The organism is Coprococcus eutactus (genome assembly GCF_001404675.1).
Taxonomy (GTDB): Bacteria; Bacillota; Clostridia; order Lachnospirales; family Lachnospiraceae; genus Coprococcus; species Coprococcus aceti.
The window spans coordinates 52,701-164,944 of record NZ_CYXU01000006.1; the positions used below are offsets into that span (position 1 = coordinate 52,701).

The window sequence follows — 112,244 nt, forward strand, 5'->3', positions numbered from 1 at the left end:
GATACGGCCGGATCACTCATCTCCATGGCCGCCGCTATGTTGCTGACACATTCCTCGAGGTGGCACAGCATCCAGAGTATCCTTAGCCTTGTGCCATCGCTGAGCTGTTTGAATATATCTGCCATGCTGCTGCAATCTTCCACAGACGGCATGCATTTTATGATCTTGTTCTCATTGTCGCAGTGACAATGCGGCAAATGTATCTCTCCCATGCGGTCTCCTCCTATTCTTTGAAGCTCAGTGCTCTTGTCGCATTTAATACCGCAAGGATCATAACTCCTACATCTGCGAATATTGCCCACCACATGTTGACAAATCCAACTGCGCCCAGTGCAAGGCATGCAAACTTGATCACAAGTGCAAATACTATGTTCTGGTGTACGATCCTGAGTGTCTTCTTGGATATCTTCATGGCTGTCGCTATCTTTGCAGGATCATCATCCATGAGGACGATATCCGCAGCTTCGATAGCTGCATCGGAACCAAGGGCTCCCATGGCAATTCCTATATCTGCTCTCGAAAGTACAGGGGCGTCATTGATTCCATCTCCGACAAATGCAAGCTTCTCCTTCTCTCCCTTGGCTGCGATGAGCTTCTCGACCTCATCCACCTTGTCTCCAGGGAGAAGTTCACTTCTCACCTCATCCACGCCAAGCTCGCTTCCGACTGCATCTGCAACCTTCTTCGCATCACCTGTGAGCATGACTACCTTCTCCACGCCTGCTGCCTTGAGACCACTTATAGCCTCCTTTGCATTTGGCTTGACAACATCTGATATGAGAATATATCCTGCATACTTTCCATCCACGACAACATGTATCTCTGTTCCAACCGATGTAGGAACCGCTGCCTGTATGTTCATCTGCTTCATGAGCTTGACATTTCCTGCGGCAACCTCATGACCATCAACAACCGCTGACACACCGTGTCCGCTGATCTCCTTTGCGTCTGTGACCCTGTTGTTGTCGATTTCCTTGCCATATGCCTCCTTCAGGCTCTTGCTGATAGGATGGTTGGAATAGCTCTCGACCAGCGCTGCCTTTTCAAGAAGATCAGCTTCGCTCATTCCTCCCTCAGGATGTATCTCTGTAACCTGGAACACACCCTTTGTGAGTGTTCCTGTCTTATCGCACACGACATACTTTGTGTATGAGAGAGCCTCAAGATAGTTGGAACCCTTGACCAGAATACCCTTTGCCGAAGCTCCGCCGATTCCTCCAAAGAAGCTCAGTGGAATGGATATTACCAGTGCACATGGACAGCTTATAACAAGTGTTGTCAGTGCTCTGATGATCCACTTGGACCATGCTGCAGGATTACCCATGATAATGTTTACCAATGGCGGAAGCACTGCAAGCGCAAGTGCTGCTATACATACAGCCGGTGTATAATACTTTGCAAATCTTGTGATGAAGTTCTCTGATCTGGACTTCTTCATGCTTGAGTTCTCAACGAGATCAAGGATCTTTGATACAGTTGACTCTCCAAATTCCTTGGATGTCTCGATCTTGATAAGTCCTGTGAGGTTGACACATCCACTGATGATCTCATCGCCGACATGAACCTCTCTAGGTACGCTCTCACCTGTGAGGGCACTTGTGTTGAGTGAGGATGAGCCCTCCACAACCTTACCATCGATAGGCACCTTCTCGCCCGGCTGTACAACTATGACTGTTCCGATCTGAACGTCATCCGGATCAACCTGTTCCAGCTTGCCATCCTTCTCTATGTTGGCATAATCCGGACGGATATCCATGAGTGCTGTGATATTCTTCCTGCTCTTGCCTACGGCGTAGCTCTGGAACAGCTCGCCTATCTGGTAGAACAGCATAACCGCTGATGCCTCCTTGTACTCACCGAGCACCATGGCGCCAACCGTAGCTATAGCCATAAGGAAATTCTCGTCAAATACCTCTCCGTGTATGATTCCGAGAAATGCCTTTTTAAGTATATCGTAACCTATGACGAGATATGGGATCAGGTAAGCCACGATCTCTATGCATCGCCACATAACTGACGGATTCTCAAGATCCACCATCCCGGTCTTGTCAAGCACCGTAAATGTGACAGCCATGGCAACCAGAAGAACCGCCGATATTATAATTCTTCTGAGCACTTTTTTCTGTTTCTTTGTCATAACATCCTCCTATCTGATAGAGCACAGATCTTTCACAGTTAGCCGTGACTAAACAACCTACTATACCATAATCCGGCAGTCATCATGCACATGCATAACCGCCTTTGGTTACATAAAGATCTCGCAGTCAGGCTCAACCTTCTTACAAGCCTTAAGTACATTCTTCATAACCTCAGCCTCGTCAGCTCCGTCGTCGAACTCAACGCTCATCTTCTGTGCCATGAATGCCACTGTTGCATCCTTAACACCTGCTACCTTCTTTGTAGCCTCCTCCATCTTTGCTGCACAGTTTGCACAATCAACTTCAATCTTATACTTCTTCATAATAGTTATCTCCTTTTCATTGTTCTCATTGAATCTATGAACATTTAAACATGTATTTAATTATATGTCAACAGTAAAATGCTATTCTTTTAAAAATTTATTTATATGAACATCTGTGCATTTTAAAAAACCTGTGTATATAACATATACACAGGTTTTTATTCCAGATATATCTGATTCCACTTTCAGATCATGTTTCAGATCCTACTTCAGATCCTCCACAAGCTCATAGAGAGCGATTGCTGAGTTGAAGTTATCAGGTATGATCTCATCACTTGGGATGACAACTCCGTACTTATCTGCTATCTCTGAAATGATAGAGATGATATCGAGTGACTCCAGGATTCCGTCGTCAACGAGTGCCTCCTCATTTTCAAAATCAACATTTGGCTTGATCTTCTTGAGCATCTCAATAAATTCTTTCATTGTTCAATTCTCCTTTGTATGATCTTCTCTGCAAACCATCTATACGTTCTGCTCTGCAAGCTTTCTTACTTCCTTTCGCAGAACTGAACCCTTGAACGTCTTTGGTATACTTTCAACATAGATATACTTTCTTGGAAGCTTGTAGCTCTCAAGTCTGTCAGCAAGAAAGCTTTCAAAATCAGCTTCCTCATAGCCATCCTTCTGCACGACCAGTATGACCGGAAGCTCTCCGGTGATCGGGTCTTTGATTGAAGTGTAAGCCACATCATCTATATGCTCATATCCAAGTGCAAGGTCTTCTATCTCTGCAGGAGATATCTTGCTTCCACCATAGTTTATCACATCATCGGCCCTGCCTACAAGTATGCAGTCGCCATCCTCATCCAGATATGCCAGATCCTTTGTCCTAACATATCCATCCACAATGGTCTCAGCAGTGAGTTCGGGGTCATTGTAATAGCCTTCCATGACTATAGAACCGCCCCAGGACAGAAGTGCCGGTGACTCCGGGCTGCCATTTGTAACCACGTTACCCTCGTCGTCAGAGAATCTTACGACCGAGTTCACGGTAGGTCTTCCTATACATCCTGTCTTGTTGCCATTGCCACTGAACTCCAGTATGCATGCGCATCCGGCTTCAGATGAACCATAGAAATTATACAGTCTTGTATGTGGAAGCAATCTGAGCAGCTTCTCCTTGTCTGACTCGGCAAGAGGTGCTGAGCCTATCTGTATATAATCAAGCTGATCTGCATAATCCGCGATCCTGTCATCAGACAAATGGAATATCATTCCGAGTGATGCCGGTGATATCGCCATGGATGTCACTCCGTATTTCTCTATGAGCTTCCACAGCGTTCCGATAAATACCATTCCGTCCATCAGACATACTGTGCCGCCATTTACCATGTCTGACTGGTATCTTCTTATTCCAAATGAATGGTTGAGAGGCATTGGTATTATCTCCACATTGCCCTTCTTCATGGCTGTTCCCTCGATGACATTGCCGGCTATTCCCACATCACCTCTGTGGTGCATGACAACGCCCTTTGAAGATCCGGTTGTTCCCGTTGTGAAGAGCAGCATCGATCTGTCCTCCTCACCCGGAAGCTCAAGCTCTGCCTCGCTCTCATCCTTCATCCTGGTTATTATTTCCTTCTGGCTTATACACTTTATTCCATCCACAGGCTTGTCTGATATGAGACATGCCGCGTCAACTCTCTGGCCTATCTCAATTGCCCTCTCTGCGGATGTGGATTTCTCTATCGGCACGACAAGCACCTGCATGTACTGCAGTGCAGTGAACACTGTCAGATAATCTATGTTCTGTGTGCATCTGATCATTACATGATCGCCCTTGCATATGCCCATATCCCGCAAAGCGTGTGCAGTCTTTCTTATATTGCTCCAATACTCTGCGTATGTGACTGTCTTTCTTAGCTCACACACCGCCAGAGTGTCCGGCTGCGTCTGGGCATACTCCTGAATATAATGTAATACCGTCTGCTTATACATTATTCGTTCTCCTTCTTGTACTTCTCCCATTCTACCATGAGACTGCTTTCCTCATCTGCCCAGGCATCACAGGCATCAGTCCAACTCTGCTTCTGCTCATCTGTAAGCTTACTCTGCAGGCCGTAATTGTCCTCTATATATTGTGCAAGATATGTGGTAACCTTCTTGGCACCCGCAATATTTACATGCTTGCTGTTGTAGAAATCTGTTGAATAATCCAGATTCAGTTCATCAAGAACATTGTTCATGTTCAGATAATCATATCCCTTTGAGGCTATGTACTCGTCAAGCTGAAGCTGCTTGGATGCCTGACCCTTTGATGGGTAGTAAGGTGTCGCAACCAGCAGAACCTTAACTCCGAGCTCCTCTGCCTTTGTCTCTATGTCATCGATATATCCGAGTGTCTCATCCGACAGATGAAGCTGTCCGTCAGACTCGAACACAGGCTCCTTGATCTTCGTGATCTTCGACCTCTGCCTACCTGTCTTGAACTCGTCCGTTCCCTGATTGAGTCTGTCTATAAGCACCTGTCTGTCAAATGTCAGCAGATTATCGTGATACTTCAGAATAGGGAACATGAGCTCGAACTTTGACTTCTCATCCGCTCTGTAATACTTCTGTATCATCTCAAACTTCGTCGATGATGGTCTCATGCCCGATGTCATGACCTCCATACGATAATTGTAATGCTCATCCTTTATCTTTGTGACATCGCCTCGTATGATAATACTTCTGACCTCAACCACAAACAGATCCAGATCCTGGGTCTTTGCAGCCTCTTCCATGAGATACGGCGCAAGTCTGATATCCTGAGCCGCAGTACCTATGAGCATCGATGTGTAACCCTGCTCCTCATACGCCTGGGTCGGTATCCAGTATCTGTACATCGAACTGGAGCCGATGAGCACCGTATTGATGGTGTTATCCTCCTCCGCATAGTAGTTTGTCCACACATCAGAGTCAAAATCCTGTGGTCTCGCCAGTTCTCCCGCCTTGTTCAAGCCAAGGAAAAGCACTGTACATATCGAAAATACTGATATTGTATATTTTATCCACGCTGGCATATCTTTCTCCCTTCTCATTAGAACTGTTCATATATAAATGATGCGCCCGCACCAGAGCCGTATACTCCGCATATGGCAATGAATGCCAGACCTGCTGCCATAACCAGCCATTTAAATACTATGTTCTGCTTTGCAAGCCATTCTCTGACATCGCCTGTGCTGCCTCTTCTCTCCATGATCTCCTGCGCGATAGACACAGCAAGAAGGAGAAGGCATCCAAATATCAAAACTCTCCACTCTCTTCCTGAAAGTGAAAATTCATCCACAATATTATACACCCTTGAGTGATCAAAAACCATGGAACGGATCATCCAGATCGAACTTCGGATTCCCTGTCCCATAAATATGAGACGTCCTATGACACAGAGGATGAATGTTCTGAGCATTCTGAATATCTCCCAGCTTATGCAGTCAGTCTTTATCCTGAGCGCCTTTGTAAGCTTTGCCAGCGGTTCCTCAAAAAGTGTCGACATGCATATCAGCACTCCGTGATACAAGCCCCATGCTATATAATTCCACTTTGCGCCGTGCCAGAGACCGGTCAGCACCCACACACACAGGATAGGTATGCTCGCTGCAAATACCTTTCCTATCACATTTCCTAAGTGATCTCTTATCTTGACATTGAGCTTGAGGAACAGCTTTGATGTTGACACCGGGTAGAATACATATTCTCTGAAGAATGCACCCAGTGACAAATGCCATCTTCTCCAGAACTCAGGAAGTGTCTGTGAAAAGTATGGTCTTCTGAAGTTCTCTCCCAGAACGATGCCGAAGCACTCTGAAGTGCCCCTTACTATGTCCATACATCCTGAGAAATCGCAGTATATCTGGATGGAATATGCGATTCCCACTGCCAGGAATATTCCGCCATGATAATCAAATGTATGCCCAAATATCTCTTTTGTAAAAGCTCCTATCCTGTCAGCTATAACGATCTTCTTCACAAATCCCCAAAGCATGAGCCAGACACCTCTCATGATAGTGTCCATATTGAAGCTGTGCTCCTCCCAGAGCTGATATCCTACTTCCTCATATCTGGCTATAGGTCCCTGGGTAACATGTGGGAAATAAAGCACATATGACAGGTATCTGAAGAAATTCTTCTGCGCTGATATTCGTCCGTTATACAGATCCACGAGATATGAGATCATCATGAATGAGTAAAATGATATTCCCAAAGGTGCTATGAGATTCCAGTCAGGAATGCTCTGCAATCCGTCGTATGGTATGAATCTCTTTATATTGTCGAGCACAAAGCCAAATGCCTTGAACGCCGCCAGAACACCGATAACTATGACAAGTGCCCACACAAGGAACTTCTTTCTCTTCGCCTTCTCAGCAGCCTTGATCTTTCGTGCGGTTCTTCTGTCCGCATCCTTTGCCAGCTCCTCCTGCTCGTCCAGACTCTTCTGCAGCCTCAGTGAGAACAGATACACGACAACAGCCGTGGCAATGACCAGAAACAGGTACTCTATCCCGGCATATCCGTAGAACACAAGACTCGCAAGGAGCAGTATCACCCACTGTATCTTCTTTGGAACTATGTAGTATAGCACTATTGTACACAATAAAAAAACTATAAATGTATAAGTTACTACTGACATGTCCTCTCCCTCTTCTACAAGTAAAAATTATTTATACACTGCTAAACGCCGGCCAGTATTTTAACAGCAGCGCACATGCTACTGACATGACCGCCAGAACCAGCAGAGTTATCTTCCAGCCCTCTTTGAACATATACTTTGGCGACAGGCCGTATCCAACCGGTATCGCCCTGATGGATGTCGGAAGCATGTATGACAGGTTGACTCCCACAGATGCCACATATATGTACGGTATCGGATTGAGTCCGCAGCCCTGTGTGATGGATATTACCAGCGGCATGGCTACCGCAGCCGTGGCTGTGTTGGATGTCACATCCGACATGAGAAGTGTAACGGCAAGTATCACGAACACTGTGATAAATCCGCCCTTCATATCAAGCTTTGATATACACTCACCAAGTGCCTCTGCAGCACCGGATTTGTTGATGAGTGTTCCGGCGGCAAGTCCACCGGCAAATATATACATAAGTCCCCAGATGATCTTACCCTGAACATTCTTCCACACCATAATACGCTCTCCGTTCTTGTTGGTGAGAAGGAATGATACTATGGCGCATATGATAAATACATACGCCGGCTTGAGTCCCGGAAGTATGCTCTGGTAGAGCTGTCTGGTAAATGCAAGCACCGTGGCAAGAACAAATAACACAAGTGCTATCTTCTCCTCGTAGCTCATAGGAGGAAGCTCCTTGTATTTTGCTACAAAGTATTCCCTTGAACCGCCAAGCATCTCTGTCTTCTTCACATCACGGATCATGAACAGGATATTTACAAGCACAAGTATGAGCATGATAGGCAGGAATCTCACGACCCACGAAGAGTACATGTACTCCTCGCCTGTTATCTGCTGTATATATTCGACCGTCACAAGATTCATCGCACCTCCGAGCGGCGATGCCAGACCACCGAGTCCGGTTGCATATGCTATCGTGAGAAGTATCTTTGATGCAGTCTTGTTTGTCTTGATGTCGTCCATTCCTATATACTTGAGCATGGCGATCGCTATAGGTGTGATCGTCGCACATACCACTGCATTTGGAAGCACCGCTGACAGAACTGCAGACAACACAAACCAGAACACAAGCTGTATCCTCAAACTGCTGCCGATAAGTCTCAGGAATGTAATGGCTATCCTCTTGTCAAGCCCGGTATTCTCCCACATCACGCTTATGATGGAAGCTCCCAGAAGAAGCAGTATCGTCTCGTCTGCGTAGTTGGAAATGACCGCCGACATGTCAGTCATCTGAAATATCGCATTTAAGGCTATCGGGAGGAATGCAGTTACCGCATAGTCCACCGGGCCTGTTACCCACCAGTACGCCATCCACATGATGGTTCCTATCGCTGCTCTTGACTCAAATGTCGTGAATACTCCGTGTGGCAAAAGTGCCGTAAACAGCCCGAATAACAATGGGCCGATCAGTAAATGTACTATTCTCTTTCGTTCTTTCATAAATATAGCTCCTATTTTCAATAAAACACTGATTTTAAATTATACACATTTAAGATTAATCTTTCATTAAAAAAATTAATATATATTAAAATCCACAGACATTATTCTGCATTTACCGGGATTTTAAATGTAAACAGGCTTCCTTTTCCGGGCTCACTGTCAACATCCACGATTCCGCCGTAATATCTGGCGATCTGCATTACCTGTGACAGACCCAGGCCAAAACCCTCCGCACTTCTGTCTGGCTCACCTCTGTAAAAACTCTCAAATATCTTTTCCTTTGTGCTCTTATCCATTCCCCGGCCCTCATCCCTGACCGAGATAAAATAGCTGTCATTTTTCACACCGCAGGACACATGGATACTACCTCCATCATTGCTGTACTTCACCGCATTTGACATCAGATTGTTCACGACGATAACTATATGGTTCATATTCGCTTTGACCATCGTCGGCTTCAGGTCGTAGGTAAACTTAAGATTCTTCTTACAGATGTACTCCACATCATCGCACACAGACTCCACCACATCCAGCAGATCTACATCCTCAACCGCTATGACTGCGTTTTCATTGTCCATGACCGACATCTGAAGAAGCTGTTCTATGAGCCCCTTCATACGTGAGGTCTGTCTCTCGAATACCTCTATGCTCTCAAGCATCTCCTCATCGCCATTCTTCTCCGCGATCTCCCTGGAAAGCTGACACTGGGCATGCATGACTGCTACAGGTGTTCTCAGCTCATGGGATACATTTGCATTGAACTCGGTCTGTCTCTCAAGCTCATGATGGACTTTTCTGTACAGGTTGTTATTCGCATCGGTCAGCATATCAAGCTCTTTGAACGGACCGTCATACTCCAGATTCTCTGTAAAATCAAGATTGTCCACGCTCTTATCTATCGAACGGTTCAGGCTTCCCATTGGAACTGCTATCAGTTTCCTCAAAGCAAATGCATATATCACAAATGCTATCAGCACGGTTCCAATAACACAGTATGATTTATATAAAAGTTCACTGTAATTGCTCTCTATATCCCTGACGGATACCATGACACAGATCTTGTATTTAGGAGTCTTCTTCAGCGGCTCTTTGTCTGTTCTTCCCTGCCTGACGACCGCAAAATACTTGACCTTCCCTGCATCTATATGCATAAGATCTCTTATGCTTATATCCGGATTATCCGCATATCCCTCAGGCACCTCGCCGTCAAGGATCTCGCCGTCATTTCCCTGAAGGAACACATATATCTGCTCATTACTGTCCGGATCGTCCTCACGGTCGTAAAATCCATCATCTATATGTGGCTTCTTCTGTGAATCATACACTATGTATCGTCTGATCTGGGCTACCTCCTGTGTCAGCTTCTTATAAGCCATCAGGTTCATATCATCCTTCATAAGATTGTTCTGGATGACCAGCAGACAAGATATACCCACCACCAGAATAAGCGCTGTAATTATAATAGTGTATGTTACAAATGATATTTTTCTCTTTAACATTCCAGTTTATAGCCGACACCTCTTATAGTATGGATCAGCTTCTCCTCATAATTATCGTCTATCTTCCTTCTCAGATAACGGATATACACATCTATCACATTTGAATTGACATCGTCATCTATGTTCCAGATGTTCACCCGTATCTGTTCCCTAGTTACTACCACATTTCTGTTTCTGGCTAGGTACTCAAGGATAGCATACTCCCTGACCGTGAGATCAATTACCTTTCCATCCCTGATCGCCTGTCTGTTGTTCATGTCGACCACCAGTGAACCACAGGTTATCACATTCTCATTTACCGGATTCTGGGTTCTCAGCATGACCCTGAGTCTTGCCATAAGCTCCGAGAACTCAAATGGCTTTGTCATATAATCGCTGGCTCCGGCATCCAGTCCCCTGACTATATCCTGTGTCTCCGTCTTGGCCGTGAGGAAAAGCACAGGAACCTGTATCCCCGCATTTCTCATCTCGCGCAGGACTGTTATTCCGTCCTTGTTCGGGATCATTATATCCATGATCGCCCCGTCGTAATTCTCCGCTTCCATATAATCAAGTGCCGCCTGTCCGTCATAACAGGCATCCACATTATAGCCCTCTTTGACCAGCTTACTGCATATTATGCTGTTCAGATCCTTCTCATCCTCAACTACAAGTACACGCATACATCCATCCTCCCTGTCATTTTCATCTGTTGGCCACTACAGTATATCGCTGCACGATCGCTGAACAGATATATATTGCCATGCTTTTATGAAAATAACATTAAAAGCCGTCACTTACATCTGCCAAATGTAAATAACGGCTCTCAAATGCTGTTTTTATCTATTCTGTCTTACCGCTCTTCTCATCGTAGGTATCAAGAAAGCTGTGTCTCACGCCTCCCTGCTTGTACTCTATAAGGGTATCGATATTGACATTCTCCACACTCTTGAATATGTTGCCCTCCACAAACGGATTTGTCTTCTTGAGTGTCGCTATAAGCTGCTTGATCTCCTGACGCTTGGACTTCGTCTCCTCATTGTTACATGTTGTGCATGTGTCAGTGAACTTACATGCGCACTGTATGAAATGAAGCTCGTTGTAATCTCTCCACGCCTTGATGTCGTCCTCTCTCACCATATAGAGAGGTCTGATTAGTTCCATTCCCTCAAAATTGGTGCTGTGGAGCTTCGGCATCATGGTCTGCATCTGCGCTCCGTAGAGCATACCCATGAGTATGGTCTCTATGACATCATCGTAGTGGTGTCCAAGAGCTATCTTGTTACAGCCAAGCTCCTTCGCATAGCTGTACAGATGGCCTCGTCTCATTCTTGCACAGAGATAACACGGCGACTTCTCTACGTTATACACTGAATCAAATATATCCGACTCAAATATCTGGATAGGGATGTTCAGCATCCTGGCATTATCCTCTATGACCTTGCGGTTTGCAGGGCTGTAACCCGGATCCATAACTATGAACTTGAGTTCAAATGGGAACTTGTTGTGCCTTTTCAGCTCCTGAAAACACTTTGCCATGAGGAAGGAATCCTTGCCGCCCGATATACATACGGCTATCCTGTCGCCCTCCTTCACCAGCTCATATCTGTTGATGGCCTTTGTGAAGTTGCACCATATCTTCTTGTGGAACTTCTTGCGGAGGCTCTTCTCAACGTCGGCACATATATCAGTCTGTTCCTGCTTGCCCATGGTGTAGAGCAGCCATGATATATATCCGCCTTTGAGGCTCACCGCATCGTATCCCAGCTCTGTAAGTCCCTCCGCCAGCGGAATGCTGTTGGTTCCGTGGGTGCAGCAGATTATGAGTTTTTTCCCTTTTGAATTGTCCCCGGGCATATATTTCTCAACCGGGAATATCTCACTGGCTGTCTCCGCCAGATTCTCTGGCATCAGCCTGTCCGTCTGGACTGCCATCGCACCCGGGATGGCTCCGTGGGATATCTCTACCTCATCCCTGATGTCAACCATCAGATATGAATCCTTATCCAGTTCCTGTATCTCTTCTATTGTGATTTCATATGAAGTTTCTTTTGAGTTTTCTAATGCCATATCCCTGTCACCATTTTTCTTAGTATTACAAATAAGCTATTTTTATATATGCTACTGTCTGCTGCATATGGCATCGCCGTCATCCGCAGCTTACTCCTTGCCATCCCAGCAGTATGTACAAAGCTTGCACTTCTCAACTCCGCATGCCTCAAGCATATCATCAAGTCTGTTGAATCTGAGTGATGTGAAATGCAGCTCCTTGCAGATCTCATCAACCATCTTCTCATACTTCTCTGAATCAGGATCTGTGTACTCCTGAAGTACCTCGTCTGTCACGTTGCCGTTCTCAAGTCTCTCGATAACTCTTCTTGTTATAAGATCCATCTCTGATGATGATCTTGAGAAGTTAAGGTATTTACATCCGTATACAAGTGGTGGACATGCAGGTCTGATGTGCACTTCCTTGGCACCGCTGTCAAACAGATATTCGGTTGTCTCTCTGAGCTGTGTTCCACGCACGATGGAATCGTCTATGAGCAGAAGGCTCTTATCCTTTATAAGATCCTCAACTGCCAGAAGCTTCATCTTCGCGATGAGGTTACGCTGGCTCTGTATGGTCGGCATAAATGAACGTGGCCATGTCGGTGTGTACTTGATGAATGGTCTTGAGAAAGGTATTCCAGACTCATTTGCATAGCCGACTGCATGCGCTGTTCCTGAATCCGGAACTCCGGCTACGATATCAGGCTTAACGTTATCTCTCTTTGCCATGCTGGCTCCGCAGTTGTATCTCATCTGCTCTACACTCATACCCTCGTATGAACTTGCAGGGTAACCATAGTATACCCACAGGAATGTACATATCTTCATGTCCTTGCCCGGCTGCACAAGCGTCACACAGTTGGACGGTGTGAGTACAACAACCTCACCAGGGCCGAGTTCTTTATAGTCATGATAGCCAAGGTTCTTGTAGGCAAAGTTCTCAAATGACGCACAGAATGCACCATCTTTCTTGCCTATGACCACAGGAGTTCTTCCATGCATATCCCTGGCTGCATATATTCCATTCTGGTTCATGAGCAGGAGTGACAGAGAACCATCTATCTTCTCCAGCGCATATCTTATTCCATCTATCAGATTATCCTTCTGGTTGATAAGGGCTGCCACCAGCTCTGTGCTGTTGATATCCCCTCCGCTCATCTCAAGGAAATGTGAATGTCCCTGATCAAATATCTCCTTGGATATCTCGTCAACGTTGTTGATCTTGCTGACTGTCGTCAGGGCATATGTTCCGTGATGTGAACGCACTATGAGTGGCTGTGGCTCATAATCGGATATACATCCTATTCCAAAATAACCCTTCATGTTCTGCATATCTTTGTCGAACTTTGTTCTAAATGGAGCATTCTCGATATTGTGTATGGATCTGTCAAATCCCTTATCTCCATACACTGTCATGCCTCCGCGTCTTGTTCCAAGATGTGAATGATAGTCTATTCCAAAGAACAGATCAAACACACAGTCATCTTTTGCCGCTACTCCAAAAAATCCACCCATTGTTTTCCTCCTGAAGTGATAAAAATTTGTCATTTTCGCAAACATATCTATATTAGCATAGTATCGGCGGTGATTACAATACCTTCATCGCCAACTTCACTATCCCCGCAATGAAGATCAGCACAGCCAGTCCGAAAAAGCAAACCTCCATCTCTCTGTACACCTTGTTTGACTTCTTCTCATAGGCCGTTCTCTTTTCCCTAGAGTATAAAAGTTTATACTCGCTACCGATAGGATGTTTCTTTCTGTTTATCTCCTGATTTACCATATAAGAATCCGGCTCACCGCTGTATGGATCGATGTATTCCACTGTGGGTTGTGCATATCCCGGCAATTTTGTCCTGCCGGTCAGGGTATCGTATCCTATGATCTTTCCGGTTATTTCCTACATTTAACACATTCTCACTGTATATAAACATTCTATCATTTAACCAACTACTGAAAAAGATCTGTATTCATACCAAAGACATCAATAACTTTCAAAATATCGGAAAGTTCATCCCTAAATTTCTGACGATACTCCTCCATGTCACCATTATCCCTGCCATTGTTACTAAGTTCAAATAAATCTCTGTCATTCTTTATCGCTACTGCCACCATATTGCCAGCGATCTGTATCTCCATAAATCCTTCAAGTCCCATAAGTCCCTGCATAAGCTGTGGCGTCAATACCCTCAAAGCAAGCTGGCTGTCAGAGGCATATATATCGAACCTGTTATCAAATGACGCGTTGCCCGTCATAAAACTGTTACGTGAATTCTCAGAACCCAATACTCTTGATAATATGCCACTTTTCTTTTCATTTTTCATTCTTCGACTAATTCTCTCCTGGATCTGTACAAAACCATTAACATTCTTGTGGGAAGTAGCCATTATGAGCTGGCCTTTAAAATTAACAACATTATCGCCAGGAAACTCACCGTCCGGTGAACCCTTTGTTTCCGTTCTGAGTGTGAGATCACTGAATGTAAATTCTACTCCCCTGTATATTCCATGTATAAAGTCAGAACCATCCATATTATTAAATGAAGGAAGAATCGGACAATTATGTAAAAATGCCTCATTTGTATATCCATTTGGCATGTATTCAATCACATGCAAGCGCTCTCCAAGGACACTCCGTACAACATACTGTCCCATGAGTTCCTTGAGGTCTTTAAGTTTATTTGTCTCCATATATGAGAACAGGAAAAATCCGCCTACAAACAAAGCCGGAATCAGCAGCCAAGCAGAGTCTAATTCATAGCCATTTCTAGATACCACCATAAACGCAACAAATGGCGCAAATATTCCTATAAAAGAAACAATCTTAAACACCTTAAGCACTTTACATAGTTTGCGTTTTTCTAATATTTCCGATTCTATATTCTGATCCATCTTCTCATCTCCAAACTGTGATAAATACGCTATACGAATCTCAGAGCCTTACCGAACTTTTATCTCATAAAAAAATCGCCCTATACTGATATATAATATACCAGTATAAGACGAATTCAAACTTAATTAAAAAGGTTTTCCCTGAATCCTAGCCGATGCTCTTAACGCTTTCTCCCTCTATCAGGGAATATGGCACTATCTCATGTTCACCAGCTGCTGCATAATTTATATGCTTGAGCATGATGTCAACACTTCTCGATGCCATGATCTCTGTATTCTGGTTTATTGTTGTAAGTCTTGGTACACAGTATCCTGCCAGCTCTATTCCATCAAATCCAGTAACTGACAGCTCCTCCGGAATATGTTTGCCCAGATCAGCAGCCGCTCTCATGACGCCGATCGCTATCGTATCACTGAGAGCCATGATTGCTGTAACCTCCGGCTGTTCCTCCAAGAGACGCTTCGTGGCCTCATAACCTGCCTTCATAGAATACCTGCACGGAATATATGTAAACTCCGCCCGGTCATCATGCTGCCACTCATCTATAGCCCTCTTGCAGCCTTCATATCTATTGAAACTTATCTGTTTCTCGGACACCTGCCCTCCTATGACTCCGATGCGTCTGTGGCCTTTTTCAAGAAGATACCTTGTCATATCGTATGTCGCTGCCGTGTCATCTATCGTTATGGAGGATATGTTGTCATTTGCAAGAATCTCTCCGCCGGTCGTGATTATGACTCCCGGGATCTCAAACTCTTTCACACGCTCATCAAAAAGTGCAAGATTGGCACCCAAAAACATGATTCCCTTCGGATTCACGCTATGAGTGAGTTTGATGGCATACTCGATCTCGTCACCATCCTCGTCTATGTACTCCACTATGACATCCTCATCATATCCAGCAAGCAGGTTCTGTATCCGCTCTACTATATCCGCAAACAACATATTCTGGTTTCCTTTTATGATGACAACCACCGCCGATTTCGCTGACATTTTGAGGAGCTTTGCGTTGACGTTCGGCTCAAAGCCGTTTTCCTCTATAACCCTGAGTATCTTCTCTCTGGCTGCATCGCTGACTCCGGTCTGATTGTTGATCACCCTGGACACGGTTCCGATACCATAACCTGATATACGTGCAATATCCTTTATTGTCATAAGCTGTATCCCACTTTTCTCTTTTATTCCCAATAATTATATTATCCCAATATGTGGAGGTCAAGAAAATACTCTACTTATCATTTCCCGGTAAATATTTTTAGAGAGTACTTTTTCACATCTTGCTTCTCCCGGTCATCAGTGTAAGTCTGCCTATTTCCTCTGCAAGATCATCATCCGTATCGTCGGATATCATGCGCCACCTCCAGTTATCGCCAACTGTGGATGGCTTATTCATCCTCGATTTATTGTCTAGCCCCAAATAATCCTGCATCGGTATAATACAAAGATCTGCAATACTTCTCATAGCAAGCGTGATAAATGGGACATTGATCAGACGGTCCGGTGTATAATGAGCTGCCATATAATCCCTTGCCATGTCTCTGGATCTCTGATCTATACTGCTCCACCAGCCAATAAGGGTCTCATTGTCATGGGTTCCCGTATATACAACACAATTTCGTATGTAATTATGTGGAAGATAATCAGATGCCGCCCCGGTGTCTCTCACATCAAAGGCAAACTCCACAACCTTCATTCCCGGAAATCCGGAATCATGCACAAGCTTTCTGACCGAATCAGTCTCAAAACCAAGATCCTCGGCAATGACATCTCTCTTACCCAGAGCCTTTTCTATATTCCTAAACAGATCCATCCCAGGACCCTTTTTCCACTTGCCATTCACAGCTGTTTCCTCCCCATATGGAATGGCATAATATTCATCAAAGCCTCTGAAATGGTCAATCCGGACTACATCATAAAGCTTATAGCTGTGTCTCATTCTGGCTATCCACCAGCTGTAACCGGTCTGCCTATTCAGCTCCCAGTCATATATTGGATTGCCCCACAGCTGTCCGGTCTCCGAAAATCCATCAGGCGGACATCCGGCAACCTCATATGGACATCTGTCCTCATCCAGCCTGAAAAGCTCCGGGTGTGCCCACACATCTGCGCTGTCCATGGCTACATAGATTGGGATATCTCCTATGATCCTTATATGGTTCTTGTTGGCATAGCTCTTTAGTGCATTCCATTGAGTATAGAACAAATACTGCATGTACTGCTGAAAATGTATCTCCTCCGCAAGCTCAACCTGCATTTTCTGCACTGCATCAGGCTGCCTGTTTCTTATATCCTGTGGCCACTCTGTCCACGGAATTCCACCAAGCGAATCCTTTACAGCCATAAATAGTGAATAATCATATATCCACTCTTTGTTCTCGTCCATGAACAAAGAAAACTCCATGCTGTCAGTCATTTTCCATCTCTCATATGATTTTCTCAGGATTGGATATCTTCCTTCATATATTGTTCTATAATCCACATACCTGCCATCGTCGCCCCAGTCTCTCTCTCTGCACTCGCGGTCTGTGAGCAGTCCCTGATCCACAAGTGTATCAAGATCTATAAAATATGGATTTCCCGCAAATGTCGAAAACGATTGATACGGTGAATCCCCATATCCCGTAGGTCCCATAGGAAGTATCTGCCAATAACTCTGATGTGCAGCTCTGAGCCAGTCGACAAAACGATATGCCTCTTTCGAGAAACTTCCAATTCCATACTTTGACGGGAGGCTTGATATAGCAAGCAGTATTCCTGCTGATCTTTCCATCTGAAATCTCTCCTTTTAACCAATTTCAGGCGGCTGAGAATCTCACAACCGCCTGTTTTTTTACACTTAATAGTATTTTATCTTACTATCCCTTTACAGCACCGGCTGCAACACCCTTGATGATGTACTTCTGTGCACAGAGGTAGAATACAACAACTGGAATGATCGCCATAACAAGACACGCCATGATCGCTCCCATATCTACTCTTCCGTAGCTGCCCTTCATATACTGAACAACTATAGATATCGTCTTGTATTTCTTGATGTCGAGTACCAGATATGGCAGAAGGAAATCATTCCATATCCACATAGCCTCAAGTATTCCTACAGATATGTAAGTAGGTTTCATGATAGGGATAACAACCCTGAAAAATGTATTGAGCGGCGTACATCCATCTATCATCGCAGCCTCCTCGACCTCCAAAGGAATGGACTTGATAAATCCGCAGAACATGAATACTGCAAGACCTGTTCCAAATCCAAGATACACGATCACGATTCCCCATGGAGTAGTAAGGTGAAGTGCATCCGCAGTTCCAGCCAAAGTAAACATAACCATCTGGAAAGGTATTACCATAGAGAACACGCAGAGCAGATATATGATCTTTGTCACCATATTCTTGACTCTGGTTATATACCAGGCTGTCATAGAGCAGAACAGTAGAATTGCTGCTACTGAGAGAACCGTTATCACAACTGTCCAGCCCACTGCCTTTATGAAATCATACTGTGTTATAGCCGTTTTATAATTGTCCAGGCCTATGTAGCTGTGCTCATTTGGCAGTTCAAATGTCTCCAGACTGATAAACGTCTTGGCTTTCAGAGAGTTTATAATTACGATTATTATCGGTGAAACAAATATTATGGAAATAATGGTAAAGAATAAAGTAGCCAGAATTCCCATAGCCGTCGGTTTTCCTTTCACTCTGTATACCGGTTTTTTATCCGCTGTATTTGCCGTTTTCTGTATCTTTGCCATTACTGCTGCACCTCCTTTGATCTTGTAAGCCTAAGCTGTATGAGTCCTATCGCTACTACCAGTATAAAGAATATGACTGCCTTGGCCTGACCTACTCCCTCATATCCTACTCTTCCATAAAACGTCTCATATATATTGAGCGCAAGCATCTCTGTCTTATGAAGAGGCTCGCCTCCTGTGAGTGCCAGGTTCTGGTCAAACAGTTTGAACGAGTTGGTTATTGTGAGGAATGTACATATAGTTATGGATGGCATCATGTTCGGGATCGTAACTCTGAAAAGTCTCTGTGTTCTATTTGCGCCATCAATCATGGCCGCTTCCTGAATGTCTTCAGGTATTGCCTGAAGTCCTGCAATATAAACAATCATCATATATCCTATCTGCTGCCAGCACACCAGTATAACCAATCCCCAGAAACCGAGGACTTCATTGAGTTTCAGGGCTGTGTCAAACTTTGAGAATATGGCATCAAATATAAGCTGCCATACATATCCAAGTACGATACCACCTATAAGATTCGGCATAAAGAATATCGTTCTGAATACATTAGTTCCTTTGATCTTCTGTGTAAGTGCCAGTGCCACAAGAAATGCAAGAACATTTATAAGCACAAGTGTGACAATCGCAAATAATGTTGTAAACTTAAATGCATCCGGGAATGTTGAGTCCTTGAATGCGTCTATATAATTCTGTAATCCTACAAATTCAGCGTCCCTTATGGTCGTGAACTTACAGAAGGACAGATATATTCCCTCGGCAAATGGCACGATAAATCCTATAACAAACGCAGCCATTGTCGGTATCAGAAACACCGGCCAATATCTTTTTATCGTTTTCTCCATAATTTTTTTGATAACCTCCACTCTGTTGCATATCAATTTTCTTTCCAATATCTTTTGAGTCTAAAAATGGATATGTAGACATATTTGCATATGAATACATATCCATCTCTAGTCTGGCACCTCCGGGTATGAGCTGCCTTTGCAAAGCTGTTAGCCTTCCTGGTGTCCTGCAGCTTGCAGGACTTTATTCATATTTTAAGTTGGGTTTATTTTGTGATGTTTTTTATTTTTGGGTTGTGTACTATTGTTTATTTGTTAATATGTTTTATTTTGACTTTGCTGCAGCAGCCTCTTTAGCCCATCCATCTACAAATGCGCTCTTTACAAGATCCCAGTTGGCATCTGTCTGATCTGCCGCATATGTTGTAAGTGCTGATCCGAGGTCGTTCTTCCACTGCTCTGATGGCATTGTTGTGAAGTTCCAGCTTACAGGTGTCTTGCCCTCTGCTACATACTCATTTGCAATGTTTACAAGAAGGTTTGTTGACTCAATGTTCTTCTTGAATGGTGTTACAAATCCCATTCCATCAGCTCCTGATGGCATAGCACCCTCTGAACCACAGATTGCCTTAAGTGCGACATCATCTGTAGCACACCACTCCATGAAGTCAAGAGTTGCCTGGATATCTTCCTCTGAAGCCTTAGCATTTACACACCAGTAATTCTCACTTCCTGTACAGAGTCCCTGATTCTCCTCACCATCTACTCCGATATAGATAGGGAGCATTCCGAGGTTGTCATCGCCAAGTGATGATACATCTGAGTATGCCCATGTACCATTCTGATAAAATACTGCCTGTCCTGAAACAAACTCTGCAACCGCATCATCACCAGTCTTTGTGCTGAGCTGCTTTGGATCGGTTGTTGAGTTGTTGATGTACAGATCCCATACATTTCTGTAATTATCAAGATATGTACCCTTGATCGCATCTGTAGTATCGATTCCATCAGCCTTGTATTCATAGTAGATTGGAAGATTTGCAAGATGTGTCTTGAATCTCCAATCTGATGATCCGTCCATTCCAGCTGATGTAAATGCTGAGAATCCTAATTTGTCTGAGTTAGCTGTTATATCCTCTGCCACCTTCTTGAGGTCTGCAAATGATTTGATATCATCCTCTGTGTATCCAGCTTTGCTTAAAAGCTCTTTGTTGTAAATGATTCCGTATGACTCTATAACATATCCGATTCCTGCGACCTTATCGCCATCCTTAAGTGCAAAGTCCTCAGATGTGAGTTCTTTATACACCTGTGATGATCCAAGATCATAACAATAGTCCTTCCAAGAAGCAAGACCAACCGGTCCATTTACCTGGAACAGGGTAGGTGATTCTGACTTACCCATCTCACTCTTAAGAGTAGTCTCATACTGACCAGAAGCTGCTGTAACTACCGTAACATCAACGCCTGTCTTCTCTGTGTACACCTTAGCAAGCTCCTGCCACTGTGCATCCTGCTCCGGCTTGAAGTTCAGATAATATACAGAGCCCTTTGCATCTGCCTTCTTTCCCGCTCCATCTGAATCTCCTGAGCCACATCCTGTCAACATGGTACCTGCCATCATAAGTGACAGTCCAAGTGCCGCAATACCTTTCTTGTTCATATTGGTTCCTCCCATAAAATAATAAAAATTTTTCCTTCAGTCATCTCTTATACGAGCTGCTTAATGGTTACTTTGTTTTTTCGGAAACGTTTTTGGAACCGTTTCCATTTGATATATCTTATATTAGTTGTTTATGTACAAAATGTCAATACTATTTTCAATTTTTTTATCACTTTTTGCATTTTTTCACATAGCTCACAATCCAGGTTACATAAAAATGTATAATTTTTGTCATATTCTATCCTTTCTGAATACTATAAATAGAACTATTAAATCTGAAAGGACTATCCTATGAAATGCAACAACCATTGTTCTCCGAACAGACCTGACTGTCGTGACAACATCTGCACTATAGACCTCCGGGATAAAGCGTTACAGAACCACAATTACCGCGAAACCGTGTGGACCGGCTGTTTCATGCAGATGACAGTCATGTGTATACCTGCCTGCTCAGACGTAGGTTTGGAAATCCATGATAATACCGATCAGATCATCCGGATCGAACAGGGACAGTGTTCAGTCAGAATGGGCTGCTGCCCAAACGAACTGTGCTTCCGTCAGAATCTTTGTGCAGGAGAATGCGTCTGTATACCAGCCGGCACATGGCACAACATCATCAACATTGGCAATAATCCACTGAAACTCTCATCCATATACGCCCCACCACATCATCCCAGGGGAGAGACACAGACCACCAAAGCCAGGGCTATGGGAATGGATTGCTGATATGTTTTCATGTGACATGAGGTAGAACGCATTGCCGGATTTATTGTCCCATTGTTTTTAGCATGCTTCTGTCCTCCATCAAAAAAGACACCAAATTCTGCCTGCCCGTCTGATATTGGGCAAGCGGCATTTAGTGTCTTTGCTGTTTCTGTATTAATTTTTCATACACATGCCATAATACATTGCCATGACCAAGTTATTTTTAATCTCGGTCAGTCGACATAGATATATTTATAGTAAATACCTCGCCGGCAACCTCCGCGCTCACCTCATGTCCCAGCTTGTCTGCAAGGCACCTTACTATGTAAAGTCCCAGCCCTGCGCCCTCCTTCTGTCTGGACTTTCCACGGCAGAACGCATCGAATATCATATCCACATCTATCTCATCGTCCGAATCTATGTCAGAGTGCCGCCACGTCCACGTCTACAGTCTCTATCGCATCGTCCAAGAACGGATTCCACCCTGACAAGCAGCTCATCCAGATCAAACGGCTTTGTGATATAGTCATCAACTCCATAAAAAAAATCCCGAAATATCGACTCCTGTCGATACTCCGGGATCATATACATTCTTTATGAATACGATGAAAGGAACTGTTTTGTCCTCTCCATCTTCGGATTGTCAAATACCTGGTCAGGTCTTCCCTGCTCAAGTATATATCCATCATCCATGAATATGACCTGACTTGCAACATCCTTTGCAAATGCCATCTCATGGGTAACAATTATCATGGTTGTCTTTTTGTCTGCAAGGTTTCTGAGAACCTTAAGTACCTCTCCTGTGAGCTCCGGATCAAGAGCCGATGTAGGCTCATCGAAACACAGGATGTCCGGCTGCAACGCAAGCGCCCTTGCTATAGCAACTCGCTGGCACTGTCCGCCTGAAAGCTGGTGAGGATAGTTGTTCATTCTTTCCTCAAGTCCCATCTGGCGGAGAAGTTCCTCTGCCTGGACTCTTATCTCGTCGAGTATATTCTTCTTGTTTACTTTGAAATCCGGTCTCTCCTTTGCCAGAAGCTCTCTTGCGAGCATCACGTTCTGAAGTGCCGTGTACTGCGGGAAAAGATTAAATGACTGGAACACCAGTCCAAAATGCAGTCTCTTCTTGCGCACCTCCGACTCCTTAAGGGTTTCCGGCTTGTCTGTATCAAGCAGGATCTCATCTTTTACACGGATTACTCCGTTATCCGGCATCTCCAGAAAGTTCAAACAGCGAAGAAGTGTTGTCTTTCCACTTCCTGATGATCCTATGATAGAAAGGACCTCGCCCTGCTCCAGAGAAAAGCTTATATCCTTGAGCACATCTGTCTTGCCAAACTTCTTTTTTATATGTTCAACCTCTAATATAGCCATTTGCGGCTCCTCCTATTTAATATGTATCGCCCCTCTGCTCCGCAGCGGGGCAGGTTGTCAGAGCCGATTCCGAGTATGAACTGCGTTCATTGCGGCTCCTCCTATCTAATATGTATCGCCCCTCTGCTCCGCAGCGGGGCAGGTCGTCGGAGCCGATTCCGAGTATGAACTGCGTTCATTGCGGCTCCTCCTATCTAAAAAAATCAAGTTTCTTCTCTAATTTGCCAAGTAAAACTGTGAGTACGCCATTCCATATCAGATAGTAGAATGCGCAGAAGAAGAGTGGCCATATCGCACCAGAGATTCCCTGTGAACCCTTCATGAATGCCTGTCCTGCCCAGATTATCTCCTGAAGTGCGATGATACGGGCAAGGGACGTATCCTTGACCAGAGTTATGATCTCGTTGGACATCGCCGGAACTATCTTCTTTATCATCTGCAAAAGCTTGACCTTGAAGAATATCTGCTTTGGAGTCATGCCAAGCACAAGTCCGGCCTCCTCCTGTCCTACAGGAATACCCTGAATACCTCCACGGTAAATCTCTGAGAAATAGCAGGCATAGTTCACTATGAATGACACCGATGCCGCTACAAATCTTCCGCCTTCGCCGCCGCCCCATACCGGGTTGTGGAATACAAGTCCCGGGAAATAATATATGATGAGCAGCTGTATCATAAGTGGTGTACCTCTCACTATCCATACAATGAACTTCATAAGATAGCTGAGCGGTTTAAACTTTGACATGGAACCGAGTGCTATGAGAAGTCCAAGTGGAAATGCACCGAGCAATGTCACGAAGAACAATTTTAATGTCTGTATAAATCCTGTATTAAGAGCTCCAAGTACGACCGGGAGCTGTTCAAAAAACAAATCCATAATAATTTTTCTCTCTAAGTGATGGTAAAAATACTAATTATATCTTATCTATTACTTTGCAAGTGCAGCCTGTACCTTATATGTCTCAGCACACTTCTCCATTGAACCGTCAGCCTTACTGTCTGCAAAGAACTTGTTGAGCTCAGCTACAAGATCTGAGTCCTTTCTGAAGCCAACGCCATACTCCTCGCTGTTGAGACCTACGGTATATGTGAGCTTGTCATAACCTGTTCCCTCACCAACCATAGCTGCTGCCATAAGCGAATCAATGATTGCTGCATCTGATGTTCCAGCTGCAACTTCCATGAGTGCATCTGCCTGTGCCTTTACCGCTGTATAGTTGAGACCAAGCGCCTTGGCCTGATCCTCGCCTGCGCTTCCTGCCTCTACAGCAAATGTAAGCTCCTTGATGCTGTCTACTGTCTGATACTTGTCTGCCTTATCATTTGGCACGATAACTACCTGAGCATTGTTGCAGTATGCATCTGAACATGCCATTGAGCTTGTAACCTCATCTGTAAGTGTCATACCATTCCATACACAGTCGATGGTCTTGCCGTCAAGCTCCATGATCTTGTTGTCCCAATCTATCTCTACGAACTCTGCCTTTACCCCAAGGCTCTCTGCAAATGCTGATGCCATATCCGCGTCAAATCCGATCCAGTTGCCTGACTCATCCTTGTAATCCATCGGTGCGAAGTCTGTAACGCCGACAACGAGAGTTCCCTTATTCTTTACATACTCCAGATCACTCTTTGACTCACTCTTAGATCCGTTATCAGATCCGCCACATCCAACCAGTGAAAGTCCCATTGCTGCCACTAAGAGCAGTGATAATAACTTTTTCATACTTTTTTCCTCCTGAAATATACTTAAATATACTTGGCAGATGCATGAAACACACTACACTGGGCATCTGCATGATATACAGCCCTATTAGGGCACAACACGGTAACATAGTAACAGTTTATCATGGTAAAGTCAAATCTAAGATTATGAAAAAACATGTAAATATATTATGTAATAATAATAACCACAGAAGGTCTTACTCTTCTGTGATCAGGATGCTCACCATCTGGAATTATTTTACATACGCTCTGTCAATATGTATCACACAATAGTAATTTTTATTGTACTCACTAACTTTTTCCTTGATATAGGATATTATCTGTTCTTCTGACATTTGATATCCATGTGGCAAAACCACATCAAAAATCAAATTGGAATGTGTTGAACCCTTTACCATTCTAAAGTCGTGAAACTGAACATTTTCATTTTTTCTGCTATCCTTATTAAGTGATTCTATAATTTCAGTGATCCGCGCTTTCACAGCATTTGTCTCCTCATCGTCATCTACTATCGGGTCCATGTGAATGACAGGCTCACAATTTAGTTCTTTTCTGAGAGAGAATTCTATCTGATCGATCAGATCATGCAGTTCAAGAATATCTTCCTTATAAGGAACTTCTGCGTGCAAGCTGACCATAAGTCTGCCAGGTCCATAATCATGGACCACAAGATCATGAATACCAAGGATCCTTTTATCACACCTCACGATCTTCTCGATCTCATCCACAAGCTCTGGTTCCGGTGCCTGACCAAGCAATGGGCTGACCGTATCCTTCATTGCAGTGATGCCAGCTATGAGTATCATTACGCCCACCAATAACCCGCAATATCCATCTATAGGTATTTTCCAGAAATGAGCAGCAAGTGCAGATGCAAGAACAACCATTGTGGAAAATGTATCAGATAAACTGTCTTTCGCCGTCGCTATCATGGTCGCACTCTCTATCTTTCTGCCTATACTCCTGTTGTAGAAATACATATATATCTTTACTCCAATTGAAACAACGAGTATAACGGCAACTAGACTGCTGAATTTTGGAAGTTCCGGATGTAGGATCTTTCCGATTGAATCTTTAATAAGCTCGTAGGCCATCAATATGATCATGACTGCTACAAATAAGCCTGATATATACTCTATTCTTCCATGTCCAAACGGATGATCCGGGTCCGGTTTTCTGCCAGATAACTTAAAGCCTATCATAGATATAAACGAGCTTCCTGCATCTGATAAATTGTTGAACGCATCCGCCGTGATCGAGATAGCACCCGAAAGTAATCCAGCGAAGAATTTTCCCAGAAACAATAATACATTCAAAAATATACCAACAGCTCCGCAAAGAACACCATATTTCTCCCTCACCTTGCTATCCTTATAATTATCTGATTTGATCCACAACTTCGACAATAATGTCACCATATCTTTTGTTCCTCCTAATCTGAATCTCAAAAGTTCTGAAAAAAAGAACCCACAAAAGCGTTGGACTTCTGCGGGTTCTTGATATATCTGAAATGATATATAATTATCTCTTTGAGAACTGTGGAGCACGACGAGCGGCCTTGAGACCGTACTTCTTTCTCTCCTTCATTCTTGGATCTCTTGTAAGGTATCCAGCCTTCTTAAGGATTGGTCTGTACTCAGCATCAACCTCAAGGAGTGCTCTTGAAATACCATGTCTGATAGCTCCAGCCTGACCTGTGAAACCACCACCACATACGTTAACGAGTACATCGTACTTACCCTCTGTGCCTGTAGCAACGAGTGGCTGCTTTACGATAACCTTGAGTGTATCAAGGCCAAAGTACTCATCCATATCCTTCTTGTTTATAACGATCTTACCAGTACCTGGAGTGATGTAAACTCTGGCGATACTGCTTTTTCTTCTTCCTGTTCCATAGAACTTTGTTGTCTTAGCCATCTGTTAATCTCCTCCTTCTTAGTACTTAATCTCTAATACTTCTGGCTTCTGTGCCTGATGCTTGTGATCTGCACCAGCGTATACGTGAAGCTTTGTGATCATCTCTCTGCCAAGTGGTCCCTTTGGAAGCATTCCCTTAACTGCAAGGTAGATAACATCCTCTGGCTTCTTAGCCATCTTCTCACGAAGAGTTGTCTCTTTCATACCACCTACATAATCTGAGTGGTTGTAGTATACCTTCTGATCTAACTTCTTACCAGTTACCTGGATCTTGTCAGCGTTTACTACTATTACATAATCACCTGTATCAATGTGTGGTGTATATGTTGGCTTGTTCTTTCCTCTTAAAATGCTTGCGATCTCTGATGCAAGACGACCTAAAGTATGTCCTGTAGCGTCAACTACATACCACTTTCTCTCTATTGTTGATGGGCTTGCCATAAAGCTCTTCATCGTGGTACCTCCTAAATTATTCTTTTATAATCTTCTTTACTAATGTATATTCAGCACATTCCTTACCGGGGCATTGGTTCGAAACGCACTTATAAACTTCGCATACTTTGCAAGTATATTATAATTACATTTTGTTGTCAACTATTTTTTCCAACAAAAATATCCGGCGATACATGTGCACCGCCGGATACCATATTATCATTCATTCTTCTGTCTGTAAATACTATCTTTTATTTAGAAATCCACCTCTGTGTCATAGTAGCAGCACTTCAGGAGCTTCTCCATCTCCTCCTGGCTTGGCTGTCTTGGGTTGGAGCCTGTACATGCATCAAGTATCGCATTTGCAGCGATCTCAGGAAGTCTCTCAAGGAATACATCCTCCGGAACAAAGCCCTGCTCACATGGATAGCTGTCAGGTCCATAATTCTTGATACAGTGAGGTATGTTCAGCTCGTCATTCATCTTGCGCAGATATGCGATGAGAAGAGCTACCTTCTCGTCGAGTGTCTCTCCGCCAAGGCCCATGAAGTCTGCTATCTCGCCGTAACGAATCTTTGCTGTCTCATCCTTTGCATTAAAAGCGATAACCTTCGGGAGATACATCGCATTTGCTGCTCCGTGGATGATATGTGCACCGTAATCGGCAAATGCTGCTCCGGTCTTGTGTGCCATTGAATGTACGATTCCAAGCAGTGCATTTGAAAATGCCATACCTGCCAGGCACTGCGCATTATGCATTGCGTCACGCTTCTCCATGTCTCCGTTATATGATCCAACCAGATCATTCTGGATCATCTTGATCGCATGAAGTGCCAGTGGATCTGTAAAATCGCAGTTTGCTGTCGATACATAAGCCTCGATTGCATGTGTCATGGCATCCATACCTGTGTGAGCAACCAGCTTCTGAGGCATGGTCTCTGCCAGCTCAGGATCTACGATCGCAACATCCGGTGTGATCTCAAAATCAGCTATCGGATACTTGATTCCCTTCTCATAATCTGTGATGATCGAGAATGCTGTAACCTCTGTTGCAGTTCCTGATGTTGAAGAAATAGCACAGAAATGAGCTTTCTTTCTGAGCTCCGGAATTCCAAACACCTTGCACATGTCCTCAAATGTCGCATCTGGATACTCATACTTTATCCACATAGCCTTTGCTGCATCTATAGGTGAACCACCGCCGATGGCCACTATCCAGTCTGGCTCAAATTCAAGCATGGCTGCTGCACCCTTCATAACCGTCTCTACTGAAGGATCTGGCTCAATTCCCTCAAATAACTTAACTTCCATTCCAGCTTCCTCAAGGTACTGAACTGCCCTGTCAAGGAATCCAAATCTTTTCATGGATCCGCCTCCAACACAGACCATAGCTCTCTTACCCTTGAATGTCTTGAGTGCCTCCAAAGCACCTTTTCCGTGATACAGATCTCTTGGTAACGTAAATCTTGCCATTGTTTGCCCTCCTAAAATCAAAATAAAAAAAACAATCATGTTATCTTCACTGAAACACCTTGAAATATTCCGAACACTTCGAAACAATTCCTGACATATCCGTCATGTAGCAGCATTTCAATGTAATTATAACATGATTGGCTCTTGTTTTCATTATTTTTTGTGCATTTCACACAATGTTTTTCATCTATTTTTCACTGTTTTGCTAGATGTTTTCCACTTTTCATTCTTATTTCTAGATTATTTCAAGTCCACTTTTCCAAGTTATAATATACAGAATATAACCACGCTGTTTTGTGAACTGCCAACACATTATCAGCAATTTTATCTTATTCTGGCAAATATTATACGTCTACAGATATTTTATCTCCACAAGAGTAAGCCCCTTGGCCTCGGCTTTCGGACCAGCTTTCGTCCTATCCTTAGCCTCAAGTATTGACTCCATACAATCCTCTGGCCAGATTCCAAGACCTATCTTCATCAAAGTTCCCACTATGATGCGGACCATATTGTACAGGAAACCATTGCCACTGATCCTTATATGTATCATGTCGCCCGCCTTGTCTATGGTTATATCTGTTATTGTACGGACTGTATTCTCCACCTGAGACCTTGATGAACAGAAGCTCTTGAAATCATGCTCCCCAACCAGCACTACCGCAGCCCGCTTCATCTTATCTATATCAAGTGGATAATAGACGAATGTCGAGTAAAGACGCTCCGTCGGCATATCAAATCTTCTGTTTAATATCTTGTATTCATATGTCTTGATCGTGTCACAGTATCTCGGATGAAAATCGTCAGCCACCTGGCATGACTCCTGTATCCTTATGTCTTCCGGGAGCCGCTGATTAAGCGCAAATGAAAACTTCTCTCCAGGTATTCCTGATTCAGTGTCGAACACCGCCACATTTCCCAGTGCATGTACACCGGAATCCGTTCTGCTGGCTCCTATAACCTTTATATCCTCATGACAAAGCTCGCTGAGTGTCTTATTCAGGACTTCCTCAACCGTTATTCCATTTATCTGAACCTGCCATCCACAATAATTTGTTCCATCGTAGGCTACGATCAATTTTACTCTCTTCATATTCATACTAGGGATGTATCTGACACATCCGTATCCTTTTCTATATTATCGATGTATCTGAATTACGCTCCAATTCTTAATCAAGCCCGATCGTCATTGACTCTGTAATGTTTAAAACAAATCTATATACAAACGACTTTTGATCCCGAAGTGCGCATGTATCCCGAAATAAGATTGCAGGATTTCCTACATCACACATCTGTATACTATCATGCATCCCAGATACACCAACACTATAGCATAACTTACATAGTCTGTTCCACTGTATTTTAACGGATTCATGCGGCTCCTGCCTTCGCTGCCGTCAAAACATCTGGCATCCATGGCCTGGGCAAGATCTGTGGCCCTCCTTATCGCCGATACAAATAATGGTACAAATACAGGTACATAACTCTTTATCCTCTTGAATATATTGCCACTCTCGAAGTCCGCACCTCTGGAAAGCTGTGCCTTCATGATCTTATCCAGCTCCTCCATAAATATCGGGATAAATCGCAATGCGATCATAAGCATCATGGCCATATCAGACACCGGAACCTTTATTTTCTTCAAGAATCCCAGACTGCTCTCCAGTCCATTTGCCAGATTCATCGGTCTTGTAGTGTACGTCATGACAGATGAGCCTATTATGAGGTATACAAGGCGTATAACCACAAGCACCGTAGTCATCACACTGTTATCTGTTATGCGAAGTCTGTGCCAGCTCCAAAGTACCCGTCCGTCCCCGTTGAACACGCTGAATATTGCTGTAAACAGAATAAACATCCATATGACCTTCAGTCCCCTGCAAATGTATGTTATCGGCACCCTGCTCACCGCCACATATATACAGAGGAATGCCGTTGCGGCAAGTATCATGATCCAGTCCTTGCAAAGAAACAGCGATATGGCATATAGAAATGTTATTGCAAGCTTTGTTCTCGGATCCATTCTATGTATCACAGAATTGCCACTGTAATATTGTCCTATTGTAATATCTCGTATCATAGTAAATCTCCTATTCCGGGCACCCGGAAACATCTATACCGTACCGCTCAAGTAAGCTCCTGTCCTCAAAAAACTCACCTGTCCCTCCATCATACACTATCCTTCCATGCTCCATAAGAAGAATCCTCTCTGACATCTCATACACATCCTCCATGTCGTGGGATACCAGTATGATCGTCACATTTTTCTCTCTGTTGAGCTTTCTGACGAGATTCCATAACTGCTCCCGGCTCTCTCCGTCAAGCCCGCATGCAGGCTCATCAAGGATCAATACGTCTGGCTCATATGCCAGTATTCCCGCTATTGCCACCCTCTTTTTCAAACCACCGGACAATTCGAATGGAGAATACTCCGCATATTTCTCCGGTACTCCCACCAACTCAAGCGCCTTTCTGGCAGCATCCTCAGCCTCTCTCTTTGACATTCCAAAGTTTATCGGGCCATACATTACATCCTTGAGCACCGTATTCTCAAACAACTGGGACTCAGGGAACTGAAATACATACCCTATCCTCCTGCGGATATCCTTGATATTTCTTACACTCTGCACATCCGTATCATACAGATATACCTTGCCACTCTGTGGAACTATCAGCTTATTTATCATTTGAAGCAGTGTACTCTTTCCCGAGCCGGTCTGCCCTATTACAGCGACAACCTGTCCTTCATATATCTTGATGTTTATATCAGAAAGCGCCTGAAATGACTCATTTCCATTCACATACGAATATGATACATTCTGAAGCTCAACTATACATTTTTCTGAATTATCTGCAGTCTTCTCATCCTCAGCATGATTACTCTGCGCATTGTTCATATCGCTGCTTATATCCATATGCCTGTTCTTATATTTATAGCAGATATCGATCGGTATTCCGGCCCTTCGCTTCATATCAACCGGTATCTCCAGTCCATAGCTCTTAAGCCGGTCAACATCTGTGAATACATCTCCAGGTGTACCCTCTGCCACGATCCTGCTATTATCCAATATGTATACTTTATCCGCCATAAGTGCCTCAGCTATCCTGTGAGTCACCATTATTACGGTTATTTTCTTTTCTTTGTTCAATCTCTGCACAAGCTCCAGCATATCCTTTGCTCCCTGCGGGTCAAGCATGGATGTCGCCTCGTCTAGCACTATACAATCCGGAGTCATCGCCATGGACGATGCGATTGCAAGCCGCTGTTTCTGTCCACCGCTTATTCTTGACGTATTGGCATACTTATAGGCTGTGAGCCCTGTGAGCTCCAGCATCTCATCTATCTTCTTCCATATATCTTCGCTGGAGACGCCAAGATTCTCCAGCCCAAATCCTATATCCTCAGCGAGGGTGTTGCCGACTATCTGGTTATCGGGATTTTGAAACACCATTCCTACCTGTCGTCTGACGGATGTAAGCTCTCCCATCTCCGCCATGTCTTTTCCACCTATGACTATCGAACCCTCATGCGGTGCAAGCAGTCCATTCAAATGTCTTGCAAACGTAGACTTTCCTGAACCGTTTCTGCCAAGGATCGCGATTATCTCCCCCTTGTCGGCAAGAAAATCTACATCCTTTATTGCCCAGTTCTCCCCTATCTTATTGCCGTCTTTGTCCTTTATATTAAATTTATGAGATAGTCCTTTTACATTTATGAAGCTCATAATCTTTCCAATCTATATCAATGAAATCTCTATATTTCACTAAATTTTATTAAAAAACAGGGCCGCCGTACACGAACGTAAACTAATACGTCTATGTACTGCAGCCCTGTTTATTTATCTGTATAATATCAATCGATTATACTAACTCGAGAATAACCTCAAGAGCCTGATCACCCTTACGCTGACCGATCTTGATGATTCTTGTGTAACCACCCTTACGTCCTGCGTACTTTGTACCATACTCATCGAATAACTTCTGTGTTAAGTCGATCTTCTTAGTACCGGCCTTCTTACCAGCAGCATCTGTAGGAACTTCAACAACTGGATATAAAACCTTGAGCATCTCTCTTCTGGCATGAAGTCTTGAAGGCTGATCCTTCTTAACTGTCTTCTCAACTGTGTCGTATACTGTAACCTTCTTACCGTCTACAACTTCCTTGATTCTCTTGCCATCTTTATCCTTCTTAGCAACCTTAGCCTGAACTGTAACCTCATCGTAGTTGTCCTTCTCAGCAACTGCTAAAGTGATGAGCTTCTCTGCGATCTTAACAACTTCCTTAGCTCTTGCCTCTGTTGTCTTGATCTTTCCATGATACAGTAACTGAGTTACCTGGTTACGAAGTAATGCGTTTCTCTGTGCGCTTGCTTTTCCAAGCTTTCTATACTTTGCCATTTTAATTATCCTCCTATACCCTTTGCGGGTCTTCACTGTGCTTACTATTATTCAGCTTGAGTGGTATACGGGAACTGCTATTAGTCCTCGTTCTGATTAAGTGATAAGCCTAACTCCTTAAGCTTAGCTAATACTTCATCCAGTGACTTACGACCAAGGTTACGAACCTTCATCATATCCTCTGGTGTCTTGTTTATAAGTTCCTGAACTGTGTTGATGCCAGCTCTCTTCAAACAGTTGTATGAACGAACTGATAACTCGAGCTCATCGATATTCATCTCAAGAACCTTTTCCTTCTCGTCTGTTGTGCTCTCAACCATAACATCTACAAGACGTGCGTTCTCTGATAAATCTACGAACAGCTTCAAGTGCTCTACCAGAAGATTTGCAGCAAGACTTACTGCCTCATCTGGAGCAAGAGCTCCGTTTGTATATACATCAAGAGTTAACTTATCATAGTCAGTAACCTGACCAACACGTGTATTCTGAACTGTAAGGTTTACTCTTTCAACAGGGGTGAAGATTGAGTCAATAGCGATGACATCAATTGGTGCATCTGCTTCCTTGTTCTTGTCAAGGCTTACATATCCACGTCCGTTGACAATTGTAAGCTCCATCTCAAGCTTTGCGTCCGGACCACTAAGGTTTGCGATTACAAGATCAGGATTTACAATCTCTATATCTCCGTCAACCTTGATATCTCCTGCCTTAACAACGCGCTCACCAACAACATCGATGTATGCCTGCTTTGGCTCAAATGTATCTGAGTTATTCTTGATAACGACATTCTTGATGTTCATTATTATCTCAGTAACATCCTCTTTTACACCTGGTATTGAGCTGAACTCGTGTAAAACACCCTTTATCTTAACGTGGCTTACAGCGGTACCTGGTAATGAAGAAAGCATTATTCTTCTAAGTGAGTTACCAAGTGTTATACCGTAACCTCTCTCTAAAGGCTCGATTACAAACTTGCCATATTTGTTGTCATCTGAAGTCTCAACGATCTCGATTTTTGGTTTTTCAAACTCAAACATCTAAGCCCCTCCTTTACGGGTTTTAAAATGCTACACTCCAAGTTACAAAATGTATAAATAAAGAACAAATCTTACTTAGAATATAACTCGACGATGAGAGTCTCATTTACAGGAACATCGATCTGCTCTCTGCTTGGCTTCTCTACAACTTCACCTGCGAGGTTATCTCTGTCTGCTGTTAACCAACCTGGTACGAGAACACCCTCTGTTGCAGCCATGATATCCTTGTATCTCTGAAGAGACTTGCTCTTCTCTCTGATCTCGATCTTATCGCCTGGCTTAACTGAGTATGAAGGGATGTTTACACACTTGCCATTTACAAGTACGTGCTTGTGATCTACGATCTGTCTAGCCTCTCTTCTTGTTCTTGCAAAGCCTAATCTGAAGATGATGTTGTCAAGTCTAAGCTCAAGTAATGTCATGAGGTTAGGACCTGTTAATCCCTTCTGCTGCTCAGCCTTTGCATAAAGGTTACGGAAAGGCTTCTCAAGTACACCATAAATGAACTTAGCCTTCTGCTTCTCGCGGAGCTGAAGTCCATACTCGCTCTGCTTTCTATTTGATCTGTTTGGTCTTCTGTTTGACTTCTTGTCTATTCCGAGATACATTGGCTCCATGCCTAAAGATCTGCATCTCTTAAGAACTGGGGTTCTATCTACTGCCATCTTGTTTGTACCTCCTCTAATTAAACTCTTCTTCTCTTTGGTGGACGACATCCGTTATGTGGAACCGGAGTAACATCCTTGATACTAACTACATCTATACCACATGCTGAGAGTGCACGAATTGCAGCCTCTCTTCCTGAACCTGGTCCCTTGACAAATACGTCGATTGTCTTGAGTCCGTAAGGTGCAGCAGCCTTTGCGGCTGTCTCTGCAGCCATCTGAGCAGCATATGGAGTTGACTTCTTAGAACCCTTAAATCCTAATCCACCAGCGCTTGCCCATGAAAGCGCATTGCCTTCAGCGTCTGTTAATGTAACAATTGTATTATTGAAAGATGACTGAATATGAGCCTGTCCGTGCTGTACGCTCTTTCTGACACGCTTCTTAGCCACTTTTTTAGTTGCCTGCTTAGCCATTAGCCTAAACCTCCTATGGTTTTTTACAAATATATTCTATAAATATTACTTCTTCTTATTAGCAACAGTCTTCTTAGGACCCTTACGAGTTCTAGCGTTAGTCTTAGTCTTCTGTCCACGAACAGGAAGTCCCTGTCTATGACGCTTACCACGATAGCAAGCAATCTCCTGTAAACGCTTAATATTGAAGCCTATCTCTCTACGTAAATCTCCCTCTACTACCTGAGTTGCCTTGATAACCTCGCTGAGTCTTCTAACCTCATCGTCAGTCAGATCTGCGCAACGTGTATCAGGATTAACGTTTGCTTCCTTAAGAATACGCTGTGATGAAGGAAGTCCGATACCATAGATATAAGTAAGACCAATTTCAACACGTTTCTCTCTTGGTAAATCAACACCTGAAATACGAGCCATTATAATAACCTCCGTAAAATCTTCTTTTAAGCTGAATCCACAAATGTATCCCATAGCACACGCTATGGGGTGAAATGCATACACCGCAAACTTCAACTAAGTTGTATATTTCTATAATTGTATTGGCATATCTACGTATGCCACAGCCGCTTTTAAATAATACAGTACATTAGATATATGTACTGACGCACGAAAATAAGTATACTTCCGGATGGGCTATCATCCATATACTTCTTTTCCTTTTTTGATTAACCCTGACGCTGCTTGTGCTTTGGATTCTCGCAGATAACTCTAACGATTCCCTTTCTCTTGATAACTTTGCACTTATCGCAGATAGGTTTTACTGATGCTCTAACCTTCATTAGAAACTCTCCTTTCAAAAAAAGTCCGCTACGAATTAGCATTCTATCATTTTCATTGATAAAATGCAATAGGGAAATTCATTTTTTTATTATTTATCTCTCCAAACGATTCTTCCCTTGGTAAGATCGTATGGTGATAACTCTATTGTAACTTTGTCGCCAGGAAGAATCTTTATATAATTCATTCTCAGCTTTCCACTTATATGAGCAAGAACCTTGTGTCCATTCTCAAGTTCTACCTGAAACATGGCATTTGGAAGTTTCTCAACTACTGTTCCTTCTACTTCAATTACATCTGCTTTTGACATTTTCAAAAATCCTCCTATATATAAATCAACTTATGAGTTCTCCATGATATAATGAATATGTCATCGTGCTTACGAACGACGACATATGATATCACATCTACAGCTCAATTCCATCGGCCCTTGAAAGTATCTCAGGCTCTCCATCTGTTATAAGTATTGTATTCTCATAATGTGCCGCCAGTGATTTGTCTGCGGTGACGACCGTCCATCCATCCGGCATCCACTTCACTTCATAATCGCCAAGTGTGATCATCGGTTCTATCGCTATCGTCATTCCTGCTTTCAGCTTCGGTCCTCTTCTTCTTGTTGCGAAGTTTGGGACCTCCGGCTCTTCATGAAGATTTTTTCCAACTCCATGTCCCACCAGATCGACAACAACTCCAAGTCCACACTCATCGGCATAGGACTCGACCGCTATTCCTATATCCCGCACATGATTTCCCGCACGGGCCGCTGACAGTCCTTCAAAGAAGCTTTGCTTCGTTGCCTCTATGAGATACTTTGCCATATCAGATATCTCGCCAACTCCATATGTTCTGGCTGAGTCTGAATGGTAACCCTTATAGATAACACCGGCATCAAGACTTACTATATCTCCATCCTGAAGCACTCTGTTCTTTGATGGAATTCCGTGTACCACCTCATCATTTACAGATACACACACCGACGCCGGATATCCCTGATAGTTCAGAAATGATGGTTCACAGTGATAACTTCTGATAACCTCTTCACCGAGCTTATCTATATCATATGTGGTCATTCCCGGCTTCAATGCTTTTCTCATCTCCTCATGAGTTATCGCCAGAATTCTTCCAGCCTCTCTCATAAGCTCAATCTCTTCCTGGGATTTTATGGAAATACCCTTCATATTTACTCACCTAATATATCAGTGATAGCAGCGAATACATCCTTCATATCTACGGTTCCGTCAACCTCTTTCAGGATGCCCTTTGCCTTGTAGTAATCGATGAGAGGCTGTGTCTGCTCATGATATACATTAAGTCTCTTCTCTACTGTCTCTGGCTTATCATCGTCTCTAAGGATGAGATCAGCTCCACATGCATCACACTTGCCCTCAACTTTTGTTGGGTTGTATACGATATGGTATGTTGCTCCACAACCTACACATGCACGTCTGCCTGACATTCTCTCGATGATATTCTCATCAGGTACCTCAACATTGATAGCGTAATCAACTGAATCGCCGATTGCTGAGAGTGCCTTGTCAAGTGCCTCTGCCTGTGGGATAGTTCTTGGGAATCCGTCAAGGATATATCCCTTTGCACAGTCATCAGCCTTGAATCTATCTATTACCAAGTCGACAACGAGCTCATCTGGTACAAGAAGTCCCTTATCCATGTACTCCTTTGCCTTTGCACCAAGCTCTGTGCCGTTCTTTATGTTCGCTCTGAATATATCTCCTGTTGAGATATGTGGTACGCCGTACTTTGCAGCGATCATCTTTGCCTGTGTTCCCTTGCCTGCGCCCGGTGCGCCTAACATGATTATCTTCATATATTCAACCTCCATTTTTTTGAACGTTTCCCATTCTTATCAAATACTATTCTCTCTATAATACACGAATAGGAAGTGTACTATACGGCACACTCCCATTCGTGTTTATTGCCACGTCATATTTTAGTCTAAAAGGAATCCCTGATAGTTCCTTACCAGCATACGTGACTCAATATTCTTAATTGTCTCTATAACAACACCTACAACGATGATAAGTGATGTTCCTCCAAATGAAACATTTGCTCCAAAGAAACCACTGAAGAACATTGGTATACATGCTACTATGATAAGTCCTACAGCACCTATAAATATGATGTAGTTTAAAATCTTATTAAGGTAATCCTGTGTTGACTGTCCAGGTCTTATACCAGGGACGAAACCGCCACTCTTCTTCATATTGTTGGCAATCTCCATTGGATTGAATGTGATCGCTGTGTAGAAATATGCGAAGAAGAACACAAGTAAAATATATACGATCAAACCGATCGATGCCCAAGGATAAGATCTGTTAAACCAGTAGCCCTGACTCATACCCTGGATTATCTTTGCTCCTACACCAGATGTCTTGATGTTGAACAGATTCACTACGATCTGTGGAACAGACAGTATGGATGATGCAAAGATGACCGGAATAACACCTGCAGTATTGACCTTAAGTGGAATATGAGAGGACTGTCCTCCCATCGTCTTTCTTCCTCTTACTGTCTTGGCATACTGTACAGGAATTCTTCTCTCTGCGCCCTGAAGTGCACATACAAATACTACTGTAATAACTACAACTGCAAGGATAATGAGCCCTACAAGTGTAAATCTTACAAAGTCTCTGCCCTTCATGAACTGTGTGTATAAATTCTTGAAGTCATTTGGCATTGTTGAAACGATGTTTATCAGAAGGATTACTGATATACCATTGCCAACACCCTTCTCTGTTGCTCTCTCGCCAAGCCACATTACTATAGCACTTCCTGCCGTAAGAATGACTACGATGCAAAGAACTGTCCAGAAGTTATAATTCTCAATGACTCCCTTGTTTCCAAATCCTACTACAAGACCAGCACTCTCAAGAATAGCAAGACCTACTGTCATATATCTTGTGATAGCGGTGATCTTCTTTCTACCATCTTCTCCGTCTTTCTGCAGTTCTTCCAAAGCCGGTATAGCAATGGTGAGAAGCTGTATGATGATGGAAGCTGTAATGTAAGGTGTTACCGACAATGCAAAGATCGACATCTGCTCGAACGATCCTCCGGTGAATGAACTGAAGATGTTCAGTGAATCACCGAGTGCATTCTGCATGTACTCTCTTATTGCATCCGCACTTATTCCCGGAACGGTAATCAGACTACCAAGTCTGACTACCACGAGAATGAAGAACGTATATAAAAGTCTTCTTCGTATATCCTGTACCTTAAATGCATTGATTAAGGTTTTGAACATATTACATCACCTCTGCTTTTCCGCCAAGAGCTTCAATTTTCTCAGCTGCTGACTTTGAAAAAGCATTAGCCTTAACATTGAGCTTTTTAGTTAACTCTCCATTTCCAAGAATCTTAACTCCATCACGAGGATTCTTAATGATACCTGCCTCTACTAATGTCTCAACAGTTACGTCTGAGCCATCCTCGAATCTCTCAAGAGCTGATACATTGATTGCAACGATCTCTTTGTGATTGATGCAATTAAAGCCTCTCTTAGGAAGACGTCTATATAATGGCATCTGTCCACCTTCGAAACCTGGTCTAGGTGATCCAGAACGTGCCTTCTGACCCTTATGTCCCTTACCTGCAGTCTTGCCATTTCCTGAACCATGTCCACGACCTACACGGAAATTAGCACTGTGCTTTGAGCCTTCAGCCGGCTTTAATGTAGATAAATCCATGATCTGCGTATCCTCCTTCTCTTATACTTCCTCAACCTTTACCATATAACTTACCTGCTTAACCATTCCAAGTGTTGCAGCGTTATTTGGGAGCTCTACTGACTTATTAACCTTCTTAAGTCCAAGAGCCTCTACTGTCTTTCTATGCTTTGGTACAGCACCGATAGGGGACTTTACCAAAGTTACCTTTAACTTATCTGCCATCTTCTAATACCTCCTTAGTTAAGTATCTCATCAACAGATTTTCCACGAAGTCTTGCGATATCCTCTGGGTTCTTGATCTCTGTAAGGCCCTTGATTGTTGCAAGAACTACGTTCTGCTTGTTGTTTGATCCTAAGGACTTTGTACGGATGTTCTTATATCCTGCAAGCTCAAGTACGCTACGAGCAGGACCACCAGCGATGATACCAGTACCTTCTGGAGCTGTCTTCAGAAGAACTGAAGCACTGCCGAACTGTCCATTCCAGTCGTAAGGGATACTACCAACTTCATTTACAGGAACTGTAACTAAATGCTTTGCAGCATCCTCCTTACCCTTACGGATAGCTTCTGGAGTCTCAACTGCCTTGCCAACACCAACGCCAACGTGGCCATTTCTATCACCAACAACTACGAGAGCTGCAACTCTAGAATTACGTCCACCCTTAACAACCTTTGTTACACGCTTGATGGCAACAACTTTATCTTCTAACTCTAACTTACTTGCATCAATTATTTCACGCTTCATACGTTGTTCTTCCTCCTTACTAGAATTCCAGACCAGCTTCTCTCGCTGCATCTGCTAATGCCTGAACCTTACCGTGGTATACGAAACCGCCTCTATCATAGATAACAGTCTTGATACCCTTCTCAAGTGCTCTCTCAGCAATAACCTTACCAACGTAAGCTGCTGCATCAACATCATTTGTCTTCTCAAGCTCATCCTTAATAGCCTTCTCTGTTGTAGATGCTGCTACTAATGTCTTACCAACTGAATCATCAATAATCTGAGCGTACATATGATTATTACTTCTGAATACAGCTAAACGTGGTCTCTCTGTTGTTCCAGCTAAACGATTACGAACACGCATATGCTTCTTTACACGAATTGCGCTTCTTGATTCTTTATTAATCATCTTATCTCACTCCTTTATTATTTCTTACCAGTCTTACCAACTTTACGTCTGATAGTCTCATCCACATACTTGATACCCTTGCCCTTGTATGGCTCTGGTGCTCTCTTCTCTCTGATCTCAGCAGCGTACTGACCAACCTTTTCCTTGCTGATTCCGCTTACTATGATTTTGTTTCCATCAACTGATGTTTCGATACCATCTGGATCAACCATCTCAACTGGGTGTGAATAACCAAGAGCAAGAACAAGCTTATTACCCTGCTTCTGAGCTCTGTAACCTACACCGTTAACCTCAAGCTCCTTCTTGTAACCCTCTGTAACACCTACTACCATGTTGTGGATAAGTGTTCTTGTGAGTCCGTGAAGTGATTTCATCTTCTTTAAGTCGTTAGGTCTTGATACTGTGATTGTATCGCCGTCTAACTTTATATCCATTTCCGCAGGGAGAACTCTCTCAAGAGTTCCCTTTGGTCCTTTAACAGTCACTTTATTATTTTCTGCTATATCTACAGTTACGCCTGCAGGTACAGCGATAGGCATTCTTCCGATACGTGACATTTTGCCGTCCTCCTTTTACCAAATAAACGCAAGTACTTCTCCACCTACGTTCTGTTTTCTAGCTTCCTTATCTGTTAATACACCCTTGTTTGTGGAGATAATAGCAGTTCCAAGTCCACCAAGTACTCTTGGAAGCTCATCCTTGCTTGCGTATACTCGAAGACCAGGCTTTGAAATTCTCTTAAGACCTGTGATGATCTTCTCGTTCTTATCTGCACCATACTTCAATGTGATCTTGATTGTCTCGAACTTACCGTCCTCAACGATATCTACAGCCTTAACATATCCTTCTGATAAAAGTATGTCGGCAATAGCTTTCTTCATCTTTGAAGCAGGGATTTCTACTGTATCATGCTTTGCTGTATTAGCATTACGAATTCTTGTAAGCATATCTGCAATTGGATCGCTCATTGACATAATAAATTTCCTCCTTCTTACTCTTACCAGCTTGATTTCTTAACGCCAGGAATCTGTCCCTTATATGCTAACTCACGGAAGCAGATTCTACAAATTCCGTACTTCTTTAAAACTGAGTGTGGACGTCCACAAATGCTGCAACGTGTGTACTCTCTTGTTGAGAACTTCTGCTTGCGCTGCTGCTTAACTTTCATTGATGTCTTAGCCATTTCTCGAATCTCCTCCTTTATTATTTGCTATAAGGCATGCCGAACAGTGTAAGTAACTCACGAGCTTCCTCGTCAGTCTGTGCTGTTGTTACGCAAATTATATCCATACCTCTAACCTTATCTACCTTATCGTACTCGATCTCAGGGAAGATAAGCTGCTCCTTAATACCGAATGCGTAGTTACCTCTTCCATCAAATCCGTTTGGATTGATACCTCTGAAGTCACGTACACGTGGGAGTGCAAGATTTACAAGACGATCAAGGAACTCATACATCTTCTCGCCACGAAGAGTTACCTTACATCCGATAGGCATTCCCTCTCTCAGCTTGAAGTTAGCTACTGACTTCTTTGCTCTTGTTACAACTGCCTTCTGACCTGTGATTGTCTCAAGATCCTTGATAGCAGCGTCGAGAACCTTAGCGTTCTCTCTAGCTTCACCAACGCCCATATTGATAACGATCTTATCGAGCTTTGGTATCTGCATTACATTCTTATATCCAAATTTCTCAACCATGGCGCTCTTAATTTCAGCGTCATACTTTTCTTTAAGTCTACTCACCTAAGACGACCTCCTTCCAATTAATCTATCTTCTCTGTCTTGCCATCAACTTTGGCTACACGAACCTTATCCTTACCAGTTCCTTCAAAACCAACTCTAACTGGCTTGCCCTTGTAAAGATACATTACATTAGAGATGTCAAGTGGGGCTTCCATCTCGATGATTCCGCCCTGCTGGTTAGCCATGCTTGGCTTGCTATGCTTAAATACTTTGTTGATTCCTTCAACTACTACGGTACCATTCTTCTTATCTACTGAAACGACCTTTCCGCTCTTGCCCTTGTCCTTACCAGCGATAACCTGTACCATATCATCTTTCTTAATCTTCATTGTTGCCATAGTCACACCTCCTTATAATACTTCAGGTGCAAGTGATACGATCTTCATGAATTTCTTATCACGGAGCTCTCTTGCAACTGGTCCAAAGATACGTGTACCTCTTGGATTCATATCGTCTTTTATAATTACAGCAGCGTTCTCGTCAAACTTGATGTATGAACCATCCTTACGACGAGCGCCATGCTTTGTTCTAACTACAACGGCCTTAACTACATCGCCCTTCTTTACAACTCCGCCTGGTGTTGCATCCTTAACAGAGGCAACGATGATATCGCCGATATTCGCATATCTTCTAACTGATCCGCCTAACACTCTGATACAAAGTAACTCTTTTGCACCTGTGTTATCAGCAACTTTAAGTCTTGTTTCCTGCTGAACCATTTAATTTGCCTCCTTACTTTGCCTTCTCGATGATCTCAACAAGTCTCCATCTCTTATCCTTTGATAATGGTCTTGTCTCCATAACCTTTACTCTATCGCCAATCTTGCACTCGTTATTCTCGTCATGAGCCTTCAGCTTTACTGTTCTCTTTACAATCTTACCATAAAGAGGATGCTTAACATTATCTACGATAGAAACAACGATTGTCTTATCCATCTTGTCACTTGTAACTATACCAACACGTGTTTTTCTCAGATTTCTTTCCACAATAATTCCTCCTTCCAAGATAATTAAGCATTAGCCTTCTGGGCTATAACTGTCTGTATTCTTGCTATATTCTTTCTAACGTCCTTGATTCTGCTTGTGTTGTCAAGCTGATTTGTAGCATTCTGGAATCTCAGGTTGAATAATTCCTTCTTTGCAGCTACTAAATCTTTCTGGAGATCGTCAACGGACTTGCTATTTAATTCGTTCATAAAATCCTTAGTTTTCACTGCCTGCTACCTCCTCTAACTCTTCCTTTGATGCGATCTTACACTTAAGTGGAAGCTTGTGCATAGCGAGTCTGAGAGCCTCTTTAGCTACCTCCTCAGGTACGCCCTGAACCTCAAACATAACTCTGCCTGGCTTAACTACTGCTACCCAATACTCAAGTGCTCCCTTTCCAGAACCCATTCGGGTCTCAGCTGGCTTTGCTGTAACTGGCTTGTCAGGGAAAATCTTGATAAATACCTTACCACTACGCTTCATATATCTTGTCATTGCAATTCTGGCTGCCTCGATCTGGTTTGACTTGATCCAAGCTGGCTCTAATGCTACGAGACCATACTCACCGTTTGTAATCTTATTGCCTCTAAGTGCCTTACCAGCCATTGTTCCTCTGAACTGCTTACGACGCTTTACTCTCTTTGGCATTAACATTATTTATTTCCCCCTTCCTTTACTGTCTTTGTTGGAAGTACTTCACCATGGTAGATCCATGTCTTTACGCCAACCTTACCATATGTTGTATCTGCTTCAGCAAATCCGTAATCGATATCAGCACGGAGTGTCTGAAGAGGAATTGTTCCCTCGCTGTAGAACTCTGTTCTAGCCATATCAGCACCGCCAAGACGACCTGAACATGCACACTTGATACCCTGTGCACCTGACTTCATTGTTCTGCCCATGCAAGACTTCATAGCCTTTCTGAATGCGATACGATTCTCAAGCTGTGCTGCGATGTTCTCTGCAACGAGCTGAGCGTCAGCATCCGGCTTCTTGATCTCCTTAACGTCGATAAAGAGCTTCTTATCTGTTAACTTCTGAGCGTCAGCCTTGATCTTCTCGATTCCGGCTCCACCCTTTCCGATTACTACTCCAGGCTTAGCTGTGTATAATACGATCTTTACATTCTTTGCTGATCTCTCGATCTCGATCTTTGAGATGTTTGACTTGTAAAGAGTTGTCTTTAAGTATTTTCTAAGGATCTGATCTTCTGCTAAGTTCTTAGCAAACTCGTCATTTCTCTTGTCAGCATACCAGTTTGAATCCCAATCTTTGATAATGCCGACTCTTAAACCATGAGGATTAACTTTCTGTCCCATATTTTACCTCCTATTTCTCGTCAAGCACGATTGTGATGTGGCTTGTTCTCTTCTCGATTCTATATGCTCTACCCTGTGCTCTTGGATGAACTCTCTTCATTGTAGGTCCCTTGTTAGCGTAACACTCTGCTACGTAAAGGTCCTCCTTCTTCATGCCATTGTTGTTCTCAGCGTTAGCAATAGCAGACTTCAAAAGCTTCTCTATAACGCTTGAGCCATATCTTGGGTTGTATTCTACGATAGCAAGTGCTGTCTGAACATCCTTACCTCTGATAGCATCAAGCACAAAACATGCCTTGGTTACTGATACTCTTGCGTATGAAACCTTAGCTGATGGTCTTGTATCTTTGTTCTCATTTCTGAGTCTCTTGTCATGGGATCTATGTCCTTTAGCCATTTTGAAAAGTCCTCCTTTCAAATATTCCTAATATTATCTTCTACCCTTCTTTTCGTCCTTACCATGACCTCTGTATGTTCTGGTAACTACGAACTCACCGAGCTTATGTCCTACCATATCTTCTGTTACATATACTGGTACGTGCTTTCTTCCATCATGAACGGCAAATGTGTGGCCAACGAATGATGGGAAGATTGTTGAACGTCTTGACCAGGTCTTTATAACTTCTGTCTTATTAGCAGCGTTTAAAGCATCTACCTTCTTAAGCAGATGTGCATCTGCGAATGGTCCTTTTTTTAATGAACGAGCCATATTTCTTCCTCCTTAACTATTTAACATTCTTACCGTCTCTACGTCTTACGATCAACTTATTAGACTGCTTGTTCTTCTTTCTTGTCTTGAGACCCATTGCTGGCTTGCCCCATGGAGTAGAAGGACCTGGACGACCGATAGGTGCTCTACCTTCTCCACCACCATGTGGATGGTCATTAGGGTTCATGACAGAACCACGAACTGTTGGTCTAACGCCCATATGACGCTTACGACCGGCTTTACCAATGTTAACAAGGCCATGCTCGATGTTTCCTACCTGTCCAACTGTTGCTCTACAGATAATCGGAACCATTCTCATCTCGCCTGATGGAAGTCTAAGTGTTGCATACTTTCCTTCCTTAGCCATGAGCTGTGCAGCGTTTCCTGCTGAACGAACTAACTGTCCGCCCTTACCTGGATAAAGCTCGATGTTGTGTACCTGAGTACCAACTGGAATATTCTGAAGTGGAAGACAGTTACCAACCTTGATCTCTGCCTCTGCGCCATTCATCAGCACATCGCCAACTGCAAGCTTGAAAGGAGCAAGGATGTATCTCTTCTCTCCATCTGCATAGAACAGAAGTGCAATATTTGCTGATCTGTTTGGATCATACTCGATTGCAGCTACTGTTGCTGGAATACCATCTTTGTCATTTCTCTTGAAATCTATTATTCTATACTTTCTCTTAGCACCACCACCGTGATGTCTTACTGTTATCTTACCCTGATTGTTACGACCGGCTGTCTTGCTTGTTGAAACAACGAGTGACTTCTCTGGAGTTGTCTTTGTGATCTCTGAAAAATCAAGGCCAGTCATATTTCTTCTGGAAGGTGTATATGGGTTATATGTCTTAATTCCCATTGTTGTTCTCCTTTCGGTTCAATTTATTCTCACGCTTTGATTGCGTATACAACTAATGTGATGAGCGGCTATACTGTGCAGCCACCCACAGCTATATCTTAAAGTCCCTCGAAGATCTCGATGTCCTTGCTGTCAGCTGTAAGCTGAACGATAGCCTTCTTGTACTTTGCTGTGTTACCAAGTGTCATACCACGTCTCTTGACCTTACCGTCATTGTTCATTGTGTTGACCTTTGCAACCTTTGTTCCCTCGAACATCTTCTCTACAGCTTCCTTAACCTGTGACTTGTTTGCTTCTGGATGAACAAGGAATGTATATTTCTTCTCAGCCATAGCGTTCATGCTCTTCTCTGTGATCACTGGCTTAAGTATAACGTCATAATATTTGATATCTGCCATTATGCGTACACCTCCTCAATTGCTGCAACTGCTTCCTTAGTAAGAACAAGCTTCTCATACTTGAGAATATCGTATACGCTAAGTGAATTAGCTACTGTTGTCTTAACTGTTGGAATGTTGTTTGCTGAAAGAACAACGTTATTGTTCTTATCCTTTGTTACTACAAGAGCCTTAGGAGCTGAAAGCTTTGCAAGGATCTTTGCAAATACGCTTGTCTTAGCCTCCTGAAGATCAAGCTTGTCAACTACTACCAGCTTGTTCTCAGCAACCTTTGATGAAAGTGCTGACTTCATAGCAAGCTGCTTCTCTTTCTTATTCATCTTAACTGAATAATCTCTTGGCTTTGGTGCGAATACAACTCCGCCGCCTGTCCACTGTGGAGATCTTGTTGAACCCTGTCTAGCATGACCAGTTCCCTTCTGTCTCCAAGGCTTTCTTCCACCACCAGAAACTTCTGAACGTGTCTTAGCGCTCTGTGTTCCCTGACGGTTGTTGGCTAACTGACCAACTACAGCCTTATGCATTATATGCTCATTTATTTCTACACCGAAAACTGCATCATTGAGCTCTAATGTCTCAACTTCTTTGCCTTCAATGTCATAAACCTTAACTGATGCCATTGTTGTCTCTCCTTTCCAAAGCCCTACTTACCAGACTTTACTGTATCTTTAATCATAACCAATGACTTCTTTGGTCCTGGAACAGCGCCCTTAACCAAGATTACATTGTTCTCAACATCTATTTTAACTACCTCAAGGTTCTGGATTGTAACTCTTACGCTACCCATATGTCCAGGCATCTTCTTGCCCTTGAATACTCTACCTGGAGTAGTTGCAGAACCGTTTGAACCTGCATGTCTGTGATACTTTGAACCATGTCCTGAAGGACCTGACTTAAGGCCGTGTCTCTTAAGACCGCCTGCGTATCCCTTACCCTTTGACTTAGCAGTAACATCAATCTTGTCGCCAGCAGCAAATACGTCTGCCTTGATCTCTGCGCCAAGCTCGTACTCAGCAGTGTTCTCAAGTCTGAACTCTCTATAGAAAGCCTTTGGAGTTGTTCCTGCCTTCTTAGCATGACCAACCTCTGCCTTACCAGCACCATGTGGATTTCTGATAACTTTCTTTCCTGATACGTCCTTTGTTGTTACTCTTTCCTTCTTCTCGCCGAATCCTACCTGAATTGCATCGTAACCGTCATTCTCAACTGTTTTGATCTGGGTTACAACACATGGACCAGCCTGCAATACTGTAACTGGTGTTAATACACCGTTCTCGTCGAAAATCTGTGTCATTCCGACTTTTGTAGCTAATATAGCCTTCTTCATTTCTGTTTCCTCCTAATTTAATTCACAGCGGATTGCATCTGCAATCATACTAAATTACATCCGAAAATGCATTAGGTACTGTTATTTAATTGTTTCTGCGGTTTGTTTTAAATTAGTCCGCATCTAATTGGGTTTCTTTTGAATTGCTGTCTGACTTTGATTATTTCATCTTAACATCGATGAACACGCCAGCGGACAGATCGATCTTCTGTAATGCATCAATTGTCTTCTGAGTTGGTGCTACAACATCGATAAGTCTCTTATGAGTTCTCTGCTCAAACTGCTCTCTTGAGTCCTTGTACTTATGAACTGCTCTTAAGATTGTGATCTTCTCAATCTTAGTAGGCATTGGAACTGGTCCGCTTACCTTTGCGCCAGTCTTCTTAACTGTATCAACAATCTGTGCTGCTGCCTTGTCGATAAGTTTGTGGTCATAAGCCTTAAGTGTAATTCTCATAATCTGATTTGCCATAAAAAAAGCCGCCTCCTTTTCGCACTTAATCTTAGTACAACAAGCGGTGACTGTACACTCTCCCGTGTGTGTCCTAAGTTAAAACCCAGAACCATCACGTCGTTTCTGTCCTCTTGACAGACGGTTATATTGTACAGTGACTTGTCGCCAGTTTTGTAAATTGACATTCGCTCCACGAAAAACCTGCGTCATATATGTACGCAGCAACCTCCGCTTCTCAGCTATCATGCCACAGCACGTTTGATTATATACTAGGGGTTTCTTTAAATCAAGAGGTTTTTTTAATTTTTTTATGTTTTTTTGAATTTTTTTAACGGGTATTTACAGGGTATCACTCGCCAGATTCACTCAGCTTGAATGTCCTCTTCATCTTGATCCCCTTGTTGTCCCATATCTCAAACTTCGAAAAGCTTAAGATGAACCCGTAATCTGTATGGTAACCATAATTCTCCATCGCAAACCCAGGGAATCTGCTTCGAATCGCATCGAGCAGCTCTGCCATATCATCTATCTTATATCCCCTGCCCGTCATATACTCATATGCAAATGTGTCTATCTCCTCCCTGTCATCGACCAACGTCAGCTTTGTCACGCCATTCTCATCGGTATAAACCTTCACTCCACTCACATTATTCTCCACAAATGTATCAAGATGAGTATAGCCATAATTTCTGACATCAAAATCCGGGTATCTTCTCACAACGCCTTCATACACCTGTTCCATGACAGCATCTCTTCCCTGTCCTTTATAATAGGAAGAAACCGAATATATCTCCTTTGCTATATCACCTATATCCGGTATATCAGCAGTGCATTTTCCTCCGGCAAGAACATCTATATACATATATCTCTGGGCGCTGTTCACAAGGATTTTGTCTGCGTCACATGGACCGGCAACCACAACCTCTATATCCGTGAGCCTCAGCTTGTCGAGAAGCGGTACTGTCAGACTGTCCCCCGTTGCTATATATATGCGCTCTGGCTTTGAAAGCGCAGCATCCGCCATAACCTCCACGGCCAGCGCAACCATCGCCGATGACACCTTATACTCTCCGTGCATGCAGTCCTGTATTCTGAACCTCCCTGCACTCTCCACAAAGCTGTCATCGTCTTTGTCGGAATTAAACATCTTGCAGATCACAAGCTTGTCCGTTCTGATTATATCCTCATATATAACAGGCACAGCCTTTGCCTCTATGCTATCACAATCTATATACAGCGCAGCCCTCATGATATCCTCCTTAATAATATGCCACAACCATCACACACACAACAAACCACAGGTTTAATCCAATTATATCCTGCCATCTGCCTTAATCATCTCCATCAGAGTCTGTCTGAATCCAAACTCCTCACAAAGTGCTTCCGCATCCTTAAGAGCCTTCTTTCTCCTGTCCGGAGATACATTTTTCTTCACAGCTCTTATGAGCAGATTTTTAGGCGAATGTGCAATGTCTATAAATTCCATTATATCAGTCTTATATCCACACGCCTCAAGCATATGTCCGCGGATGGAATCTGTTGCCAGCGCAGCTATCCTCTCCTTGATGATACCGTATCTTGTCAGCGCAGCCAGTTCATCAGAATGCATCTGTTTATTCAGCTCATGCTGGCAGCAAGGCACGGACAATATATACTGTGCGTTCCAGCAAATGGCATTGTACAGCGCATAGTCCGTGGCAACATCACACGCATGCAGCGTCATGACCATATCCACATCCACATCCGTCTTATACCCATTTATATCCCCAAGTTCGAATTTTAGTCCGGTATATCCAAACTGTTCCGCCAGCGCATTGCAGTCTTTTATCACCTGCTCCTTGAGATCCAGGCCGGTTATATGGACATCAAGCCCCTTAACCTCATGCAGATAATAATAAACTATAAATGTCAGATACGATTTGCCGCATCCAAAATCTACTATATTAATAGAAGGTTTGTTGTAGCTCTTCATGACATTGTCCACGATCTCCGCAAATCTGTTGATCTGCTTAAACTTGTCATACATGGAGTGCACGACCTTGCCATTCTTTGTAAATATGCCCAGATGGGTAAATACAGGGATATCCATTCCCTCTTCAAGTATGTATTTCTTTCTTCGGTTGTTCCCCTGAACAGTTATGAGTTTATTCTCCGTGTGCCTCTTATTCACAGCTACTTTGCCCTTCTTTGAGATCTTCACATCCCACTCCTCCCGGGCCGAGAACATGTTTATCTGTCTGAATCCATCCTGCAGATCTCCGGCCAGTGCTTCTTCAAGCTCGCCCTCATCTATATTCTGGTGGAACACCTGCTTCTCCGTATACCTTTCTATCTGAAAGCACCTTTTACCGCCTATGATTTTTCTCTCAAATACCACTTTTCTATATTCACCGCGTCCGCCACTGAGGATAATCTTGTGGGGATCACTCTGTACCATCTCTTCTATTAATTCTTTTATACTTATATCTGCCATTATTCCAACTTCTCCATTACCAACAATCTGTATCGTCATTAATCTCTGTCATCAATCTATGCACACAGCAGCCTTGACGCAGTGCTTTGATACAAGTATAATCTATAGGATATATTTTTTGAAGTTATTTTTATAAGGAAGGATTACATATATGTGGATAGCAGATGGATGGAAGGATTATGAAGTTATTGACTGCTCTGACGGAGAAAAGCTTGAGCGTTGGGACAAATACACTCTACTCAGACCAGATCCCCAGGTTCTGTGGAGCACTCCAAAGAAAAATCCTGCATGGAATAAACTGAACGGACATTATCATAGAAGCAACAAAGGCGGCGGAGAATGGGAGTTTTTCAGCCTGCCTAAGCAGTGGACAATAAATTACAGGGATCTGACTTTCAATCTGAAGCCATTCAGCTTCAAGCACACTGGTCTGTTCCCTGAGCAGGCTGTCAACTGGGACTGGTTCAGCGAACTGATAAAGAACTCACCTAAAAAGGATATTAAGGTGTTGAACCTGTTCGCATACACAGGGGGCGCAACATGCGCAGCCGCCAAAGCCGGAGCTGCAGTCACCCATGTTGATGCATCCAAGGGAATGGTTACCTGGGCAAAGGAAAACGCAGCATCATCAGGGCTCGCCGACGCACCGATCAGATGGATAGTTGACGACTGTGTGAAATTTGTCGAAAGAGAGATCAGACGAGGCAACAAATATGATGCGATCATCATGGATCCTCCTTCATACGGCAGAGGACCAAAGGGTGAGATATGGAAGATCGAAGAGAAGATCCATCCTTTCATCAAGCTCTGCAGCCAACTTCTCTGTGACAAGCCGCTTTTCTTCCTTGTAAATTCATATACAACAGGTCTCGCGCCTGCGGTGCTCACATATATGATATCCACAGAGGTAAAGAGCAGATTTGGCGGACATGTTGTGGCAGATGAGATCGGACTTCCTGTCACAGAGACAGGTCTTGTTCTTCCTTGCGGTGCCGCCGGAAGATGGCAGAGATAACAACGGATCGGTCGAGGCAGATACATTTTGCAGATAAACTAAAAGCAGGAATATGAAACCCAGCAAACTTCGTTATAGGGGCTCATATTCCTGCTTTTTTTAATTTTTCAGCTTCTTAATTTCAGCTTTTTTGTCACGTAATTTAGTCCTTTACACCGTCACATCCACATACTCCAGACGTATGACCTTCTCCAGATCCGCAGGGGCTATCTCTATCTGATACCCAACCTTACCCGCACTCACATACATCTTATCAAGATTTTCAGCACTTGCATCTATCGTGGTCCTGAAAAACTTCTTCATACCGATAGGTGAGCAGCCGCCATGTATATATCCGGTAAGAGGGAGGAGTTCCTTTGCCTTGAGCATATCTATCGACTTCTCTCCCACAGCCTTCGCAGCTTTCTTGAGATCAAGTTCCTCCTTGACAGGAATTACAAACACGTAATTTGCGCCGGACTTCGCAACGGTCACCAGGGTCTTATACACATACGCAGGATCCTGTCCAAGTATGGCAGCAACCTTCTCTCCATTCGTCTCGCCCGTCTCCACATAACAATAATGGTTGTACTTTATCTTCTTGCTGTCAAGTATGCGCATGACATTTGTCTTTTCCTCAGTCTTTGCGTTCTTATTCTTATCTTTCATGTTCCAGTTCATCTCCTTGTCATCAAATGCACTAAGCGCCCCAACCTTGTCTATTGAAGATTGAAGCGCTGTATGCATGTCTATTGTATTCTCCGGCTTTATCTTAATCTGCCGTACATAACTTTATCTGTCTTCCATCGGCAGATACTCTTTGTGTGTTCCCACATACTTATATGCAGGTCTGATGATCTTGCCGGCATTGACAAGCTCCTCTATTCTATGCGCCGACCATCCTGCAATACGTGCGATGGCAAATATAGGAGTAAACAGCTCGATAGGGATACCGAGCATCGTATATACAAATCCACTGTAGAAGTCTACATTTGCCGATATAGGCTTGCCGCTGCGTCTTCTGGCCGCAAGCAGTCTTCCTGATATCTCCTCAACCTTCTTGTACAGCTCAAATTCCTTTGTCCTGCCCTTCTCCTGGGCAAGTCTCTCTGCATATCCCTTGAGTATCCTAGCTCTAGGATCTGAGTTGGTGTATACCGCATGACCCATTCCATATATAAGGCCTGAATGGTCAAAGCCATTCTTGTCAATAAGTCCTGTGAGATATTTCTCCAGTGCAGCCTCATCATCCCAGTTCTTGACATGGCTCTTGAGGTCATCAAACATCTGCTGAACCTTGAGGTTTGCACCACCATGCTTAGGTCCCTTCAGCGATCCAAGTGAACTTGCAACTGCAGAATATGTGTCTGTTCCTGTCGACGATACTACATGAGTTGTAAATGTGGAGTTATTACCACCACCATGCTCAGCGTGTATAACCAGACATATGTCAAGCACCTGCGCCTCAAGCTCTGTATATTTCTTATCCGATCTGATAAGCCTCAGGAAATTCTCCGCAGTGGAAAGCCCCGGCTTCGGATTGTGTATTACAAGACTCATGTCGTGGAAATAGTGCTTGTAGCCCTGATAACCATATGCGGCAATCACAGGGAACTGTGCTATCAATTCCATACACTGTCTGAGAACATTCTCTATGCTTATATCATCCGGATTATCATCATATGAATAGAGTGTGAGAACACATCTCTGCAGAACGTTCATCATATTCTTGCTTGGTGCTTTGAGGATAACATCTCTTGTAAACTTTCTAGGAAGCTCCCTGTAGCACTCCATCATCTCAACAAATCTCTTAAACTGCTGCTCATTTGGAAGCTTTCCAAACAACAGAAGATACATAGTCTCCTCAAATCCGAATTTACTTCCGTGAAAACCTCTCTCGAGATCCTCAACATTGTACCCTTGATAATACAGACGACCATCAGTCGGCACTCTCTCTCCATCTATTACATCATATCCTATGACATCAGATATCTCTGTGAGTCCCGTGAGTACACCTTTTCCTGTGGAATCTCTGAGGCCTCTCTTGACATCATAATTGACATAGAGGTTCTGGTCTATCTTGCCAGATTCTGTACAATAACCTGTAAGCTCATCCAGTATTCTGTTATATTCCTCGCTGTTTCTTTCCAAACCTCATGTCTCCTTCCTTTATCCAATCCCTGTTCATCATCCCGGAGCTTCTCCGGATCTTATCAATAAACTATATCAACTCACCACAGTTTATCAAAAAAACTCCATTTTCGCAAGAAAGACAGCAATAAATTTGATTTATTCCTGTCTTTTCGCCAAAATTATTTAATTTCAAAATATTTCTGCCTAAATTTCAATAATATATCTCTCATAGGCATTTATGATCGTCGTGTCCTCGTATTTTGATTCGCGGACAAAATCTCTTCCATAATTTATATGCACATGGCCATGGACAAAATACTTAGGTCTGTACTCCTCCATAAGCGTTCTGAAACACTTAAAACCTGTATGTGGGAGATCCTCGGAATCATTTATCCTGTATGCAGGCGAATGGGCAACAAGTATGTCAAAGCCCTTGTTCCTCATGATCTTAAACCTGAGTTTCCGTACTCTTTTGGCCATCGCACGCTCGGAATACTGATGATCCGCACCACCAAACTTGTATTCCATCGAACCGCCAAGTCCCAGAATTCTGACACCCTTATACACATAAAGCTTGTCGTCTATGCACTCGCAGCCCCCCGGCGGTGTATCCTTGTAGCACACGTCGTGATTGCCATGGACATAGAGAACGGGCGCATGACTGAATGTCGCAAGGAACGACAAATACTGTGGCGATAAATCGCCACAGGATATTATCAGGTCTATTCCCTCGACCTTACTCTTATCAAAATAATCCCACAAATACTTGGATTCTTCATCCGCCAACAACAAAATCTTCACGTATCTATTCCCCTGTACTACAGTATACCTTCTCCGTAGGAGATTTATCTTATTTCACTTCCGGAACCGACTTGAGCTCCAGACTCTCCGGTGTGTCTATACCCTGAAGTGCAACTACCGTCTTTGCCTCATCGACAAGATCGTCCTCTGTAGGGAGCATGCCCACTACATTTTCAGCAAGCCAATCCATCTTGAGTATATCTTCATGGAGCATCGCTCCGTCATCTTCATTTCTCACTATTCCGTTCTGGGATGTAAGCTTTCCGCTGAACGGTGTGATAGCGCCCTCTCTTATGAGGTTTGTCATAACCGATATGAGCTTCTGTGTTCCGGCCGGAAGGTGCTTTGAGCATATGACGTCAACTATTCCCGCTGACATACCCCACCAGTAGCTTATCGCATTGCTGGTCTCGTTCTTCTCCTCCTGCTTCCAGTTGCCCTCCAGTATGGATCTAAGGATCCTCTCATAGAATGCACCCCAGTTGTAGAAAGGCATGGCAAGGTTGACGACCTCTCCATTCTGATCATAGTGATAAAGTCCGAAGTTTCGTGACGCATCATCCGGCATGATCATGTCTCTATCGGATATATATGTTATTCCATTTCTCTCGAAGAACTTCTGTGGATCAGCATTCTTAACCTTCGTCCACTGCAGATATATCTTTGCCCTAGGGTTGACCATCCTTGCTCCGATGGCAAATGCATTGATGTTCGCTGTTGTTCCGAATATCGGATAATCAGCTACATATCCTATCTGTCCGTCAGCACAAAGGCTTCCCGCTATCATACCGGTGAGGAACTTCACCTCGTACATTCTTGCATAATAGGTACGCACATGGCTGTTCGCAAGGCTGAGGGAACAGTTAAGTATCTTTATCTCCGGGTGGAGCACTGCAGTCTTAAGAGCCTCAGGAAGCATCTCAGGCCCTGTCGTAAATATCACATCATACTTCTCATCCACAAGTCTTCCAAGGCACTCTGTCAGCTTGGCAGGTGTATCCACATTACAGAAGGTTCTGCTGTCGACAGAATCTCCGAGTTTATTCTCCATGTCCATTCTACCCAGTTCATGGCTGTATGTCCAGACCGAGTTGGCTGGCGACTTATCATACACAAATGCCACCTTCAGGTTCGAAGGGCCTGATGGCTTTATAACCCTGTCGAGTATGGACTTCTTAGGCTCCACAGGATCAAGCTTTGGAAGAACCGTCTTATCCTTCTTCTCATTTGTGAGGACTATCTCATTCCATACCTTGTCAACACTGTCCTTCACCTGGGATGTAGTCATGTTCTTAAGAGCTTCATAGCCATACACATTGAGGAATACAAGCATGGCATCGTCCACTGTTATAGTAAGCTCCTCATTGCCCTTCTTAGCAAGATAAGCCTTCTCAAATGCGAGATGTGCCGAGTTGAAATCCAGTCTCTCATCCTCTGTGAAAACCGCATCCTTAGTGATCCCTATGAACTCCCTGAGCTTATCATATCCACCGAGCTGTGAGAAATATACATAGTTGATCCCCGTCTGCTTGTGGAAATCTATAAATTCAAAATATATCTTATTCTCAAGTGAGTCGGTCCTTCTAGGTATCTTTCTTGTAACCATGGCAGGAACTGAGTCCGCACCAAAGTATTTGAGCACACTCACTCTCTTATTTCCTTCTACTACATAGAATTTGTTCATATACTCATATACCTTTATCGGGTCATGTATACCTTCCTCTATGTGGGACTCACACAATGCGGTCCATTTCATTCCAAATTCAGTATGATAATCCAATATAGGCATAAAATTACTAGCAAACGCCGTCGTCCTTGCAGCGGTAGCGGTTCCAACCACGCGGTCAAGCGATATGGTCTGGAGACCAAGATTCACCTCACCCACAGTGTCGGATGGTGATATTATTTCATCCAAAACCGGAAGATATGGATATTCATTTTTTGCTACGGCTGCCTGATATCTCTTCTCACCAAGCTTCTGAGCCCTTAAATATTCGTTTGCTGACATACTATCACTCTCCTTATTCAAGACCATATAGTAATACTATAAAATTCAATAATCAAGAATTTGTTTCCTTCCGATCCGCCAAAATTATCTGCCTTTCAACTGCATGTTTTGTGAATTATGTATAAACCGCATTGTATGTTATGCATAATTACCACTTGATTTTTTTCGTAACATGCTGTATTATATTATTAAATTCAGAAGATTTCACATATTTTCGAACTTAATGTCGGTGTGTGTGAATACCAATATACTTAAGGAGTCTGGCTAATACACTTCCACCAGGCTCCTTTTTATTGTAGCATCTATTCTGTTCTTTTACAGCATTCCCCATCAAAATTCATTGATTTCGACTGCATCATTGTTCATCTTCCCTATATGCGTCAAATGTAACCTTTATGTCAGTTCCCTTACCTGGTTCACTGTCCATATCAAGCTGTGCATTGTTGCGGGCAACTATATGCTTTACTATGGCCAGGCCAAGTCCTGTGCCACCTGTGGACTTCGATCTGCTCTTGTCCACTCTGTAGAATCGTTCAAATATCCTCTCCTGATGCTCCTTCGGGATTCCTATTCCCGTATTCTTCACCCTGAGTATAACCTTGCCATCCTCTGCCTTTACAGATACATCCACACTTCCATTCTTATTGTTATATCTGATGGCGTTGTCTGTGAGGTTATACACAAGCTCCTCCATCATCATCTTGTTCGCATATATATATCCGTGACTGCCATCATAGCTGAGTGTCACACTGTTCTTCTCTGCGTTTATCGCCAGCATATCCGTGGCTGTTCTGGCTATGACCGCCAGATCGATCTTCTCCATCAGTGGCGCATCCTCAGATACATCCAGCTCTGACAGTCTGATTATGTCATTGATGAGGGTGAGAAGTCTGTTGGAGTTCTTGTGGATCTCAGTTGCAAAATGATGTACATCCGCCTCGGTGGCCATACCTGTCTCGATAAGCTCCGAATACCCCGATATGGATGTGAGCGGCGTCTTGAGCTCATGTGATACATTTGCCGTGAACTCCTGTCTCATCTGTGAGCTCTTCACTATATCCGCATGCTGCTTCTGTATCATATCTATAAATGGCCGCATCTCCTTGTACGCAACTATGTGGGTATCGTCGTCCAGACTGTTTGCCATCTGCTCTATTGGTTTCAATATGTTTCTGGTCAGATAGTGTGTCACTATGATGGTGACACAGACCAGGATCGCCATCACCACCAGCATGACCGGCACAGCCGCAAGGAACATACTGATTACATTGTTGGTCTCCCTCGCTATTCTCAGCACCCTTCCAGACTTGAGCAGTATCGCATAGTAATATGTGCTCTTATTGAGGGTTTCCGACTTTCTTATAACCTGTCCATCACCATTTTCAAATGCCTCTGCTATCTCTGGTCTGTCAAGATGGTTCTGCATGGAAATCTCATCGGCCTGATTGTCATACAGAACACTGCCGTCGGGCGCTATAAGCGTCAATCTGAGGTCATTGGTATCCACGCTTGCATACACACCGGGGTCATCCGCATCGAAATCTCCGGTATTCTTAAGCACCTCAGCATACCCCTTCAGATCCCTTATGATCTCCGCCTTGTACACCTCATAGAATATAAACGTCGACAGGACCATGGTCACCGCTATGGCCACCAGTGAAAAGATAATAAACTCCAGATTGATAACCTTTTTCAGTCTTTTATCGTCTCTCTTACCCATATGCTACTCCATCTTATACCCTACATTTCTAACCGTCTTTATCATATTACCTGCTTCGCCAAGCTTCTGTCTCAAAGTCTTGATATGCATATCAAGGGTTCTGGATTCGCCCTCGTAATCCGTTCCCCACACATCCGACATAATCGTGTCTCTGTGAAGGACTATTCCTGCATTAACCATGAGAAGCTTTAAGAGTTCAAACTCCTTGAAGGTAAGCTCACACAACTCACCGCCCACATGCACCTCGCGTCTCTCTGAATCAAGGGTTATATCCCCGAGTACCATCTGCTTGTCATCCTGCAGCGCCCTGCTTCTTCTGAGCAGCGCCTTGACTCTGGATATGAGCTCCATCACGCCAAATGGCTTGGTGAGGTAATCATCCGCTCCTATATCCAAGCCCTTGACCTTGTCAAGCTCTGTAGTCTTGGCTGTCACAAGGATAATCGGAACTCTGACAGTATCAGGTCTGCTCCTGAGCTTCTTCACAATTTCAAGACCATCCATGTCTGGGAGCATGATATCCAGGAGTACCAGATCAGGGACCTTCTCCGCAGACCTTGAGAAGAAGGATTTCGCATTCTCAAACTCCTCCACCGCATATCCGCTGTTTTTCAGAGCAAACATCTCTATCTCTCTTATATTCTTATCGTCTTCTACAATATAAATATGTACTGCCATTTTGTCTCCTTTCCCTGTGTAATACCACTTTCATTTACATGCGTATTGCAATTTTATTTTTATCATTATTTTTTTATTTATACGTGCCAGATATCACTTCAGCTTGTACATCTCTCTGTAATATGTGTACATGCTCTGGAAATCTATGTTGGAATCCTTCTTCATGTTATCCAGATATTCATGTGTATCAAAGTTATCTGATTTTAACTGAAGCATTGCCACCGCCACGTTGGAACAGTGATCTGCAACTCTCTCATAGTTGTTGATAAGATTCTCCAGTGATATTCCGAGCTCAATGGTACATTTCCCCTTCTGAAGTCTCTTGATATGCTGCTTCTTAACCGCGCTGTTGAGCTCATTGATGGCTTCCTCAAGCGGCTCCACATGGGATGCCTCCTGAAGGTCTTCTTTGTCGTAAGCCTCCACAGTCATGCTGACTATGTTCTGAACTGCATCCTTGTATACACCCAGCTCTGACTTTGCCTTTTCTGAGAAGGACGCGCCCGCCTCATTCATCTTCCTGCATATATCCGCTATGGTTATGGCGTGATCCGACATTCTCTCAAGATCACCTATGACATGAAGTCCGATCGATACCTTCTGGCTATCCTCATGGGAGAGCTCCTTGCTGCTGAGCTTTACCATATAAGAACCGACCTCATCCTCATAGGTATCTATGATGCCCTCAAGATCCTCAACCTTATCCCTGACCGCTTCATCATAATTATCAACCAGTGACAGTGCCATATCAACACTGTTCTTTGAAAGCTGAGCCATGTATTTTACGACCTCTATACAGTGTCCAACAGCAAATGCTGGTTTCTCAAGGAATCTGGCATCCAGACGCTTGAGCATCTCCAGCTCTGCAGGAGTATTTTTCTCCACCTCATCCTTATCTCTGACAGTGAGCGTTGCAAGCTTCTCAAGTCCGCCTGAGAACGGAAGCAGAAGAAGTGTCGCTGCAACGTTGAACACACTGTGTACAACAGCTATACCAGCTGCATTCGCTGAATCATTCAGGAACTGGAAGTGTACAAATGAATTGACCGTGTAGAACACCACCATGAACACGACTGTTCCTATGATGTTGAAGTACAGATGCACAAACGCAGCTCTCTTGGCATTCTTCTTGGTTCCTATACATGATATCAGTGCCGTTACACAGGTTCCTATGTTCTGACCCATGATGATTGGGATCGCCGTCCCAAATGACACAGCCCCGGTTGCACACAGCGCCTGGAGTATACCTACAGACGCCGAAGAACTCTGTATGATAGCTGTTATCAACATTCCCACAAGCATTCCAAGGAATGGATTGGAGAACATGGTGAGTATATTCGTAAATTCCGGTACATCCTTAAGCGGAGCAACCGCACCGCTCATCATCTCCATACCAAACATGAGCACTGTAAATCCAAGAAGGATTCCACCTATATCGTGCTTCTTCTCAGACTTGGTGAACATGAGGAATATTATTCCTATTACTGCGAGTATAGGTGAAAAGGATGAGGGTTTCAACATATTAATAAATATATTGTCACTCTGTATTCCTGTAAGGCTGAGTATCCATGATGTTACTGTTGTTCCTATATTTGCACCCATGATGATACCCACTGCCTGTCTCAGCTTCATGATGCCTGAGTTTACAAGTCCAACCACCATAACTGTGGTCGCCGATGATGACTGGATCACTCCTGTCACCGCGGCGCCCAGCAGAACACCCTTTATAGGTGTGGATGTGAGTTTTTCCAGTATCTTCTCCAGCTTACCGCCAGCCGTCTTGGCAAGGCCATCTCCCATCACGTTCATTCCATACAGGAACATTGCAAGTCCGCCCAGAAGGGATAACACATTGAAAATATCCATATTTTTTGTCTCCTTATTACATTTCCAATTACTTCTGTATAAGGACTTGTATACACAATATCCCTTTTACAGCGTCTGTTTTATCAGAGTCTATTGTAAAAGGGATATGTAAAATGTGAGATATGTGTATGTAAAATCTGTGTAAATTTAAAATCTATGTAAAATCCTGCAAAATATTTGGCACAGTTTTGTGGTATCACATAGACCTTTTTTCTGTTTTCATCTGTTTATTTGCTTCCCAGAGGCTCATTTATGAGCAGATACACCGCACTTCCAAGCATTCCTACCAGGAACATGCCATAGCCGCCACATATGAACATCAGCTTTGCTAATGATACATCTCCCAGCACAGGGATCATGTGGAGCAGCAATGCTGCAGCACATCCCGCAAGTCCGCACACCACCATGCTGACTGTTATGAAAAGTTTCATATTGCCTATACCTGTTATGTGTGACAGTTCATTTATCTTCGTACATACCCACTTCATAGAAATCACCTCTTTTCGTCCATGACTCAATCATCAGTCTACATGTTCTCCTGTTATTGAGAAGTGGACCCACTCTGATATATTCGTTGCGTGATCGCCAATCCTCTCAAGATACTTGGCAACCATAAGAAGGTCACAAGCCTGCTCTCCATCATCCGGATTCTCATGTATCATTGTGATGAGTTCATTCTTGACCTTGTCAAAAAGATCATCGACGACATCGTCATGCTCTATTACACTCTTTGCCTTTTTCTCATCTGCGTTGACATATGCCTCTATGCTTGATACCAGCATGACGATCGTCTCTTTTGCCATCTGCTGTATGTGCTCAAGCTTCTTTATATATGGTGTGCCAGCCATGCGCAGTGTGAGTTCTGATATATCTGAGGCGTGATCTCCGATCCTCTCCATATCCGTTATCATCTTGAGTGCTGCGGATATATTTCTCATATCCCCGGCAACCGGCTGCTGGGTAAGGAACAGCTTGAGGCACAGATTCTCAATCTCTCTCTCCTGATGGTCAATGGCATCATCCGCCTCGATCGCCTTCTTTGCGAGCTCTGTGTCCTGGGCCACGAGAGCCTTGATCGCTGTCTCGATTGCCTGCTCGATCATAGTTCCCATCTCTATCATCTCTGCGTGAAGCTTTCTAAGCTGCATCTCATATTTGTCTCTCATCATGTCCCTCCTAACCAAATCTACCGGTGATGTAATCCTCTGTACGCTTATCAGCCGGCTTGCTGAACATCTTTTCTGTCTCTGCGTACTCAACAACCTCTCCGAGAAGGAAGAACGCTGTGTTGTCCGCAACTCTGGTTGCCTGCTGCATGTTATGCGTAACCATGATAATGGTGTAATTGTCCTTCAGTTCAAGTACCAGGTCCTCTATCTTGGATGTCGATATAGGATCAAGGGCCGATGTAGGCTCATCCATGAGAAGTACCTCAGGCTCCACTGCCAGTGCTCTGGCTATACAGAGCCTCTGCTGCTGACCACCAGAAAGACCCAGGGCTGATTTCTTCAGTCTGTCCTTGAGCTCATCCCATATGGCTGCCTGTCTGAGAGATCTCTCAACTATCTCATCAAGCTTTGCACGGTTTCTTATTCCATGGGTTCTTGGGCCATATGCTATATTGTCATACACGCTCATCGGAAATGGATTTGGCTGCTGGAATACCATTCCAACTCTTTTTCTCAAAAGGTTAATATCCATTCCGCTGTATATGTCCTCTCCATCAAGCCTCACATCACCTGTTATCTTACAGCCCTCTACCAGATCATTCATTCTGTTGAGTGACTTGAGAAATGTTGACTTTCCACAACCTGATGGTCCAATAAATGCTGTAACCTCATTTGACGGAATATCCATATCAATACCCTTAAGGGCATGGAACTTTCCATAATAGAGGTTAAGATTTTTAACGCTGAACTTAACGTTATTATTCATCTATTTTTCTCCATTCTTAACATCAAATGCGAATCGTTACATCATTTGTATTGTTATGATGTCTTTCTTTCACATCGCACCTTAATATTTTCTTTTCTAATTGCAGAAGCTCAATCGCTTCTGCCGGATATTGTAAGCACCTGCCAAGACTCTGATTCCAAAGCCCCAACACGTGTTAATTGGCCTTATCTGCGGCAACCTTTCCTGCAATCTTGTCTGACGCAAAGTTGATAAGCACCACAAGCACCAGAAGTACAACCGCTGTTGCATAACCCTGATCCGTGTGAAGTCCTTCTTTTGACAGAAGGTACATATGAACCGCCAGAGTTCTTGTTGAATCGGTAAGCTTTGTCGCCATCTTTGCAACCGATCCTGCTGTGTATATGAGTGCTGCCGTTTCGCCCACGATACGTCCTGTCGCAAGTATGATTCCTGACAGTATTCCAGGAACGGCACTTGGAAGCACTACTTTGAATACTGTTCTGAGCTTTCCGGCTCCCAGTCCAAAACTTCCTTCTCTATAAGACTTAGGCACTGCCATAAGTGCCTCCTCTGTGGTTCTCATTATGACCGGAAGAACCATTATCGCCAGGGTTAACGCACCTGATATGAGTGATAATCTAAGTCCACACGCATTTGTGAAAAACAGCATTCCAAATAGTCCGTATACGATCGAAGGTATTCCTGTAAGTGTCTCCGCTGTGATCCTCACTACCCCCACCAGCTTATTGCCAGTCTTTGCATATTCGACAAGATATATCGCTGCAAATATTCCTATCGGACCTGCTATCAGGAGGGACAGCAGCGTCATGTAAACCGTATTTATAAGTGCCGGTACCAGCGAACAGTTGTCCGATGTATATTCCCAGCTGAATATGTCCGCATTAAGATTTGGGATTCCCTTTACCAGTACATACACCAACAGAAATCCTATGGAGAGCACAGTTATGAGTGTCGCCAGATGTACAAAGATAAACATTATGAATGATCCCGGTCTCTTTCTGTACTCAGCCCATTTCTCAGACCATGTGCTCTTGTTTATAGCCTCTATGCTGTCCACATCAACTATGGATGAAGGATCGTCCTCAGGTGCCGTCTTTTTCGTGCTGATTATTGTATTTTTTGTTCTGTCATCGCCACATGCGACAAATGTCTTTATTCCTTCTACTCTCTCTGTCATCTATGCCACCGTCTTTCTCTTTATGATGGAGAACAGGAGGTTGATAATGAGTATGAATACGAACAGTACAACGCCCGTCGCTATCAGAGCCTGTCTGTGCAGGTCCGTCGCATATCCCATCTCCATTACTATATTTGTGGTGAGTGTTCTGACACCTCTCAGTATTCCGTCAGGCATATGGACCTGATTTCCAGCAACCATGATGACCGCCATAGTCTCTCCAACTGCACGGCCAACACCAAGGATAATCGCTGCCATAACTCCTGACTTTGCTGCAGGGACAACAGTCTTGAACACGCTTCGCTCATGTGTTGCTCCAAGTGCCAGGGCTCCCTGATAATATTTGTCAGGTACCGCTCTTATTGAGGTCTCTGATACACTGATGATAGTTGGAAGTATCATCATTCCAAGAAGTACTGATGCCGTGAGCATCGTATTTCCATTTACTCCAAATATGCTTCTCACCATCGGTACAAGCACACACATTCCAAAGAATCCATATACTACCGAAGGTATTCCGGCCATCAGATTGATAAATGGCTTTATAACTTTATATAATCTGTCGGGACAAAACTTTGCCAGATATATCGCTGTCAGAAGTCCTATCGGAACTCCAATTATCAGTGCTCCGGCTGTCACATATATACTTCCTAATATGAAAGGAAGAATGCCGTAGTACCCATTTGTAGGCTTCCAGACCTCACCAAGGGTGAAATCCCCGAAGCCTATCTCTTTAATGGCCGGTATTCCATTCACAAACAGGAACACACATATGAGTGCTACTGCTGCGATGGATACCAGTGCCGCTATCAGGAATACTACATGCATAATTGTTTCTTTAAGTTTATGCATAAGCTGATTACTTTACGTCCTCCCACTTTGCTGCTGAACCTGTGAATATGTCCTTGACCTGATCTACTGTGTAGTCCTCAGCAGGGTTGTTGTTATTTACTATAACTGCAATTCCGTCCATTGCTATTACTGTTGCCTTGAGACCAAGTGCTGTCTCTGTATCCTTGAGTTCACGTGATGCCATACCTATGTCGCATGTTCCATCTGATGTTGATGTGATACCTGTTGTTGAATCGCTCTCCTGAAGCTCGATGTCAGCGTTTGTGTTGATTGCCTTGTATGCCTCGATAAGTTTTTCCATAACAGGTGTTACTGAAGATGATCCTGCAACAACAATCTTGCCCTTTGGATTTGTTGAAGTAAATGCTCCGCTGTTTGCAACCTCGATGTACTTATTTGCTGAGATGATCTTCTGTCCATCCTCGCTCATGATGTAGTTGATGAAATCCTGTGCAACATCACTGATGCCATCCTTTGTAACGATGTTGAAAGGTCTTGAAAGTGTGTATGAACCATTGTTGATGTTCTCCTCACTTGCCTCAACTCCACCGATCTTGAGTGCCTTTACTGTATCGTTGAGTGCTCCGAGTGATATGTAACCGATTGCATAATCATCCCCTGCTACTGTTGTGAGTACGACCTCTGTGCTGTTGCATGTAATGGCATTTGTTGTTGTGTTGTCGACCTTATTGCCATCTGCATCCTTCTCCTCAACTCCTGTGAGCTCTACGAATGCTCCTCTTGTTCCTGAGCCTTCCTCTCTTGATACTACTGATATATCCTGTGCTGCATCGAATCCGCCATCTGCGCTCTTTGATGAATTATTTCCACAGCCTGCAAGGCTTCCTACCATAAGTGCTGCTCCAAGTGTAACTGCTAATACTTTCTTTAATCTAATCATTTTTCTTATCTCCTTACTTTGCCCATATTCTTTTATGGCTTGTAATGCATAACAAGTTTTCTTCAAAAACTTGCTGCATGTGCCGGTTATCTCTTGAACCGGTCTTTACAAATATTGTATTATTGGGGCATATCATTCTTTGCTTATGTCCCGGAAAAGAACTCGCGCGCCTTTTGTTCTTTTCTTTGAACTATAATAAATGGCATAAGTAAAATACATAACCAACGCTATGTAAATTGAATGTAAAGTCGGCGTTAATCAATGCATGCTGAATGTACAGCAAATAATCTGCCATAACTTATAAATTGCAACCAGAAAGTGGGATAAATATACATGACAAATACCAGTTTAGAAGTGATAGGATATGTGAGATGCGACTACAAAGAGAAGTTCGGGATTCCAAGGCAGAGCGGTCTGACAGGCCGCGCCGCCGCTTTTATAGAGATACTTCCACCGTACAATCAGGCAGAGGCGTTCAGAGGACTTGACGGATTCTCCCACATATGGCTGCTGTGGGACTTCTCCAGGGCTCACAAGAACGGTTTTACCGCAACAGTAAAACCCCCAAAGCTGGGCGGTAACCAGCGGATGGGGGTTTTTGCCACCAGATCACCTTTCAGGCCGAACAACATCGGACTGTCGTCGGTGAAGCTTCTGGACATTATATATAATGAAGAAACTGGCTGTGTACACGGGCTTGTGGTGTCAGGAGCCGATATACTGGATGGTACACCGGTGTACGACATCAAGCCTTATCTGCCATACACAGACAGCCACCCGGAGGCGACCGGGGGCTGGACGGACTCTCTTGATATTCCGGAGCTGTCAGTACGTTTCTCTGACGATATCGCCACCAAACTTGAAACGATATTTTCAAGTACACAGATCGAGGCCCTGAAAGAGATACTTGCGCAGGATCCAAGGCCTGGCTATCAGGATGAACCGAATAGACGCTATGGAATGCTGTACGGCGGATACGATATAAGGTTTACCATATCTGGTGACACTCTTACCATATGCGAAGTGGCTGAGCCCGGACCACAATGATACAAAAAGGCATTTTACCGGCATAAAGCTGAAAAATTATGATATTTTCTCATTATCATGGCTGTGACGTTCCTCTCCTCAAAGCTGATATTTCCCAGTAGTTTCACCGGCATGACCCCCATCAAGGAATTGGTCACAAAGCATTCCTGATACGATGACAGTTCATCAGGGAATATCACCGTCTGCGTGACCGCCTCTGATTCACAGATATACTCCCTTACTGTTCCAGGCAGAAGACCTGAGTCTATCGCAGGTGTGTATATCCTACCATCTCTCACCAAAAATATATTACTCACCGTACCCTCGCATATCTGTCCCTTTGTATTCAGGAAGATCCGTTCATCCATTCCAGCTTTGCCAGACCGCCTTTTTTCAAGAATGCAGTCTCCGTAATTCATGGTTTTATGATATACGAACGGCGATGTCTCATTTCTTCTAACATTACTTATGTCCATTGCAAACCCCCGTTCGTATATATCCGGGGTGTAAGGATTATCTCTCATTGAAAAAATCACATTTTCCTGAGTCAGCATGATCTTTAACGCACATCGCCTCATATGACCTGATCGATCTCTGTAATCATGCTCACTCATCCACTTTCTCAGATATTCCAGCACAGCTATCCTGTCTATGCCCCGTTCTGCTGGCATGCCAAGATCCAGGAATCTTGCAGCATCTTCCAGGCGTCTCAGATGCCTGTCAAGAAATATCGGCCTGCCGTCAACCACACTTATAGTTTCAAATGCTCCAAGACCAAATTGAAAGCAATCATCCATTTTTACATTCATTTTACATTTCTCCCATTTTCATCATTTTCAAATGCTACTGCAATGCACTGAGTATTGCTTTTGCCTTATCCCGTGTCTCTTCATACTCTGCACCAGGATCTGAATCGGCAGTAATACCGCCTCCAACGCCTAGATAATACCTGCCATTTCTGTACAATACAGTTCTTATCACTATATTAAAATCACATTTTCCATCCAATGTAATATAACCAATAGAGCCGGTGTAAATATTTCTCTTCCCACATTCAAGTTCATCTGTAATCTCCATAGCCCTGCGTTTCGGTGCCCCCGTAACAGAACCACCCGGAAATGCCGCAGTAAGAAGAGACATCACATCTTCCCCATCCTGCAGCATGCCTTCAACATTTGCCACCTGATGGAAAACAGTCGCATACTCTTCTATCGAAAACAGTTCAGTCACTTTTACGCTTCCTGGTCTGCACACATGGTTCAGGTCATTCCTCTCAAGATCTACAATCATCAGGAGTTCACTCTTTTCCTTCTGTGATTTCTCAAGCTCACCCCTGAGTGCCTCATCCTCCCTGTCAGTCTCTCCCCGTCTCCTCGTCCCCTTTATCGGCCGGGTGTACACACGACGATCCTTTATCTGCATAAACCGTTCAGGAGAGGCGCTCACTATCTGATAATCTCCCAGATCAAGATATCCACCAAATGGCGACGGATTGCTAACTCTCAGGTCATAAAACACGTCCAGAGGCTTTTTATCGCTGTCGACAACCATATGCCTTGTCAAATTTGCAACATATACATCCCCCTCGGTTATATAATCCTTCAGCCTTCTTATAGAGTTCTCATACTCTTCCCTGCTGCATTCTTCGTACACATTCAAGTTATACTTCTTCCTCTTTTGTACATCTTCACTCGTCCTGTCAATTATATTCCCACTTTCCCGATCATCCCTGCCGCAATACTTCTCTATATCATTCTCCATTACATCAATATTTGACTGTGCATCACCTGTCATACCATTTGCCACAAGATATGTCTCTTTTTTTAGGCAATCTTCAACAACAAAACAGTCATAGAATGTCATGACTGCCTCTGGAACAGACACAAGGTCTTCATTGATGGAATCAAGCCCCATCCTGTCCATTCCATAATCGTAGGATACATACCCTATCGCTCCTGATACGATTGGCAAATCCTCCGGGCTCTTATCCATATGCTGTACAAGATACTGTCTCATATATTCTTCAAATGTTATATTCTTTTCAGAATCTCCATTAACCTCAAATGTATCCCCATTCTTAACAAGCCTGAGATACGGGCATCTCCCGATGATCGAATAGTGTCCCAGATTATTCACAAGGGATGAGTCAAGAAATGCTATTCCTGTCTCATCCTCATATATTCCAAAAACATCAGCTGCACACACATATCTGTCAAGTTTTTTTACCACTCGCCTCATACTGCTCATATATGACTCCTTATCTGCAATTAAATTTCTCCGCCGCTATACAAAAATTATACAATATATCATGACCATACTCCGTAAGTACCGCTTCCGGATGAAACTGCACCCCGTACAACGGCAGCCTTCTGTGTGATATTCCCATAACTGCACCATCCTCGGATATAGCATCCACCTGGTAATCATCCGGCAGACTACTGCCATTTATTACCAATGAGTGGTACCTTGTGACATGAAAGCTTTCCGGCAGCCGCGCGAACAGACCTGTTCCACAGGTATGTATCTCTGTCACCTTTCCATGCATTGGCATCTTTCCTTTTTCAACAATGGCGCCCGCACAATACCCAAGTATCTGATGTCCAAGACAGACTCCAAGTATCGGAATTTTTCCCTTATACATGTTCACAACATCCACACACATTTTTGCCTCCCATGGCCGCCCAGGTCCCGGTGAAAGTATTATGCCCTCCGGCTCCAGATCTTCCACATCATGCAGAGATATCCGATCGCACCTTTTTACGGTCACACATCTTCCCATTTCCTCGAAATACGCCTTCAGGTTATACACAAATGAATCAAAATTGTCTATCATCAGATACATGCACTTCTCCTTATCCGCAATCACCATAAAACACAAAAAGGATAACAGCCGGCATGCCAAAGCATGCACAGTCGTTATCCTTTTCGGTCCGTAATCTGCACGTTATTTTTATCTTTGATTTTTACAGATTCTATCATATCTGTCCTCAGAAAGCAAATGTCCATATATATTCACTCTGAATCGTTATGATTACTCAGCAAAATGTACTCCCGGCGCATACAGATAGTAGCCCTGACCATATGCCACACCTATTCGTGCCGCGGTCTCAAGCTCTGCTTTAGTCTCTATGCCCTCTGCAACCAGCTTGATCCCTTTCTCCTCACAGAAATCTGCGAAATGTTTCACAAAGCTTCTCTGATACTCATTTGAATCTATATCCTTTATAAGTTCAATATCAAGCTTGATGTACTCCGGATGCAGCATACACACTCTGTTCATCCCTGCAAACTCAGCTCCGAAATCATCTATGGCTATATGAAATTCTTCATCCCGATAATGATTGACCGTCTCAGTGAATGTTGTCTCCTTCTTTATCCTGGTCCTCTCAGTCACCTCAAACACCACATCGTCAGGTGTCAGACCATACTTTTTCATCATATATCTTGTGGTTCCACTGCGGAACTTCGGATCAAGTATGACATTTGGATCAACATTTAAAAACAGCTTTTTCCCAGCCGGCATATACACCGCCTGCTTCAGAGCATTGCGGCGGCATACCGCCTCGAGTTCCCAGACCTTTCTGCACCTGCATGCCAGCTCAAACAGTTCACCTATTTCCATGCTGGAACCACCCAGTACTCTGGACAATGCTTCATAAGCAAATATATGTCCACTTCTAAGATCTACTATAGGCTGAAACACCGGGTATATCCGTTTATTTTTTATTATATCCTCAAGCTCCCTGATCTTTATCTTCTTATTTTTCATCATCATCCCTCACTATGTAATACATCTACTGACGTGCCCTCTCATAGGCATCTGCATACTGTATTTCCTGTGAGTTTATCTCTTCCACATCACGGTTCTGTTTCAAGTAGGTGCCATCAGGCTGCTGTATGCATGCCTGCATGTTATCCTTCATCATAAGTCCAAACATATCTCTGATACGCTGCTTGATCTTATCATCATATATAGGTGTAGCAACCTCCACACGGCGGAGAGTGTTACGTGTCATAAAATCTGCTGAAGCTATATATATCTTGTCTCTGTCAGGGGTTCCGAACATATATATTCTTGAATGCTCAAGGAAACGTCCAACAATACTTCTTATATGTATATTCTCCGTTTCCCCGGGGATTCCCGCCAGCAGACAGCATATTCCTCTTACTATAAGTTCAACCTTAACTCCCGCCTTCGATGCCTCAACCAGCTTGTCGATGATCTTCTTGTCAGTGAGAGAATTGATCTTAACACCGATATACGCAGGCTGACCATCCTTTGCTATGGTTATCTCATCATCTATCATCTTGATGACCGGAGCCTGCAGGCATTCAGGAGCCACAAGCAGGTGATCAGCATGGCTGACTGTATTGCCGATGAGGATTGACTGGAACACTTTCATGGCATCCTTACCAATATCCTCATTTGCAGTCATAAGTGACAGATCTGTGTAGAGTCTCGATGTCTTCTCATTGTAATTGCCCGTTCCTATCTGTGTTATGTATTGGATCCTGCCTCCATCCTTTCTGGTTATAAGACAAAGCTTTGAGTGTACCTTGAGACCATCCACACCATACACAACATGACAGCCCGCGTCCTCGAGGGTACGGCTCCACTCTATGTTATTTTCCTCATCAAATCTTGCCTTGAGTTCCACAAGTACCTCAACCTGCTTACCGTTCTCAGCAGCTTCAACAAGAGCCTCCACCACCTTGGAGTTCTTTGCCAGACGGTAAAGTGTCATCCTGATTGCATTTACCTTTGGATCTCTTGCTGCCTCCTGAAGGAGATTCAGGAACGGTCTGATGCTCTCATACGGATATGAGAGAAGCACATCCTTCTCAAGTATCTGAGGTATAAGTGGCTTCATCACATCAAGATCCGGTGACTGCTGTGACACTCTCTTCTCAAAGAACAGCTCCTGTCTGTCCCTGAGCTTATCCTGTATCTGGAATACAAATGACAGATCCAGCGGAGATTTTGAATAAAATACATGTTTTTCGTCAAGCTCACAGTAATCACACACCTCGCCCACCATCTTCTGTGATATATCTCTTGTAAATTCTATTCTGACCGGAGCAAGTTTCTTTCTAAGCTTAACAACCTGCTCCATCTGATCTCTATAGTTGAGGTCTTCATCATACACCTTGCTCACGTCGATATCGGCATTTCTGGTGATCCTCATGAGGGTCTTCTCCTGAACCTTGTAGCCCTTGAAAAGCCCTGGAGCATAGTGAAGGATAAGCTCCTCCAAAAGTATATAGGTTCCCGGCACACCCGGAAGTGCGACAAGTCTTGGAAGCATTCCGCTCTCGCAAGGTATGATACCGAGTTTCTTCTTGCCCTTTCTCTCAAGTATGGCAAGGGCATATATCTCTCTGTTCTTGAGGAATGGGAATGGCTGTTTTCTTCCAACGATCATCACTGATAGCAGCGGAAGTATCTCCTGCGCAAAATAACTGTCAAGATACTTTGCGTCAGCCTTTGACAGGTCTGCATATCGTACCAGTCTAAAGCCCTCCGGCTCAACATCTTTCATGAGATTCTCATATATGTTGTCTTTGATCGCATTGAGCTTTGTGACATTCTCAAGGATAGCATCAATCTGCTCCTGTGGACTGAGCTTTGTCTTATTCTCCCTCTGATCTCCGGTCAAAAGTTTCTGATCCTCCAGAGAACCAACTCTCACCATGAAGAATTCATCAAGATTTGACTGATATATTGCCAGAAATGACAATTTCTCGCAAAGCGGTGAATTCTCATTCTGTGCCTCCTCCAGCACACGCTCATTAAACTTGAGCCATGAAATCTCTCTGTTGACGTATACGCCCTTTATTGTACTTATATTTGTCTCCTGTGCCATCTCTTCATATTCTCCTTTTCTGTTCTTTATTATTTTTATTAATCTGATCAGCCAGTTTACCAATTGCCTGTCCTCTTTCTATCTATTTTATTCTTTACATATATAACAAGATGGATAGCCAGCATGACTATCCTCCTGTTTAAAGGAGCAGCCGCATTATATTTTCACGCAAAGCTCTCCTCATGAAATTATTTTAAATCTCCCCACTCTGTATACTTCTTGTCATATATCTTCTTCAGCATATCCACCGATATGTCAGATAGCGGATTCTCACTGTTTACGATCACAGCAATCGCATCACGTCCAAATACATATGACGTGAGCAGCTCGCTCTCGTATGGTTGAAGGCTTCTGGATGACATTCCAAGGTCACATCTGCCCTGAAGTGCATCATTGAGTCCCTGTGTCGAATCCGACTCTGTGACTACAATCTTCGCTGCCTGATTGATCTTCATATATTCCTCTGCCAGCTTAGATACAATCGGAGCTGCCGATGTGGAACCATGTATCTCCACCGTACCACCAGACTTGTCTGACAGAAATGTCTCGCTTTTCTTTACAGGAACACAATAATCCGCAACCACAGCCTGCCCTGCAGACTTCACATAAGCCATAAAGTCCTTTGCCACGGCTGACAGTTCCCCACTGTATACCAATATATAATCCCTGCACAGAGAATATTTATCCTTTTCTACGGATGCCGTATCCGGAGCTGTCCCATCGACATCCAGCACCTTTACGCCGCTGTTATTTTCTGCACTATATGCTATATAACCTATCGCATTTTTGTCAGAGGCTACTTGCGATATAACATTGTCTGTGGAATCTGCAACAGTGTTGGTTCCCGTCGCATCGGTGTCTACAAGATTGTCAAATTCCGTCTTAGTACCGGAACCTTCCTCTCTGGAAACCACGTTTATTGTACCCATGGATGACATATCCGGAACGTCCACTTTGGTGCCACATCCTGTAAGCAGCAGAGAACCCAGTGCAGCCATTGCAAGAAATCTGCCCACCATTTTCCAGTATCCAGCCCTTTTGCAGTTTCTGTCTATATGCCTGTCAATATACGTTCTTTCACATTTGTATTTTGTCATGCCTGAGCACCTGCCTTCACCTTGACTTCACTGTCGCTATCCATATTCTCTATATCAAGTTTGTCAAATGTGAAATCGTCGATTGCCTCTTCCGCAATGGATATACAGTTGTCCGCCATACGATCCATGCTGTAAAGGAGTGCTGAATAATCCGCTGTCAGACTTCTCACACAGGTGTTTTTCTTGACTCTTGCGAGATGAGCCTTACCTGCCTGTCTCTGGAGCTTTCTTATCTTCTTCTTATCTGCGGCAACCTTGTCAGGAGTTTCGCTGTCCCCCGTAATTATCGCATTCATTGACTCACTGAAAAGTTTCTCTGTCATATCCATACATGCTGTCAGGTCAGTTATCGCAGCATCCGACAGCAGTTGTCCATTGTCCAGGATCTTTTTATACAGACCATCCACCTCATCGCACCTGTCTGCTATACGCTCTATATTGTTGCTGACTACCATGAGTCCTGCCGCCTGCTCTGCCTGTTTCTCAGTAAGGTTACCGCTTGATATCAGCTTTGTGATGAAATCAACTATTATATCCTGAAGCTCCTTGACCTTATCATGCTCATCCACATATTTGTCACGGATATCCGTAATATTTCTCTTCTCTATAGCATTTCTCATAGCCCCTATCATCTTGCCCGCATGAACAGACAATCTTGATATCTCCTTTGCGGCCATGTAGATAGCTGCCGCAGGCTGTGACATAGCTTTATCATCGAGGTACTTGGCTACAAAGCCCTCTGAATTTTTCTTGTCCTCGCCCCTGATGATAAACTTCACTATCTTCACCATAACAGGTATCAGAGGCAGCCAGATAAGTGTACATGCCACATTGAACGTGGTATGCGCATTTGCTATCTGCCTTGATATGATGTCAAGTTCATCGCCCTTTGGTGATATCCACTGCACAAATGCAGCCAGCGGTCTTATAAGGAACATGAAAAGTATGGTTCCTGTGATATTGAATGTACTGTGCGCGATGGCTGTTCTCTTGGCATTCTTGGACTGTCCTATGGATGCCAGAAGCGCTGTGATGGTTGTTCCAATGTTATCTCCAAAAAGGATAGGTATCGCCCCTGCCAGACCTATGACACTGTGTATTCCGTCAGGTCCAGGCTGTGACGCAAAGTTCTGAAGTACCGCAATGGTCGCCGAACTACTCTGTACAACCAAGGTCATGACTGCACCAAGTACAACTCCGAGAACCGGTATCTCTGACACCTTGCCCATCAGATCCACAAATATCGCACTGCTGGCAAGTGGTTTCATAACACCACCCATGACCTCAATACCTTCAAAGAGAAGTCCAAATGAGAATATGACCATACCAACATTTCTGATCTTTTCCTTCTTGAACACAAAGTTCATAATGAAGCCTATGAATATGATCGGATATATGTAATTACTGATCTTGAACGCCATAAGCTGTGCCGTCATGGTCGTTCCTATATTTGCTCCAAATATTACTGATATAGCCTGTGGCAGACTCATGAGTCCTGCACTTACAAATCCGATGACCATGACCGTGGTCGCCGAACTGCTCTGGAGAACTGCGGTTACAAGTGCCCCCGCCAAAGCTCCCATCAAAGGATTCTTGGTAAGGAATCCCAATATCCTCTTCATCTTTTCTCCTGCTGCCTTCTGGAGTGCATCGCTCATGCTGTTCATTCCATATAGGAACATGGCAAGTCCTCCCAGCAATCCAAACACTATCTTAACTCTTTCGTCCACTGTGTTTCTTTCCTCCTTATGTAAATCTCATCTTAAACAAGCATATCCACATAAGGAAAGTGCCGCTATCCACATGCAGTAAACGAAATGTAAAATCTATGTAAAAAGCAAGAAAAGCCAGCAGACACACTTCTTGTGTATCTACTAGCTTAAATTCCATCACCATAAATTTGCTATTATACTAGCATTTTGTATCGTATTTTTCAATATGCAGGCACGTAAAATTTATGTAAACTGCGATAAAACAGTCTATCCAGTGATAGTATTATAAAGTTAGCACCTTTCTTATCTTTTTTTCACCATCAAAATAATTTAATTTTAGCATTCTATGAATTATTGCTTCTTTACACTGTTCTCCCTCTCTTACATGTTTACTATCCAAGGCCCCCACCTCTCTGTTTCTGCCAAGTATCAACTGATCTATCGAAACATTAAAAGTATCTGAAATCTTCACTAAAACTGTTACATTTATCAGAGGCTTTTCTAGATGTGACATGAATTAACGCATATATATCAAGTTAATCACTTGATAACAAATAAAAAAGAGGTCTCCACGTTCTGATGCGCACCCGGAATTCCAGATATATTCCAATTACATTGATTGGGAGAACCTCTTTTTTATTTTCTTATATTATTCTCTTCTAATTGTGCTCTGGCACTACAGCATAGAACACCAGATCCTCATCGCCGTTGTTCTTCAGGCTGTGGCTGTGTCCCGGCGGACAATAATGGCAGTCGCCCGGATTGAGTATCTCCATGGTGTCGTCATACTCCATGGTTCCAACTCCTGAGATGATAAATATGATCTCGCTGTTGGTGTCATGTGTGTGAAGTCCTATAGAACTTCCGGCTGGAAGTGTTGCCCTCATGATCTTGTTGTAATTGCCTACGTGCATGCGTGGCTTGAATACGCCTTCGCCACCCTTAAAGTTCTGAATATTCTGCTCCTCAAGTGAATCAAATGATATCTTCATCCGTTGTCCTCCTTACGAAAAATTCCTGCAAACGCATGAAATGCGCTCCGCGCGGCGTCTGCATGCTATGTCGTCAAGCGCACCACACTCTCAAGAAGTCTGTCACAGGCTTCCTCTATTATGTCTTCTTCTATGCCCGAATAATTGATAACCAGTGTGTGGCTGTCCTCCTGCTCTTTTCCGTGGCAGTACTGGCTAAGGCTGGATATGTTGATTCCTGCCGCGGCAGCCCTGTCCACCATCTCTCTGTCCGTGTATGACGTGTCGATCTCCATAAGGAAATGAAGACCTGCATTCTCTTCCTTTATCGTTACCTGTGGATACAGCCTATGATTCCTGATACAACCAAGTATCCTGTCCCTGCTGTTCCTGTAAAACTTTCTCATCCTGTTGATGTGCTTTTCCAGATACCCCTCCTGGATAAATCTTGTGAGTGTATACTGATCAAAATTCGACACCGTACACGCATAAAAGCTTAGTACATGATTATACCTTACCATGAGCGGTATTGGCAATACCATGTAGCTTATTCGTATGGTTGATGACAAACTTTTTGAAAATGTATTCATGTATATGACCTTATCTGAGGCATCTATACTCTGAAGTGCTGGGATCGGATTGCCCACCAGACGGAATTCACTGTCATATTCATCCTCTATGATATATCTGCCCTCCTGCTTTGCCGCCCAGCCCAGCAGTTCATATCTCCTGCTCGCCGGAGTGACAGTTCCCGTAGGGAAATGGTGTGACGGTGATATATGCACCACATCAGCCCCGGACCGCTCTAGCGAATCTATGTTGACACCGCTCTCATCCATGTCTATATAACAGCATTTCACTTGATATGCATCGTATATGTGCTGTATCTTCTGATATCCCGGATTCTCCACACCGTATACGCTGTCCCTGCCGAGAAGCTGTATGATAAGACCATACAGATATTCCGTTCCCGCGCCGACTATGATCTGGTTCGGGCTTACAGACATCCCCCTGAACTGATAGAGATAATCCGCAATGGCCTTTCTGAGTTCAAATATACCACCAGACGGTGATCTCTTCATAAGCTTTTCCCGGTCATCCATCATCGTCTCCCTCATGAGTTTCGTCCATGTCGAAAATGGGAAGTTCTCACTGAGGGTGGAATTGTTTACAAAGTCGGCAAAGAACCTGTTCTGGCCAGGGGATTCTGCGTGTTCCCTGATCACATGAGAATGCTCTGTCACATGGTCTTCCGATCGTATTCCGCGCAAGTATGCAACGTCCGATTCATCTGAGGTCATGTTCTGCCTTGCATTATCTTTCATTACGGAACCTTCTGTACCACCCTTATATTCACTGGCATAGTAGGCATTGCGCACTCCCACAACATCCGCATCCTCGGCCTTCACGTCACACACATAGAACCCGCTCTTCGGCTTGGAATAAATATACCCCTCCGCAAGAAGCTGGCTGTAGGCATTCTCCACAGTGACCACGCTCACATTCAGATGAGCTGCAAGTGCCCTCTTTGACGGCAGCTTCTCATGGGCTTTAAGATTTCCCATTAATATGTCATTTTTTATCTCTTTGTACAAATGTTCATAGAGGAAATCCATCCCCCTGTCATCAAATGAATAAGTCAGCATCCGCTACTCTCCCAGTATTATGTCAACTATCTTCTGTGGTTCATGAATGACAAATGGTGCTCCAAGGCTCATGATGAACTCCTCATCCCTGAAACCCCAGCCAACCATGATGACATCCGTTCCAGAATTTCTTGCTGTGGCAAGATCCACATCAGAGTCACCTATATATACAACATCCTTCTTCTCAAGACCAAGCGTTCTGAGGCACTCCTCCACCATGTCAGGTGCCGGTTTCTTTGCTATGCCAGACTTCTCGCCAAGTGCAAAATCAAACATTCCCGGGAAATAGTCAACACACAGATCCTGGACTGCGAAATCCGCCTTGTTGGACACGACCGCAGTCTTCACACCTGCTGCCCTGAGCTTTGCGATGGCATCATGTATTCCGTCATATGGTCTGGTCTTGATGGCACTATGCTCTTTATAATAAGAAGCAAATGTATCAAACACCTTATCTATAGTTGCCACATCAGTTCCCGCCGGCACAGCTCTCTCAATGAGCTTTCGTATGCCATTCCCAACAAATCTTCTAACCTCATCTATAGTTCTCTCAGGGAATCCATGATGAGCAAGTGCATAGTTTGTACTGTCTGTCAGGTCCTCCAGAGTATTGAGTATTGTTCCATCCATATCAAATATCGCTGCCTTGTATCTCATGTCATACATCTCCTTGTCTTGTTTGTAATTATGCTTATTCCCATTATAATCTGTGAGTTAAGGTTGTCAATCAACAATGATGCCACAAAAAATCCGGCACAGGAGGGAGGTTCCTGTGCCGGACTTTTATATACAAATGAAAGTAATCTGTCTATCGTATGTTATTCAATTGTTATATACTTTGACTTTGGCTCTTCCGGTTTCTTCTCAATCTTTGGAACTGTGAGCTTAAGCACTCCGTCTTCAAACTTGGCCTTGATATCTTCCTGAGTCAGATCCTTGCCAACATAGAAGGTTCTGCTGCCTGAGCCACTGTAACGCTCCTTGCGGATGTACTTTGTCTTCTTATCCTCCTCTGTAGTCTCACTCTTTGTAGAAGCGTTCACGATCAGATATCCATCCTTGAGCTCTATCTTCACATTCTCTTTCTTAACTCCTGGAAGATTCATCTCAACTGTGTAGGCATCCTCGCTCTCGGCTACATCAGCCTGCATAAATCCATTCATCTGCGTCTGCTTTGGTGCTGTATAAGTCCTCTCAGGATATCCAAAGAAATCATCTAAAAAGCTATCTCCAATAATACTAGGCATTAACATAAGTCATCTCTCCTTCCAATATCTATCCCCTCTGCCTTTATCGCATCAGGTATATACATGTTAATAATTTCGTTTTCTTTTCAAAGGATCGCTTCAAGGCTTATCGTTAATTTCTATTTAGAAGCTCTTTCCTTTGACTGATTATGTTATACCACTTCTGTTAGCACTCGTCAACACCGAGTGCTAATAAATTTTGTGAAAAATTTGTGAAGTCCACTAATTCAGGACTTCACAACCTCACACATAAAACGTCTTTTCATCCTCGAGCCTGAAACATGCAAGTCTTGCGTTCTTTTTCCCTGTATATCTCATCCAGCATCCACAGTCAATGTCATAGAACAAAAAGTCCCGCTCCTCGTCATACCTTCGAAATACCCATCCATCATTATATGCAAACTCCTCCTCTTTGATCGTTGGAGTATGCCCCGCCACTACCATGCCGTGCATGATGCCGCCATCTGTAAATCCATCACCCCTGGCGTTCATATAGAACTCTTCCCTTGAGCTGTACCTGGTCTTAAGTTCCGGCGTATCAAGTCTCCTGATGTATCCGGCATGAACTACTATGCATTTTCTGCCAGACACTTTCGTTTCATATAGATACGGCATGTTCTTTATCAGGTCCGCCACTGCACATAACCGCGAGAAAGTATATCCGGATTCTATCAGCTCATATACCGTCTCACAGCGGTCAAACTTTACGCTGGAATCTTTTTTCGCAAGCTTCTTCATCGACCGGTACAAAGTTTTCGTGTCCTGCAGGCTATCCCTGTCAAGATCCATTTTGTAGCTGATGATCCTCATCGCCTCTATATTCTGTGCAAAGTCCTCATCATGATTGCCTCGTAGCAGAATGACATTTGGCGGAACATTCATTATCCATTCCAGCACCTCAGCGTTCTTTGGCCCCTTATCCACATAATCCCCGGCACATATCAGAGTGTCACTGTCTTCTAAATTTATCTTCTCAAGCATCCGGATCAGCTCGTCATAGCATCCGTGAATGTCCGATATTACATAACTGCCCATATCTGTCCTCCCATATCATACTTCATATCGAACATATACTAGTCTTATTTCTGTAAATGTCAACACCATCTGAAAGTAAATTCTGGGTAAATGTCTGGTCAGGACATATAATGCTTGTGCTTTCCAATATCGCCAAATAGTCCAGCGCTCATTCATCAAGCATTAGCTTTCCTTTCTTCGCCTTCAACTTTAATCGTTCCATTTGTTCTTTCTCGATCTGTTGAATACTTTTTTCTGGCGTTGGAAGATCTTCAGGCATCGTGCCACCAATCTTTTCTATGGCTGTGCGCACTTCTTTTCCAACATTATAATGAACTGATGTTGCCTTATCAGCGCCTTGTATTTTGTCTTTCCTCAACTTTTCTTCTGTCTGAGATATACGAAACAAGTTTGCGATCAACTCCGTACTTCCCATATAGTCAAGTATTTTTTGCCCAACTTCTAACTGTTTTCTTGAATGGATATCGTCTACATCAAGTCCTCCATACAGACCCATATAACCTGCATTTTGGAAAAAAGCAAATTCTTCATTTGTTATTACTCCAGCATTATGAGCAGTCTCTGCCAACATCTGATTCCACTGCTTGATATCGCCCCGAACCACCAGTCTCCTATTATCCTCATCCAACTCATTAAAATGATCAGCGACTTCCTGTCTGTATGTCTGTATTGCAAAATATGTCTGACCTAAAGCTATGACTTCCTTACGTGGATCTCCATTCTGTACTACCAAATAACATGCATATCGGGATAATTCGTAATCTCTTGTTGGTTTCGACGTAATTCCTGCTTCAACGATTTTGCTGACCTCAGCAAAATCGTCAGAAACCCTATGTCCACTATTCTCACATGCAATCATCGCTCTTTTTATTACCTTTTCAAAATTTCTCCACTGTACATAATCAAGTGCCGGGCCAAGTTCTCTCGCACTCCAATATTCACTTCCATCTTCACGAACATGTTTGATATCTTCACAATTACCATAATAATTTTATCATAGTTACACCTTAAGTACTACTTGATTCCCGTATTTTTTATTATTTACGCCATATTTAGCAGTCTCAATTACTTTCCTACTTTTTTCCTGTACCATATAATTCTGACAAATACATACAAAGGAGATCAACTATGGACAACATGCAAACATTGATAAAAAACTATTTGGAATACTGTGGTAAACAGAAATGCCTTGATGAAAAAACTCTGAAAGCGTATAAGATCGATCTAAAGCAATTCTCAGACTATCTTTGCTCATCTGACATCACCGACGTTTCCACCAGTATATTGGAGGATTACATCGGTGAACTTCATAATAAATACAAGCCCAAGACCGTAAAACGTAAAATTGCATCTGCAAAAGCATTTTTTCACTATCTTGAATACAAGGAAATCCTGGATAGAAATCCGTTCAATAAACTGCAGCTCAAATTTCGAGAGCCCGTAATATTACCCAAGACCATTCCACTTCACACCGTTGAAACAATTTTGTCCACCATTTATGAACAGCTTAATTGTGCCAAAACTATCTATCAAAGAAGGAATTCTCTGAGAGACGCAGCCGTTATTGAACTTTTATTTGCAACCGGCATGCGAATTTCTGAACTCTGTGCGCTGAAAGTCAACGATATCAACCTGTACGATGGAAGCATCCTTATATATGGCAAGGGTGATAAAGAGCGCCGACTTCAGATAGGAAATCCGTCTGTCATAAGTATACTGAACAAATATGAAGTTGATTTTCATTCCGAGATAATGAATTGCAATCACTTCTTTGCAAATCAATCCGGTCGGTCACTGACCGATCAGACTGTCCGCAGAATGATAAATAAATATACCGCTCTTGCCGCAATCGATCTACACATAACTCCACATATGTTCAGACATACTTTTGCAACCAGTCTGCTGGAAGCTGATGTGGACATCCGCTATATTCAGGAAATGCTGGGGCACAGCTCCATCAACATCACTGAGATTTATACTCACGTTGCGCTTGCTAAACAACGAAGTATTTTGGCAACTAAACATCCGAGAAATAATTTTAATATTTAGTTATGTGAGCAAAGCATATTATCCTTCGGGGGATATGCTTTGTTTTTATTTTGCACCTTTAATCAATCTCGGCAGCGGTGGTATTTATACGGATAATAGGTAATTATCATTTAAAATTATAAAAATAGCGAGGAAAATAATGGCAATATTATCACATGAATATTGGAAAAAATTTATAGAAAAAGATAAAAATGGCAAGGAAAAGGGGAATGGACGCGAGTTTGAAAAATTAGTAAGATATTTATTATATTTAATGTATGGAAAAAAATGGAGAGAGACAGGAGGGAGTCATGATCATAATAGAGACTTTTGGTTGCATTTATCGGATCAAAATCTATGGGCTGAATGCAAAAATTATTCAAATACAATTGCAATGAACATTTTAGCGCCAACGCTTGTTATGGCACAAATATATGAAGTAAATGAAATTTTATTTTTTAGCAGATCCAACATAAATAGATTTGCCAAAGATAAGATTTTAGCTTATGGAGAGAAAACGCATAAAACCGTTCGTTTTTTTGATGGTGAAAATATTGATGAACTTATATGCTCTTATGCATCAAAACTTCCTGCACGATACTCTCCTATTAAATATATGAGTAATCGCAAATCAGTCATAGACCAAAATTCATTTATTAATATTTATTTTTTTCAGAATAGAATCTCTAGAATCTATGATGATTCAGAAGTTTTTGTAAATTATGAATCGATTGATAAAATTTATTATAATGAAACATTCTCTTTGACTTTTTGCTTAAACAATGCGTTTTATGAAGATCAAGTTGATGTTTATATTGAATTTGCTGATGACGATCCTGATCGATTTTATTTCGAATATTTTTTTCAAACAATACGCTCTGATAAGAAAAGATGGTATCATACTTGTTTAAAAAAAGGTGAAGGATGTTCCGTATCTTTAAATATGAGACAAATAGTTTATAAACCTATTATAAAGCTTCCAAGTTTCCATATATTGTTTGTTTGTGCACGAAATGGTAAATGCTTTGAGTGGGAGTCCAAAAAGATTTCTGTAAAATGTAATTGGGTTGGACAAACTAGATTAATAGGGAGTTATTATTTAAATTTGTTGGATGATGTACAAGAGATATTAATAAACAATCCCTATATTTCAGGGTTAGTAATATCTGGAAGTAGTGGGACTGGCAAAACGAGAGTAATAACAGAGTGCCAAAATATCTTTTTAAGGAAAGGATATGAAATTATTAATCTCTCTGCCCAAGAGAATTACTCTTCTCATTATTATATTAAGGAGCTTATTGCATTTCTTTATGAAATGCCAAGTGATGAAATATTAGATTTATTAGAAGAGAAAATATTTATTTCCTCGAGGAAAAAATTTTTATCTGAAGATAACATTATTGAAAAAGCAACCAGTTTATTTAGAGTAATTATGAATAGCATAACCGAAGAAGATTTACAAGAAGTATTAAATAAATATGAGGATATATTATTTGAAAAGCTTTCAAAAGGCAAAAATGCCATAATAATTGATAACTTTCAGTTTTCAGGAAAAGCATTTCAAAATTTTATAGAAAGATACATTAAGTATTCTGTAAATCAACAATCAATAAATCAGTCTATAATAGTATGTGTATTTAATACAGATTATTTGACTGCCAAAACCTCCGAATTGTTATACAGTATTGTTAATTTAAATATAAGACATTGCATTTCTGTTTCATTAAATGGATTTAAAGATCGAGAACAAGGTATTTTATTCCTTCAAGAATTGACAAGAACTAATAATGATGAAAATTTAGAATATTTTTCTGAGATTATCGATAAAATTTCCTTGAATCCGTATAATCTGATGCAAACCATAAAATATCTTGAAGATTTAGAAATAATAAATATTTCACCAGAAAAAAAAGGATATATAATTTCAAATACAATTGTTTGTCATTTATTATTTCTGTTTTGCTCAAATCACTTCGCCATGAGTTATATTTATCAACAGCTAAAACAATGTTCCAAACTTTTTGAATATCATTACTAATAATTGTATTTATATTTGAAATTGCCACTTTTTCATTTCCCCTTTTCAAACTGGAATTTGTCTTACAACAATTTATATATGCATAAAAAGCAATATATTTATGAAAACACCCTAAATCCAAAATCTACTCAATTCATTTTTCCTTACATAAAATGTTCTCGTATATTTCACTTCCTCACCAAGTGTTTCCCCTATCAAAACTTCAAAATCATTGATATCAAATTCTGGAAAGAATGTATCTCCATCTTCAATATTTAAATCTACTTCTGTGATATACATTTTATCTACTATTTGCAAAGCTTCCTTAAATAGTCCATATCCACCAGATATGTATACATCTCGTCCTTTAGCCAATAATAATGCATCTTCTAATGATTTAACTGAAACTAAATTATCTCCTTGATACTCTGTTGTGGTGGAAACAACAATATTCATTCTATTAGGCAACGGATGACCGATTTCTTCATAAGACTTTCGCCCCATAATAACCACATTACCCGTTGTTAACTCTCTAAATTGCTTTTGTTCTCCCTTTATTTTCCATGGTATATTACCATTCTTGCCTATAACATTATTCTTTGACCTCGCAACAATCAAACCTATCATCTATTTCATCCTCCATAATATGATGTCGTACCTGTGATTCCATCAAGTGCACCACATCTTAACAAACTCAAAATTATCTCGAACTAACCAGCTCGACAAATTCAAGTTTGTCGCTTTCTTCATATCCACATTATATCATTTTCATATCTGCACCACAATAAAATTTTATGCACCGATAATCTTACTGAACAGCTCTAACAAACACCATTTCATCACTCCAATCTGAAATTTAGGTATGAAAAAAGCAGTCAATCCTAAGACTAACTGCTTTGTGTATAGAGATATGAAATTGTGAAATAGAATTTGCCTATTTCAAATCAAAAAGAGAATTTTCATAGTCCTTTACATAGTATCGTATATTTTTACGCCCCTTTTGAATAATGGTATGTCCCTCTGCTTCTAATTTTTCTTTCTGTGCTTCAATACCATTTGGATATTTAGCATTTAATTCTCCGTTTGCTTTTAATGTTCTCCAATAGGGTGTTTCATCTTCGGAACGCTGATAACTCGCCCACGCTACAATAGAAACAAATATACCCGCTGTAATCGGCTCTGTAAAATCTGCACCACTCAATTTTGCAAAGTGTTCTCGTATTTTTCCAACCGTAATCACTTTACCATACGGAACTTTTTTCATTACTTTGTCATAGTCAATCGGGGGAGCAAAATACATTTTGTTTCCACCATATTTCTCAATACTTTTCTGGTCTATGATAATTTGAAATTTTGGCATATCCTTACTATCATGCAACATAGCATTAAAATCTTTTTTATCTTCATTTGCCATTTGTGCCACCTCCTACTTTAAGGATAGTCTGTTTCTTATTTCCATGCAATGAGGCTGTTTGAAAATTATTAACACTTTCAAATTTGTCGCTTTCTTCATATCCATATTATAACAGTTCCATATATCCGCCACAATAAAAATCAGCATACCCTTAGCATTTATGGAACAAAAATGCACACTTTTTCTTTCTTCCTCTTGATTACCCCACAACAGAAAAGAAAAAGCCCTGTCAAGAGCCTTGCCACCATTGGTGGTGCTTTGCACTCTTTACTGGGCTTTTTGTTTGCTGTATCTTCCATGCAAGAGGAAATTAAAGACCTCTGTTCCATTTCGCCTTTAGATAATCTTCATAGTCTGCTTCATTGAAGTCTACTTGTGGAGAAGTGTCGGGAATGTTGTTTCTGTTGTCTATATCCGCAAGCTGACGAAATATCCAATCATCATAAGGGTCATGGTATTTATACTCTTTGGGCTGTTCTCTGTATCGGTCTAACCCTCGCATTTCCTTATGTACTTTTATCATGCGTTCCAGTTTTTGACGCTGTATCAACTGCTTGATTTCCATAAGTTCTTCCAACTCCGTAACCTCATTGGTAATGTAGTTATGGATATACTGTATGAGTTTATATGCCTTGTAAAATGTGCATTCTTTTTCATCATCGAAAAATTCATTTTCAGACAGGTAATCTAAGGAAACATTGAAGTCTTGTTCCCGTTTGATAATATCCATGATATAGGGCTCGGTGTGGTCAATATACTTCCATTCTCCCGACAATAATTCATTGGGTGTTACTCCCAGCACGTCCATTATCTTTTCCAGCGTATCAAAGGTAGGATAATTCACGCCACGTTCAATCTTGGAAAGGCTCTGCATATTGATACCGATTTTGTCCGCAAGTTCCTGTTGTTTCATTCCTCTATGCTTTCTTATGGTCTGTATGTTCTCTCCTAAGAAACTGATTTTCTTTTCGTAATGCTCCATGACTTAGTATAAACACTCCTTTCATTGCTTTTCTTGGTATTTATAAGCATATCATACTTAATATATATCTAAAAGTCAACAAAAACTTCTTGACAAGTAATTCTAATGGCGTTATTATCGTATCAGATAGAGTGATTAAGCACGCTAGGGTCAATCACACGCTTGAGTAAGCATAGAAAAGATGTATTTTCATTTTGATAGCATGAATAAGCATAGACTATCAGACCGAAAATAAGGTTTCTGACTGGGGCTGTTCCGTTTAGCCACGAGCCTTACAAGGCTCGTGAGCGTTAAGAACGGATCAGACACAGGAAGAAAGGGAACGCCTTTAGGCGTTCATAAAGGGCGTATATGTAACACCGCCCTGCGTATACATGTCATAGTACCTAGAAACTGTGATAAATAAAGGAAAAAACACAATTTTTACCCCGCAAAAAAACGGGGCATACGAAAGGAGAAATGCACTATAACTACACACAAAAATTTATCCGTTAAGATTGATTACATCAGCATTGTATTTGAAACGGCAACCGCTGAAGATGTAATCATGCACATTTTAGATTTACCGACTGACATTTTCAATGTTTATCCAGCAACGATAAAATTCAAGACTTATCAGGCACGCTGGCAGATTGGAGATATTTATGTATCGGGGGACGCAAGAAAGACAGAGGACAACCCACAGGGGCTAGGCTGTTATCTTGTTATGACTGGCAGAGGTTGTGATGATATTTTCCGTATTCTCGACAGTAGGAATTATACCTTTGGGGATATGTTCCGACGCTGTGAGCGAAGATACGGACTGGATAATTTCCATTTCACAAGACTTGATATTGCCATTGATGATAAGAACGAAAAGCCATTCTTTACCATAGAGCAGATAAAGAAGAAATGCGAAAAAGAGGAATTTATTTCTAATAGTGAGGGCTACCACTTTGACGAAAGCAAGTTTGATGATTTCGACACTGCAAAGACTGTTTATATTGGTGCTGGTAAATCGGGATTGTCCTACCGCTTTTATGACAAAGATAAGGAAGTCTGTTCAAAACATAATAAGACACTTGATGAAGTCGGCAGTTGGAAACGGACAGAAATGCAACTGCGAGATGATAAGGCTCATGCTTTTGCCATGACATTCAAAGACAGACCGCTGGAACTTGGGGAACTGGCTTTCGGGCTATTGGCAAACAACCTACGCTTTGTCGTGCCAAACAGAAATGAAAGTAATAAGAGCAGATGGAAAACGTGTCGGTTTTGGGAACGCTTTTTAGGGGCTATGGAAGTCTTAAAACTGCAAGTACCGAAACTACATAATTCTCTTGAGGAAACACAGCAATGGCTCACAGAGGGTGGCGTGATTTCCGCTGTGAAAAGTTTTTACTTCTTGGAAGAACATGACGCATTAGGTGGACTGGAAAAAGTGGGAACTATGCTTGATAAGGCAAGATACAGCAATTCCCTTTCCAGTAAACTAACCGCCCACTTACAGAGGATAGACCGCACCGATCTTATCCCCTATATCCAATATAACACGAAACATGGGAAAGGGGGTATCTGATGAATAACAACGATATTCCCGTATGGGAAAAATACACCCTTACCATTGAAGAAGCGTCAAAATATTTCCGTATCGGAGAAAACAAGTTAAGACGATTGGCAGAGGAAAACAAGGACGCTGGCTGGCTCATTATGAATGGCAACCGCATACAGATTAAACGCCGACAGTTTGAAAAGGTCATTGACAAATTGGACGCAATCTAATGCAAATGAGCCTTGTATGTGTTATGATGAATACAAGTCATATCAAGGCTCTTTCCAACAAGGAAAGGAGCAGACACCATGAAAGAAAAAAGACGGGATAGCAAAGGACGTATCCTGCATACTGGAGAGAGCCAACGAACAGACGGGAAATACTTATATAAATATGTGGACGCATTTGGAAACACAAAATATGTGTATGCTTGGAGATTGACACCCACAGACCCGACACCAAAGGGAAAACGGGAAAAACCCTCACTTCGTGAACTGGAACAGCAGATAAGACGGGATATTGAGGACGGTATCGACAGCACAGGCAAGAAAATGACGCTTTGCCAACTCTACGCCAAACAGAACACACAGAGGGCAAACGTGAAGAAGAGCACACAGAAACAACGGGAACAGCTCATGCGGTTATTGAAAGAGGACAAGTTAGGTGCTAGGAGCATTGATACGATAAAACCCTCTGACGCTAAGGAATGGGCGTTACGCATGAAAGACAAAGGCTTTTCCTATAACACCATTAACAACCATAAACGCTCGTTAAAAGCGTCATTCTATATCGCCATACAAGACGATTGTGTAAGGAAAAACCCTTTTGATTTCAAGTTAAGTGAAGTTATAGAAAATGATACCAAAGAGAAAGTCGCATTGACAGAGGAACAGGAACAAGCCCTACTCTCATTCATCAAGGCGGACAATGTGTATCACAAGTATTATGATGATGTGCTGATACTGTTAAAGACAGGACTTCGTATCTCGGAACTGTGCGGACTGACAGTAGCCGATATTGATTTCAAGAATGAAGTTGTGATTATCGACCACCAGTTATTAAAGAGCAAGGAACAGGGCTACTATATTGAAACGCCTAAGACAAAAAGCGGAGCAAGGCAAGTGCCATTAAGCAGAGAAACGATACAAGCATTTCAACGGGTTATGAAGAAACGCCCAAAGGCAGAACCATTTGTGATAGACGGACGGGGCAACTTTCTATTTGTAAATCATAAAGGCAAGCCCAAAGTTGCGATTGATTACAATATGCTTTTTGTCCGTATGGTAGAGAAATACAACAAGCACCATAAGGACAATCCCTTGCCACATATCACACCGCATACACTACGCCATACGTTCTGCACAAGGCTGGCAAGTAAGAACATGAACCCAAAAGATTTACAGTATATCATGGGACATTCAAACATCAGTATCACAATGAACTGGTATGCTCATGCGTCCATAGATACTGCAAAATCAGAGGTTCAGCGTCTAATCGCATAGAAGTATTTACCACGATTTTAACCACGCTTGATAGCGAAAATATAAGAAGATAGACCTAGATATGTGAGGTTTACAACAAAAGCAAAATGCCCGTAGAGCCGATAAAATAAGGCTTTACGGACATTTAAGAAGATATAAAAAGATAGTCAAAAAGACATATATAATTTATAAAAATACACAAAAAATGGATATGCTACTACATTTACCGTTACCGTTGCAGAACCATATAAACGCTGGGAATTTGATATGGAGAATAGCAACATGAAAGGTCATTGGATTGGTGTTTTTATAGACAAAGGGAATGAAACACAAATAGACTTTACAGAAAATGTGATACCTAAAAAGTGGTTTATGAAACCTTTTGTAAAAACCTATTTGAAAAAACAACAAAAGCAATTTGTTCTGGACTTAAAGAAAGCATTGGAATAATAAAATTCAAGATTGGAGGGTTGGAAATGGCTTCAAGTAAAGATTATTTACAATTTGTTTTAGAACAATTATCAGAATTACAAGAAATAACATATCGTGCAATGATGGGAGAATTTATTATTTATTATCGTGGAAAAATCGTTGGCGGTATATATGATGATAGGTTACTTGTAAAACCAACAAAGTCTGCAATTTCTTATATGCCGACAGTTACTTATGAAATTCCATACGAAAACGCCAAAGAAATGTTATTGGTGGAAGAAGTTGATAATAAAGATTTTCTGACGGGGTTATTTGATGTGATGTATGATGAACTACCAACGCCAAAACCTAAAAAGAAAAAATAAACAGCTTCTAGTTTACAATTTCATATCCATATACACAAAGCAGTTAGTTTTAGGATTGACTGCTTTTTAAAAAGACACCATTTAGGTGTAATGATGTCTTTTGGGTGTTATTTTATAGGTCATATCAAGGCTCATTCAATCGTGGTAAATTCGTGGTAAAATGAGTTTTTTCTATACTTCAAAATACTTGAAAGTATAGTGTTTATGCGGATAATCGAAAATTAGATATAAAATTTTTTATAAAAAAATATAAAGCCCTATCAGATATCTCGAACGGAATCATGAATGTTTTAGAAAAAAAATTTGAATTTGTATAACTAAAATCTCAACTTTCCTTATTTTATGCGACTTGGCGGTATGCCTTGCCACTCTATATGTATCCTTTTCCCTTGTTTTTGCCCTTATGAGGTATCTACAAGGGAAAGTTTTTCTTATTCGATTTTATTCTCCAACCACCTTATCAAGTAGTCGGGCTGAGTTTCGCTTACCTTCTCGGTTAGCGTGTGCATAGACATTCATAGTGGTACTTACATCCGAGTGTCCAAGTAATTCCTGTACATCCTTTGGTGCTGCTCCATTTGAGAGCAGGTTTGTGGTATAAGTGTGTCGCAGGGTGTGGAAGTGGAAATTATCATCAAGCTCCGACAATCGTTTCCTTGCTGTCCTTAAAGCTGTCTCAACCGTTGCAGGGGCTTCGTATGCTCCGTCCGGTCTGATACATACAAGGTCAATCTCGTTGTAATCAAGCGGAATGTCCTCTGTGCCATCCAAATGATAAAGCTCATAGTAGATACGATTCTTTTCCTTAACTTCCCTGTAGTAGTTCCTCTGATAGAGTTCTCCGTAACTGAATACCTGCTTTCTCTGTTCCTTTTTCGCTTTCTTTAAGATGTCAGCGAGCGTATCACAGAAATCCACGATACGGACTTTCTTTCGCTTTGTCGGACCAATCTCGGTCTTGTGCCTTGCTCCGTTGTAACGGACACTTCTTCGTACTGTCAGATACTGTTCCTCAAAGTTAATGTCACTCCAAGACAGTCCGCATACCTCTCCAAGTCTAAGACCTGTGTAGTACGCTATCTGTACCGGCAGGACAGCAGGCTTGTTTCTTTCTTCCAGATACTCCATAAGCGTTTGATACTGCTCTGGTGTAATCGGGTTGATAACCTCTGCATCCTCATCATTATCAGAAAACAAATCCACATCTTCCTCGGCTTTCCTACGCATTACCACATACTGCATTGGATTGAATGTGATGTACTGCTTTGGAAAGACTGCAAATCGGAAGGACTGTTGCAGGACTGCGTGGAAAGAACGGATATAGTCGATGGTGTAACCCTTTGACTTAAAATTTCCTTCCTCACCGCCAAATGCAAGTAAATCCATAAACTTCTGCAAATGCTCCGAAGTGACTGTCTTTAGTTTTCTGTTTCCGATTGGGTGTTGTTTAATCCTGTTTACTGCCTGTAAATAGTTACCGACTGTACCGTTGCTAAGTGAACCCGTTTTCAAATCTTCCTCTGCCCATACATCTAGCATCTGTCCGAGTGTGAGGTTGTCCGCTTTGGCTAGAAATTTCTTTGCGTCATAATCCTCCATAGCCTTGCGTAACATTTTCTCTGTCTCTGATTTGCTCTCCGTACCTGCAAATTCTTTCTGAACCAAGTTACCACTTGCATCCTCCACATAAAAGCGGTAGTACCATTTCTTGCCTTTCTTCCTTACAGAACCTTTTGCCATAATCGTTTCTCCTTTCGATATCGGCAATCGGAACTGGTGAAATGCTTCTTGCGTGTAAGTATATCATAGCTCCGTCTGCCTATCTATACCGAATCGGGATCTTTTTCTGATAAAAGATTGGCTAGTCGATTTTTCGCTGTCTCAGGATTCTTAGAATACAGTCTTACAATATCGCCCATATCGTTCAATGCGTTGACGGTGTGGGTGATTTCTCTAAGGAACATAATCTCATTGTATTCCTTATTGGATTCAAACCCCATTGTCTGGGCGAGCATTTTGTTATCTGTATTTCCTTTGAAATTCTTACAAGCGAACTGGAACGAATCCACGAACAGCTCGTATTCCCGTAACATCAGTAGTAGCAGGTCTTTGGAAAAATCACTTTCGGACTGTTCCATATCATAAGGGAGCTTATTCAGAATGGAAGTCATCACATCACGAATCTGTAATTCTCTTTTATCCGTAATGTCTGTTTCGTATTCGTCCGTCTCACCTTTCAGCCATTCCACAGATACATGAAGTGCATCTGCCAGACCTTCTAAGGTCATTTTCTTGGTGTTATCAATCGTTCCTGCTTCGTATCTCTGAATGGTTGAGGCTGTCACGCCCATTTTTTCAGCGACATAAGGCTGGTTCAATCCTAACTCCTGTCTACGGCTTTTTGCTCTGCTACCGATTGTCTTTCGCAATTCTTTATCTTTTAACATACTTGCGAACCTCCTTTTTCGGTATGTCATTACTATACCACATAACACGATATATTGCAATACGCAATTCTATAAAAGATGATAGAATTTCGTAAGGCTTGACATAGCGTTATAAAAGATATATACTTTAATCAGAATTGCGTAACGCAAGTTTTAAAAAAGGCTAATCCTTTCTTCAAAAAGGAACATCCTCTGATATACAAGACTTGTAATCCTACGCAGGAATGAGGTGATCGAATGACAGAATTAAAGTTTGCTCTCTCCATTGAAGAAGCTGCCGACTATACAGGTATCGGAAGAAACACTCTTAGAAATCTTGTGGAATGGGAAAAGCTGCCTATCCTTAGAGTGGGAAGAAAAATCTTAATCCGCAGGGAACGATTAGACGAGTTTCTGATTCTCAATGAGGGGAAGGATTTACGAGACAGACACGCAGTAAAAGCGGTCAAGGGAACAATGAAAAATGAATAAGGGACAGTCCTAAGACCATCCCTCTGGTATGTATCTGACTAAAAGCCATGATATACCTACACGCAAATAGATTATATCACGGACAAGTCCTCAGATACAACCAGAACTTTTGGAAAATGAGGACAAGATGGATGTGAATGGGTGCAATCGTCCACCCAGTTATAGCTTGTTGGTAGGACAAGTCCACCCAAGATGCAAAAGGTGTTATGAATAGTCCACCCAAGCCAGAAAATGAAGTGGGTGCAACCATCCACCCAAGTGAAGCCGACTGGTAGGACAAGTCCACCCAACTTACAAAAAGTGCTGTGAGAAGTCATACCAAGTGTAGCTATGAAAAAAGCTGTCCGACCTATGACAAAAAGTGTACGCTACTATGATTTTGAGTGTCCAATCTATGGGGTACATTTTCAAAGAGTTAATAGTAAAAAGCTCTATTAAAATCAAAATGTAATAAAACAATGCACTATTAAAAATGAAATTTAATAGGAACTTTTACTACCACTTCCTTGCCAGACACAGTTTAAAAGTAAGCGAAGTAACACAATGCTATTGTCAGGGCAAAAATGCTAACGAATCGTGCTATTGTTTTTTCGATTTTAATAGCAGACTTCTACTGTTTCTACGGTTTTTGCTAAAAAGTCTGAATAATAGAACAATGCTATTGTTAAGGCAAAAGTGCTAACGGATTCGTCTATTGTTTCGCTGATTTTCATAGCAATCTTCTAGCATTTCTGTTAAGAAAAGGGAGTGCCGGATACGGCACATAAAAAGTGTGCCATTAAAGGCACAAAATTAGGTGCTGAGGGAACAGTTACAGCTAAAAGTGAACTTCATAAGCAAGCCCTCGGCGTTTGAGAGCGAAATACACCCATCGCACAAAACTTCGTTTTGTACTCTGTGTATTTCGCTCTGCGAGGCTTAGCCGCCACAAGGCGGATGTGTTCGCAAGACGAGTGCCTATGCACTCGCTCACAGGGAAAGTTTACTACTCACATCTCATCTATCTTATCTGTCCTCTTTTCCAAAATCAAAACTGGGAAAGGAGGAAATCGCTATGCCAAGAAATTCATTTGTGCAGATGTCAAAGCTCCATAATGTTCGTGGAAGAATCTATTATATCTCCAGTGACAAAAAACAGGAAAATCTCTATGCGGTATATGAAACCACAGACCGAAAATTTTGGACAGAACTTGCCAAGTGCAATCAGGCAGAATTTAAGAAAAGCGGTACAGAGGGAAAATGTATCGAAGCAAGAGAATTTATCATTGCCCTGCCGGAATCCTTTGTGGATTATCCGCCAGACGGACTATTAAAATATATGACGGATAAATTCAAAAGTCGGTATGGTGTTGATTGTATTGCAGCACTCCATCATAACAAACGAAAGACGAATTATCATATCCATCTTATCTTTGCAGAACGAAATTATCTTGACGAACCGATAGAAAAGATTGCCACCAGAAATATGTTCTATGATGAGAAAGGTAATCATGTTCGTACCAAGAAAGAAATCCTAGACGAGAATGGAACTATCCGTAAAAGGTGTAAGGTGATCAAGAAAGGTGAGGTCTACGAAAGACAGATGTTTACCATCAAGGACGCTCGCTTTAAGCAGGAACATTTCTTAGATGAGGTCAAGGTATTTTATACCGATGTCATCAACGGACTTGTCAAAGATGAGAAAGAAAAGCTGTCTGCATTCAAGCGTGGGGATGTCTATCTTGCCACTAAGAAAATCGGTAAGAACAATCCAAAGGCAGATAAGATTACACTCAATAATAAGGTCATACAGGACTGGAATCGTACTGTGGATCACGCTTTGGTATCGGGGATGGAGCGAAAGGAAATCTTAAAGGTAAAGCAGGAACAGATTTCAACTCCGATTAAGGAATCCATTCACAAGTATGGCAATCATCCGGAGCTTTTGTTTATGATTATCTTTCGGGCAATCGAGCTGTTAAAAGAACTCATAAAGTTGCTGATACAGAAACAGGAACAACAGAAAGCCAGAATCTCCGACCTTATGGAGCGAAGAAATGAAAAACAAGAGAAACAACCAGCTCCATCCGTTACACAGACAGACAATCAGACAATTCCTGCTGTGACCCAACCATTCAAAGCACCTGCTACTACTACCGCAGAAAAGACCGTTATTCCGCCAAGACCAAGAATGTCTGAGCTGGCACACGATTATGAGATGCGACTTGAAGAGATTATGGAGAAACTTAAACGACAAAACAGAGCCATTCATACGCAGGAAGTGAAAAAAGACCTTATTGACGAGGATTTGAAGAACTGTACAGGATTATTCCAAGGAAAGAAACGAAAGGAATTGCAGGCACAGTCTAACAAATACGCAGAAACGATTAAGATTATGAAGCAGGGATTATCCCATATCGTGCAGGATTACAAATATCCAACGGTAGATGCGTTCCTGCAAGTCTATAAACAAGGCAAGTCCGAGTATGAATCCTATGTCAAAGCAAACAAGGAATGGAACTCCAAGTATGGAGAAAACTCAATCCATCGAAAGCTGGCAGAAAAACAGGCAGAAGTTCAGAAACGGGAACAGGACAGAGATTTTAACTATCGTTCGCCATCAGACAGAGGAGCTAGATAATCTAATTAAATTCAAAAAAGATAAAGACCATCAAATTCTTTATCTTTTTTGAATATTTATGAAAAGTCATCCTGCTATTTAAAGTGTCTCATTAGATTTTTAATTGTTTCGACTATCATAAGAATGATTACGCAGAAAAAGGAATAAAACAATGTGGTATTCATCTTCGTGTTTCCAATTTTATAAAACAGCAGAAATCCAATGCTAACAATTATCACAGAAATAAGTTTATGTATCCATTTTTGTTTGGTGGTTAAACATATTTTATGGTTACTTATAGGTGCAAATAATATACACATAAGGACAAGTATCAAATATCCTAGTACAGTTGGCTTTAAATAGATTATAGCCCACTTATCAAGACAACCGAGAAAAAAGCTGCCTAAGATACATGTTAACTGCGTTGGAGCATGGGCACCTCCGGTATAATGTCGTAACAATGAAAAGGTAATTACCCAAATTAGGGTATAGCCGAGTGTATGTGATAAAACTCCCCATACGAACAATAACACTATGGTTATAAAAGTATTCAAAAAACATTCTAAGCCATATATGTATATTTCTAATTGATCCGCAGAAACATCCTCCCCGGATAGTTCTGCTAACTTATTAGCAATAGATGTAGCCCACTTCGTAATCATTCAAAATCCCCGCTTGTATCAAATCTTGTTGTATATTTGGCAAAAGCACTTATCACGTCTTTGGAATAAGAACGTGCGATTTGTGTAGTTAGATGATTTGACAATTCAATCGTTCCTGATGTAATACGATAGATATGTGCCATATTTACAATATAAGAACGATGGGTTCGGATAAATTCACTTGGCAAATGGACAATAATCTTATTTAGGGTAGACATTTGTTCATAGCATTTGCCGTCTACGGTCAATATATCCACATAATGTAATCTGCTCGAAAATGTCAATATATCTGCATAGGGAATACTTACAATTTCCTGCTTGTTTCGGTATATGTAGGTATTATTAGATAACTCCTTCGCGATTTCATCCAAACACAGAAAAAGAGTATTTTCCTTGACGGGTTTTAGCAAGTAGTTTAAAGCTCTGACTTCATATCCTCGGAATACATATTCTCTAAAAGCTGTTAAAAATACAATAATACCTTGATAACCAGATTCACGAAGGCGTTTAGCAACCTCAATTCCATTCATTTGCCCCATTTGTATGTCAAGGAAAAATGCTGAAGCCTGTATAGTTGTGCCTTCAGAATTTTTTGAAAAATATTCTTCGCCCGATTCGTATTCGTCAATTTCAATATCCCAATCATATTGCTGCCCGTATTTTCTTATTCCATTTTTCAGCCGTTCTGATTCGATCACAGAATCTTCAAGTATGGTTATTTTCATTTTCATAGTAGTTTGTTATTCTCCTTATCCGGTATCATAATATGTACGGAAAAAATTTTGTTATCAGATGTAATCTGCAATACGCCATCTGCCTTTTCTACAAGCTCTTTTACTCGTCTTATCCCAAGTCCATGTTCTTTTCCTTGTTTAACACTCAAAATGTCTCCATCAATGCTACCTTTTATCACACCATCATAATTATTTTCAATGTGAATCAGTATCATATTCTGGTAAGGTTTAATATAAAAATAAATGTATGGATGCTCGGTTGGATCAGAGATTATAAGTCTTTCTCCTGCTTCAATGGAATTATTCCATATATTTCCAAGTATGGATGAAAGCTCAACAGAATCAAGCGGAAAATTTTCAGGAGCCATAATAGAATATTCTGTCTTAATTCCGTGTTTTTCAGCATAATCAAGTTTTGCGGTAAGTATGCAGTCAATAGCAATATTTCCCGTTGCTATGGCACTTTGCGTAGTTGCAAGAATGTTATGGTATTGCTCTGTATATGCTATAAGTTCATCCCATTTCTTGTCTTTTGCTAATACGTTGATTGCATCCACATAAATCTGCATATCATGTTTCATTTTTCGTAATCGTTCAGTTGTCTCAGATAAGCTATTGAACTCAGTCCTTTCCAGCTCATAAATCTTTTGTTCTTCCAGTAATCGTATGTTTTCTTCTTTTGAATAACCTAGCTGGTATATGTATAGCATCAATACTAAAAATAAAATAATAAAAAACAAGTCAACCAATGATAGCCTAGCTGAAAAGGATGAATCACCAAATTTATCAACAGATTCCAAAGTCAGCCTTAATATGTAGTGCCCGATTGCAAGTCCAGAAATTGCGATGAAAATATATGCAACTTTTTGGAACGGTGAAAGAGATATGTCTTTGTTTCCAATAGAATGAAATAACAAGACAAAAACAGCTATCATTGCCAAATATAACATGGTATATGGCTTCCGTAATGTTCCACCTAATAATAGCTCCAGAGACGCTCCTTTATAAAGAGTAACGGGAATAAAGAACGAAATCTGTTCTGCAACTAAGCAAATGATGGAATACGAAAAGCCCCAAAAGATACGGCGAATTATACTATCACGATAGAACAATACTGCATATCCAATGTCCAAAACACAAGATGACATCAAAGTGATGTAGGATGATATTCCCATTTTATTCAGCGTGCATAACACAGCAAACTGAAATGATACGAAAAGAAACATCAAAACTGCTTGATGTTTATAATTTGCTCGAATACGCAATTTTTTATGGATAAATATTATAAACAATGCCAGTTCTAAGAAATTAACAATATATTCCCATATTGAGTCAATATATAGCATAGCTACCACTTCCTTTAATCATTCTCCGTCATATTTTATCATCAATAAAGTAGGTACACAACATAATATGCTACCGTTTGTGCATAGTGAGCTACCATTCATGCATAGAGGTATTGAAAAGTATAAAGATTTTGTTATATTCAAGGTATACTACTACATCTTAAGTATTCTGAGAATCTATAATATGGAGTGGAGATGATAAGATGTCGTACTTTAGGAATATTAACAGGATATATAATGTGTACTAGTATGTGTTGCGTTTCAATTTTCATAAAGATAACCTTTAAGAATAATTGAAGATAACCGTTGTTACATGATTGAAAAGGAGTGAAGGAGTATGCATTTTAAAAATCTGTTTTAAAAAATCATTTATTGTATAGCATTATAACTTTAATGGCTATAGCAATGCTATTTCCTATTACGGCATTTGCACAAGCTTATGTACAAACATGGGATCTTGTTGATTCTGGCAAACATCTAGACTATGACGGAAACAGCACTTACATGAGTTATATTAACACTGGGGCTGCCACATGGAATGCATATAAATCTGGAGTAATCAGAAAAGACAGTGCTTTTGTTGTAGAAGATGTATACGTAAGCGATGTCAATGCTTCGAATGGATGGGCAGGCATGACATATTCTAGTGGTAAAATTGAACTCAATACCTATTATATGAGCGGTTATAGTAATAGTAAAAAACAGAATGTAGCGACACATGAATTGGGACATGCATTAGGGTTGGATCACAGTACTTCAACAGATGTTATGGATGCAGCAATTACGGGACATACTAGTACGCAGGCATTATCTCAAAATGATAAAGATTCATATGATGCCGCATATAATAATTATTAGGGGAGGGAGAACGCTATGAAAAAATCAAGTATCTATGGTATTTTGTCTATTGTTCTTATCGTAGGAATGTTTTTTACAGGATGTGCATCCAAAAATAATGCAAGTCAACTGAATACAAATGTATCTAACTTGCCAATCCACCAGATGCACGCATCTTTTGTATATGATACTGATAACATTCGCGAAGCTGTTGGTATCTGTGATTACGTATTTGTAGCAAAGGTTGTCAGTTGCGATGGAACCGAGTATCGAAATGTTATAACGACTGAAGATGAAAAAGGAAATCCTAAGGAGGTCGGTTCGCCTTACACTAATTATACTATTCAGGTTCTCGAAAATATAAAAGGTGAACTTATTACAGATAAACCTATTCCTATTGTTAAACAAGGCGGAATTTCAGAAAAACAAGATGCTATTTATCTGTTTGAGAATGATTCACTGCCTTCCGAAAATTCCATTTATATCTTTTTGGCATATGCACAAGAGGATGGTTCGTTACTAATTTCTGGTCCAAATTCAAATGTAATGTGTAACGATTCGAATATGTATTCTATTAATTCTGTCTCAGAGGAAAAATCAGTTACAGAATACGATGAGTTTATTACATATAAAGATGCTAATGATAATGAGATTATTCCAGTTGATCGAGAGCGTTATAAATCTATATATGAGACTGACAATAATTAATCATTATTTCTGAAATATATAGATTAAAGATGGCAGGTAGGTGCTTAACCTATCTGCCATCTTTTCGGTTGTGCGCCTAGCGGCGCACGTTTCTAACGGGTTAAAGTCCCGAATCCGCCCGGTAGTGGGAAGGATATAGCCGAAGGCAAGGGTGTCCATCGTGAGATGGAATCTGAAGGAAGCTGGATGTGAGGAATATACCAACTCACGGGCAAATCTCTGGTCTGACGAACAGAAATCTCATATGAGGTCATGCATGTGGGTAAGACAGCAACCCATGTTAAAGCCCAATAACTACACGGAATAATGCATGATAAATGAGGCAGATGGATGGAGAGGAAGAAACGTGTGGTACCTAGGGAGGTCTGTGCGGTATGCCTTGAAAGAGGTAACCATTGCATAAAGCAATGCTGAACGCATAGAAGTCAGCAGAGGTCATAGTAGCCGAGAGGTGAAGGACCGAATCAGTAGGAGTCTTGAGTATGACCGAGAAAGGAGTAATGACCGTCTATGGCAGAAAACATTGAAAACAATGGCTGTTCGCAAAGAGATAATGCGGAACATGAAGGGTATGTGAAAGCGTCCAGGTCATTCAATCGGATATGGAAAGAAAGAGACAGTGCACAGCCGAGACTTTTGGAAACGATACTGTATAAAGACAACTTTAACAGAGCGTATAAGAGAGTTAAGGCAAACAAGGGAGCGCCGGGAATTGATGGCATGACCATTGAAGAGGCTCTTCCATATCTAAAGGAACATCAACAAGAGATAACTGACCGCATTTATCGTGGAAAGTATACTCCGTCTCCAGTAAGACGAGTTGAGATTCCCAAACCAGATGGTGGTGTGCGAAAGCTTGGCATACCAACAGTGATAGACCGTACACTTCAACAGGCAATAACCCAACAGTTAGTGCCAATCTATGAACCGCTGTTTGCAGATGGTAGCTATGGCTATCGTCCGAACAGAAGTGCAAAAGATGCAATACTTAAGGTTAAGGAGTATGCAGAACAAGGCTATACATTTGCTGTAGTCCTTGACTTGTCAAAGTACTTCGATACTCTTAATCACGAAATTCTCATCAATCTTCTCCGGAAGAATGTAAAAGATGAACGTGTAGTACAGTTGATAAAGCGCTATCTGAAAAGCGGTGTAATGGAAAACGGAGTGGTCATTGACACAGAGGAAGGCTCACCACAAGGTGGAAATCTATCACCATTGCTGGCAAATGTCTACCTCAATGAGTTCGACCAGGAGTTCCTGAAAAGAGGTGTTCCATGCATAAGATATGCAGATGACATCGTGCTTCTTGCAAAGAGCAAGCGAGCATCAGAGAGACTCTTGGAAAGCAGTACAAAATATCTTGAGAAGAGGCTGAAACTTACAGTCAACCGAGAAAAGAGCCGTACTGTCAGCGTGTTTGCAATCCGAAATTTTAAATTCCTTGGCTTTGCATTGGGAAGGAACGGGAAAGGCACTTATGTCCGAGTTCATTCGAAGTCATGGAAGAAGTTTAAGTCCAGATTGAAGGAGTTATCTTCCCGTAAGCGATGTCAGTCAATCAAGCCAAGCCTTGAGAAAATCAAGGTGTATGCAAGGGGATGGCTTAACTACTACGGAATTGCAAGTATGAAGAGCAACATAGATGACATCAACGGATGGCTCTATCACAGAATACGCATGTGTATATGGAAACAGTGGAAGAAACCTAGAACGAAATATAAAAATCTAGTCAAACTTGGAATCCCAGAACACTATGCGTCAACAATAGCAAACAGTCGCAGAAAGTATTGGTATATCAGCAATAACAAAGCTGTGATTTGGGCGCTGAATAAAGAAAGACTGATAAACAGTGGCTTTTATGATTTAGCCACAGCCTATCAGTCTGTGCACGTTAACTATTGAAAGCGCCGTATACCGAACGGTACGTCAGACTGTCTAACGATTAGCATATATGGTATAATAAAATCACAAGATATTGAATTCTGGAGGAATGATTATGGCATATATTGTTGGAATAGACAGAAATCAGATAAGAATGGTTACTACATCATTAGATGCTCTTATAGATGAAGATAATTCGGTACGTGTAATAGATGCATATGTTGAATCCCTAGATTTAACAGAATTAGGTTTTAAAGAATACAGTGGAACTAATAGAGGTCAGGCACCTTATCGCCGTTCAGATTTATTAAAGCTCCATATTTATGGATATCTTAATAAAATTAGATCTAGTCGTTCTTTAGAAATTGAGTGCAAACGAAATCTTGAACTTATGTGGCTTATCAATGCAATCACACCTGATCATGGGACTATAGCTGGATTTGTAAAGAATAATCGTGATGCATTTCATGCAGCACTACGAAATTTAACACTTATTTTAAAAGGCTGGGGATTAATTGATGGTAAGCTTATAGCTATTGACGGAACAAAAATTCGAGCGCAGAACAGTAAACATAACTGTATTACTCAAAGTGGCTTAGATAAAAAGATTGCATATGCAGATGAACAGATAAAAGCATATCTTACGGCAATTGAAAAAGACTCACAGTGCGAGCTGGAGTTTAAGAAAAAACTTGAGAATTATCAGAAACTAAAAAAACAGTATCTTCAGCAAAAACAGGAATTATCAGATGAAGGGCTTGAACAAAAAAGTCTTACGGATCCAGATTCACGAAGGATGAAAAACAATGGTTCTTTAGATATCTGCTATAATGTCCAGTCTGTTGTGGACGGACAGAATCATTTCGTCATAGACATTTCAACTACTAATGATATAAATGATCAAAATCAGCTCTATGTAATGGCGAAAGATGCAACTGATTTGCTGGGTTCAGAGAAATGCACTGTTATTGCTGATACGGGATATTATAATGCATCTGAAATTAAGAATTGTGTAGATGACGAAATGACTGTTCTAATAAAGAAAGCGAAAGCAAATAATAGCACTAAAGATAATGAATTTAGAAAAGAAAAATTCAAGTATGATGCGGAAAAGGATATTTATATTTGCCCAGCTGGACAACAACTGGAATTTTTTGAAAACACCTCTAAAAATGGGATGAAATATAGAAAGTATAAATGTAGTTATTGCAACAACTGTAAATATCGTGATAATTGCACATCTTCACAAAACGGACGTACACTCCAAAGATGGGAGCATGAAGACGTATTAGAAAATGTTCAGGAAGTAACCTACAGCAATAATGAAACTTATAAACAAAGAAGATGCATTGTTGAGCATCCTTTTGGAACAGTAAAAAGGTCTTTAGGTTATAGTTTTTTCCTGCGAAAGAGAAAAGAAAATGTTGACGCTGAAGCGTCTTCTATGTTTATCGCTTATAACTTTAAGCGATTATTAACCATGTTTTCAACACAAGAATTAATAGAGAAATTCAGCTAAATAGTTGCAATATAACTTGAATTATTATGAATATAGTAACTAATAAATTGTACATATGATGATTATATAAAAATAGTAATATTAGGACTGTTAGAACCAAAACCTATTATAGCAGAAAGGGATTTGTTAGACAGTCTGACGTACGGTGCTGTGAGAGGACGGCGGTTAGTCACCGCCTCCTACTCGATTTATACCTATATGTAGAACAGTTCGTGCATGTTGGGCTACCATTCGTGCATAGAGGGATTGAAAAAATTAAATACTCTGTTATATTAAGCACATACCATGGTAAACAAATAAAGTTGTCTGTAATTGTCAGACAATTAAGGAGGGGGGGGGGTGAAAACGATGGACAATAAGCAAGTAAACAAGGCACCCCAGAAAAGTGCCCGTCTCGTACTTCAGGCAGTGACTGCTATTGCTCGAAGTAATGCAAATTCATTGTGCCGTGGTTTGTTGTATGAACCAAAAGTACCAACGCAGTTAAAAAAATAAGATTGGGAGGAATTGACTATGATGTTAAAAAGTTTAAAACAGAAGATTGCAAAAGTAGGTATTGGTTTGTTTTGTGCAGGATGTGTATTTCTTTCTTCAGCAGCATATTCTCAGGCGGCATCTTACACCGCTTATGCACTTAAACTGAATAAGACTAATAACTTTACCTCTATGCATGCAAAAACAACATCCGATGATTACATCACAAATGAGGTAACAGCAATTACCAATACCTCTTACGCAAATTTCTGGGCTGTCAATAACAGCAAGAGTAAAATATCTAATAAGTATAAGCAGGGTGTTGGAACAGGATCTTGTAATTTAATCTTTACCAAGAGCGGTTATAATTCTACTAACACACAGGTCGGTATGGGAATGGAAAATTATCAATCTCAATTATCAACTGCATTTGTAAGTGGAAATGTAGATTTTAGATAACAGAAGGGATGGGCATAAACCTCTTCGTGGGTTTATGCCCTTTTGGTAAAGATTATGAAAAAAATGGTTCTTATAGAAATCAAACATTGTATTGATCGTGCAGAATATAAAGTTGTTTTTATTGCTCTAATGATTTTAAATATTGCTTCGTATATTTTATGTGTAAAAAATGATATAGGAAAAAGTTATCAATTTATTCGTTCAGCAAATGAAAATTTCGTATTACAGGGCACTGAAGCGGCATATATTCCATATATAATGTATCTGTTATTGCCTGTTTATGCAACAATTATTGCATCACTTTCCTTAATAAGAGAAGAAAAAAGCAATAGTTCAATCCTACTTATTCAAAGAATCGGGAAAAAGAAATATTTAGCAGGAAAATTATTTGGCATTCTGATTGTAACCTTTTTGACAATAACAATACCAATGCTCATAAATTTATTATTATGCCACTTGACATATCCAATACATGGATATGACAGTGCTTGGGGAGAACCTGATTACGCTATAGGTTTGGTATCATATAACGCTGACAATTTTCTTGATATGGTGAGATTGCAACATCCAACTTTATATAATCTAATATACATTTTTAATTACGGAATTTTTGGCTCGGGATTAGCTATCTTAGCTTATGCTCTTTCATATTATAACAAAATGAAAGTTCTATATTTCGCAAAGATACCTGGTGCTTTGTTTATATTCTATATTGTTTTTAATTTGATTGTTTCTGTCTTTGGGCTAAATGAATTCTCTATACAAGGTTATATTATGCCTAATGTTCATGGAAATATAATAGGAGAAATTGTTCTGATATTGCTTATTTTTGGATTAAGTATTGGCATTATACAGAGAAAAATAAAAAATTATGAAGTTATATAAGAAAAAAATTTTGAATGTTAATGTTGGAAAATGCTTACTAGTATCACTTATAACATTTGTAATTAGATATTTTTATGCTAATGTGTACTTGGGGTTTCATAATAGTCTGGTTACAATAACAGAAGGAGTACGTTCACAAATATATTTTGGGGGAATACTAATAGATCATTCGTTTGACCTTATATCTTTATCATTTTTTGCGATTTTGTTTATCCTTGAGATTTGTTATCTTACAATGGACTTATTTAATGATGCAAATGATAACATGGTAATTCTACTTCCTCGTTATGGGAAAAAACACATAATTTATAAGGATATATTAATAAAAATGATATTACGTGACTGTATTGTAGTTGTTTCCGATTATTTGTTTTTTCTTTTTGTAGAGCATACCTCTAATGGCTTAGAAGATTTCAAAGTTATTTTTATGCTATTGATAGAGATTTTTCATTTGCAAATGATTAGTTATTTGTTTTCATTTTGGAAAGATTCAATTATAGGATACATCGTTGCATTTATTGTATTTTTTATTCCAGTAATGGTGTGTGGATTTTATTTTTCAATGGGAAATGTTATATGGAAAATTTGGCATTATTCCTTGCTACATATTCCTTTATTTAATTGGCATAACAAGCTTATTATATATTATGTCGAAGAAAATTACGAATGGACTACAAGCAATATAGATTTATTGAATTTTAAGTCAAGCTGTCTCATTTCAGTTATATCATCCGCTGTTTTGGTGTGGATAGGTAAATTTCTTTGCGAAAAAAAACAAATATTGTGAGGTGAATGATATCCATGAATTTATATGTAAAATCTATTTCAAAGTCAATTAAAGGTGAAAAAGTGCTTGATGATATCAGTTATACATTTGAATCTGGTAAAATATATGGAATATATGGTAAAAATGGTTCAGGTAAAACAATGCTACTCAGAGCCATTGCAGGTTTTATAAATACAGACAAAGGATACATAAAATATAATCACAAGGCATTACATAAAGATATGGATGTTTTACCAGATTTAGGAGCTGTTATTGAAAATATTTCTTTTTGGAGTATGTATTCAGGATTTGAAAATTTGAAAATGCTTTCCAATATAAAAGGAATTGTATCAGATGAAGAAATATATGAAATAATGATATACTTTGGTCTTGATCCCAAATCAAAGAAAAAAGTAAATAAATATTCATTAGGAATGCGTCAAAAACTAGCTCTTTGTCAAGCACTGATGGAACATCCAAAAATTTTGCTTTTGGATGAGCCAACTAACGCATTGGATCAGCATAGCATTGATTTATTTCGTGAACGTATATTGGAAGAAAAAAAGAATGATACCATTACTATACTGACAAGCCATAATAAAGAAGATATTGAAATATTAGCGGATGAGAAGATATGCATGGAATTTGGTAAAATTAAGGAGTTGATGTAATGAAGAAATTTGTATTAACTATCTGTGTTGTAATCATTTGTATGGTGACAGCCTTATTCTATGGAAAGACTGGGATAAAAACAACTACAGGGGTTCATGATCCTGATATTGCTTTATCAGAAAATACAGCTATGGAAATTTTCTATACAGGAGGGCAGAAAACTTCTTACTTTAACAATGAAAGTAATTACTCATTGGATGATATGGAAAAAGATTCTTCTTTAATAGCTCGTATAACTGTAACAAATTCTCGTGAAATGAGTTTACGATCAACAAAAACAATGGTAAAAATAGAGGAAATCTATAAGGATAATTCTGCTAATCTTTCAGTAGGTGACTGTATTTACATTATAGAACCTGTATCATTTGTTAGAGGTGAAGAATTTTACACTAACGGATGGCAATATCTGAAGACCGAAGATACTTATTTAATATTTTTAAAAAATCTAGGATGTATTGATGGGTATAAATACACCAAAGAGGAAGAAAATTCATTTATGCCTGTATCGGAAATATATTCAAAGAGAAATCTAACTCATGATGAAAGTTGTGTGGTTTTTGATTCGGCGGAAACTCTCTATTCAAGTATATCTATGTTTGCATTTTTGACCTCAGAAAAAACTATAGTAGATAATTATGAGAAAATATGGAAAAACATTACAAATTCAGGTAAGTATGAATGATTTAATTATTTATGAATGAATCTCTCCTATTCTATTTCCTGTGAGAAGCGTATCAATGTTAGAAATTCATGGAGATACTGAATTAAGCAATATGGAATCATTCAATCTTAAAGAAACTAAAAATGGAGATAATAGAAATTGAATAAAAAGAAATTGGCAAAGAGTGTTGTAGGCATTGCTTTAATTGTAAGTGTAGCTATACTTATCGTTGTATGTGTTGGAAAAATAAAGCACATTCAGAATAAAAAAAATATTATTGGTACATGGAAGAATGCAAATGCAGAGGAAGTGTTTACCTTTCAAGAAAATGGAGGACTTGTTGTAAACAAAGATATGCCCGAATTGGGTATTACCTGTGGCAATGTATTATATAGCATATCTTCCTCAAATATGATTTTTGTGGAACAGAGAGATAATAGCGTGAATTTTGAGATAGAAGTAGATCAAAACGAATTAACAATCTTCTTTATGGGTCATAAATATTGGGAATTAACAAAATAGCAATTGCATATAAAGCGATACTCATGATATCCATAACCATAAAATATAGAGCCGATGAATCACTCGTTATTTCGATTGTGAGTTATCGGCTCTATTTCATTATTTATGGAAGGGCTAAAGAAATATCGTATTTTATAGAAATACTTTTGACAGATTTCTTCTCATTTTTATGTTCTTTTATCAAGTGCTATACCATTCCATATTCATCGCATTCACCCAATCTTGCATTTCTGAATCAAGATACAAACGGGCATATTCTAGTGGATTGTCAATCGCCAGTGCATCCAACATTCGTTGAGAGTTAGGAGTAGTAATCAATCCATCTTCTGCCTTGCCACAGTCAATCCGAAGTATGTAGCCATTGTAATAATTGATGTCTATGATGTTGTGATATTTATTATATTCTGCATGAACGATATTCATATTGCAAAGTCCTTTCTCTTATCTGTTTCAGTTGTAGAAGCATCTTGACCAGTTCCAGCCGATTATGTGATTTATATAATGTTATTAGCTGTTACCGGATTTTGCTTCCCTTGTTTTTGCCCTTATGAGGTGTCGTAACACAAGGGAAAAGGATATAACATAAGGGAAAGTCTAAGGGAAAGCTCACTTGCCAAAACTGTAGTAAAATCAAGGCATTGCGGATTTTATCGTAACACTTTATAATACCAGTTAGGTGTTAAAGAATTGTAGGTATCAAAATTATAATTTGTATATAAAAATATACCGTTTGAACATTTTATGTGTATTTTATCCATTATATATATTTTTGAATATCTTGATTATAATTTGCAGAATATATTTAGAATAAAAAGTGAAGAACTCAATTTTCTATGTAAAAAAAGTATTTTAAGTGTTAACGATACAGGTATATATTTTTTTCACCATGATATTATTAGAAAGTTCTTTATAGAAAGATTTTCATCTTATTTATTAGAGAGTTTAAAATTTGTAAGGGAAAAAGGAATTGAAAATACAATAGTAAAATATCGTACCCCGTATTTATTGTATAAAATTGCTATAAAAAAAGACAAAAATACAATTGTTGAGATTGGAGCTAAGGTAGCATCATCTATATTCCCCGAAAGGTTAGCAAGTATATTTTATAATACATTACTAGATGCATTTGTAGAATTATTAGAGAATAATAACTATGAAGGTATTTATATAAAATATATACATAATATATGTTCATTTATAAGGCAATATGACGGGTCAAATAAGGCATGGTTGCGTTCAAAAGAAATATTTGACATTATACAAACATACTATCCTGATGCTATATCAACTGATATCTCATTTTATCGTCCTTTTATTCATTTTTGTTGTGATATTGCGGTCCAAACACATCTTAATGAAAGTGCACGGATATTTATAAAAGATGTATTAGAAATATGTAAAAATACATATACAGATATCATTGAAAATAGGGATGAATTATATGTTTTACAGGCAATTATGTATAATAGATGGTATATATCATATAATGCGGAGAGCTATAAAAATGAAATTGCATTAAAAAGAAGTTTGCTTATGGAAAAATCCAGACAGTATGGAAATCAAATTATTAATGTGGAAAAGCATAATTTAATAGAATATCTTAATGATTCTGATGAGGGATACAATTATTATGGGTATTATAAAGATAAAGAAAAATTATTTTTAATTTGGAATAAATGTATGAAAGATATGCCACACCGCGTACCAGAAAAAACATTAAATTATTATAGAAAATCAGTTCAATATGGACTAATTGAACAAAATTATACATTTGTTACCCAAAATATTTCCAATGCTTTTAAATATTTGGAGGAGGGAGAATATTCCCACGAACCAATTATTTTCAAAACTTTTTTTATGATGGCTGAAGTTATGGCAAATATTCAACATACCCCAGAAAAAAGTTATTATTATAATACCAAAATAATAGGGGATGTTTTGAAAATGCAACAACTGTTAAATAATCATATACTGGGAGATATATTGGTACTGAAAGGCGTAAATGCATATTATGGAAAAAATTTAGACGATGTGTATTTTTCTTTTAAGGAAGCATACAAAAACTTTTCTGAGGGCAAAACAACTAGATATTGGATAAAGAAAAATTTACTAGAAGAAAATATCCAATATACTTTTACTGTTCTTGGAATATATAAAACTGGATACGATTTATCGTTTCTTCCTGTTGAATGTCGCCAGCCTTTAGCTTTGTTTGAAAATGAACAGTTTAAGGCTAGTGGCATTCAACGAACTAGTGATTTACATTTGAATTTGCCTTTGATATAGTTAACATCTTTGTTCTGCTATTAAATAAAGCGGCATAAAATTTCCATGGCGATCAACGACTATATCATATTTGATATTTCTCATTTGAAACCATAATTTATTGTTAAACAATGATACAAAGGTATCAACAAAATAAATAATAGGTGAAACTAAGTCAATAAACTCAAACGATGCCTCATTATACAAAACTATTTCTTTAGCATCCCTTTGGGAATTTGGTCTCTCAATAATATCAAGATAGTCTATGACAAGGGCTTCTTTTATCATTTGATGAAAGAAGTCCTTGTCATATAATGTAGAAAAATCTAACATTACAAACTGATGAACCTCTAAAGGATATTCTTTTAAGAAATAGCATGCACTTTTTTTATACCATTCAATATTATCATAGGTAATCTTCGAATAATCTTTCATACCATACATACCTTTTGCATCTAATCTATAATAACTGAAAGCAGATTTTGAGTTGTTAGGATCTGTTCCTCCCTTATGATAAGCTAAAGCTTTAGCGGATACCCAAGTTTCAAAACCATTATTCTTTAAGCGAAAACAATAATCACAATCTGTGTACGAATATGGAATATCTTCATCCATCCCCCCTACTTTTTCAAAAATGGATTTTGATGTCATCATAATAGCACTACAAACAGCTTGAACACATCTATCGGTCATAGATAATGGGTGATTATATAATAAACCCATCATAGTATGTGCGGAGTTATATTTTGAATACATAATTCCAAAATCAATAATACGATTATTAAGCGGGTTAATCAATTTTGCACCAACAGCTCCTATTTTATCCGAATTTGCAAATGTTTTGTGTAACGCTTCATACCAACCATCCCATACGAAAATGTCTGAATCCACAAATGTAATAATTTCACTGTCACACTGTTTAACAGCTAAATTAAGTGCTTTAGGATACTGTAAATTTTGAGGATATTTTAAATATTTACATCTAGAATTTGGAATATCTATATCTAACTCAGATTTATTGATATTATTACCAATAATTAGAATTTCCACCTCATTAGGTGTGGTTTTTAAGATACGGTCAAGGCAATATAAAAGCATATCTTTGTTTTTGTGGTATGTGATAATAATCGATTCCTTCATTTGCAAACTCCTTTACTATATAATATTGTATGATTGTAGTAGATAATTACCTATTATCCGTATAAATACCACCGCTGCCGAGATTGATTAAAGGTGCAAAATAAAAACAAAGCATATCCCCCGAAGGAT

124 protein-coding genes and 1 pseudogene are annotated in these 112,244 nt (G+C 41.2%); 24 read left to right on the forward strand and 101 right to left on the reverse strand.

Annotation, left to right across the window (positions count from 1 at the left end; all coding sequences use genetic code 11):
• The 19 genes from ARA78_RS11255 to ARA78_RS11345 all read right to left on the reverse strand — a co-directional run.
• A partial coding sequence (locus ARA78_RS11255) for an ArsR family transcriptional regulator (protein ID WP_242849716.1) occupies positions 1-212 on the reverse strand: 212 nt, incomplete at its 3' end.
• Between the two features lie 11 nt (positions 213-223).
• Positions 224-2,137 (reverse strand): heavy metal translocating P-type ATPase, encoded by a 1,914-nt coding sequence (locus ARA78_RS11260; RefSeq protein WP_055273724.1) that lies wholly within the window; start codon positions 2,135-2,137, stop codon positions 224-226.
• A 108-nt stretch (positions 2,138-2,245) separates the two neighbouring features.
• Positions 2,246-2,464, reverse strand: coding sequence for a cation transporter (locus ARA78_RS11265; RefSeq protein ID WP_055146474.1), 219 nt, complete (start codon positions 2,462-2,464; stop codon positions 2,246-2,248).
• Between the two features lie 201 nt (positions 2,465-2,665).
• Entirely contained in the window at positions 2,666-2,887 is a 222-nt protein-coding gene (locus tag ARA78_RS11270) for a phosphopantetheine attachment site (RefSeq protein ID WP_015533823.1), read from the reverse strand.
• A 39-nt stretch (positions 2,888-2,926) separates the two neighbouring features.
• The gene (locus ARA78_RS11275) at positions 2,927-4,402 is read right to left on the reverse strand and encodes a class I adenylate-forming enzyme family protein (protein ID WP_055280556.1); all 1,476 of its coding nucleotides are present in this window, start codon (positions 4,400-4,402) and stop codon (positions 2,927-2,929) included.
• Positions 4,402-5,484 (reverse strand): hypothetical protein, encoded by a 1,083-nt coding sequence (locus ARA78_RS11280; protein ID WP_242849717.1) that lies wholly within the window; start codon positions 5,482-5,484, stop codon positions 4,402-4,404. Before ARA78_RS11280 ends, ARA78_RS11275 begins: the two co-directional genes overlap by 1 nt.
• Positions 5,484-7,073: an MBOAT family O-acyltransferase gene (locus ARA78_RS11285; RefSeq protein ID WP_055280557.1), complete on the reverse strand. Its 1,590-nt coding sequence runs from the start codon at positions 7,071-7,073 to the stop codon at positions 5,484-5,486. The genes ARA78_RS11280 and ARA78_RS11285 overlap by 1 nt, the downstream gene beginning before the upstream one ends.
• A 31-nt stretch (positions 7,074-7,104) precedes the next feature.
• Positions 7,105-8,526: an SLC13 family permease gene (locus ARA78_RS11290; protein ID WP_015533820.1), complete on the reverse strand. Its 1,422-nt coding sequence runs from the start codon at positions 8,524-8,526 to the stop codon at positions 7,105-7,107.
• Positions 8,527-8,627: 101 nt separating this feature from the next.
• Entirely contained in the window at positions 8,628-10,025 is a 1,398-nt protein-coding gene (locus ARA78_RS11295) for a sensor histidine kinase (protein WP_055280558.1), read from the reverse strand.
• Positions 10,019-10,687 (reverse strand): response regulator transcription factor, encoded by a 669-nt coding sequence (locus ARA78_RS11300; RefSeq protein ID WP_015533818.1) that lies wholly within the window; start codon positions 10,685-10,687, stop codon positions 10,019-10,021. The genes ARA78_RS11295 and ARA78_RS11300 overlap by 7 nt, the downstream gene beginning before the upstream one ends.
• A gap of 160 nt (positions 10,688-10,847) precedes the next feature.
• On the reverse strand, positions 10,848-12,074 hold the full coding sequence (locus ARA78_RS11305; RefSeq protein ID WP_015533817.1) for an ATP-binding protein: 1,227 nt from the start codon (positions 12,072-12,074) through the stop codon (positions 10,848-10,850).
• A gap of 90 nt (positions 12,075-12,164) precedes the next feature.
• Positions 12,165-13,571 carry an amidophosphoribosyltransferase gene (locus ARA78_RS11310; RefSeq protein ID WP_015533815.1) on the reverse strand — a complete coding sequence of 469 codons (1,407 nt, stop codon included), beginning with the start codon at positions 13,569-13,571 and terminating at the stop codon, positions 12,165-12,167.
• 73 nt (positions 13,572-13,644) lie between these two features.
• Positions 13,645-13,881, reverse strand: a complete 237-nt coding sequence (locus tag ARA78_RS11315; RefSeq protein WP_156327904.1) for a hypothetical protein — start codon at positions 13,879-13,881, stop codon at positions 13,645-13,647.
• A gap of 125 nt (positions 13,882-14,006) precedes the next feature.
• Positions 14,007-14,888, reverse strand: a complete 882-nt coding sequence (locus ARA78_RS11320; protein WP_172674927.1) for a DUF3137 domain-containing protein — start codon at positions 14,886-14,888, stop codon at positions 14,007-14,009.
• 208 nt (positions 14,889-15,096) lie between these two features.
• Complete coding sequence (locus tag ARA78_RS11325) at positions 15,097-16,104, reverse strand: LacI family DNA-binding transcriptional regulator (protein WP_022216662.1); 1,008 nt, start codon at positions 16,102-16,104, stop codon at positions 15,097-15,099.
• Between the two features lie 115 nt (positions 16,105-16,219).
• Positions 16,220-17,719: a 4-alpha-glucanotransferase gene (malQ, locus tag ARA78_RS11330; protein ID WP_055280559.1), complete on the reverse strand. Its 1,500-nt coding sequence runs from the start codon at positions 17,717-17,719 to the stop codon at positions 16,220-16,222.
• Between the two features lie 85 nt (positions 17,720-17,804).
• Positions 17,805-18,698 (reverse strand): carbohydrate ABC transporter permease, encoded by an 894-nt coding sequence (locus tag ARA78_RS11335; RefSeq protein WP_082423632.1) that lies wholly within the window; start codon positions 18,696-18,698, stop codon positions 17,805-17,807.
• Positions 18,698-19,540, reverse strand: a complete 843-nt coding sequence (locus ARA78_RS11340) for a carbohydrate ABC transporter permease (protein ID WP_055223162.1) — start codon at positions 19,538-19,540, stop codon at positions 18,698-18,700. Before ARA78_RS11340 ends, ARA78_RS11335 begins: the two co-directional genes overlap by 1 nt.
• Positions 19,541-19,805: 265 nt before the next feature.
• Complete coding sequence (locus ARA78_RS11345) at positions 19,806-21,143, reverse strand: ABC transporter substrate-binding protein (protein ID WP_055223160.1); 1,338 nt, start codon at positions 21,141-21,143, stop codon at positions 19,806-19,808.
• A 291-nt stretch (positions 21,144-21,434) separates the two neighbouring features.
• Between ARA78_RS11345 and ARA78_RS13705 the strand changes: the two genes are divergently transcribed.
• Positions 21,435-21,869 (forward strand): cupin domain-containing protein, encoded by a 435-nt coding sequence (locus ARA78_RS13705; protein WP_238051488.1) that lies wholly within the window; start codon positions 21,435-21,437, stop codon positions 21,867-21,869.
• A gap of 202 nt (positions 21,870-22,071) precedes the next feature.
• Here ARA78_RS13705 and ARA78_RS13710 read toward each other — a convergent pair whose 3' ends face one another.
• The 45 genes from ARA78_RS13710 to ARA78_RS11560 all read right to left on the reverse strand — a co-directional run bounded on the left by ARA78_RS13710 (position 22,072) and on the right by ARA78_RS11560 (position 51,187).
• The gene (locus ARA78_RS13710) at positions 22,072-22,239 is read right to left on the reverse strand and encodes an ATP-binding protein (RefSeq protein ID WP_022216657.1); all 168 of its coding nucleotides are present in this window, start codon (positions 22,237-22,239) and stop codon (positions 22,072-22,074) included.
• Between the two features lie 26 nt (positions 22,240-22,265).
• Positions 22,266-22,439, reverse strand: a complete 174-nt coding sequence (locus ARA78_RS14325) for a hypothetical protein (RefSeq protein WP_242849718.1) — start codon at positions 22,437-22,439, stop codon at positions 22,266-22,268.
• A gap of 3 nt (positions 22,440-22,442) precedes the next feature.
• Entirely contained in the window at positions 22,443-23,222 is a 780-nt protein-coding gene (locus ARA78_RS11350; RefSeq protein ID WP_055223157.1) for an amino acid ABC transporter ATP-binding protein, read from the reverse strand.
• Positions 23,223-23,412: 190 nt separating this feature from the next.
• A complete protein-coding gene (locus ARA78_RS11355; protein WP_004850185.1) occupies positions 23,413-24,099 on the reverse strand; it encodes an amino acid ABC transporter permease in 687 nt (228 codons plus the stop codon).
• A 51-nt stretch (positions 24,100-24,150) separates the two neighbouring features.
• Positions 24,151-24,948, reverse strand: a complete 798-nt coding sequence (locus ARA78_RS11360) for a transporter substrate-binding domain-containing protein (RefSeq protein ID WP_055223155.1) — start codon at positions 24,946-24,948, stop codon at positions 24,151-24,153.
• A gap of 232 nt (positions 24,949-25,180) precedes the next feature.
• Entirely contained in the window at positions 25,181-26,365 is a 1,185-nt protein-coding gene (locus ARA78_RS11365) for a cation diffusion facilitator family transporter (protein WP_055223152.1), read from the reverse strand.
• A gap of 103 nt (positions 26,366-26,468) precedes the next feature.
• A complete protein-coding gene (gene rpsI / locus ARA78_RS11370; protein ID WP_004850181.1) occupies positions 26,469-26,864 on the reverse strand; it encodes a 30S ribosomal protein S9 in 396 nt (131 codons plus the stop codon).
• Positions 26,865-26,882: 18 nt separating this feature from the next.
• Complete coding sequence (rplM, locus tag ARA78_RS11375; RefSeq protein WP_004850178.1) at positions 26,883-27,317, reverse strand: 50S ribosomal protein L13; 435 nt, start codon at positions 27,315-27,317, stop codon at positions 26,883-26,885.
• A 234-nt stretch (positions 27,318-27,551) separates the two neighbouring features.
• A complete protein-coding gene (locus ARA78_RS11380; protein WP_022216655.1) occupies positions 27,552-28,769 on the reverse strand; it encodes an iron-containing alcohol dehydrogenase in 1,218 nt (405 codons plus the stop codon).
• A 352-nt stretch (positions 28,770-29,121) separates the two neighbouring features.
• On the reverse strand, positions 29,122-29,859 hold the full coding sequence (gene truA / locus ARA78_RS11385) for a tRNA pseudouridine(38-40) synthase TruA (RefSeq protein WP_055273783.1): 738 nt from the start codon (positions 29,857-29,859) through the stop codon (positions 29,122-29,124).
• 186 nt (positions 29,860-30,045) lie between these two features.
• Positions 30,046-30,846, reverse strand: coding sequence for an energy-coupling factor transporter transmembrane component T family protein (locus ARA78_RS11390; protein WP_015533803.1), 801 nt, complete (start codon positions 30,844-30,846; stop codon positions 30,046-30,048).
• A gap of 10 nt (positions 30,847-30,856) precedes the next feature.
• The gene (locus ARA78_RS11395; RefSeq protein ID WP_055273737.1) at positions 30,857-32,491 is read right to left on the reverse strand and encodes an ABC transporter ATP-binding protein; all 1,635 of its coding nucleotides are present in this window, start codon (positions 32,489-32,491) and stop codon (positions 30,857-30,859) included.
• 136 nt (positions 32,492-32,627) lie between these two features.
• The gene (locus ARA78_RS11400; RefSeq protein WP_015533801.1) at positions 32,628-33,164 is read right to left on the reverse strand and encodes a bL17 family ribosomal protein; all 537 of its coding nucleotides are present in this window, start codon (positions 33,162-33,164) and stop codon (positions 32,628-32,630) included.
• Between the two features lie 80 nt (positions 33,165-33,244).
• The gene (locus ARA78_RS11405) at positions 33,245-34,201 is read right to left on the reverse strand and encodes a DNA-directed RNA polymerase subunit alpha (protein WP_015533800.1); all 957 of its coding nucleotides are present in this window, start codon (positions 34,199-34,201) and stop codon (positions 33,245-33,247) included.
• Between the two features lie 71 nt (positions 34,202-34,272).
• On the reverse strand, positions 34,273-34,866 hold the full coding sequence (gene rpsD, locus ARA78_RS11410) for a 30S ribosomal protein S4 (RefSeq protein WP_015533799.1): 594 nt from the start codon (positions 34,864-34,866) through the stop codon (positions 34,273-34,275).
• Between the two features lie 20 nt (positions 34,867-34,886).
• On the reverse strand, positions 34,887-35,282 hold the full coding sequence (rpsK, locus tag ARA78_RS11415) for a 30S ribosomal protein S11 (RefSeq protein ID WP_004850165.1): 396 nt from the start codon (positions 35,280-35,282) through the stop codon (positions 34,887-34,889).
• Positions 35,283-35,327: 45 nt separating this feature from the next.
• Positions 35,328-35,696, reverse strand: coding sequence for a 30S ribosomal protein S13 (rpsM, locus tag ARA78_RS11420; RefSeq protein WP_015533798.1), 369 nt, complete (start codon positions 35,694-35,696; stop codon positions 35,328-35,330).
• Positions 35,697-35,944: 248 nt separating this feature from the next.
• Positions 35,945-36,058 (reverse strand): 50S ribosomal protein L36, encoded by a 114-nt coding sequence (gene rpmJ, locus ARA78_RS11425; protein WP_015533797.1) that lies wholly within the window; start codon positions 36,056-36,058, stop codon positions 35,945-35,947.
• Positions 36,059-36,147: 89 nt separating this feature from the next.
• A complete protein-coding gene (gene infA, locus ARA78_RS11430; RefSeq protein ID WP_004850160.1) occupies positions 36,148-36,366 on the reverse strand; it encodes a translation initiation factor IF-1 in 219 nt (72 codons plus the stop codon).
• 97 nt (positions 36,367-36,463) lie between these two features.
• Positions 36,464-37,234 carry a type I methionyl aminopeptidase gene (gene map, locus ARA78_RS11435; RefSeq protein ID WP_015533796.1) on the reverse strand — a complete coding sequence of 257 codons (771 nt, stop codon included), beginning with the start codon at positions 37,232-37,234 and terminating at the stop codon, positions 36,464-36,466.
• Positions 37,235-37,236: 2 nt separating this feature from the next.
• Entirely contained in the window at positions 37,237-37,881 is a 645-nt protein-coding gene (locus ARA78_RS11440) for an adenylate kinase (RefSeq protein ID WP_022216653.1), read from the reverse strand.
• Between the two features lie 123 nt (positions 37,882-38,004).
• Positions 38,005-39,318: a preprotein translocase subunit SecY gene (secY, locus tag ARA78_RS11445; protein WP_022216652.1), complete on the reverse strand. Its 1,314-nt coding sequence runs from the start codon at positions 39,316-39,318 to the stop codon at positions 38,005-38,007.
• A gap of 1 nt (position 39,319) precedes the next feature.
• Complete coding sequence (gene rplO, locus ARA78_RS11450) at positions 39,320-39,760, reverse strand: 50S ribosomal protein L15 (protein ID WP_004850150.1); 441 nt, start codon at positions 39,758-39,760, stop codon at positions 39,320-39,322.
• Between the two features lie 21 nt (positions 39,761-39,781).
• On the reverse strand, positions 39,782-39,964 hold the full coding sequence (gene rpmD, locus ARA78_RS11455) for a 50S ribosomal protein L30 (RefSeq protein WP_004850147.1): 183 nt from the start codon (positions 39,962-39,964) through the stop codon (positions 39,782-39,784).
• 14 nt (positions 39,965-39,978) lie between these two features.
• Positions 39,979-40,488 (reverse strand): 30S ribosomal protein S5, encoded by a 510-nt coding sequence (rpsE, locus tag ARA78_RS11460; protein WP_015533792.1) that lies wholly within the window; start codon positions 40,486-40,488, stop codon positions 39,979-39,981.
• 19 nt (positions 40,489-40,507) lie between these two features.
• The gene (rplR, locus tag ARA78_RS11465; RefSeq protein ID WP_022216651.1) at positions 40,508-40,876 is read right to left on the reverse strand and encodes a 50S ribosomal protein L18; all 369 of its coding nucleotides are present in this window, start codon (positions 40,874-40,876) and stop codon (positions 40,508-40,510) included.
• Positions 40,877-40,893: 17 nt separating this feature from the next.
• Positions 40,894-41,433, reverse strand: a complete 540-nt coding sequence (rplF, locus tag ARA78_RS11470; RefSeq protein WP_022216650.1) for a 50S ribosomal protein L6 — start codon at positions 41,431-41,433, stop codon at positions 40,894-40,896.
• Positions 41,434-41,448: 15 nt separating this feature from the next.
• Positions 41,449-41,850, reverse strand: a complete 402-nt coding sequence (rpsH, locus tag ARA78_RS11475) for a 30S ribosomal protein S8 (protein ID WP_022216649.1) — start codon at positions 41,848-41,850, stop codon at positions 41,449-41,451.
• 23 nt (positions 41,851-41,873) lie between these two features.
• A complete protein-coding gene (locus ARA78_RS11480) occupies positions 41,874-42,059 on the reverse strand; it encodes a type Z 30S ribosomal protein S14 (protein WP_004850137.1) in 186 nt (61 codons plus the stop codon).
• 20 nt (positions 42,060-42,079) lie between these two features.
• On the reverse strand, positions 42,080-42,619 hold the full coding sequence (gene rplE / locus ARA78_RS11485) for a 50S ribosomal protein L5 (protein WP_004850134.1): 540 nt from the start codon (positions 42,617-42,619) through the stop codon (positions 42,080-42,082).
• Between the two features lie 20 nt (positions 42,620-42,639).
• On the reverse strand, positions 42,640-42,957 hold the full coding sequence (gene rplX, locus ARA78_RS11490; protein WP_004850132.1) for a 50S ribosomal protein L24: 318 nt from the start codon (positions 42,955-42,957) through the stop codon (positions 42,640-42,642).
• Positions 42,958-42,969: 12 nt separating this feature from the next.
• A complete protein-coding gene (gene rplN, locus ARA78_RS11495) occupies positions 42,970-43,338 on the reverse strand; it encodes a 50S ribosomal protein L14 (protein ID WP_022216648.1) in 369 nt (122 codons plus the stop codon).
• Between the two features lie 13 nt (positions 43,339-43,351).
• Positions 43,352-43,606, reverse strand: a complete 255-nt coding sequence (rpsQ, locus tag ARA78_RS11500; RefSeq protein ID WP_022058713.1) for a 30S ribosomal protein S17 — start codon at positions 43,604-43,606, stop codon at positions 43,352-43,354.
• Between the two features lie 23 nt (positions 43,607-43,629).
• On the reverse strand, positions 43,630-43,833 hold the full coding sequence (rpmC, locus tag ARA78_RS11505) for a 50S ribosomal protein L29 (protein WP_004850126.1): 204 nt from the start codon (positions 43,831-43,833) through the stop codon (positions 43,630-43,632).
• Positions 43,823-44,260: a 50S ribosomal protein L16 gene (rplP, locus tag ARA78_RS11510; RefSeq protein ID WP_022216647.1), complete on the reverse strand. Its 438-nt coding sequence runs from the start codon at positions 44,258-44,260 to the stop codon at positions 43,823-43,825. The genes rpmC and rplP overlap by 11 nt, the downstream gene beginning before the upstream one ends.
• Positions 44,260-44,925 carry a 30S ribosomal protein S3 gene (rpsC, locus tag ARA78_RS11515; protein ID WP_022216646.1) on the reverse strand — a complete coding sequence of 222 codons (666 nt, stop codon included), beginning with the start codon at positions 44,923-44,925 and terminating at the stop codon, positions 44,260-44,262. Before rpsC ends, rplP begins: the two co-directional genes overlap by 1 nt.
• 10 nt (positions 44,926-44,935) lie before the next feature.
• Positions 44,936-45,322 carry a 50S ribosomal protein L22 gene (gene rplV / locus ARA78_RS11520; RefSeq protein WP_004850120.1) on the reverse strand — a complete coding sequence of 129 codons (387 nt, stop codon included), beginning with the start codon at positions 45,320-45,322 and terminating at the stop codon, positions 44,936-44,938.
• A gap of 33 nt (positions 45,323-45,355) precedes the next feature.
• Positions 45,356-45,634, reverse strand: coding sequence for a 30S ribosomal protein S19 (gene rpsS / locus ARA78_RS11525; protein ID WP_022216645.1), 279 nt, complete (start codon positions 45,632-45,634; stop codon positions 45,356-45,358).
• A gap of 16 nt (positions 45,635-45,650) precedes the next feature.
• On the reverse strand, positions 45,651-46,496 hold the full coding sequence (rplB, locus tag ARA78_RS11530; protein ID WP_022216644.1) for a 50S ribosomal protein L2: 846 nt from the start codon (positions 46,494-46,496) through the stop codon (positions 45,651-45,653).
• A 98-nt stretch (positions 46,497-46,594) separates the two neighbouring features.
• Positions 46,595-46,894: a 50S ribosomal protein L23 gene (gene rplW, locus ARA78_RS11535; protein ID WP_004850114.1), complete on the reverse strand. Its 300-nt coding sequence runs from the start codon at positions 46,892-46,894 to the stop codon at positions 46,595-46,597.
• Positions 46,894-47,514, reverse strand: a complete 621-nt coding sequence (gene rplD, locus ARA78_RS11540; RefSeq protein WP_015533790.1) for a 50S ribosomal protein L4 — start codon at positions 47,512-47,514, stop codon at positions 46,894-46,896. The genes rplW and rplD overlap by 1 nt, the downstream gene beginning before the upstream one ends.
• Positions 47,515-47,537: 23 nt before the next feature.
• The gene (gene rplC / locus ARA78_RS11545; RefSeq protein ID WP_015533789.1) at positions 47,538-48,221 is read right to left on the reverse strand and encodes a 50S ribosomal protein L3; all 684 of its coding nucleotides are present in this window, start codon (positions 48,219-48,221) and stop codon (positions 47,538-47,540) included.
• Between the two features lie 160 nt (positions 48,222-48,381).
• The gene (gene rpsJ, locus ARA78_RS11550; RefSeq protein ID WP_004850108.1) at positions 48,382-48,693 is read right to left on the reverse strand and encodes a 30S ribosomal protein S10; all 312 of its coding nucleotides are present in this window, start codon (positions 48,691-48,693) and stop codon (positions 48,382-48,384) included.
• A gap of 331 nt (positions 48,694-49,024) precedes the next feature.
• Positions 49,025-49,924, reverse strand: a complete 900-nt coding sequence (locus ARA78_RS11555; protein WP_055273745.1) for an OST-HTH/LOTUS domain-containing protein — start codon at positions 49,922-49,924, stop codon at positions 49,025-49,027.
• A gap of 63 nt (positions 49,925-49,987) precedes the next feature.
• Positions 49,988-51,187: an SAM-dependent methyltransferase gene (locus tag ARA78_RS11560; RefSeq protein ID WP_330376003.1), complete on the reverse strand. Its 1,200-nt coding sequence runs from the start codon at positions 51,185-51,187 to the stop codon at positions 49,988-49,990.
• A 112-nt stretch (positions 51,188-51,299) separates the two neighbouring features.
• Here ARA78_RS11560 and ARA78_RS11565 point away from each other — a divergent pair, with 112 nt between their 5' ends.
• Positions 51,300-52,163, forward strand: a complete 864-nt coding sequence (locus ARA78_RS11565) for a class I SAM-dependent methyltransferase (RefSeq protein ID WP_015533786.1) — start codon at positions 51,300-51,302, stop codon at positions 52,161-52,163.
• Between the two features lie 150 nt (positions 52,164-52,313).
• On the opposite strand, the gene ybaK is transcribed toward ARA78_RS11565, so the two are convergent.
• The 13 genes from ybaK to ARA78_RS11630 all read right to left on the reverse strand — a co-directional run bounded on the left by ybaK (position 52,314) and on the right by ARA78_RS11630 (position 66,216).
• Positions 52,314-52,811: a Cys-tRNA(Pro) deacylase gene (ybaK, locus tag ARA78_RS11570; protein ID WP_118017398.1), complete on the reverse strand. Its 498-nt coding sequence runs from the start codon at positions 52,809-52,811 to the stop codon at positions 52,314-52,316.
• A gap of 123 nt (positions 52,812-52,934) precedes the next feature.
• Positions 52,935-54,293: a citrate/2-methylcitrate synthase gene (locus ARA78_RS11575; RefSeq protein WP_055223145.1), complete on the reverse strand. Its 1,359-nt coding sequence runs from the start codon at positions 54,291-54,293 to the stop codon at positions 52,935-52,937.
• A 186-nt stretch (positions 54,294-54,479) separates the two neighbouring features.
• A complete protein-coding gene (locus ARA78_RS11580; RefSeq protein WP_022216638.1) occupies positions 54,480-55,076 on the reverse strand; it encodes a metallophosphoesterase family protein in 597 nt (198 codons plus the stop codon).
• A gap of 49 nt (positions 55,077-55,125) precedes the next feature.
• Positions 55,126-57,084 (reverse strand): BMP family ABC transporter substrate-binding protein, encoded by a 1,959-nt coding sequence (locus ARA78_RS11585; protein WP_055273750.1) that lies wholly within the window; start codon positions 57,082-57,084, stop codon positions 55,126-55,128.
• A 355-nt stretch (positions 57,085-57,439) separates the two neighbouring features.
• The gene (locus ARA78_RS11590; RefSeq protein ID WP_055280560.1) at positions 57,440-58,804 is read right to left on the reverse strand and encodes a sensor histidine kinase; all 1,365 of its coding nucleotides are present in this window, start codon (positions 58,802-58,804) and stop codon (positions 57,440-57,442) included.
• Positions 58,805-58,807: 3 nt separating this feature from the next.
• Positions 58,808-59,482 (reverse strand): response regulator transcription factor, encoded by a 675-nt coding sequence (locus ARA78_RS11595; RefSeq protein ID WP_022216635.1) that lies wholly within the window; start codon positions 59,480-59,482, stop codon positions 58,808-58,810.
• 93 nt (positions 59,483-59,575) lie between these two features.
• Positions 59,576-61,348 (reverse strand): Na/Pi cotransporter family protein, encoded by a 1,773-nt coding sequence (locus tag ARA78_RS11600; protein ID WP_055146525.1) that lies wholly within the window; start codon positions 61,346-61,348, stop codon positions 59,576-59,578.
• Between the two features lie 227 nt (positions 61,349-61,575).
• Positions 61,576-61,836, reverse strand: coding sequence for a hypothetical protein (locus ARA78_RS11605; protein ID WP_022216633.1), 261 nt, complete (start codon positions 61,834-61,836; stop codon positions 61,576-61,578).
• Between the two features lie 33 nt (positions 61,837-61,869).
• Positions 61,870-62,514, reverse strand: a complete 645-nt coding sequence (gene phoU, locus ARA78_RS11610; protein ID WP_055273752.1) for a phosphate signaling complex protein PhoU — start codon at positions 62,512-62,514, stop codon at positions 61,870-61,872.
• Positions 62,515-62,524: 10 nt separating this feature from the next.
• Positions 62,525-63,283, reverse strand: coding sequence for a phosphate ABC transporter ATP-binding protein PstB (gene pstB / locus ARA78_RS11615; RefSeq protein ID WP_015533778.1), 759 nt, complete (start codon positions 63,281-63,283; stop codon positions 62,525-62,527).
• 175 nt (positions 63,284-63,458) lie between these two features.
• Positions 63,459-64,463: a phosphate ABC transporter permease PstA gene (pstA, locus tag ARA78_RS11620; protein ID WP_242849719.1), complete on the reverse strand. Its 1,005-nt coding sequence runs from the start codon at positions 64,461-64,463 to the stop codon at positions 63,459-63,461.
• Positions 64,464-65,315 carry a phosphate ABC transporter permease subunit PstC gene (gene pstC / locus ARA78_RS11625; RefSeq protein ID WP_015533776.1) on the reverse strand — a complete coding sequence of 284 codons (852 nt, stop codon included), beginning with the start codon at positions 65,313-65,315 and terminating at the stop codon, positions 64,464-64,466.
• A 7-nt stretch (positions 65,316-65,322) separates the two neighbouring features.
• Positions 65,323-66,216, reverse strand: a complete 894-nt coding sequence (locus ARA78_RS11630) for a substrate-binding domain-containing protein (protein WP_055273754.1) — start codon at positions 66,214-66,216, stop codon at positions 65,323-65,325.
• 333 nt (positions 66,217-66,549) lie between these two features.
• Here ARA78_RS11630 and tsaA point away from each other — a divergent pair, with 333 nt between their 5' ends.
• Positions 66,550-67,263, forward strand: coding sequence for a tRNA (N6-threonylcarbamoyladenosine(37)-N6)-methyltransferase TrmO (gene tsaA / locus ARA78_RS11635; protein ID WP_055273756.1), 714 nt, complete (start codon positions 66,550-66,552; stop codon positions 67,261-67,263).
• Positions 67,264-67,277: 14 nt separating this feature from the next.
• On the opposite strand, the gene ARA78_RS11640 is transcribed toward tsaA, so the two are convergent.
• From ARA78_RS11640 to dinD, 14 genes are all read right to left on the reverse strand, one after another.
• Complete coding sequence (locus ARA78_RS11640) at positions 67,278-68,051, reverse strand: aminotransferase class IV (RefSeq protein WP_055273758.1); 774 nt, start codon at positions 68,049-68,051, stop codon at positions 67,278-67,280.
• Positions 68,052-68,085: 34 nt separating this feature from the next.
• Positions 68,086-69,489 carry an aminodeoxychorismate synthase component I gene (gene pabB, locus ARA78_RS11645; protein ID WP_055273760.1) on the reverse strand — a complete coding sequence of 468 codons (1,404 nt, stop codon included), beginning with the start codon at positions 69,487-69,489 and terminating at the stop codon, positions 68,086-68,088.
• 10 nt (positions 69,490-69,499) lie between these two features.
• Positions 69,500-70,084, reverse strand: coding sequence for an anthranilate synthase component II (locus tag ARA78_RS11650; RefSeq protein ID WP_015533771.1), 585 nt, complete (start codon positions 70,082-70,084; stop codon positions 69,500-69,502).
• Positions 70,085-70,273: 189 nt separating this feature from the next.
• On the reverse strand, positions 70,274-71,017 hold the full coding sequence (locus ARA78_RS11655) for an EAL domain-containing protein (protein ID WP_055280561.1): 744 nt from the start codon (positions 71,015-71,017) through the stop codon (positions 70,274-70,276).
• 19 nt (positions 71,018-71,036) lie between these two features.
• A complete protein-coding gene (gene ppk1, locus ARA78_RS11660) occupies positions 71,037-73,106 on the reverse strand; it encodes a polyphosphate kinase 1 (protein ID WP_055273785.1) in 2,070 nt (689 codons plus the stop codon).
• A gap of 188 nt (positions 73,107-73,294) precedes the next feature.
• The gene (locus ARA78_RS11665) at positions 73,295-74,203 is read right to left on the reverse strand and encodes a substrate-binding domain-containing protein (RefSeq protein WP_055273765.1); all 909 of its coding nucleotides are present in this window, start codon (positions 74,201-74,203) and stop codon (positions 73,295-73,297) included.
• Positions 74,200-75,933, reverse strand: a complete 1,734-nt coding sequence (locus ARA78_RS11670; protein ID WP_055280562.1) for a Na/Pi cotransporter family protein — start codon at positions 75,931-75,933, stop codon at positions 74,200-74,202. Before ARA78_RS11670 ends, ARA78_RS11665 begins: the two co-directional genes overlap by 4 nt.
• A gap of 265 nt (positions 75,934-76,198) precedes the next feature.
• On the reverse strand, positions 76,199-76,429 hold the full coding sequence (locus ARA78_RS11675; protein WP_015533769.1) for a hypothetical protein: 231 nt from the start codon (positions 76,427-76,429) through the stop codon (positions 76,199-76,201).
• Between the two features lie 145 nt (positions 76,430-76,574).
• Positions 76,575-76,907, reverse strand: coding sequence for a cupin domain-containing protein (locus tag ARA78_RS11680; RefSeq protein WP_004850052.1), 333 nt, complete (start codon positions 76,905-76,907; stop codon positions 76,575-76,577).
• 65 nt (positions 76,908-76,972) lie between these two features.
• Positions 76,973-78,532, reverse strand: coding sequence for a PLP-dependent aminotransferase family protein (locus ARA78_RS11685; protein WP_055273769.1), 1,560 nt, complete (start codon positions 78,530-78,532; stop codon positions 76,973-76,975).
• 3 nt (positions 78,533-78,535) lie between these two features.
• Positions 78,536-79,189 (reverse strand): HAD family hydrolase, encoded by a 654-nt coding sequence (locus ARA78_RS11690; RefSeq protein ID WP_022058003.1) that lies wholly within the window; start codon positions 79,187-79,189, stop codon positions 78,536-78,538.
• A 161-nt stretch (positions 79,190-79,350) separates the two neighbouring features.
• On the reverse strand, positions 79,351-79,785 hold the full coding sequence (locus ARA78_RS11695; RefSeq protein ID WP_022215836.1) for an Hsp20/alpha crystallin family protein: 435 nt from the start codon (positions 79,783-79,785) through the stop codon (positions 79,351-79,353).
• Positions 79,786-80,022: 237 nt separating this feature from the next.
• Positions 80,023-80,814 (reverse strand): metallophosphoesterase, encoded by a 792-nt coding sequence (locus ARA78_RS11700; RefSeq protein WP_055273771.1) that lies wholly within the window; start codon positions 80,812-80,814, stop codon positions 80,023-80,025.
• Between the two features lie 148 nt (positions 80,815-80,962).
• Positions 80,963-81,781, reverse strand: coding sequence for a DNA damage-inducible protein D (gene dinD / locus ARA78_RS11705; RefSeq protein WP_055273773.1), 819 nt, complete (start codon positions 81,779-81,781; stop codon positions 80,963-80,965).
• 161 nt (positions 81,782-81,942) lie between these two features.
• On the opposite strand from dinD, the gene ARA78_RS11710 reads away from it, so the two are divergent.
• Positions 81,943-82,863, forward strand: a complete 921-nt coding sequence (locus tag ARA78_RS11710) for a tyrosine-type recombinase/integrase (protein ID WP_022216262.1) — start codon at positions 81,943-81,945, stop codon at positions 82,861-82,863.
• A 139-nt stretch (positions 82,864-83,002) separates the two neighbouring features.
• Positions 83,003-84,880 (forward strand): restriction endonuclease, encoded by a 1,878-nt coding sequence (locus tag ARA78_RS14055; RefSeq protein WP_055280563.1) that lies wholly within the window; start codon positions 83,003-83,005, stop codon positions 84,878-84,880.
• Positions 84,881-84,991: 111 nt separating this feature from the next.
• Here the strand turns inward: ARA78_RS14055 and dfrF are convergent, their stop codons facing one another.
• The 3 genes from dfrF to ARA78_RS11735 form a co-directional block, all read right to left on the reverse strand.
• Positions 84,992-85,486 carry a trimethoprim-resistant dihydrofolate reductase DfrF gene (dfrF, locus tag ARA78_RS11720; protein WP_002322211.1) on the reverse strand — a complete coding sequence of 165 codons (495 nt, stop codon included), beginning with the start codon at positions 85,484-85,486 and terminating at the stop codon, positions 84,992-84,994.
• 307 nt (positions 85,487-85,793) lie between these two features.
• Entirely contained in the window at positions 85,794-86,273 is a 480-nt protein-coding gene (locus ARA78_RS11725; RefSeq protein ID WP_002322212.1) for an MGMT family protein, read from the reverse strand.
• Between the two features lie 310 nt (positions 86,274-86,583).
• Positions 86,584-87,255, reverse strand: a complete 672-nt coding sequence (locus ARA78_RS11735) for a helix-turn-helix domain-containing protein (protein WP_002322214.1) — start codon at positions 87,253-87,255, stop codon at positions 86,584-86,586.
• 547 nt (positions 87,256-87,802) lie between these two features.
• Here ARA78_RS11735 and ARA78_RS11740 point away from each other — a divergent pair.
• The 5 genes and pseudogenes from ARA78_RS11740 (at position 87,803) to ARA78_RS11760 (ending at position 91,064) form a co-directional block, all read left to right on the forward strand.
• Positions 87,803-88,813 carry a replication initiation factor domain-containing protein gene (locus tag ARA78_RS11740; RefSeq protein ID WP_009243570.1) on the forward strand — a complete coding sequence of 337 codons (1,011 nt, stop codon included), beginning with the start codon at positions 87,803-87,805 and terminating at the stop codon, positions 88,811-88,813.
• Entirely contained in the window at positions 88,813-89,016 is a 204-nt protein-coding gene (locus tag ARA78_RS11745) for an excisionase (protein WP_002610247.1), read from the forward strand. The genes ARA78_RS11740 and ARA78_RS11745 overlap by 1 nt, the downstream gene beginning before the upstream one ends.
• 78 nt (positions 89,017-89,094) lie before the next feature.
• Positions 89,095-90,288 carry a site-specific integrase gene (locus tag ARA78_RS11750; protein WP_009243571.1) on the forward strand — a complete coding sequence of 398 codons (1,194 nt, stop codon included), beginning with the start codon at positions 89,095-89,097 and terminating at the stop codon, positions 90,286-90,288.
• A gap of 171 nt (positions 90,289-90,459) precedes the next feature.
• Positions 90,460-90,717 (forward strand): annotated as a pseudogene (locus ARA78_RS11755) (SRPBCC family protein); the annotation flags it as partial.
• A 26-nt stretch (positions 90,718-90,743) separates the two neighbouring features.
• On the forward strand, positions 90,744-91,064 hold the full coding sequence (locus tag ARA78_RS11760; RefSeq protein ID WP_004612621.1) for a TfoX/Sxy family protein: 321 nt from the start codon (positions 90,744-90,746) through the stop codon (positions 91,062-91,064).
• A 441-nt stretch (positions 91,065-91,505) separates the two neighbouring features.
• Here ARA78_RS11760 and ARA78_RS11765 read toward each other — a convergent pair whose 3' ends face one another.
• Positions 91,506-92,804 carry a tyrosine-type recombinase/integrase gene (locus tag ARA78_RS11765; protein WP_008396995.1) on the reverse strand — a complete coding sequence of 433 codons (1,299 nt, stop codon included), beginning with the start codon at positions 92,802-92,804 and terminating at the stop codon, positions 91,506-91,508.
• An 83-nt stretch (positions 92,805-92,887) separates the two neighbouring features.
• Entirely contained in the window at positions 92,888-93,511 is a 624-nt protein-coding gene (locus tag ARA78_RS11770) for a helix-turn-helix domain-containing protein (protein WP_008396996.1), read from the reverse strand.
• A gap of 237 nt (positions 93,512-93,748) precedes the next feature.
• Between ARA78_RS11770 and ARA78_RS11775 the strand changes: the two genes are divergently transcribed.
• Together ARA78_RS11775 and ARA78_RS11780 are read left to right on the forward strand one after the other, a co-directional pair.
• Positions 93,749-93,982, forward strand: a complete 234-nt coding sequence (locus ARA78_RS11775) for a helix-turn-helix domain-containing protein (protein ID WP_008396997.1) — start codon at positions 93,749-93,751, stop codon at positions 93,980-93,982.
• Between the two features lie 1,054 nt (positions 93,983-95,036).
• Positions 95,037-96,602, forward strand: coding sequence for a MobA/MobL family (locus ARA78_RS11780; RefSeq protein WP_015559481.1), 1,566 nt, complete (start codon positions 95,037-95,039; stop codon positions 96,600-96,602).
• A 74-nt stretch (positions 96,603-96,676) separates the two neighbouring features.
• Here ARA78_RS11780 and ARA78_RS14585 read toward each other — a convergent pair whose 3' ends face one another.
• The 3 genes from ARA78_RS14585 to ARA78_RS11795 are packed head-to-tail and all read right to left on the reverse strand — an operon-like array spanning position 96,677 to position 99,323.
• Positions 96,677-97,243: an accessory gene regulator B family protein gene (locus ARA78_RS14585; RefSeq protein ID WP_008397001.1), complete on the reverse strand. Its 567-nt coding sequence runs from the start codon at positions 97,241-97,243 to the stop codon at positions 96,677-96,679.
• On the reverse strand, positions 97,240-97,974 hold the full coding sequence (locus ARA78_RS11790; protein WP_015559482.1) for a LytR/AlgR family response regulator transcription factor: 735 nt from the start codon (positions 97,972-97,974) through the stop codon (positions 97,240-97,242). Before ARA78_RS11790 ends, ARA78_RS14585 begins: the two co-directional genes overlap by 4 nt.
• A complete protein-coding gene (locus tag ARA78_RS11795) occupies positions 97,971-99,323 on the reverse strand; it encodes an ATP-binding protein (protein ID WP_055280564.1) in 1,353 nt (450 codons plus the stop codon). Before ARA78_RS11795 ends, ARA78_RS11790 begins: the two co-directional genes overlap by 4 nt.
• Positions 99,324-99,716: 393 nt before the next feature.
• Here ARA78_RS11795 and ARA78_RS11800 point away from each other — a divergent pair, with 393 nt between their 5' ends.
• The 11 genes from ARA78_RS11800 (at position 99,717) to ARA78_RS11845 (ending at position 108,710) form a co-directional block, all read left to right on the forward strand.
• Complete coding sequence (locus tag ARA78_RS11800) at positions 99,717-100,181, forward strand: matrixin family metalloprotease (protein WP_055280565.1); 465 nt, start codon at positions 99,717-99,719, stop codon at positions 100,179-100,181.
• Between the two features lie 15 nt (positions 100,182-100,196).
• On the forward strand, positions 100,197-100,868 hold the full coding sequence (locus ARA78_RS11805) for a hypothetical protein (protein WP_008397007.1): 672 nt from the start codon (positions 100,197-100,199) through the stop codon (positions 100,866-100,868).
• Between the two features lie 510 nt (positions 100,869-101,378).
• Positions 101,379-102,773 carry a group II intron reverse transcriptase/maturase gene (gene ltrA, locus ARA78_RS11810; RefSeq protein WP_055222806.1) on the forward strand — a complete coding sequence of 465 codons (1,395 nt, stop codon included), beginning with the start codon at positions 101,379-101,381 and terminating at the stop codon, positions 102,771-102,773.
• 94 nt (positions 102,774-102,867) lie between these two features.
• On the forward strand, positions 102,868-104,271 hold the full coding sequence (locus tag ARA78_RS11815) for an IS1182 family transposase (RefSeq protein WP_055280566.1): 1,404 nt from the start codon (positions 102,868-102,870) through the stop codon (positions 104,269-104,271).
• A 348-nt stretch (positions 104,272-104,619) separates the two neighbouring features.
• A complete protein-coding gene (locus ARA78_RS14590; RefSeq protein WP_015568874.1) occupies positions 104,620-104,766 on the forward strand; it encodes a cyclic lactone autoinducer peptide in 147 nt (48 codons plus the stop codon).
• Between the two features lie 18 nt (positions 104,767-104,784).
• Positions 104,785-105,204: a hypothetical protein gene (locus ARA78_RS11820; RefSeq protein WP_008397010.1), complete on the forward strand. Its 420-nt coding sequence runs from the start codon at positions 104,785-104,787 to the stop codon at positions 105,202-105,204.
• Between the two features lie 54 nt (positions 105,205-105,258).
• Positions 105,259-106,089, forward strand: coding sequence for an ABC transporter permease subunit (locus ARA78_RS11825; RefSeq protein WP_008397012.1), 831 nt, complete (start codon positions 105,259-105,261; stop codon positions 106,087-106,089).
• Positions 106,076-106,876, forward strand: a complete 801-nt coding sequence (locus tag ARA78_RS11830) for a hypothetical protein (RefSeq protein ID WP_008397014.1) — start codon at positions 106,076-106,078, stop codon at positions 106,874-106,876. The genes ARA78_RS11825 and ARA78_RS11830 overlap by 14 nt, the downstream gene beginning before the upstream one ends.
• Before the next feature lie 14 nt (positions 106,877-106,890).
• Positions 106,891-107,526 carry an ABC transporter ATP-binding protein gene (locus ARA78_RS11835; protein ID WP_015559483.1) on the forward strand — a complete coding sequence of 212 codons (636 nt, stop codon included), beginning with the start codon at positions 106,891-106,893 and terminating at the stop codon, positions 107,524-107,526.
• Positions 107,526-108,209 carry a hypothetical protein gene (locus ARA78_RS11840; RefSeq protein WP_008397017.1) on the forward strand — a complete coding sequence of 228 codons (684 nt, stop codon included), beginning with the start codon at positions 107,526-107,528 and terminating at the stop codon, positions 108,207-108,209. Before ARA78_RS11835 ends, ARA78_RS11840 begins: the two co-directional genes overlap by 1 nt.
• A 138-nt stretch (positions 108,210-108,347) precedes the next feature.
• Positions 108,348-108,710 carry a hypothetical protein gene (locus ARA78_RS11845; protein WP_055222805.1) on the forward strand — a complete coding sequence of 121 codons (363 nt, stop codon included), beginning with the start codon at positions 108,348-108,350 and terminating at the stop codon, positions 108,708-108,710.
• A 180-nt stretch (positions 108,711-108,890) separates the two neighbouring features.
• On the opposite strand, the gene ARA78_RS11850 is transcribed toward ARA78_RS11845, so the two are convergent.
• Positions 108,891-109,133, reverse strand: a complete 243-nt coding sequence (locus ARA78_RS11850) for a DUF6061 family protein (RefSeq protein ID WP_008397019.1) — start codon at positions 109,131-109,133, stop codon at positions 108,891-108,893.
• Between the two features lie 366 nt (positions 109,134-109,499).
• Between ARA78_RS11850 and ARA78_RS11855 the strand changes: the two genes are divergently transcribed.
• The gene (locus ARA78_RS11855; RefSeq protein ID WP_156329467.1) at positions 109,500-110,996 is read left to right on the forward strand and encodes a hypothetical protein; all 1,497 of its coding nucleotides are present in this window, start codon (positions 109,500-109,502) and stop codon (positions 110,994-110,996) included.
• On the opposite strand, the gene ARA78_RS11860 is transcribed toward ARA78_RS11855, so the two are convergent.
• Positions 110,997-112,115, reverse strand: a complete 1,119-nt coding sequence (locus ARA78_RS11860; protein ID WP_055273781.1) for a glycosyltransferase family 2 protein — start codon at positions 112,113-112,115, stop codon at positions 110,997-110,999.
• Positions 112,116-112,244: the final 129 nt, after the last annotated feature.

Excerpts from the sequence above, each read along its gene's own strand:
- ltrA (WP_055222806.1), top strand. The coding sequence starts at position 101,379 with ATGGCAGAAAACATTGAAAACAATGGCTGTTCGCAAAGAGATAATGCG.
- ARA78_RS11750 (WP_009243571.1), top strand. The coding sequence starts at position 89,095 with ATGAAAGAAAAAAGACGGGATAGCAAAGGACGTATCCTGCATACTGGA.
- rplC (WP_015533789.1), bottom strand. The coding sequence starts at position 48,221 with ATGAAGAAGGCTATATTAGCTACAAAAGTCGGAATGACACAGATTTTC.
- ARA78_RS11850 (WP_008397019.1), bottom strand. The coding sequence starts at position 109,133 with ATGAATATCGTTCATGCAGAATATAATAAATATCACAACATCATAGAC.
- pstB (WP_015533778.1), bottom strand. The coding sequence starts at position 63,283 with ATGAATAATAACGTTAAGTTCAGCGTTAAAAATCTTAACCTCTATTAT.
- phoU (WP_055273752.1), bottom strand. The coding sequence starts at position 62,514 with ATGAGAGACAAATATGAGATGCAGCTTAGAAAGCTTCACGCAGAGATG.
- ARA78_RS11760 (WP_004612621.1), top strand. The coding sequence starts at position 90,744 with ATGGCTTCAAGTAAAGATTATTTACAATTTGTTTTAGAACAATTATCA.
- ARA78_RS11560 (WP_330376003.1), bottom strand. The coding sequence starts at position 51,187 with ATGACGATACAGATTGTTGGTAATGGAGAAGTTGGAATAATGGCAGAT.
- pstA (WP_242849719.1), bottom strand. The coding sequence starts at position 64,463 with ATGACAGAGAGAGTAGAAGGAATAAAGACATTTGTCGCATGTGGCGAT.
- ARA78_RS11405 (WP_015533800.1), bottom strand. The coding sequence starts at position 34,201 with ATGTTTGAGTTTGAAAAACCAAAAATCGAGATCGTTGAGACTTCAGAT.
- ARA78_RS11650 (WP_015533771.1), bottom strand. The coding sequence starts at position 70,084 with ATGTATCTGATGATAGACAATTTTGATTCATTTGTGTATAACCTGAAG.
- ARA78_RS14325 (WP_242849718.1), bottom strand. The coding sequence starts at position 22,439 with ATGTATATGATCCCGGAGTATCGACAGGAGTCGATATTTCGGGATTTT.
- ARA78_RS11585 (WP_055273750.1), bottom strand. The coding sequence starts at position 57,084 with ATGTCAGCAAACGAATATTTAAGGGCTCAGAAGCTTGGTGAGAAGAGA.
- ARA78_RS11795 (WP_055280564.1), bottom strand. The coding sequence starts at position 99,323 with ATGCTATATATTGACTCAATATGGGAATATATTGTTAATTTCTTAGAA.
- rplB (WP_022216644.1), bottom strand. The coding sequence starts at position 46,496 with ATGGGAATTAAGACATATAACCCATATACACCTTCCAGAAGAAATATG.
- ARA78_RS11355 (WP_004850185.1), bottom strand. The coding sequence starts at position 24,099 with ATGGATTTGTTTTTTGAACAGCTCCCGGTCGTACTTGGAGCTCTTAAT.
- ARA78_RS11685 (WP_055273769.1), bottom strand. The coding sequence starts at position 78,532 with ATGCTGACTTATTCATTTGATGACAGGGGGATGGATTTCCTCTATGAA.
- ARA78_RS11740 (WP_009243570.1), top strand. The coding sequence starts at position 87,803 with ATGCACATTTTAGATTTACCGACTGACATTTTCAATGTTTATCCAGCA.
- rpsE (WP_015533792.1), bottom strand. The coding sequence starts at position 40,488 with ATGAAGCGTGAAATAATTGATGCAAGTAAGTTAGAGTTAGAAGATAAA.
- ARA78_RS13710 (WP_022216657.1), bottom strand. The coding sequence starts at position 22,239 with ATGATATTCGATGCGTTCTGCCGTGGAAAGTCCAGACAGAAGGAGGGC.
- ARA78_RS11335 (WP_082423632.1), bottom strand. The coding sequence starts at position 18,698 with ATGGCAAAGATACAGAAAACGGCAAATACAGCGGATAAAAAACCGGTA.
- ARA78_RS11360 (WP_055223155.1), bottom strand. The coding sequence starts at position 24,948 with ATGAAAAAGTTATTATCACTGCTCTTAGTGGCAGCAATGGGACTTTCA.
- ARA78_RS11675 (WP_015533769.1), bottom strand. The coding sequence starts at position 76,429 with ATGTCACATCTAGAAAAGCCTCTGATAAATGTAACAGTTTTAGTGAAG.
- ARA78_RS11595 (WP_022216635.1), bottom strand. The coding sequence starts at position 59,482 with ATGGCAGTACATATTTATATTGTAGAAGACGATAAGAATATAAGAGAG.
- secY (WP_022216652.1), bottom strand. The coding sequence starts at position 39,318 with ATGTTCAAAACCTTAATCAATGCATTTAAGGTACAGGATATACGAAGA.
- rpsM (WP_015533798.1), bottom strand. The coding sequence starts at position 35,696 with ATGGCTCGTATTTCAGGTGTTGATTTACCAAGAGAGAAACGTGTTGAA.
- ARA78_RS11800 (WP_055280565.1), top strand. The coding sequence starts at position 99,717 with ATGGCTATAGCAATGCTATTTCCTATTACGGCATTTGCACAAGCTTAT.
- rplV (WP_004850120.1), bottom strand. The coding sequence starts at position 45,322 with ATGGCTAAAGGACATAGATCCCATGACAAGAGACTCAGAAATGAGAAC.
- ARA78_RS11310 (WP_015533815.1), bottom strand. The coding sequence starts at position 13,571 with ATGGGTGGATTTTTTGGAGTAGCGGCAAAAGATGACTGTGTGTTTGAT.
- ARA78_RS11285 (WP_055280557.1), bottom strand. The coding sequence starts at position 7,073 with ATGTCAGTAGTAACTTATACATTTATAGTTTTTTTATTGTGTACAATA.
- ARA78_RS11380 (WP_022216655.1), bottom strand. The coding sequence starts at position 28,769 with ATGGCAAGATTTACGTTACCAAGAGATCTGTATCACGGAAAAGGTGCT.
- ARA78_RS13705 (WP_238051488.1), top strand. The coding sequence starts at position 21,435 with ATGAAATGCAACAACCATTGTTCTCCGAACAGACCTGACTGTCGTGAC.
- ARA78_RS11695 (WP_022215836.1), bottom strand. The coding sequence starts at position 79,785 with ATGTTAATGCCTAGTATTATTGGAGATAGCTTTTTAGATGATTTCTTT.
- ARA78_RS11280 (WP_242849717.1), bottom strand. The coding sequence starts at position 5,484 with ATGAGAAGGGAGAAAGATATGCCAGCGTGGATAAAATATACAATATCA.
- ARA78_RS11860 (WP_055273781.1), bottom strand. The coding sequence starts at position 112,115 with ATGAAGGAATCGATTATTATCACATACCACAAAAACAAAGATATGCTT.
- infA (WP_004850160.1), bottom strand. The coding sequence starts at position 36,366 with ATGTCAAAAGCAGATGTAATTGAAGTAGAAGGAACAGTAGTTGAGAAA.
- ARA78_RS11340 (WP_055223162.1), bottom strand. The coding sequence starts at position 19,540 with ATGGAGAAAACGATAAAAAGATATTGGCCGGTGTTTCTGATACCGACA.
- ARA78_RS11590 (WP_055280560.1), bottom strand. The coding sequence starts at position 58,804 with ATGGGTAAGAGAGACGATAAAAGACTGAAAAAGGTTATCAATCTGGAG.
- ARA78_RS11345 (WP_055223160.1), bottom strand. The coding sequence starts at position 21,143 with ATGAACAAGAAAGGTATTGCGGCACTTGGACTGTCACTTATGATGGCA.
- ARA78_RS11605 (WP_022216633.1), bottom strand. The coding sequence starts at position 61,836 with ATGAAGTGGGTATGTACGAAGATAAATGAACTGTCACACATAACAGGT.
- ARA78_RS11765 (WP_008396995.1), bottom strand. The coding sequence starts at position 92,804 with ATGGCAAAAGGTTCTGTAAGGAAGAAAGGCAAGAAATGGTACTACCGC.
- dfrF (WP_002322211.1), bottom strand. The coding sequence starts at position 85,486 with ATGATAGGTTTGATTGTTGCGAGGTCAAAGAATAATGTTATAGGCAAG.
- ARA78_RS11600 (WP_055146525.1), bottom strand. The coding sequence starts at position 61,348 with ATGGATATTTTCAATGTGTTATCCCTTCTGGGCGGACTTGCAATGTTC.
- ARA78_RS14585 (WP_008397001.1), bottom strand. The coding sequence starts at position 97,243 with ATGATTACGAAGTGGGCTACATCTATTGCTAATAAGTTAGCAGAACTA.
- ARA78_RS11290 (WP_015533820.1), bottom strand. The coding sequence starts at position 8,526 with ATGAAAGAACGAAAGAGAATAGTACATTTACTGATCGGCCCATTGTTA.
- ARA78_RS11825 (WP_008397012.1), top strand. The coding sequence starts at position 105,259 with ATGAAAAAAATGGTTCTTATAGAAATCAAACATTGTATTGATCGTGCA.
- rpsH (WP_022216649.1), bottom strand. The coding sequence starts at position 41,850 with ATGTCAATGAGCGATCCAATTGCAGATATGCTTACAAGAATTCGTAAT.
- ARA78_RS14055 (WP_055280563.1), top strand. The coding sequence starts at position 83,003 with ATGGCAATATTATCACATGAATATTGGAAAAAATTTATAGAAAAAGAT.
- ARA78_RS11325 (WP_022216662.1), bottom strand. The coding sequence starts at position 16,104 with ATGACAATAAAGGATATTGCACGTATATCAGGTTATGGTATCGGAACC.
- ARA78_RS11830 (WP_008397014.1), top strand. The coding sequence starts at position 106,076 with ATGAAGTTATATAAGAAAAAAATTTTGAATGTTAATGTTGGAAAATGC.
- rpsI (WP_004850181.1), bottom strand. The coding sequence starts at position 26,864 with ATGGCTAAGACAACAAAGTTCTATGGAACAGGAAGAAGAAAAAGCAGT.
- ARA78_RS11295 (WP_055280558.1), bottom strand. The coding sequence starts at position 10,025 with ATGTTAAAGAGAAAAATATCATTTGTAACATACACTATTATAATTACA.
- ARA78_RS11815 (WP_055280566.1), top strand. The coding sequence starts at position 102,868 with ATGGCATATATTGTTGGAATAGACAGAAATCAGATAAGAATGGTTACT.
- ARA78_RS11790 (WP_015559482.1), bottom strand. The coding sequence starts at position 97,974 with ATGAAAATGAAAATAACCATACTTGAAGATTCTGTGATCGAATCAGAA.
- ARA78_RS11260 (WP_055273724.1), bottom strand. The coding sequence starts at position 2,137 with ATGACAAAGAAACAGAAAAAAGTGCTCAGAAGAATTATAATATCGGCG.
- ARA78_RS11735 (WP_002322214.1), bottom strand. The coding sequence starts at position 87,255 with ATGGAGCATTACGAAAAGAAAATCAGTTTCTTAGGAGAGAACATACAG.
- ARA78_RS11565 (WP_015533786.1), top strand. The coding sequence starts at position 51,300 with ATGTGGATAGCAGATGGATGGAAGGATTATGAAGTTATTGACTGCTCT.
- rplO (WP_004850150.1), bottom strand. The coding sequence starts at position 39,760 with ATGGATTTATCTACATTAAAGCCGGCTGAAGGCTCAAAGCACAGTGCT.
- ARA78_RS11700 (WP_055273771.1), bottom strand. The coding sequence starts at position 80,814 with ATGGGCAGTTATGTAATATCGGACATTCACGGATGCTATGACGAGCTG.
- ARA78_RS11350 (WP_055223157.1), bottom strand. The coding sequence starts at position 23,222 with ATGGCTATATTAGAGGTTGAACATATAAAAAAGAAGTTTGGCAAGACA.
- ARA78_RS11480 (WP_004850137.1), bottom strand. The coding sequence starts at position 42,059 with ATGGCTAAGACATCAATGAAAGTTAAGCAGCAGCGCAAGCAGAAGTTC.
- truA (WP_055273783.1), bottom strand. The coding sequence starts at position 29,859 with ATGAAGAGAGTAAAATTGATCGTAGCCTACGATGGAACAAATTATTGT.
- ARA78_RS11270 (WP_015533823.1), bottom strand. The coding sequence starts at position 2,887 with ATGAAAGAATTTATTGAGATGCTCAAGAAGATCAAGCCAAATGTTGAT.
- ARA78_RS14590 (WP_015568874.1), top strand. The coding sequence starts at position 104,620 with ATGGACAATAAGCAAGTAAACAAGGCACCCCAGAAAAGTGCCCGTCTC.
- ARA78_RS11440 (WP_022216653.1), bottom strand. The coding sequence starts at position 37,881 with ATGAAGATAATCATGTTAGGCGCACCGGGCGCAGGCAAGGGAACACAG.
- rplR (WP_022216651.1), bottom strand. The coding sequence starts at position 40,876 with ATGATTAATAAAGAATCAAGAAGCGCAATTCGTGTAAAGAAGCATATG.
- rplX (WP_004850132.1), bottom strand. The coding sequence starts at position 42,957 with ATGGCAACAATGAAGATTAAGAAAGATGATATGGTACAGGTTATCGCT.
- ARA78_RS11665 (WP_055273765.1), bottom strand. The coding sequence starts at position 74,203 with ATGACAAAATACAAATGTGAAAGAACGTATATTGACAGGCATATAGAC.
- ARA78_RS11820 (WP_008397010.1), top strand. The coding sequence starts at position 104,785 with ATGATGTTAAAAAGTTTAAAACAGAAGATTGCAAAAGTAGGTATTGGT.
- rpsC (WP_022216646.1), bottom strand. The coding sequence starts at position 44,925 with ATGGGACAGAAAGTTAATCCTCATGGTTTAAGAGTCGGCATTATCAAA.
- rpsK (WP_004850165.1), bottom strand. The coding sequence starts at position 35,282 with ATGGCTAAGCAGGCAACTAAAAAAGTGGCTAAGAAGCGTGTCAGAAAG.
- rplD (WP_015533790.1), bottom strand. The coding sequence starts at position 47,514 with ATGGCATCAGTTAAGGTTTATGACATTGAAGGCAAAGAAGTTGAGACA.
- ARA78_RS11655 (WP_055280561.1), bottom strand. The coding sequence starts at position 71,017 with ATGATGATGAAAAATAAGAAGATAAAGATCAGGGAGCTTGAGGATATA.
- rpsS (WP_022216645.1), bottom strand. The coding sequence starts at position 45,634 with ATGGCTCGTTCATTAAAAAAAGGACCATTCGCAGATGCACATCTGCTT.
- ARA78_RS11275 (WP_055280556.1), bottom strand. The coding sequence starts at position 4,402 with ATGTATAAGCAGACGGTATTACATTATATTCAGGAGTATGCCCAGACG.
- ARA78_RS11555 (WP_055273745.1), bottom strand. The coding sequence starts at position 49,924 with ATGAGGGCTGCGCTGTATATAGATTGTGATAGCATAGAGGCAAAGGCT.
- map (WP_015533796.1), bottom strand. The coding sequence starts at position 37,234 with ATGAAGGGTATTTCCATAAAATCCCAGGAAGAGATTGAGCTTATGAGA.
- rplW (WP_004850114.1), bottom strand. The coding sequence starts at position 46,894 with ATGGCAGATATCAAATATTATGACGTTATACTTAAGCCAGTGATCACA.
- ARA78_RS11630 (WP_055273754.1), bottom strand. The coding sequence starts at position 66,216 with ATGATTAGATTAAAGAAAGTATTAGCAGTTACACTTGGAGCAGCACTT.
- rpsD (WP_015533799.1), bottom strand. The coding sequence starts at position 34,866 with ATGGCAGTAGATAGAACCCCAGTTCTTAAGAGATGCAGATCTTTAGGC.
- pabB (WP_055273760.1), bottom strand. The coding sequence starts at position 69,489 with ATGAGCAGTATGAGGCGAGTGGTAAAAAAACTTGACAGATATGTGTGT.
- ARA78_RS11690 (WP_022058003.1), bottom strand. The coding sequence starts at position 79,189 with ATGAGATACAAGGCAGCGATATTTGATATGGATGGAACAATACTCAAT.
- ARA78_RS11400 (WP_015533801.1), bottom strand. The coding sequence starts at position 33,164 with ATGGCAAAGTATAGAAAGCTTGGAAAAGCAAGCGCACAGAGAAACGCA.
- ARA78_RS11840 (WP_008397017.1), top strand. The coding sequence starts at position 107,526 with ATGAAGAAATTTGTATTAACTATCTGTGTTGTAATCATTTGTATGGTG.
- tsaA (WP_055273756.1), top strand. The coding sequence starts at position 66,550 with ATGACAAATACCAGTTTAGAAGTGATAGGATATGTGAGATGCGACTAC.
- ARA78_RS11770 (WP_008396996.1), bottom strand. The coding sequence starts at position 93,511 with ATGTTAAAAGATAAAGAATTGCGAAAGACAATCGGTAGCAGAGCAAAA.
- ARA78_RS11395 (WP_055273737.1), bottom strand. The coding sequence starts at position 32,491 with ATGAGCTTCATAAATGTAAAAGGACTATCTCATAAATTTAATATAAAG.
- rplF (WP_022216650.1), bottom strand. The coding sequence starts at position 41,433 with ATGTCACGTATCGGAAGAATGCCTATCGCTGTACCTGCAGGCGTAACT.
- ybaK (WP_118017398.1), bottom strand. The coding sequence starts at position 52,811 with ATGAAAGATAAGAATAAGAACGCAAAGACTGAGGAAAAGACAAATGTC.
- ARA78_RS11710 (WP_022216262.1), top strand. The coding sequence starts at position 81,943 with ATGGACAACATGCAAACATTGATAAAAAACTATTTGGAATACTGTGGT.
- ARA78_RS11745 (WP_002610247.1), top strand. The coding sequence starts at position 88,813 with ATGAATAACAACGATATTCCCGTATGGGAAAAATACACCCTTACCATT.
- ARA78_RS11305 (WP_015533817.1), bottom strand. The coding sequence starts at position 12,074 with ATGGCATTAGAAAACTCAAAAGAAACTTCATATGAAATCACAATAGAA.
- ARA78_RS11780 (WP_015559481.1), top strand. The coding sequence starts at position 95,037 with ATGCCAAGAAATTCATTTGTGCAGATGTCAAAGCTCCATAATGTTCGT.
- ARA78_RS11835 (WP_015559483.1), top strand. The coding sequence starts at position 106,891 with ATGAATTTATATGTAAAATCTATTTCAAAGTCAATTAAAGGTGAAAAA.
- malQ (WP_055280559.1), bottom strand. The coding sequence starts at position 17,719 with ATGGAAAGATCAGCAGGAATACTGCTTGCTATATCAAGCCTCCCGTCA.
- ARA78_RS11365 (WP_055223152.1), bottom strand. The coding sequence starts at position 26,365 with ATGGTGACATTATTGTCGAAGTTGTGGATCAAATCAGATAATTATAAG.
- ARA78_RS11805 (WP_008397007.1), top strand. The coding sequence starts at position 100,197 with ATGAAAAAATCAAGTATCTATGGTATTTTGTCTATTGTTCTTATCGTA.
- ppk1 (WP_055273785.1), bottom strand. The coding sequence starts at position 73,106 with ATGGCACAGGAGACAAATATAAGTACAATAAAGGGCGTATACGTCAAC.
- ARA78_RS11640 (WP_055273758.1), bottom strand. The coding sequence starts at position 68,051 with ATGAATGTAAAAATGGATGATTGCTTTCAATTTGGTCTTGGAGCATTT.
- rpsJ (WP_004850108.1), bottom strand. The coding sequence starts at position 48,693 with ATGGCAAATCAGATTATGAGAATTACACTTAAGGCTTATGACCACAAA.
- ARA78_RS11775 (WP_008396997.1), top strand. The coding sequence starts at position 93,749 with ATGACAGAATTAAAGTTTGCTCTCTCCATTGAAGAAGCTGCCGACTAT.
- rplP (WP_022216647.1), bottom strand. The coding sequence starts at position 44,260 with ATGTTAATGCCAAAGAGAGTAAAGCGTCGTAAGCAGTTCAGAGGAACA.
- pstC (WP_015533776.1), bottom strand. The coding sequence starts at position 65,315 with ATGCATAAACTTAAAGAAACAATTATGCATGTAGTATTCCTGATAGCG.
- rplM (WP_004850178.1), bottom strand. The coding sequence starts at position 27,317 with ATGAAGAGCTTTATGGCAAGCCCATCAACAATAGAGAGAAAGTGGTAT.
- ARA78_RS11300 (WP_015533818.1), bottom strand. The coding sequence starts at position 10,687 with ATGCGTGTACTTGTAGTTGAGGATGAGAAGGATCTGAACAGCATAATA.
- ARA78_RS11725 (WP_002322212.1), bottom strand. The coding sequence starts at position 86,273 with ATGGCAAATGAAGATAAAAAAGATTTTAATGCTATGTTGCATGATAGT.
- ARA78_RS11390 (WP_015533803.1), bottom strand. The coding sequence starts at position 30,846 with ATGATACGAGATATTACAATAGGACAATATTACAGTGGCAATTCTGTG.
- rpmJ (WP_015533797.1), bottom strand. The coding sequence starts at position 36,058 with ATGAAGGTTAGAGCATCAGTAAAACCTATCTGCGATAAGTGCAAAGTT.
- ARA78_RS11680 (WP_004850052.1), bottom strand. The coding sequence starts at position 76,907 with ATGAAGATATCATTTGATTCACTTGAGGAGCAGAATATTCAGAACTTT.
- rpmD (WP_004850147.1), bottom strand. The coding sequence starts at position 39,964 with ATGGCAGATAAGTTAAAGGTAACTTTGGTAAAGTCCCCTATCGGTGCT.
- rplN (WP_022216648.1), bottom strand. The coding sequence starts at position 43,338 with ATGGTTCAGCAGGAAACAAGACTTAAAGTTGCTGATAACACAGGTGCA.